Source organism: Pseudochrobactrum algeriensis (assembly GCF_018436245.1).
GTDB classification, from domain to species: Bacteria; Pseudomonadota; Alphaproteobacteria; order Rhizobiales; family Rhizobiaceae; genus Pseudochrobactrum; species Pseudochrobactrum saccharolyticum.
Genome location: NZ_CP075361.1, coordinates 1,837,067 through 1,952,409 on the forward strand (window position 1 = coordinate 1,837,067; position 115,343 = coordinate 1,952,409).

General features: G+C 51.6%; 101 protein-coding genes, 1 tRNA gene and 2 pseudogenes (2 of these 104 running past the window's edge). 40 read left to right on the top strand and 64 right to left on the bottom strand.

What is annotated here, in order from left to right; translation table 11 throughout:
• Window positions 1-59, bottom strand: partial view of a YhdP family protein gene (locus KHQ09_RS10650; RefSeq protein WP_213598192.1) — the 5' portion only. The gene continues 3,583 nt to the left of window position 1, outside the view; 59 of the gene's 3,642 nt are visible here — the first part of the coding sequence; the start codon lies at window positions 57-59; its stop codon lies beyond the left edge, outside the window.
• 383 nt (window positions 60-442) lie between these two features.
• Here KHQ09_RS10650 and bcp point away from each other — a divergent pair, with 383 nt between their 5' ends.
• Together bcp and KHQ09_RS10660 are read left to right on the top strand one after the other, a co-directional pair.
• On the top strand, window positions 443-940 hold the full coding sequence (bcp, locus tag KHQ09_RS10655) for a thioredoxin-dependent thiol peroxidase (protein WP_022711449.1): 498 nt from the start codon (window positions 443-445) through the stop codon (window positions 938-940).
• A 356-nt stretch (window positions 941-1,296) separates the two neighbouring features.
• On the top strand, window positions 1,297-1,656 hold the full coding sequence (locus KHQ09_RS10660) for a hypothetical protein (RefSeq protein WP_213598194.1): 360 nt from the start codon (window positions 1,297-1,299) through the stop codon (window positions 1,654-1,656).
• 68 nt (window positions 1,657-1,724) lie between these two features.
• Here KHQ09_RS10660 and prfB read toward each other — a convergent pair.
• The 3 genes from prfB to KHQ09_RS10675 all read right to left on the bottom strand — a co-directional run bounded on the left by prfB (window position 1,725) and on the right by KHQ09_RS10675 (window position 7,197).
• Window positions 1,725-2,853 (bottom strand): peptide chain release factor 2 gene (prfB, locus tag KHQ09_RS10665; RefSeq protein ID WP_116087919.1). Its coding sequence is split into 2 segments (ribosomal slippage): window positions 1,725-2,783 and window positions 2,785-2,853, totalling 1,128 coding nucleotides; the frame shifts between segments, so codons are not numbered across the junction.
• Between the two features lie 138 nt (window positions 2,854-2,991).
• Window positions 2,992-5,460, bottom strand: coding sequence for a penicillin-binding protein 1A (locus KHQ09_RS10670; RefSeq protein ID WP_022711452.1), 2,469 nt, complete (start codon window positions 5,458-5,460; stop codon window positions 2,992-2,994).
• Window positions 5,461-5,841: 381 nt separating this feature from the next.
• Window positions 5,842-7,197 (bottom strand): N-acetylmuramoyl-L-alanine amidase, encoded by a 1,356-nt coding sequence (locus KHQ09_RS10675; protein ID WP_420801442.1) that lies wholly within the window; start codon window positions 7,195-7,197, stop codon window positions 5,842-5,844.
• 1,082 nt (window positions 7,198-8,279) lie between these two features.
• Between KHQ09_RS10675 and KHQ09_RS10680 the strand changes: the two genes are divergently transcribed.
• Complete coding sequence (locus tag KHQ09_RS10680; protein ID WP_213598196.1) at window positions 8,280-11,255, top strand: Rne/Rng family ribonuclease; 2,976 nt, start codon at window positions 8,280-8,282, stop codon at window positions 11,253-11,255.
• Window positions 11,256-11,363: 108 nt separating this feature from the next.
• Here the strand turns inward: KHQ09_RS10680 and KHQ09_RS10685 are convergent, their stop codons facing one another.
• Window positions 11,364-12,551 carry a pyridoxal phosphate-dependent aminotransferase gene (locus tag KHQ09_RS10685; protein ID WP_420801443.1) on the bottom strand — a complete coding sequence of 396 codons (1,188 nt, stop codon included), beginning with the start codon at window positions 12,549-12,551 and terminating at the stop codon, window positions 11,364-11,366.
• A 520-nt stretch (window positions 12,552-13,071) separates the two neighbouring features.
• Between KHQ09_RS10685 and KHQ09_RS10690 the strand changes: the two genes are divergently transcribed.
• From KHQ09_RS10690 to aat, 6 genes are all read left to right on the top strand, one after another.
• Window positions 13,072-14,409 (top strand): M48 family metalloprotease, encoded by a 1,338-nt coding sequence (locus tag KHQ09_RS10690; protein ID WP_116087922.1) that lies wholly within the window; start codon window positions 13,072-13,074, stop codon window positions 14,407-14,409.
• A 109-nt stretch (window positions 14,410-14,518) separates the two neighbouring features.
• The gene (locus KHQ09_RS10695) at window positions 14,519-15,292 is read left to right on the top strand and encodes a DsbA family protein (RefSeq protein WP_213598201.1); all 774 of its coding nucleotides are present in this window, start codon (window positions 14,519-14,521) and stop codon (window positions 15,290-15,292) included.
• A 178-nt stretch (window positions 15,293-15,470) separates the two neighbouring features.
• Window positions 15,471-15,920, top strand: coding sequence for a type II 3-dehydroquinate dehydratase (aroQ, locus tag KHQ09_RS10700; RefSeq protein ID WP_213598203.1), 450 nt, complete (start codon window positions 15,471-15,473; stop codon window positions 15,918-15,920).
• Between the two features lie 189 nt (window positions 15,921-16,109).
• Window positions 16,110-16,580, top strand: a complete 471-nt coding sequence (accB, locus tag KHQ09_RS10705; RefSeq protein ID WP_213598205.1) for an acetyl-CoA carboxylase biotin carboxyl carrier protein — start codon at window positions 16,110-16,112, stop codon at window positions 16,578-16,580.
• 104 nt (window positions 16,581-16,684) lie between these two features.
• Window positions 16,685-18,040, top strand: a complete 1,356-nt coding sequence (accC, locus tag KHQ09_RS10710) for an acetyl-CoA carboxylase biotin carboxylase subunit (RefSeq protein WP_022711461.1) — start codon at window positions 16,685-16,687, stop codon at window positions 18,038-18,040.
• Between the two features lie 86 nt (window positions 18,041-18,126).
• On the top strand, window positions 18,127-18,660 hold the full coding sequence (aat, locus tag KHQ09_RS10715) for a leucyl/phenylalanyl-tRNA--protein transferase (RefSeq protein ID WP_238481619.1): 534 nt from the start codon (window positions 18,127-18,129) through the stop codon (window positions 18,658-18,660).
• A 12-nt stretch (window positions 18,661-18,672) separates the two neighbouring features.
• Here the strand turns inward: aat and KHQ09_RS10720 are convergent.
• From KHQ09_RS10720 to KHQ09_RS10775, 12 genes and pseudogenes are all read right to left on the bottom strand, one after another.
• A pseudogene (locus KHQ09_RS10720) lies at window positions 18,673-19,017 on the bottom strand (DUF2155 domain-containing protein); the annotation flags it as partial.
• A 303-nt stretch (window positions 19,018-19,320) separates the two neighbouring features.
• On the bottom strand, window positions 19,321-19,716 hold the full coding sequence (locus KHQ09_RS10725) for an NADH:ubiquinone oxidoreductase subunit NDUFA12 (protein WP_116087511.1): 396 nt from the start codon (window positions 19,714-19,716) through the stop codon (window positions 19,321-19,323).
• A gap of 214 nt (window positions 19,717-19,930) precedes the next feature.
• Window positions 19,931-20,434 (bottom strand): GNAT family N-acetyltransferase, encoded by a 504-nt coding sequence (locus KHQ09_RS10730; RefSeq protein WP_213598209.1) that lies wholly within the window; start codon window positions 20,432-20,434, stop codon window positions 19,931-19,933.
• Entirely contained in the window at window positions 20,434-21,933 is a 1,500-nt protein-coding gene (gatB, locus tag KHQ09_RS10735; RefSeq protein ID WP_022711466.1) for an Asp-tRNA(Asn)/Glu-tRNA(Gln) amidotransferase subunit GatB, read from the bottom strand. The genes KHQ09_RS10730 and gatB overlap by 1 nt, the downstream gene beginning before the upstream one ends.
• A gap of 247 nt (window positions 21,934-22,180) precedes the next feature.
• A complete protein-coding gene (locus tag KHQ09_RS10740) occupies window positions 22,181-22,546 on the bottom strand; it encodes a GNAT family N-acetyltransferase (protein WP_213598211.1) in 366 nt (121 codons plus the stop codon).
• A gap of 205 nt (window positions 22,547-22,751) precedes the next feature.
• On the bottom strand, window positions 22,752-24,170 hold the full coding sequence (gene tig / locus KHQ09_RS10745) for a trigger factor (protein WP_116087516.1): 1,419 nt from the start codon (window positions 24,168-24,170) through the stop codon (window positions 22,752-22,754).
• Window positions 24,171-24,581: 411 nt separating this feature from the next.
• On the bottom strand, window positions 24,582-26,048 hold the full coding sequence (locus KHQ09_RS10750; protein ID WP_213598213.1) for a metal-dependent hydrolase family protein: 1,467 nt from the start codon (window positions 26,046-26,048) through the stop codon (window positions 24,582-24,584).
• A 295-nt stretch (window positions 26,049-26,343) separates the two neighbouring features.
• Window positions 26,344-26,426 (bottom strand) — tRNA-Leu (locus KHQ09_RS10755).
• 134 nt (window positions 26,427-26,560) lie between these two features.
• Entirely contained in the window at window positions 26,561-27,142 is a 582-nt protein-coding gene (locus KHQ09_RS10760) for a GDYXXLXY domain-containing protein (protein WP_213598215.1), read from the bottom strand.
• Window positions 27,139-28,311, bottom strand: a complete 1,173-nt coding sequence (locus tag KHQ09_RS10765) for a DUF2157 domain-containing protein (RefSeq protein WP_213598217.1) — start codon at window positions 28,309-28,311, stop codon at window positions 27,139-27,141. Before KHQ09_RS10765 ends, KHQ09_RS10760 begins: the two co-directional genes overlap by 4 nt.
• A gap of 93 nt (window positions 28,312-28,404) precedes the next feature.
• A complete protein-coding gene (locus KHQ09_RS10770; RefSeq protein WP_213598219.1) occupies window positions 28,405-29,343 on the bottom strand; it encodes a sterol desaturase family protein in 939 nt (312 codons plus the stop codon).
• Window positions 29,344-29,426: 83 nt separating this feature from the next.
• Window positions 29,427-29,882, bottom strand: a complete 456-nt coding sequence (locus tag KHQ09_RS10775) for a hypothetical protein (RefSeq protein WP_213598221.1) — start codon at window positions 29,880-29,882, stop codon at window positions 29,427-29,429.
• 449 nt (window positions 29,883-30,331) lie between these two features.
• Between KHQ09_RS10775 and KHQ09_RS10780 the strand changes: the two genes are divergently transcribed.
• A complete protein-coding gene (locus tag KHQ09_RS10780) occupies window positions 30,332-30,484 on the top strand; it encodes a DUF1127 domain-containing protein (protein WP_022711474.1) in 153 nt (50 codons plus the stop codon).
• 381 nt (window positions 30,485-30,865) lie between these two features.
• Window positions 30,866-32,269 (top strand): methylenetetrahydrofolate--tRNA-(uracil(54)-C(5))-methyltransferase (FADH(2)-oxidizing) TrmFO, encoded by a 1,404-nt coding sequence (gene trmFO, locus KHQ09_RS10785; RefSeq protein WP_213598223.1) that lies wholly within the window; start codon window positions 30,866-30,868, stop codon window positions 32,267-32,269.
• 179 nt (window positions 32,270-32,448) lie between these two features.
• On the opposite strand, the gene KHQ09_RS10790 is transcribed toward trmFO, so the two are convergent.
• The 4 genes from KHQ09_RS10790 to yajC all read right to left on the bottom strand — a co-directional run bounded on the left by KHQ09_RS10790 (window position 32,449) and on the right by yajC (window position 36,790).
• Entirely contained in the window at window positions 32,449-33,324 is an 876-nt protein-coding gene (locus tag KHQ09_RS10790; protein WP_238481778.1) for a phytoene/squalene synthase family protein, read from the bottom strand.
• A 4-nt stretch (window positions 33,325-33,328) separates the two neighbouring features.
• The gene (locus tag KHQ09_RS10795) at window positions 33,329-33,718 is read right to left on the bottom strand and encodes an Mth938-like domain-containing protein (protein WP_213598225.1); all 390 of its coding nucleotides are present in this window, start codon (window positions 33,716-33,718) and stop codon (window positions 33,329-33,331) included.
• Window positions 33,719-33,907: 189 nt separating this feature from the next.
• The gene (secD, locus tag KHQ09_RS10800) at window positions 33,908-36,157 is read right to left on the bottom strand and encodes a protein translocase subunit SecD (RefSeq protein WP_213599945.1); all 2,250 of its coding nucleotides are present in this window, start codon (window positions 36,155-36,157) and stop codon (window positions 33,908-33,910) included.
• A gap of 291 nt (window positions 36,158-36,448) precedes the next feature.
• Entirely contained in the window at window positions 36,449-36,790 is a 342-nt protein-coding gene (gene yajC / locus KHQ09_RS10805; protein WP_022711479.1) for a preprotein translocase subunit YajC, read from the bottom strand.
• A gap of 468 nt (window positions 36,791-37,258) precedes the next feature.
• Between yajC and KHQ09_RS10810 the strand changes: the two genes are divergently transcribed.
• A complete protein-coding gene (locus KHQ09_RS10810) occupies window positions 37,259-38,125 on the top strand; it encodes an ATP-binding protein (protein WP_075654874.1) in 867 nt (288 codons plus the stop codon).
• Between the two features lie 108 nt (window positions 38,126-38,233).
• Here the strand turns inward: KHQ09_RS10810 and KHQ09_RS10815 are convergent, their stop codons facing one another.
• The 12 genes from KHQ09_RS10815 to KHQ09_RS10870 form a co-directional block, all read right to left on the bottom strand.
• Window positions 38,234-39,469, bottom strand: coding sequence for a LysM peptidoglycan-binding domain-containing protein (locus KHQ09_RS10815; protein ID WP_420801477.1), 1,236 nt, complete (start codon window positions 39,467-39,469; stop codon window positions 38,234-38,236).
• A 423-nt stretch (window positions 39,470-39,892) separates the two neighbouring features.
• Window positions 39,893-40,570 (bottom strand): protein-L-isoaspartate(D-aspartate) O-methyltransferase, encoded by a 678-nt coding sequence (locus KHQ09_RS10820; RefSeq protein WP_022711482.1) that lies wholly within the window; start codon window positions 40,568-40,570, stop codon window positions 39,893-39,895.
• 137 nt (window positions 40,571-40,707) lie between these two features.
• A complete protein-coding gene (gene serS / locus KHQ09_RS10825) occupies window positions 40,708-41,988 on the bottom strand; it encodes a serine--tRNA ligase (protein ID WP_022711483.1) in 1,281 nt (426 codons plus the stop codon).
• A gap of 155 nt (window positions 41,989-42,143) precedes the next feature.
• On the bottom strand, window positions 42,144-42,980 hold the full coding sequence (gene tatC, locus KHQ09_RS10830) for a twin-arginine translocase subunit TatC (RefSeq protein WP_022711484.1): 837 nt from the start codon (window positions 42,978-42,980) through the stop codon (window positions 42,144-42,146).
• Window positions 42,977-43,612: a Sec-independent protein translocase protein TatB gene (gene tatB, locus KHQ09_RS10835; RefSeq protein ID WP_213630833.1), complete on the bottom strand. Its 636-nt coding sequence runs from the start codon at window positions 43,610-43,612 to the stop codon at window positions 42,977-42,979. The genes tatC and tatB overlap by 4 nt, the downstream gene beginning before the upstream one ends.
• A gap of 111 nt (window positions 43,613-43,723) precedes the next feature.
• Complete coding sequence (locus KHQ09_RS10840) at window positions 43,724-43,948, bottom strand: twin-arginine translocase TatA/TatE family subunit (protein ID WP_022711486.1); 225 nt, start codon at window positions 43,946-43,948, stop codon at window positions 43,724-43,726.
• A 286-nt stretch (window positions 43,949-44,234) separates the two neighbouring features.
• Entirely contained in the window at window positions 44,235-44,945 is a 711-nt protein-coding gene (gene scpB, locus KHQ09_RS10845; RefSeq protein WP_151159353.1) for an SMC-Scp complex subunit ScpB, read from the bottom strand.
• A 35-nt stretch (window positions 44,946-44,980) separates the two neighbouring features.
• A complete protein-coding gene (locus KHQ09_RS10850; RefSeq protein WP_022711489.1) occupies window positions 44,981-45,883 on the bottom strand; it encodes a segregation and condensation protein A in 903 nt (300 codons plus the stop codon).
• A gap of 37 nt (window positions 45,884-45,920) precedes the next feature.
• The gene (nagZ, locus tag KHQ09_RS10855; protein ID WP_255560525.1) at window positions 45,921-46,943 is read right to left on the bottom strand and encodes a beta-N-acetylhexosaminidase; all 1,023 of its coding nucleotides are present in this window, start codon (window positions 46,941-46,943) and stop codon (window positions 45,921-45,923) included.
• 190 nt (window positions 46,944-47,133) lie between these two features.
• Complete coding sequence (locus tag KHQ09_RS10860; RefSeq protein WP_213598231.1) at window positions 47,134-50,682, bottom strand: SPOR domain-containing protein; 3,549 nt, start codon at window positions 50,680-50,682, stop codon at window positions 47,134-47,136.
• 189 nt (window positions 50,683-50,871) lie between these two features.
• On the bottom strand, window positions 50,872-52,629 hold the full coding sequence (gene argS, locus KHQ09_RS10865) for an arginine--tRNA ligase (RefSeq protein WP_075654867.1): 1,758 nt from the start codon (window positions 52,627-52,629) through the stop codon (window positions 50,872-50,874).
• Window positions 52,630-52,758: 129 nt separating this feature from the next.
• Window positions 52,759-53,958 (bottom strand): deoxyguanosinetriphosphate triphosphohydrolase, encoded by a 1,200-nt coding sequence (locus KHQ09_RS10870; protein WP_213598233.1) that lies wholly within the window; start codon window positions 53,956-53,958, stop codon window positions 52,759-52,761.
• Window positions 53,959-54,224: 266 nt separating this feature from the next.
• Here KHQ09_RS10870 and erpA point away from each other — a divergent pair, with 266 nt between their 5' ends.
• Both erpA and xth read left to right on the top strand, forming a co-directional pair.
• Complete coding sequence (gene erpA, locus KHQ09_RS10875; RefSeq protein WP_075654866.1) at window positions 54,225-54,551, top strand: iron-sulfur cluster insertion protein ErpA; 327 nt, start codon at window positions 54,225-54,227, stop codon at window positions 54,549-54,551.
• A 79-nt stretch (window positions 54,552-54,630) separates the two neighbouring features.
• Window positions 54,631-55,410 (top strand): exodeoxyribonuclease III, encoded by a 780-nt coding sequence (xth, locus tag KHQ09_RS10880; protein WP_213598235.1) that lies wholly within the window; start codon window positions 54,631-54,633, stop codon window positions 55,408-55,410.
• Window positions 55,411-55,498: 88 nt separating this feature from the next.
• On the opposite strand, the gene KHQ09_RS10885 is transcribed toward xth, so the two are convergent.
• Window positions 55,499-56,245 (bottom strand): tetratricopeptide repeat protein, encoded by a 747-nt coding sequence (locus KHQ09_RS10885; RefSeq protein WP_022711496.1) that lies wholly within the window; start codon window positions 56,243-56,245, stop codon window positions 55,499-55,501.
• Between the two features lie 787 nt (window positions 56,246-57,032).
• Between KHQ09_RS10885 and KHQ09_RS10890 the strand changes: the two genes are divergently transcribed.
• The 3 genes from KHQ09_RS10890 to KHQ09_RS10900 all read left to right on the top strand — a co-directional run bounded on the left by KHQ09_RS10890 (window position 57,033) and on the right by KHQ09_RS10900 (window position 58,864).
• Entirely contained in the window at window positions 57,033-57,602 is a 570-nt protein-coding gene (locus KHQ09_RS10890; RefSeq protein WP_213598237.1) for a thermonuclease family protein, read from the top strand.
• A 1-nt stretch (window position 57,603) separates the two neighbouring features.
• The gene (locus KHQ09_RS10895) at window positions 57,604-58,266 is read left to right on the top strand and encodes a uracil-DNA glycosylase family protein (RefSeq protein WP_213598239.1); all 663 of its coding nucleotides are present in this window, start codon (window positions 57,604-57,606) and stop codon (window positions 58,264-58,266) included.
• Window positions 58,267-58,384: 118 nt separating this feature from the next.
• Entirely contained in the window at window positions 58,385-58,864 is a 480-nt protein-coding gene (locus tag KHQ09_RS10900; protein WP_022711499.1) for an Lrp/AsnC family transcriptional regulator, read from the top strand.
• 365 nt (window positions 58,865-59,229) lie between these two features.
• On the opposite strand, the gene cobT is transcribed toward KHQ09_RS10900, so the two are convergent.
• Window positions 59,230-60,255, bottom strand: a complete 1,026-nt coding sequence (gene cobT / locus KHQ09_RS10905) for a nicotinate-nucleotide--dimethylbenzimidazole phosphoribosyltransferase (protein ID WP_213598241.1) — start codon at window positions 60,253-60,255, stop codon at window positions 59,230-59,232.
• 180 nt (window positions 60,256-60,435) lie between these two features.
• On the opposite strand from cobT, the gene KHQ09_RS10910 reads away from it, so the two are divergent.
• Together KHQ09_RS10910 and dusA are read left to right on the top strand one after the other, a co-directional pair.
• The gene (locus KHQ09_RS10910) at window positions 60,436-61,140 is read left to right on the top strand and encodes a retropepsin-like aspartic protease family protein (protein WP_213598243.1); all 705 of its coding nucleotides are present in this window, start codon (window positions 60,436-60,438) and stop codon (window positions 61,138-61,140) included.
• A 138-nt stretch (window positions 61,141-61,278) separates the two neighbouring features.
• Window positions 61,279-62,268: a tRNA dihydrouridine(20/20a) synthase DusA gene (dusA, locus tag KHQ09_RS10915; RefSeq protein ID WP_213599947.1), complete on the top strand. Its 990-nt coding sequence runs from the start codon at window positions 61,279-61,281 to the stop codon at window positions 62,266-62,268.
• A 153-nt stretch (window positions 62,269-62,421) separates the two neighbouring features.
• On the opposite strand, the gene KHQ09_RS10920 is transcribed toward dusA, so the two are convergent.
• The 4 genes from KHQ09_RS10920 to KHQ09_RS10935 form a co-directional block, all read right to left on the bottom strand.
• Window positions 62,422-63,582 (bottom strand): alpha-D-ribose 1-methylphosphonate 5-triphosphate diphosphatase, encoded by a 1,161-nt coding sequence (locus KHQ09_RS10920; protein ID WP_213598245.1) that lies wholly within the window; start codon window positions 63,580-63,582, stop codon window positions 62,422-62,424.
• A gap of 24 nt (window positions 63,583-63,606) precedes the next feature.
• The gene (locus KHQ09_RS10925) at window positions 63,607-64,356 is read right to left on the bottom strand and encodes a DUF1045 domain-containing protein (RefSeq protein ID WP_022711504.1); all 750 of its coding nucleotides are present in this window, start codon (window positions 64,354-64,356) and stop codon (window positions 63,607-63,609) included.
• A 343-nt stretch (window positions 64,357-64,699) separates the two neighbouring features.
• Window positions 64,700-66,157, bottom strand: coding sequence for an NAD-dependent succinate-semialdehyde dehydrogenase (locus KHQ09_RS10930; protein WP_213598247.1), 1,458 nt, complete (start codon window positions 66,155-66,157; stop codon window positions 64,700-64,702).
• Window positions 66,158-66,272: 115 nt separating this feature from the next.
• The gene (locus tag KHQ09_RS10935) at window positions 66,273-67,154 is read right to left on the bottom strand and encodes an AEC family transporter (protein ID WP_238481621.1); all 882 of its coding nucleotides are present in this window, start codon (window positions 67,152-67,154) and stop codon (window positions 66,273-66,275) included.
• Between the two features lie 445 nt (window positions 67,155-67,599).
• On the opposite strand from KHQ09_RS10935, the gene KHQ09_RS10940 reads away from it, so the two are divergent.
• From KHQ09_RS10940 to purB, 7 genes are all read left to right on the top strand, one after another.
• The gene (locus KHQ09_RS10940) at window positions 67,600-67,881 is read left to right on the top strand and encodes an acyl carrier protein (RefSeq protein ID WP_022711508.1); all 282 of its coding nucleotides are present in this window, start codon (window positions 67,600-67,602) and stop codon (window positions 67,879-67,881) included.
• Between the two features lie 259 nt (window positions 67,882-68,140).
• Window positions 68,141-69,304 (top strand): beta-ketoacyl-ACP synthase, encoded by a 1,164-nt coding sequence (locus tag KHQ09_RS10945; protein ID WP_213630834.1) that lies wholly within the window; start codon window positions 68,141-68,143, stop codon window positions 69,302-69,304.
• A 12-nt stretch (window positions 69,305-69,316) separates the two neighbouring features.
• The gene (locus KHQ09_RS10950) at window positions 69,317-70,591 is read left to right on the top strand and encodes a beta-ketoacyl-ACP synthase (protein WP_213598251.1); all 1,275 of its coding nucleotides are present in this window, start codon (window positions 69,317-69,319) and stop codon (window positions 70,589-70,591) included.
• Between the two features lie 56 nt (window positions 70,592-70,647).
• Window positions 70,648-71,676, top strand: a complete 1,029-nt coding sequence (locus tag KHQ09_RS10955; RefSeq protein WP_213630835.1) for a zinc-binding dehydrogenase — start codon at window positions 70,648-70,650, stop codon at window positions 71,674-71,676.
• Window positions 71,677-71,764: 88 nt separating this feature from the next.
• Window positions 71,765-72,688: a lipid A biosynthesis lauroyl acyltransferase gene (locus KHQ09_RS10960; RefSeq protein ID WP_213598254.1), complete on the top strand. Its 924-nt coding sequence runs from the start codon at window positions 71,765-71,767 to the stop codon at window positions 72,686-72,688.
• Window positions 72,689-72,803: 115 nt separating this feature from the next.
• Complete coding sequence (rpe, locus tag KHQ09_RS10965; protein WP_213598256.1) at window positions 72,804-73,481, top strand: ribulose-phosphate 3-epimerase; 678 nt, start codon at window positions 72,804-72,806, stop codon at window positions 73,479-73,481.
• Window positions 73,482-73,593: 112 nt separating this feature from the next.
• The gene (gene purB, locus KHQ09_RS10970) at window positions 73,594-74,895 is read left to right on the top strand and encodes an adenylosuccinate lyase (RefSeq protein ID WP_213598258.1); all 1,302 of its coding nucleotides are present in this window, start codon (window positions 73,594-73,596) and stop codon (window positions 74,893-74,895) included.
• Window positions 74,896-75,110: 215 nt separating this feature from the next.
• Here purB and KHQ09_RS10975 read toward each other — a convergent pair whose 3' ends face one another.
• Window positions 75,111-75,947, bottom strand: a complete 837-nt coding sequence (locus KHQ09_RS10975; RefSeq protein WP_420801478.1) for a VOC family protein — start codon at window positions 75,945-75,947, stop codon at window positions 75,111-75,113.
• A 291-nt stretch (window positions 75,948-76,238) separates the two neighbouring features.
• On the opposite strand from KHQ09_RS10975, the gene KHQ09_RS10980 reads away from it, so the two are divergent.
• On the top strand, window positions 76,239-76,787 hold the full coding sequence (locus KHQ09_RS10980; protein ID WP_213598261.1) for an alpha/beta hydrolase: 549 nt from the start codon (window positions 76,239-76,241) through the stop codon (window positions 76,785-76,787).
• Between the two features lie 44 nt (window positions 76,788-76,831).
• Here KHQ09_RS10980 and KHQ09_RS10985 read toward each other — a convergent pair whose 3' ends face one another.
• Together KHQ09_RS10985 and KHQ09_RS10990 are read right to left on the bottom strand one after the other, a co-directional pair.
• Window positions 76,832-77,599: an HpcH/HpaI aldolase family protein gene (locus KHQ09_RS10985; RefSeq protein ID WP_213599949.1), complete on the bottom strand. Its 768-nt coding sequence runs from the start codon at window positions 77,597-77,599 to the stop codon at window positions 76,832-76,834.
• Between the two features lie 162 nt (window positions 77,600-77,761).
• The gene (locus tag KHQ09_RS10990) at window positions 77,762-78,082 is read right to left on the bottom strand and encodes a DUF1476 domain-containing protein (protein ID WP_075654849.1); all 321 of its coding nucleotides are present in this window, start codon (window positions 78,080-78,082) and stop codon (window positions 77,762-77,764) included.
• Window positions 78,083-78,396: 314 nt separating this feature from the next.
• Between KHQ09_RS10990 and purC the strand changes: the two genes are divergently transcribed.
• From purC to KHQ09_RS11035, 9 genes are all read left to right on the top strand, one after another.
• Window positions 78,397-79,161, top strand: a complete 765-nt coding sequence (gene purC / locus KHQ09_RS10995; protein WP_022711521.1) for a phosphoribosylaminoimidazolesuccinocarboxamide synthase — start codon at window positions 78,397-78,399, stop codon at window positions 79,159-79,161.
• Window positions 79,162-79,269: 108 nt separating this feature from the next.
• Window positions 79,270-79,512, top strand: a complete 243-nt coding sequence (purS, locus tag KHQ09_RS11000; RefSeq protein ID WP_022711522.1) for a phosphoribosylformylglycinamidine synthase subunit PurS — start codon at window positions 79,270-79,272, stop codon at window positions 79,510-79,512.
• 173 nt (window positions 79,513-79,685) lie between these two features.
• Window positions 79,686-80,357: a phosphoribosylformylglycinamidine synthase subunit PurQ gene (gene purQ, locus KHQ09_RS11005; RefSeq protein ID WP_213598263.1), complete on the top strand. Its 672-nt coding sequence runs from the start codon at window positions 79,686-79,688 to the stop codon at window positions 80,355-80,357.
• 93 nt (window positions 80,358-80,450) lie between these two features.
• Entirely contained in the window at window positions 80,451-81,101 is a 651-nt protein-coding gene (locus KHQ09_RS11010) for a glutathione S-transferase family protein (protein WP_213598265.1), read from the top strand.
• Between the two features lie 198 nt (window positions 81,102-81,299).
• Window positions 81,300-81,698, top strand: a complete 399-nt coding sequence (locus tag KHQ09_RS11015; RefSeq protein ID WP_022711525.1) for a hypothetical protein — start codon at window positions 81,300-81,302, stop codon at window positions 81,696-81,698.
• 101 nt (window positions 81,699-81,799) lie between these two features.
• Window positions 81,800-84,031 carry a phosphoribosylformylglycinamidine synthase subunit PurL gene (gene purL, locus KHQ09_RS11020; RefSeq protein ID WP_075654847.1) on the top strand — a complete coding sequence of 744 codons (2,232 nt, stop codon included), beginning with the start codon at window positions 81,800-81,802 and terminating at the stop codon, window positions 84,029-84,031.
• 200 nt (window positions 84,032-84,231) lie between these two features.
• Window positions 84,232-84,465, top strand: a complete 234-nt coding sequence (locus tag KHQ09_RS11025) for a BolA/IbaG family iron-sulfur metabolism protein (RefSeq protein ID WP_022711527.1) — start codon at window positions 84,232-84,234, stop codon at window positions 84,463-84,465.
• 161 nt (window positions 84,466-84,626) lie between these two features.
• The gene (gene grxD / locus KHQ09_RS11030; RefSeq protein ID WP_022711528.1) at window positions 84,627-84,959 is read left to right on the top strand and encodes a Grx4 family monothiol glutaredoxin; all 333 of its coding nucleotides are present in this window, start codon (window positions 84,627-84,629) and stop codon (window positions 84,957-84,959) included.
• A gap of 781 nt (window positions 84,960-85,740) precedes the next feature.
• Window positions 85,741-86,925: a multidrug effflux MFS transporter gene (locus KHQ09_RS11035; RefSeq protein ID WP_238481724.1), complete on the top strand. Its 1,185-nt coding sequence runs from the start codon at window positions 85,741-85,743 to the stop codon at window positions 86,923-86,925.
• 47 nt (window positions 86,926-86,972) lie between these two features.
• On the opposite strand, the gene KHQ09_RS11040 is transcribed toward KHQ09_RS11035, so the two are convergent.
• The 3 genes from KHQ09_RS11040 to KHQ09_RS11050 all read right to left on the bottom strand — a co-directional run bounded on the left by KHQ09_RS11040 (window position 86,973) and on the right by KHQ09_RS11050 (window position 90,000).
• Complete coding sequence (locus KHQ09_RS11040) at window positions 86,973-87,797, bottom strand: inositol monophosphatase family protein (RefSeq protein WP_213598267.1); 825 nt, start codon at window positions 87,795-87,797, stop codon at window positions 86,973-86,975.
• 12 nt (window positions 87,798-87,809) lie between these two features.
• Window positions 87,810-88,667, bottom strand: coding sequence for a tRNA 2-thiocytidine(32) synthetase TtcA (gene ttcA / locus KHQ09_RS11045; protein WP_116087930.1), 858 nt, complete (start codon window positions 88,665-88,667; stop codon window positions 87,810-87,812).
• A gap of 217 nt (window positions 88,668-88,884) precedes the next feature.
• Entirely contained in the window at window positions 88,885-90,000 is a 1,116-nt protein-coding gene (locus tag KHQ09_RS11050) for a DmpA family aminopeptidase (RefSeq protein ID WP_213598269.1), read from the bottom strand.
• Window positions 90,001-91,281: 1,281 nt separating this feature from the next.
• Here KHQ09_RS11050 and uvrA point away from each other — a divergent pair.
• Window positions 91,282-94,203, top strand: coding sequence for an excinuclease ABC subunit UvrA (uvrA, locus tag KHQ09_RS11055; protein ID WP_028233792.1), 2,922 nt, complete (start codon window positions 91,282-91,284; stop codon window positions 94,201-94,203).
• Window positions 94,204-94,289: 86 nt separating this feature from the next.
• Here uvrA and KHQ09_RS11060 read toward each other — a convergent pair whose 3' ends face one another.
• Window positions 94,290-95,849: an NAD(P)H-hydrate dehydratase gene (locus KHQ09_RS11060; protein ID WP_213598271.1), complete on the bottom strand. Its 1,560-nt coding sequence runs from the start codon at window positions 95,847-95,849 to the stop codon at window positions 94,290-94,292.
• Window positions 95,850-96,226: 377 nt separating this feature from the next.
• On the opposite strand from KHQ09_RS11060, the gene KHQ09_RS11065 reads away from it, so the two are divergent.
• Together KHQ09_RS11065 and glnA are read left to right on the top strand one after the other, a co-directional pair.
• On the top strand, window positions 96,227-96,565 hold the full coding sequence (locus KHQ09_RS11065) for a P-II family nitrogen regulator (RefSeq protein WP_028233793.1): 339 nt from the start codon (window positions 96,227-96,229) through the stop codon (window positions 96,563-96,565).
• Window positions 96,566-96,632: 67 nt separating this feature from the next.
• Window positions 96,633-98,042 (top strand): type I glutamate--ammonia ligase, encoded by a 1,410-nt coding sequence (gene glnA, locus KHQ09_RS11070; RefSeq protein WP_022711540.1) that lies wholly within the window; start codon window positions 96,633-96,635, stop codon window positions 98,040-98,042.
• A 178-nt stretch (window positions 98,043-98,220) separates the two neighbouring features.
• Here glnA and KHQ09_RS11075 read toward each other — a convergent pair whose 3' ends face one another.
• From KHQ09_RS11075 to KHQ09_RS11090, 4 genes and pseudogenes are all read right to left on the bottom strand, one after another.
• Entirely contained in the window at window positions 98,221-99,021 is an 801-nt protein-coding gene (locus KHQ09_RS11075) for an ATP12 family chaperone protein (RefSeq protein ID WP_213598273.1), read from the bottom strand.
• 41 nt (window positions 99,022-99,062) lie between these two features.
• The gene (locus KHQ09_RS11080) at window positions 99,063-99,716 is read right to left on the bottom strand and encodes an HAD-IA family hydrolase (RefSeq protein WP_116087592.1); all 654 of its coding nucleotides are present in this window, start codon (window positions 99,714-99,716) and stop codon (window positions 99,063-99,065) included.
• Window positions 99,717-99,781: 65 nt separating this feature from the next.
• A pseudogene (locus KHQ09_RS11085) lies at window positions 99,782-100,642 on the bottom strand (DMT family transporter); the annotation flags it as partial.
• A 139-nt stretch (window positions 100,643-100,781) separates the two neighbouring features.
• On the bottom strand, window positions 100,782-101,765 hold the full coding sequence (locus KHQ09_RS11090; RefSeq protein ID WP_022710968.1) for an RluA family pseudouridine synthase: 984 nt from the start codon (window positions 101,763-101,765) through the stop codon (window positions 100,782-100,784).
• Window positions 101,766-102,272: 507 nt separating this feature from the next.
• Between KHQ09_RS11090 and KHQ09_RS11095 the strand changes: the two genes are divergently transcribed.
• Window positions 102,273-104,069, top strand: coding sequence for a glucan ABC transporter ATP-binding protein/ permease (locus KHQ09_RS11095; protein ID WP_022710967.1), 1,797 nt, complete (start codon window positions 102,273-102,275; stop codon window positions 104,067-104,069).
• Between the two features lie 165 nt (window positions 104,070-104,234).
• On the opposite strand, the gene KHQ09_RS11100 is transcribed toward KHQ09_RS11095, so the two are convergent.
• The 14 genes from KHQ09_RS11100 to rpsH all read right to left on the bottom strand — a co-directional run.
• Window positions 104,235-105,548 carry a replication-associated recombination protein A gene (locus KHQ09_RS11100; protein ID WP_213598277.1) on the bottom strand — a complete coding sequence of 438 codons (1,314 nt, stop codon included), beginning with the start codon at window positions 105,546-105,548 and terminating at the stop codon, window positions 104,235-104,237.
• Window positions 105,549-105,649: 101 nt separating this feature from the next.
• Window positions 105,650-107,122, bottom strand: a complete 1,473-nt coding sequence (locus tag KHQ09_RS11105) for a DegQ family serine endoprotease (RefSeq protein WP_213598279.1) — start codon at window positions 107,120-107,122, stop codon at window positions 105,650-105,652.
• Window positions 107,123-107,415: 293 nt separating this feature from the next.
• The gene (gene rplQ / locus KHQ09_RS11110; RefSeq protein WP_022710964.1) at window positions 107,416-107,841 is read right to left on the bottom strand and encodes a 50S ribosomal protein L17; all 426 of its coding nucleotides are present in this window, start codon (window positions 107,839-107,841) and stop codon (window positions 107,416-107,418) included.
• A 42-nt stretch (window positions 107,842-107,883) separates the two neighbouring features.
• Window positions 107,884-108,897, bottom strand: a complete 1,014-nt coding sequence (locus KHQ09_RS11115) for a DNA-directed RNA polymerase subunit alpha (protein WP_022710963.1) — start codon at window positions 108,895-108,897, stop codon at window positions 107,884-107,886.
• A 105-nt stretch (window positions 108,898-109,002) separates the two neighbouring features.
• Window positions 109,003-109,392: a 30S ribosomal protein S11 gene (rpsK, locus tag KHQ09_RS11120; protein WP_022710962.1), complete on the bottom strand. Its 390-nt coding sequence runs from the start codon at window positions 109,390-109,392 to the stop codon at window positions 109,003-109,005.
• Between the two features lie 236 nt (window positions 109,393-109,628).
• Window positions 109,629-109,997, bottom strand: a complete 369-nt coding sequence (gene rpsM / locus KHQ09_RS11125) for a 30S ribosomal protein S13 (protein WP_022710961.1) — start codon at window positions 109,995-109,997, stop codon at window positions 109,629-109,631.
• Between the two features lie 484 nt (window positions 109,998-110,481).
• Entirely contained in the window at window positions 110,482-111,066 is a 585-nt protein-coding gene (locus KHQ09_RS11130) for an adenylate kinase (RefSeq protein WP_022710959.1), read from the bottom strand.
• Complete coding sequence (gene secY / locus KHQ09_RS11135) at window positions 111,063-112,403, bottom strand: preprotein translocase subunit SecY (protein ID WP_022710958.1); 1,341 nt, start codon at window positions 112,401-112,403, stop codon at window positions 111,063-111,065. Before secY ends, KHQ09_RS11130 begins: the two co-directional genes overlap by 4 nt.
• A 152-nt stretch (window positions 112,404-112,555) precedes the next feature.
• A complete protein-coding gene (gene rplO / locus KHQ09_RS11140) occupies window positions 112,556-113,029 on the bottom strand; it encodes a 50S ribosomal protein L15 (protein WP_122005276.1) in 474 nt (157 codons plus the stop codon).
• 20 nt (window positions 113,030-113,049) lie between these two features.
• A complete protein-coding gene (gene rpmD, locus KHQ09_RS11145; protein WP_022710956.1) occupies window positions 113,050-113,247 on the bottom strand; it encodes a 50S ribosomal protein L30 in 198 nt (65 codons plus the stop codon).
• Window positions 113,248-113,295: 48 nt separating this feature from the next.
• Window positions 113,296-113,856, bottom strand: a complete 561-nt coding sequence (gene rpsE / locus KHQ09_RS11150) for a 30S ribosomal protein S5 (RefSeq protein WP_022710955.1) — start codon at window positions 113,854-113,856, stop codon at window positions 113,296-113,298.
• A gap of 276 nt (window positions 113,857-114,132) precedes the next feature.
• Window positions 114,133-114,495: a 50S ribosomal protein L18 gene (gene rplR / locus KHQ09_RS11155; RefSeq protein ID WP_075654833.1), complete on the bottom strand. Its 363-nt coding sequence runs from the start codon at window positions 114,493-114,495 to the stop codon at window positions 114,133-114,135.
• Between the two features lie 12 nt (window positions 114,496-114,507).
• Window positions 114,508-115,041, bottom strand: coding sequence for a 50S ribosomal protein L6 (gene rplF, locus KHQ09_RS11160; protein WP_022710953.1), 534 nt, complete (start codon window positions 115,039-115,041; stop codon window positions 114,508-114,510).
• 40 nt (window positions 115,042-115,081) lie between these two features.
• Window positions 115,082-115,343, bottom strand: partial view of a 30S ribosomal protein S8 gene (gene rpsH, locus KHQ09_RS11165; protein WP_022710952.1) — the 3' portion only. It continues 137 nt past the right edge of the window; 262 of the gene's 399 nt are visible here — the last part of the coding sequence; its start codon lies off the right edge, out of view; the stop codon is at window positions 115,082-115,084.

Consider the following 115,343-nt stretch of genomic DNA (forward strand, 5'->3'; position numbering starts at 1 on the left):
TGATCAAGATGCTGTATGTCACGCTTGTTAAAGCGGATTTTTCTTGGTTTTTCTTTCAAAAACTTAAATCACTATCCGGATTGGCTGCACCTGAACTGCATAATTTTCAAAAGAAATTCTGTCATTTCTCATCAATATAAAACAGATCAGATTGCTGTCATTGATGAATCGTTATTTCAAAGCCCTGATTAACTGACAAAATTTCAGAAACAACACATGATTACAAGTCGCGGAAATAAATCAAATCACCTACCCCCGGGAAAATGACACCGGATGCTTTGAGTTTTTCTATTATCCGGCACAACATTAATCCTCGTGCAGAATCATTGTAGAACACATCCTCAACCATTCACATGAATAACAGGCAGAGCGGGTGTCGCGGATCAGATGAAACGTAACACGCTCAGTCCTTGCTCCCATAAGGATGAAGAAAGGCGCACTTATGACCAACCCGACAGATAATGTTGCCGCAATTGCTTTGCAGGCAGGTGATCCGGCTCCGGCATTTTCCCTGCCTAAAAACGGTGATGACACGCTCTCATCTGCTGCTCTTCAGGGCAAAGCCTATGTGCTGTATTTTTATCCGAAAGACGACACCAGCGGCTGCACCCGCGAGGCAATTGACTTCAGCGCATTGAAACCGGAATTTAATGCCATCAATGTCAGCATTATCGGCGTATCCCCTGACAGCGTACGCAAGCATGACAAATTTATCGATAAACATGATCTCACCATTGAGCTTCTTGCTGATGAAGAAAAAGCTCTGAGCAATGCCTATGGTGTCTGGGTAGAAAAGAGCATGTATGGCCGTAAATATATGGGCATTGAGCGCTCCACCTTCCTGATCGGCAAAGACGGAAAAATCGCACAGGTCTGGCGCAAGGTAAAAGTTGCCGGTCATGCCGAGGCTGTGCTTGAAGCCGCCCGTAAGCTCGGTTGAATATCGAAAATATCCGGCACGGAAACCCTTTATTAACTCTGTTACGGTGTATGATCTGCGCAACAGTCCAGAACAGTTTTACCCGTTCGCACAGTTTGTTATAGTTGCAGCATTTCCAGCAAAAGTGGGAACCGGTTTTGCGTTGGATAATGCGCAATAAAGATGAAACAGAGCGGTTCTACGATTCAACTTTACTAGAACCGCTCTGGAAGTGATCTGCTCAGACGGTAATTGCGAGGCAGTAAAGGCGGTTAATTCTGCCATACAAAACCCGCAAATCTGTCTGAGATAATATCACAGAGCTGCTTTTCTTTAATGGAAAGCAGAACGAACAGCAGGCTTTACGGGATAAGACTATGTCAGTCACAGGTAAGATCATGACCCGTTATCTCTCACCACTATCCGCATCGGTTGCGCGACTGCGTTTGCCGTCCCGCGCAGGCAATTTTCTGCTTGCCGGTCTCATCGGCTATAGTGTGAGTGCAGATGTGCTGATTGCCGGTGCTTTGGCTGCCTCTGTTCTGCCGGCTCAGGCTCCGCTGCCTGACACATCCCTGACCATGCTGAAATCTGAAAAGAGTGTCGCCGCTCAGCCAATGCCACCACTGCCGGATCAGATCTATGATGCCAAATTCCACGAAGGCGCTGTTGATCTGAACACCGCTGCCAGTTTTGCCGGAATTGATCCTTTCATCACCGGTCCGGTTCCGAAATAACCGATCATAAAAAAAGCCGCCGGTAAGATCATCTCACCGGCGGCTTTTTTTCATTCAATCAACTCAGATCAGTCAATATCCTGTACATCGGCATCCTTGCCGTGTACGCGCTGCGCCAGAGCAGCTTCCATAAACTCATCCAGATCACCATCCAGTACATCGTCCGGACTTGTGCTTTCAACACCGGTGCGCAGGTCTTTGACAAGCTGATAAGGCTGCATGACATAAGAGCGGATCTGGTGTCCCCAGCCGATATCTGTCTTGGAAGAATTCACCTCATTGGCGGCTTCTTCACGCTTCTTCAGCTCTTCCTCGTAAAGACGCGCACGAAGCATCGACCAAGCCTGTTCACGGTTTTTATGCTGTGAACGCTGGGTCTGGCACTGCACCACAATACCGGTGGCAATATGCGTAATACGAACCGCCGAATCTGTGGTGTTAACGTGCTGACCACCGGCACCGGAGGCGCGGTAAGTATCAATACGGACATCGGATTCCGACACTTCGACTTCAATATTGTCGTCGATCACCGGATAGACCCAGATACTGGCAAAGGATGTGTGGCGGCGGGCATTGGAGTCAAACGGCGAAATACGCACCAGACGATGCACGCCTGATTCCGTTTTCAGCATACCGTAGCTGTTATGGCCTTTCACGAGGATAGTTGCGGATTTAATACCCGCTTCTTCCCCAGCCTGAACTTCCAGAACTTCCACCTTACGGCCGTCGCGCTCACCCCAGCGCGAATACATACGCAGCAGAATGGACGCCCAGTCCTGACTTTCCGTACCACCGGCACCGGCATGAACTTCCAGATAAGCATCATTGCCGTCAGCTTCACCGCTGAGCAGCATTTCAATCTGACGCTTATCGAGTTCCGCCTTGATCTCGCGAATACCGTTTTCCGCATCGGTGATGATGGACTTATCGCCCTCTTCTTCACCCATCGCGATCAGCTCGATATTGTCATCGAGCGAACGGGTCAGCGCCAGAATACTGTTAATGCTGTCATCCAGCTGCTGGCGTTCACGCATCAGCTTCTGTGCTTCCTGCGGGTCATTCCACAGGGTCGGATCTTCAGCACGGCTGTTCAGATATTCGAGTTTCTTCAGTGACTGATCCCAGTCAAAGATGCCTCCTCAGCAGGCTTATGGCCTGCTTGATTTCGTCAACCAAGTTCTCAATCTCGGCACGCATAGCTGCGGCTCCTTTGTCAGTCTTAATAATTTCTCAGTCAAACCTGAGCTTAAAATACAATCAGCATACAGGCATTTTTCATGAAGCCTGTATGCTGATTGTGTTTAAGCCTGTCAATATTTCAGGCTCAGGGCAGGCTTAATAAAGACCGCCAGATCCGGAATTAATTGCCTTATTCGCCTGCGGCGATTGCGGCTGCACCGGCGAGCCTTCCTGGAAGCTGTCGGCACCGATCACAGAATAGCTGTCAGCTGGGCCTGTTCCCGGTTTAAAGGCTTCCATAATCACATCCGGACCACCAGGCGTTGCACGCATACCGGTACGGCGGTTGATTGCAATCATGGTCATGCCTTCAGGCACACGGAAGTCCACTTTCGGCGCTCCCTGCATTGCCACGGTCATGAAATCCTTGAACACCGGTACAGCAAGGCCGGAACCTGTACCGCCGCGGCCGAGTGGTGCAGGCTGATCCATACCAAGATACAGACCGACAACCATATCCGGCGTAAAACCGACAAACCACGCATCTTTTTCGTCATTTGTCGTACCGGTTTTACCGGCAATCGGACGGTTCAGGCTCAGCAGCATACGTGCAGTACCGCGCTGAACAACACCTTCCATCATCGATGTGATCTGATAGGCGGTCATCGGATCAAGCACCTGATCGCGTTCGTCAACCAGCTCAGGCTCTTCCTGATTGTTCCACTCTTCCGCATTACAGTTCTGGCACTGACGCATATCATGCTTGAAGATAGTCTTGCCGTAACGATCCTGCACGCGGTCAATCATTGAAGGCGTGATCGACCGTCCGCCATTAGCCATGATCGAATAGCCGGTGACCATGCGCAGCACAGTTGTTTCACCGGCACCAAGCGACATGGAAAGCACCGGCATCATCTTGTCATAAACACCGAAACGCTCTGCATATTCCGCAACGGTCTTCATGCCCATATCCTGTGCCAGACGCACAGTCATCAGGTTACGGGATTGTTCGATACCATAGCGCAGGGTTGAAGGGCCGGAGAATTTGCCGGAATAGTTTTTCGGGCTCCAGACGCCGAGCGAACCGCCCTGATCGACAGAAATCGGGCCGTCAAGCACCACGGATGCCGGTGTATAGCCATTATCCAGTGCTGCCGCATAAACGAACGGTTTGAAGGCCGAACCCGGCTGACGATAGGCCTGCGTCGCGCGGTTAAACTCCGACTGCGCATAGGAGAAGCCGCCAACCATAGACAGCACGCGGCCGGTATGCGGATCCATAGCAACCAGCGCACCGGAGATTTTCGGCACCTGACGCAGACGGTAAGCATCGCTGCCCTCGCCTTTTTTCTCCACATAAATCACATCGCCGACCTCAAGCACACCTGCCGGTGATTTCGCTGTCGAGCGCTTGCCGCCGATATTCATGCGCATCGCCCATTTCATATCCGCAGCGGCAACGCGGCCGGTCGCCCGTTCTTCACTGATTTTACCGGACGGATCACGGGCCGGCTGCAATCCGATTTCCAGCGCATCCGGTGTGGCATCCAGCACAACAGCCAGATGCCATTCCGGCACGTCGGTCAGACCGGCAACTTCACCCAGTTCCTGACCCCAGTCTGTGCTCAGATTGAGATGTTTGACAGGGCCGCGATAGCCTTGCGCCTCATCATAACGGATGAAACCGTTATGCAATGTTTTACGCGCCATGACCTGCAATTGCGGATCAAGCGTTGTGCGCACGGAAAGCCCGCCTTCAAGCAGCGAAGCATTGCCGTAACGGGTTACAATCTGACGACGCACTTCTTCAGCAAAATATTCACTGGCAAACAAACGGCCATCCGCATTATGCGGCTTCACACCCAGCGGTGTTTCCTTGGCTTCTTTTGCATCCTCAACAGAAATATAGCCGTTTTCCTGCATACGATCGATGACCCAGTTGCGGCGCTCAATCGCGCGCTGGGCATAACGATACGGATGATAATTGGCAGGGCCTTTGAGGAGTGCTGCAAGATAGGCAGATTCGCTGATGGTCAGTTCATTGACGGACTTGTCGAAATAGGTCAGCGCAGCACCGGCAATACCGTAAGCGCCCATACCGAAGAACATTTCATTGAGATAAAGCTCAAGAATCTGGTCTTTGCTGAAAGTACGCTCCATACGCAGCGCAACAATCGCTTCCTTGATTTTACGGTCATAGGTCTGCTCGGAAGTGAGCAGCATATTTTTGGCAACCTGCTGCGTGATGGTCGACGCGCCCACAGGGCGGCGGTCATTACCGGTCAGCTTATTGACAATATTGGTGGAGACCGCACGGGTAAGACCGAGATAATCCAGCCCGTGATGCTGATAAAAGCTCTTGTCTTCCGCTGAAACAAAGGCTGCTTTCACGCGATCAGGAACCGCCTGAATCGGCAGGAACATGCGGCGTTCTTTGTAATATTCCGCCATCAGACTACCGTCTGCGGCATGCACGCGCGTTGTTACCGGCGGCTCATATTTGGCCAGCACTTCATAATCCGGCAAGTCCTTGCTTATGCTGCCGACATAGAAGGCAACGCCTCCCGCAACGATCAGCATCAGCACCGTTCCGATGCCGAAAAAATATCCGATGAGCCGTACCATATTTTATCCGGTGTCCGTTTCAGATTATCTGCTACATATCATTAACTTAGAGCATTTCACAGTCAAATTGGATCAATTTGACGACCGTGATAATGCGGCTACTAAAGAATCCAGAACGAATGCCGCGATCCAATTTGGACGTAATCCGCTCCGGTAAAAATTCACAGGCAATTTTAGCAGGCTTTGCAGCGTAAAATTGTTTTCAACCTGATGAACCCTTCCAAGCCATTCATCTCTGAGCCCTGACCTGAACCCTGATCCGGTGTTAAACCAGACCAACAGCGTGGTAGTGAACAGCAAATACGTCAAAGACAAGATGAATTTACTGTTTTTAACTCTTTATTCATTTCTGTGACGCTTTTGACGCAGCCCTCACAGAATTTACGGCTGCGCCTGAACATTGTTGCGCAGCGTATAATATTTATCCACTGCATGGGAAATCCGCTCCACTGCACGTTTGCGCCATGAAGCATCTTTCAGCAGCTTCTCATCGTCTTTATTCGACAAATATCCGATTTCGACGAGAACCGAAGGAACATCCGGTGCACGCAACACCTGAAATCCGGCAAAACGATGAGGATTATTAATCAGATTAACCTTGCCCTGCAGAGATTTGACCAGCCCGTCAGCAAAATTCAGCGAAAAAGAATGGGTTTCACGCTGCGTCAGCTCCATGAGAATATCATGAACAACCGGAGCCTCTTCGCTGTAAATACCCGCACTGGCGTCAGAATTATTCTCACGTTCCGCCATAGCTCTGGCCACATCATCCGACGCCCTGTCAGACAATGTATAGACCGTTGCACCGCGTATATCCTTATGGCGGATCGTATCGGCATGAAGCGAGATAAACAGATCCGCCTCATGCTGGCGCGCCAGACGCACCCGCTCCCCGAGCCGCAGGAAAGTATCGTCCTCGCGGGTCATGAGAACATTGATATTCTTGTTCTTCATGAGTTCATCACGAAGCTCACGCCCGAAAGCTAGCGTCACATTCTTCTCCAGCGTGCCGCTCACACTTTCCGCGCCGCTGTCGATGCCGCCATGCCCCGGATCAATCATCACAGTAAACTGGTGGCTTGAGCCAAGCGTATCGCTGATGGCAGGAGATGCCCCGCCAGTATCAGCATTTAATGAGGCCGCAGTCACTTTCTGATCGGCAAGAGCCTGTGCAAATTCACGGTCAGAACTGGCGACAATATCGGCAACCATACGATAGCCGGACGAAGATTCGTTTTTTACAACTTCCAGCTTTTCAACTTTGAAAGGCCCTTTGGCATTGAGAATCAATCGCGACCGCGTCTGCGCAATCAGTCCGTAGCGCACTTCAGAAATCAGACCACGCGGCGTCAGTGATTCCTTGTCAAAACCGAAACTGGTTTCCGGCAGGTCGATCACAAGACGATGCGGACGCTCCAGAAGATGCGTCTCTACATTCGGCTCATTGTCAAACATAACCACGATACGGCTGCGCAGATCATCACCGGCCATTTTGAAGGTCAGTGCAGAGAGTTCAGATTTACCGCCTTGCGCTGCAAATGCAGAATTTATCGGTATTATTGCCACAAAAGCCGAAAGCAGCGCCTGCTGCCGCAAAAACTTGCGAAAAGCCGGTTTTAAAGAAAAAAGATTGGCTGTCAGAATTCGTAAAAACATCGTCTCGATCAAATTATTGCAAAGCTGAGATTCGTTCAGATCCTGCACATAGTTTGCAATCCCCTGCCCGCAAATCAGCATTTACGAACACCCGCCCGTGATCGGGCATTATGATTGCCTTTGCGGCAGTTCGGTGACGTCTGAGCAGTTTCATTTCTCCTGTTTCAGAAAAACCACACTACCTCACCCGCTCCTGCCGGATGCTGCAACCGCCCGTAACACAGATATGCTAGAGCTTTATCGTTAATGAAGCCTTTGCAAATTTCATCAAATCTGTCTCTGCATCCGGCATTCATGATTACAAAATTTCAATGCCATTTCCCGTCGCAACCGGCAACTGACAAAGCTGCATGCACAAATCACGCATGAAATAAAGCCGGCTTAGATTCCGCCCGCCGTATCTTCACTTAAATCCCGTGTCAGCGACATCAGAAAATCATTCTAAAACATTGAGATAAATGTCGAAATTATAAAATTTATGCCTGATTAGTTTGAACGGAGTGTGACGCATTATTATATTCTGCTTGTCAGAGGGGCGATCAGGTCCTAAAAGCATTATCAGGTTACAGATCCGCCATCGGAATCATTCTCTGTCCAGCGTCCGGTTAACACCCGCGGACAGGCTCTTATCGTGGCAGATCAGCTCAGAACCTGACGTTACAACCGTCAGAAAACTGCAGAACAGCCGTTTGTGATAATTCTGATTTGAAAGATTATCCGGCGGCTCAGCGTAACTGAACAAGGATTCAGCACTGGCACGGTTCCCCCGGCCACTGCTCATAAAGACTGCGGACTATGTGAGAAATCATAATCGGCAATCTGTTATCTGCGGCATCACGCGTTGTAAGAAACGCAGTTTACAATGCCGTAACACTTTTGAATTGCTGCATATTTTATCCTTTGGGATTTGTGCGGCACTATAATCGGCCTGTTTATCAGGTCTTTCGAGGTCGTTTCGATCGGAACCGCTATGGGTCACGCAGACTTGACCATTGCCAGCCTGAAAATCGCGATTGCCGCAAGGCATCAGCGCGTGAAGACTGTACTCTGCGTTCCGGCGAACCTTAATTTATCCGGCAACCGCGAATATATACGAACCGGCGCTCCCGAAGCGTCTCCGGTTCCTCTTGATTTGCGTTTTTCCGCCGGAAGGAAAAACACTTATGTCGAACAAAATGCTTATCGATGCCTCCCACCCGGAGGAAACGCGCGTCGTAGTGGTGCGCGGTAACAAGATCGAAGAATTCGATTTTGAATCTGAGCATAAGAAGCAGTTAAAAGGCAATGTATATCTGGCACGCGTAACCCGCGTTGAGCCGTCATTGCAGGCTGCTTTTGTGGAATATGGCGGCAACCGCCACGGCTTCCTCGCCTTCTCCGAAATTCATCCGGACTATTACCAGATTCCGGAAGCTGACCGTAAAGCGCTGCTGGAAGCGGAAGCCCGCGCAGCGCGTGATGAAGATGATGAAGAGCGTGAAGAAGCACCACGCCGCAATCGCCGCGGTCACAATGATCGCCGTGGCTCCGGCCGTCACCGTCATCACAACAACAGCAGAGATCATGCTGCGGCACCGGCTGTACCGGCACCTGAATTTGTCGGCGACTTCGCCGTTGAAGCACAGGAAGCCTATGCACAGGCATTGCTCAATGCCGCTCAGGAACAGACAAATGACGATGCGGATGATAATGCATCCGTCATGGCTGCCTCTTCCGATCAGCCGGTAATCCGTGAAAAAGCACCGCGCAAACAGCACGCATCAGACAGTGACGACGATGACGATCACGATGATGAAGACGATCAGGTTGAATCGGTCGGCGCTGAAGATGCGATGGAAGAACTGCCGGGCAGCAACCGTGCGCATCGCAAGCACTACAAGATTCAGGAAGTTATCAAGCGCCGCCAGATTATCCTGGTGCAGGTGGTTAAAGAAGAGCGCGGCAATAAAGGTGCAGCTCTCACAACCTATCTGTCGCTGGCAGGCCGTTATTCCGTACTGATGCCGAATACTGCACGCGGTGGCGGTATTTCACGCAAGATCACCAATATTCAGGATCGCAAGCGCCTGAAAGATATCGTCAAGGAACTCGAAGTGCCGCAGGGCATGGGCGTGATCCTGCGTACGGCCGGTGCCAACCGCACCAAGGCAGAAGTGCGTCGTGACTATGAATATCTGATGCGCATGTGGGATAATGTCCGCCAGCTGACCATGCAGTCGCAGGCGCCTGCCCTCGTCTATGAAGAAGGCAATCTCATCAAGCGTTCGATCCGCGATCTTTATAACAAGGATATCACGGATATTCTGGTCGCCGGTGAAGCCGGTTACCGCGAAGCCAAAGATTTCATGCGGATGCTGATGCCGACCCATGCGCGCGTCGTCCAGCCTTACCGTGAAACCACGCCGATTTTTGCCCGCAACGGTATTGAAGCCCAGCTTGACCGGATGCTGCATCCGCAGGTTACGCTGAAATCCGGCGGCTATATCATCATCAACCAGACTGAAGCTCTGGTAGCGGTTGACGTCAACTCGGGTCGCTCAACCCGTGAAAATTCGATTGAAGAAACTGCATTGCAGACCAATCTGGAAGCCGCGGAAGAAGTCGCACGCCAGCTGCGTCTGCGCGACCTTGCCGGTCTGGTTGTGGTTGACTTCATTGATATGGAAGAAAAGCGCAACAATCGTGCCGTTGAAAAACGCATGAAAGATTGCCTGAAAGATGATCGCGCCCGTATTCAGGTTGGCCGTATTTCGCATTTCGGTCTTCTGGAAATGTCGCGTCAGCGTATCCGTGCATCGGTTCTTGAAAGCACCATGCAGCCTTGCCCGCATTGCGCAGGCACAGGTCTGATCCGCTCGGATTCTTCAATGGCGCTTTATGTCATCCGCTCGATTGAAGAATTCCTGCAGCGCAATTCGCAGAACAATATTACTGTTCGCGCACCGCAGGCTACAGCGCTGTATGTGCTGAACCACAAGCGCCATCTGCTTGCAGAAATGGAAAGTCGTTTCGGCCTGACGATTGAATTACAGATTGATGAAACCGTTGGTCATCAGCATCTGGCGATTGACAAGGGCACACCGGCTGCCGGTCCTGTTAATCCGGTTCCGCAGACAATCCAGTTCATGCCTTATGACGAGGAAAATGATCCGGAAATCATCGATGTGGAAGATGATGCGGAAACCGAAGCAACATCAGGCGATGAAGATAGTGCACGCGATGATAATAATGACGACCGCAAGCGCAGCCGTCGTCGCCGTCGTCGTCGCGGTGCCCGTGATCGCGACAATTCGGGAACACAGGGCGAAGCCGCTTCTGATGAAGATGAAGGCGATGATGCAGACGCAGATGACGCACCTTCCCAGTCGGAAGAAGACCGTCGCAAGAAGCGTCGTCGCGGCCGTCGTGGCGGACGTAAAAACCGTCGCGGCGAATATGACAATGACAACCGCATGCCTGCGGTCGAATTTGTCGGCTTCAGCCGCGATGAAGCTGTCACCCGTCTGACTGCCTATAAACAGGCTGTGAAAAAAGCTGCGGCTCCTCTGCCTTCACCGGAATTTGTGGGCTTTAACCCGCAGCTGAAATCAGCGGCTCCGGCTGCTGCCCTGACACAGGATGCTCCGGCCAAGACTGAAGCAGCCCCGCAGGCTGAGGCAAAATCCGAGAAGAAGACTGCAAAACCTGCCCGTAAACGCCCTGCTAAGCCACGCGGTGCAAAAGCAACGGCGGAAACAGCTGCGGAAACTGTGACTGAAGTAACAGAACCTGCCGGTGAACCGGTTGTTGCAGAGGCTGTGGTTGCGGAAGCTGAAACTGTGATTGATGAGGCTCCGGCCAAAACCACACGCAAAAAAGCTGCGGAAAAGCCGGCCAAGCCTGCCCGCAAGCCGCGCGCTAAAAAAGCAGCGGAACCGGTTGCAGAAACACAGGCCGAAGTTGCTGAAGCCGTTGTTGTGACTGAAGTGGCAGAACCTGTTGCGGAACAGCAAACAGAAAAGCCTGCCCGTAAACGCAGCAGCACGCAGGAAGCATCCAAGCCGGTTGTGACCTCGCAGATCAGTCAGGCTGAAAAGCAGGAAGAACCGGCAGAGCAGCCTAAACGCGGCGGCTGGTGGCAGAAAAAGGGCTTCTTTTAAGCCCTGCCGATAAAACCTATAGAATAAAAAAGCCGCCGGAATTTCCGGCGGCTTTTTTTATTTCATATACATACTAAATTTCAAATTTGTACAAAAAGAGGACTGACCTCAGAGCCAGCCTTCCAACCGGCGCATTGCTTCCCGCATTTCATCGGCTGTGCCCGCATAGGAGAAGCGCATTGTGCGGTGACCTTCCAGCGGGTCAAAATCCAGCCCCGGTGTAGCGGCCACATTAATCTCGGCAATCATTTTGCGGGCGAATGCCATGCTGTCATTGGTAAAACGTGACACATCGCAATAGGCATAGAATGCACCATCCATAGGCGCGGCCAGTGTCAGCCCCATTTTTGGCAGATGCTCGCCAAGGATCGAGCGGTTCAGCGCATAACGCTGCTTGATAATATCCAGCTCATCCGTTGCCTTAAAAGCCTCAATCGCCGCAATCTGTGACAGTTCCGGTGCTGAAATATACAGGCTTTGCGCAATACGTTCATTCGGGCGCACCGCCTCTTCCGGCAGCACCATCCAGCCGATACGCCAGCCGGTCATGCAATAATATTTGGAGAAAGAATTAATCACCGTCACACTATCATCAAAGGCCAGTGCAGTCTGGTCAGGACGATCATAGGTCAGGCGATGATAAATCTCATCGGAGATCACACGAATATTGCGTTCACGAGCCGCCTCCAGAATGGCTTTCAGCTCATCATCTTCAATGATTGCGCCGGTCGGATTGGCAGGACTGGCGAAAAGCACACCTTTCAGCGGCTTTTCCGCATGGGCAGCAATCAGGCTTTCAGCGGTCAGATTGGCACTTTTACCGTCACCGGTGCCGATTTCAACAACTTCAACGCCAAGCGCTTTCAGAATATTGCGATAGGCCGGATAACCCGGACGGGTAATTGCCACGCGGTCTCCGGCATCAAAATAAGTCAGAAAGGCCAGATTGAAAGCGGCCGATGAGCCGGTCGTCACGGCAATGCGCTGCGGGCTGACTTCAACGCCATATTGCTCAGCATAATGAGCAGCAATCGCCTCGCGCAGACCGATCAAGCCAAGCGCATCCGTATAACCGATTTTGCCGTCAATCAGGGCTTTTTGCGCAGCTTCACGCACGCGGAGCGGTGCCGGATCAGCAGGCTGACCAACCGCCATGGAGATCATCGGCGCGCCGTTAGCGCGGCGCCGGTTCGCTTCAGCAAGCACATCCATGGCATGAAACGGATCAACTTCGCTCCGGTAGGAAAAAACTCTCACTTCTCTGCCCTCAAAAAACACCTGCCCTGCCGCCTGCATGAAACAACAGCCTGCAGAACCGGTTAAGCTTTAAACACCGGATGTTCCATAGCCCGAACGGCACAGTGCAACAACAGCATAACAATCACAAAATATTAGCTATAAAACAGAAAAACGAGCCGAAACTTTAAACTTCTTAAGCCTGACTTCAGTTCAGGTCATAAAAAAGGCCTGAAATATCATGAAATATCATGAAATAAACTGTGGTTCACAACTGCGGATTCCTGACGGAATATATCATTCTGTTTTTCGCATCCTGTAAGCTAGAACAGCATTATAAATAGTGCAGCTGATTCACACCTGATGCATGTCCCTGTCCAAACTGACCTGTTTGGATACATCATGCGGTAAATGAAAGTGTCCGGAGCGAATGCGATACCGTGCTACCGCTCTTGATCGTTTTTAAAACAGGATTTTATTGATGGCCGAAACCGCACCTCTTTATACAGCCCCTGCGCCGCAACCGGCAGCACCGGCACCGGTTCCCGCCCGCAACAGGCTGCACCGCCCTCTTTCCCTGATGATTTCCGCCGCTATTCTGGCCAGCTCCGCAGTCACTGCCTCGGCGCAGTCGCGCTCAGTACCGGTCGTGCGTGATGCAGAAATTGAAGCCCTCGTTACCGATTACACGACCCCAATTCTCAATGCCGCAGGCCTTGGTAAAAAGCGTATCGGTACAATTCTGGTCAACAGCCCGAGCTTCAACGCTTTTGTCGACGGACGGCGTATCTTTATCAATACCGGTGCCCTGCTCCAGTCTGAAACACCGAATGAGATTATCGGTGTTATCGCTCACGAAACCGGTCATCTTGCCGGCGGCCATCAGGATCGTCTGCGCGAACAGCTCAAACAGGCCAAAACCATGGCTGTTATCGGCACATTGCTCGGCCTTGGTGCGGGGATTGCCGGTGCGGCGACCCGCAACAGCGCCATTGCCGGTGCCGGCGGTGGTATTGCTGCGGGCGGCGGTGAAATCGCCATGCGCAGCCTGCTGTCCTATCAGCGCACGGAAGAAGCAGCTGCTGACCGTTCGGCAATCAATTATCTGAATAAAACCGGCCAGTCCGCCAAAGGCATGCTGACAACATTCGAACGCTTTGCCAGCGCCCTGTCGATCAGCGGCACACAGGTTGATGCCTATCGTATCAGCCACCCGCTGCCGCGTGACCGTATTGCCAATCTGACGACTCTGGCGCATCAAAGCCCGTATTTTGAGAAAAAAGACCCGGAAGCCCTGCAGCTTCGTCATGATATGGCACGGGCAAAAATCGCGGCCTATTCCGGCGGCCTCGGCTCACTGCAACGCATGTTCCGTAACAATCCGCGTGGCGTAGGCGCGCGTTACGGCGATGCGATTTACACATTCCTCAATGGCAATCCCCGTAACGCCATTCCGAAAATCGATGCATTAATCAAAGAACAGCCGAAAAACCCTTATTTCCGCGAAATAAAGGGCGAAATGCTGCTGAAAGCCAATAATCCGGCAGGCGCTGCTGCCGAGTTCAAACAGGCTGCCGCACTTGATCCGCGCAAATCCAGTCTGATCCGTATGAGCTATGGCCGCGCTTTGATGCTGACCGGCAATAAAGCCAATATGGAAGCGGCTATCCGCGAGCTTAAAGCGGGTATGGTACGTGATCCGGAATTTTCGGAAGGTTACGGCTATCTGGCACAGGCCTATGGCCAGTCCGGCCAGATGGGGCTTTCGGACCTCGCAACGGCGGATCAGCATTATTATGCAGGCCGCATCAATGAGGCCAAGATTTTCGCAACCCGTGCGCAGACACGTCTGAAATCCGGTTCGCCGGACTGGTTGCGCGCGCAGGACATCATCAATACCAAGACCAAAAAGAAATAAACCACGGCAACCAATACCGGTTTTCCGTAACAGAACTTCACATTTCGCCAGTATGGCGGACTACCACCATTAACCCGAACGACAAGGCCGGTTTATCCGGAGTGATCCTATGACCATTCATTTCAAGCGCCGTTTAGCTACCACTGTTTTCGGCGCAGCTGCTCTGGTTTCTGCCGTTGCAGCTTCCCATGCACAAGAAGCAAAGCCGCTCGATAAAGCTGCCGTTGAGAAAATCGTCCGCGAATATCTGATCGCCAATCCGGAAGTGATGCTTGAAGTGCAGGACGCTCTGGAAGAAAAACAGGCTGCATCAGCCCGTGACAGCCAGTCCAAAATCATTGCAGAAAATCATGATTCGATTTTCAACGATGCCAATGATGCCGTTTACGGCAATCCGAAAGGCGATGTGACCATCGTTGAATTCTACGATTACAATTGCGGCTATTGCAAACGCGCAATGCCGGATATGCAGGCGCTGCTCAAAGCCGACCCGAATGTCCGCTTTGTCCTGAAAGAGTTCCCGATTCTCGGACCGGATTCAATGCGCACCCATCTGGTTGCACAGGCATTCAAGCGTCTGATGCCTGAAAAATACATGGAATTGCATGAAGCGCTGATGAAAGAGCCGAAAAGCTCTACCGAAGAGAGCACAATGAAGATCGCTACCTCTTTGGGTGCGGACGAAACGAAACTGCGTGAACTGATGAAAAGCAAAGAGGTCGTGACCTCCTTCCAAAGCGCTTATAATGTTGCTCAGGCGCTGAATATTTCCGGCACACCGTCTTATATTATCGGCAATGAGCTGGTTCCGGGCGCTGTCGGTCTGGAAACATTGTCTGAAAAAATCGCTGAACAGCGCCAATCAAACACCGGCAACAAATAAAATTCATAATTTTATCTATAAAATTTGAATTTAGTGCCGGAAAATGCAGTTAAAGCCTGTACGGATACAATTTACAGGCTTTAACCGCAAAGCATTCCCCATTATATGGGAAGAGTTAAAGACTTCAGACAAGCTGAATTCATACGAATAACGGAATCGTAAAGCGACACCACACCCGATGGCACAAGTGATTTTCATTCTGAACGGCCCGAACCTGAATATGCTCGGTAAAAGAGAACCGGCAATTTACGGCTCGACGACCCTTGATGATATTCACGTAAACTGCCGCAAAGAAGCTGAAAAGCTGGGTGTGGAAATTGACTTCCGTCAGTCTAATCACGAAGGCGATCTGGTCACATGGATTCAGGAAGCCGGTGAGAAAGGCGCGCAGGTTCTGATTAACCCTGCAGCCTATACACATACATCCATTGCGCTGCTTGATGCCATTCGCGCAGCTCAGGTGACTGTCGTAGAGGTTCACCTCTCAAATATTCACGCCCGTGAAGAGTTCCGCCACAAATCCTTCGTTTCTCCGGTTGCCAAAGCTGTTCTGTGCGGCTTCGGTGCGGAAGGCTATTTGATGGGTCTGCGGGCTCTCGCCGGCTATCAGCATAATCCTGAAAGTTGACCGGATTTTCAGAGTGGATTATGCCACGCATACCTAACCAGCATAATGTACCCTGACCGTCAGGCATATGCTAAAAGCAGTTCAAAACTGCGAAAATAAAAATGGGAGCCTATTCCGATCTGCCTTAACCGGATCGGAATAGGCTCTGAAGAAACAACAATATATATCAGCGGTAAAGGGGCCAGACCCATGACGAACAAAAGCTCCGGTATCGATCAGGCGATCATTCGCGATCTCGCGAACATCCTCAAAGATACCGATCTGACAGAAATTGAAGTTGAACAGGACGATCTGCGCATTCGCGTTTCGCGCAATATCACTGTTCAGGCTGCACCTCAGCAATATTTTGCACCTGCTGCCGCAGCACCGGTTGCCGCCGCTGCGCCTGCTCCTGCTGCAGAAGCACCGAAAGCTGCTGACAAATCCAAAAATGCCGTGCCTTCACCAATGGTTGGTACCGCTTATCTCGCACCGGCACCAGGTGCCAAGCAGTTCGTGGAAGTCGGCCAGAGCGTTAAAGAAGGCCAGACAGTTCTCATCATCGAAGCGATGAAAACCATGAACCAGATTGCTGCTCCGCGTGCAGGTACAGTGACTGCTATTCTGGTCAGCGACAGCCAGCCAGTTGAATTCGGCGAACCTCTTATCGTCATCGAGTAAGATCTTTCACAGATCACGGCTGTATTTTCAAACATACAGCCATCGCTGACCAATTTGAATTAATGCATAGTCTGCCTCAGACTATGCCTGAGGCAGGAGCTCCGATGTTTCAAAAAATCCTCATAGCCAATCGCGGCGAAATTGCCCTGCGGGTGCTGCGCGCCTGTAAGGAGCTTGGCATCAAGACTGTTGCCGTTCACTCCACTGCCGATGCCGATGCCATGCATGTGCGTCTCGCAGATGAAAGCGTATGTATCGGACCACCATCATCGCGCGACAGCTATCTGAATATTCACCAGATCGTTGCCGCCTGCGAAATCACCGGTGCTGATGCAATCCATCCGGGTTACGGCTTCCTCTCCGAGAATGCCAAATTCGCTGAAATTCTTGAAGCTCACGATATTACCTTCATCGGCCCGACCGCTGCGCATATCCGTATCATGGGCGATAAGATTGAAGCCAAGAAGACTGCAAAACGCCTCGGCATTCCGGTTGTTCCGGGGTCTGACGGCGGGGTTGCCAGTGAACAGGATGCAATTCGTATTGCTTCCGAAATCGGCTATCCGGTCATCATCAAGGCTTCCTCCGGTGGCGGTGGTCGCGGGATGAAGGTTGCCAAATCGGCAGAAGATATCTCTGTTGCCTATAATACTGCACGCTCGGAAGCTGCAGCTGCATTCGGTGATGATGCTGTTTACATCGAGAAATATCTCGAAAAGCCGCGTCACATTGAAGTTCAGATCGTTGGCGACGGTGCAGGCAAAGCTGTGCATCTGGGCGAACGTGATTGCTCGCTGCAGCGCCGCCACCAGAAGGTCTGGGAAGAAGCCAATTCCCCTGCCCTGAATTCCGAAGCCCGTGACAAGATCGGCATGATCTGCGCCAATGCGGTTGCAGAACTGGGCTATCGCGGTGCCGGTACAATCGAATTTCTCTATGAAAACGGCGAGTTCTATTTCATCGAAATGAACACCCGTCTTCAGGTGGAACATACGATTACCGAAGCGATCACCGGTATTGATCTGGTTCATGAACAGATCCGTATTGCCGCCGGTCTTGGCCTGTCGGTCAAGCAGGACGATGTACGTTTCTCCGGTCATGCGATTGAATGCCGTATCAATGCGGAAAACGCACGCACATTCACACCGTCACCGGGCACGATTAAGCATTATCACACACCGGGTGGTCTGGGCATTCGTGTCGATTCCGGCGTCTATAGCGGCTATAAAATCCCGCCATATTACGACAGCATGATCGGCAAGCTGATTGTGCATGGCCGTAACCGCGTGGAATGCCTGATGCGTCTGCGTCGTGCGCTGGATGAATTCGTCGTTGACGGCGTTGATACAACCCTGCCGCTTTTCCAGGATTTGATTGCCAATCCGGATATCGCCAATGGCGATTATGATATCCACTGGCTTGAAAAATATCTGGAAAAGAAAAACGCATCGGGTCAGTAACTCCGGTGGCGGGACGCAAATCCCCTCCGCCTCAAAATTTAAGCCCGGAGCTTTTGCTCCGGGCTTACGCCTCCGGCATTTTCCCTATGTCAGAAAGTGCTGATGATCCGGAAATATTCTGGGTACGACCGGAACAACGCGGCATTATTCCGCTCGATAAGTTCCACATTTCCCGCAGTCTGCAAAGAACACTGAAGCGCTCCCCGTTCGAGATCTGCTATGATACCGCCTTTGAACAGGTGTTGGAGGGCTGTGCAATCAGACGGGATCCCAATGCCGGTACATGGATCAATCAGACGATCCGTGACGGCTATATTGCCCTGCACAAAGCCGGACACTGCCATTCTGTTGAAGCATGGCAGGACGGGCAGCTTGTCGGTGGTCTTTATGGTGTGTCGCTGGGTGGCGCATTCTTTGGTGAAAGCATGTTCAGCCATGTCACCGATGCTTCCAAGGTCTGCCTCGTGCATCTGGTAGAGCGGCTGCGTGCACATGGTTTCAAACTGCTGGATACGCAGTTTACCACGGAGCATTTACAGCGTTTTGGCGCTGTTGAAATTCCTGCAAAGGATTATGAAGATATGTTGCTGCCAGCGATTTTAACGCCGGCGCAGTTCTGAACCTGCCAAACCTTATTGCGGCGCAGGAATGTCTGACGTCTGCTTGCAGTCTTTCAGCCAGATATCATAAACCGGATGATCCACAGCATTCAGACCCGGACTATCGGCAAACATCCAGCCGGAGAAGATACGGCGGATTTTGCGATCCAGTGTGATTTCATCCACCTGCACAAAACTGTCGGTACGCGGTGCTTCATTTTCAGTACGGCTGTAGCAAACCTTCGGCGTTACCTGTAACGCACCGAATTGCACTGTCTCATTGATATAAACGTCAAAAGTTGTGATCCGGCCGGTGATCTTGTCCAGACCGGAAAATTCAGCAACTTTATTGGAAATACGCTCGGCACGTGCCTCAGATGCTACGCCCAGACCGGCAAGTGCCAGCCCTGCAACCAGCAGAAATGTTGTTCCAAAAGATCGTCCGGAAGAAACATTCATACACATTCTGCCTTTGGTACTGGTTGCATAAACGGATGCGGAGAAAACACCCGCCGGAAAATTAGCCTGTTCTTTACGGCATTTGTGAGAAAAAGACGCGCCGGACAGGGTTTTCCCCAATCCAGAGCGGCAGACCACTGCACAGGACATAACTTTAGGGGAAAGATAAAGGCGGCACAGCTGAAAAACCATGCCGCCTGTCAAATCTATCAGGACTGAAACTTAATTCGGTGTCCATGCATCATAGTCGCCGCTCACTTTAGGGCGCTGACCGGATGCAGAGATCGCACCCTGCGGGCGATAAGCATAAGGCGTACCGGTCAGGTTCTGCTGGTGCGGCTTCTGCCATTCGCGCGGCTGATAGTTTTCTTCAGTCGGCGGCGTGTCGGTGCGGTGATGCATCCAGCCATGCCAGCCGGCAGGAATTGCACTGGCTTCGCTATAGCCGTTGAAGATAACCCAACGACGGGTGCGGCCTTCAGAATCCTTACCACCGGTATAATAAACATTACCGAACTCATCTTCGCCAACGCGCTTACCTTTGCGCCATGTATGAAGACGGGTGCCGATAGTCTGGCTGTTCCACCAGGTAAAGACCTGAATAATAAATTTTTTCATAGCACTTCCGGATCCTGAACTATCCTGACCATAAAGGCACAGGATCATGCAGATTATTCCCTGCTTATGCCCTTATCTGAGGCGTGTCGCAAGGGTCAAGTTGCCGCTGTTTTCAGCATTTCTCAGTTAAGTGATCCCATTTAACACCGGAGAACACTTAACTCACAAAACTTTGTACGAGCGCAACAGGCACAATTAAACGCGGATGCTCCGGTTACATAGACCAGCCTGTCAGAGACTTTTCCATTTTAATAACCGGAATATCTAGATTGAGCGTACCCCAGTCATTTGTCTCGCCGGTCTTTTCAAAACCTTTGCGGGTGTAGAAGTCCAGAGCTTTTTGATTCTTAGCAATCACTTCGAGAGCAAGCTTCTCCACATCAGGAAAAGCCATTTCAATCTCCGCCAGCAACATGGTGCCGATACCCTGAACCTGCTGTTCAGGGTCGACATAAAGCTGGTGCAGCTCCGCAATACCGTCTTTGCTCTGGCTGGCATAAGCCATGCCGACGAGGTTGCTCTCACCGTCATCCGCCACCACAAATTCCGAATAAGGCTTGGCCAGATTACGTGTCAGCGCAGCAACAGAATGATATTCACCTGTCACCTTATTGACGGTCTCAACACCCAGCACATCATCAAATGTGGCATGCCATGTTTTGACCAGCAACTGGTGCACGGCCTTCAGATCATCCTTATTTGCAGAGCGCAGCCACATTATTCGATGCCCAGTTTCGCTTTAACCAGATCATTCACAGCCTGCGGATTAGCTTTACCGCCGGTTGACTTCATCACCTGACCAACAAACCAGCCCGCCAGTGTCGGCTTTTCTTTTGCCTGAGCCACTTTTTCAGGGTTGGCAGCGATGATTTCATCAACGGCTTTTTCAATCGCGCCGGTATCTGTCACCTGCTTCATGCCGCGGGCTTCGACGATCTCTTTCGGATCACCGCCCTCGTTCCAGACGATTTCAAACAGGTCTTTTGCGATTTTACCAGAGATTGTGCCTTCCTTGATCAGATCAAGAATAGCGCCCAGCTGTTCCGGAGAAACCGGAGCATCTTCAATATCTTTACCGGCCTTGTTCAAAGCGCCGAGCAGATCATTGATGACCCAGTTTGCAGCAACTTTACCATCACGGCCTTCTGCAACCGATTCGAAATAGTCAGCAATGGCTTTTTCAGTGATCAGGATGGATGCATCATAGACAGACAGACCCATGGTTTCGACCAGACGGGTTTTCTTGTCATCCGGCAGTTCCGGCAGAGCTGATGCCAATTCATCCACATAAGCCTGTGTGAATTCCAGCGGCAGCAGATCAGGATCAGGGAAATAGCGGTAATCATGCGCTTCTTCTTTCGAGCGCATCGAACGGGTTTCACCCTTTACCGGATCATAAAGACGGGTTTCCTGATCAATCTTCCCGCCATCTTCAAGAATACCGATCTGACGGCGCGCTTCATATTCAATCGCCTGACCGATGAAGCGGATCGAGTTCATGTTCTTGATTTCGCAACGGGTGCCGAACTCACCGCCCGGACGACGTACAGAGACGTTCACGTCTGCGCGCATTGAGCCCTGATCCATATTACCGTCACAGGTGCCAAGATAACGCAGAATGCTGCGCAGCTTGGTCATATAAGCGCGCGCTTCATCCGACGAACGGATATCCGGCTTGGAAACGATTTCCATCAGCGCCACGCCGGAACGGTTCAGATCGACATAGGACATGCTCGGATGCTGATCGTGCAGGGATTTACCGGCATCCTGTTCCAGATGTACACGCTCGATACCAACTTCAACATCTTCAAACTGGCCTTTGGAATCAGGGCCAACAGACACAGTCACAGTGCCCTCACCCACGATCGGCTGCTTGAACTGGGAGATCTGATAGCCCTGCGGCAGATCCGGATAGAAATAGTTTTTGCGGTCAAAAACCGATTTCAGATTGATCTGTGCTTTCAGCCCGAGACCGGTACGAATGGCCTGCGCCACACATTCCGCATTGATAACCGGCAGCATACCCGGCATCGCGGCATCCACCAGCGAAACATTGGCATTTGGCTCGGCACCGAATTCGGTGGAAGCACCGGAGAACAATTTGGAATTGGAAGTCACCTGCGCATGAACTTCCATCCCGATCACGATTTCCCAGTCACCGGTGGCACCGGAGATCAGGCGTTTCGGGTCTGGCGTGCGTGTATCGATAAGGGACATGGGCTCTTAAATCTCTGTTTTGCGGTGCGAGTTAAACTCCGCCGTTTTCTCATGCTTCTGGCTAAAACAAACCGGCCTGACTGGCAAGTGTTCTGTGCATCACAACAGCACTGTTTCAGCATCAATAAACGATCATGGCGCGGACTATAAACATTATGGTGCAACAGTGCACCCTGCATTGACGGAAAAAGTACAAATTCCCGTAACAAAGCATGGGCTTGTAAAGATAAATGACCTCACAGCACGGTCATATATCGACCATACCCAGCCTGCGATAGAGCCGCTCTGCTCCAAAGGGGTTATTACTCTCCACTTTGAGACAAACACTCTCAGCACCACGTAATTGGAAAACCTGAAAACAATGCTGCAATAAGGCTTCGCCGATGCCCTGCCTGCGCCAGTCGGGATGCACGACAATATCCTTGATAAAAGCACTGCTCCAGCAATGCGCAAAAGCAATCAGCTGCCCTTGGATATCTGTCACCGGAAAAATCAGACCGGCATCATATTCCTCATCAGTGGACAGTGCCTGCCACCAGTCACGCAATGGCGGCACTGTATTGCCAACAGCTTGATAGGAGGCTGACAGCAAAGCATGGAGTTCTGCAATCATATCCGACCGGAAGGCGGATAAAATCACATTCTTTGGCCAAACAGGCTGCGGCTGCTCGTCACTCAGCGATTTACATAAATGATAATACGGTCTTGGTTGCATTGCAGCACAATAGCGCAACACGGCCGGCAGTAAAGCACCGCTGACAGCAAACAAAAAAGCCGCGTTTTGCAACGCGGCTTTCTCATAACTTTATGCGGGCTGATTATTCAGCTGCATCATCAGCTTTTTTAGCTGCTTTTTTCTTTGGAGCAGCTTTTTTAGCAGGCTTTGCTTCTTCTGCTGCGCCTTCTTCTTCAGCTGTCAGCTCTTCTTTGGTCACTTTTTTATCAGTGACGGAGATTGTGCCGAGCAGGTGATCAACAACCTTTTCTTCAAAGATTGGTGCGCGCAGATTAGCAACTGCATCAGGAGTTTTACGCAGGAATTCATAAACCTGCTGTTCCTGACCCGGGTAACGACGAACCTGATCGTAAACAGCGCGCTGCAGTTCTTCTTCGGTTACTTCTACACCGGCTTTTTCGCCGATTTCGGAAAGAACCAGACCAAGACGTACACGGCGTTCAGCAAGCTTGCGATATTCTTCGCGAGCAGCTTCTTCAGTGGTTTCTTCGTCTTCAAAAGTCTTACCAGCCTGCTGCAGGTCGAAATTGATCTGCTGCCAGATGTTGTTGAACTCAGCATTAACCAGACGTTCTGGTGTTTCGAACTGATATTCTGCATCCAGACCGTCGAGGATCTGACGCTTAACTTTCTGGCGGGTGATCTGGCCGTACTGACCTTCGATCTGTTCACGAACAACAGTGCGCAGACGATCAAGGCTTTCAATGCCCAGCTTCTTAGCAACTTCGTCGTTCAGTTCCAGCTCAGCAGCTTTAGCAACTTCCTTCACAGTGATGTCGAAGGTTGCTTCTTTACCGGCCAGATGAGCAGCGCCGTAATTTTCAGGGAAAGTAACTTTGATCTGCTTTTCATCACCGGCTTTTACACCGACCAGCTGATCTTCAAAGCCCGGAATGAACTGGCCGGAACCGAGTACCAGCTGTGCATCCTGATCTGCGCCGCCTTCGAAAGGAACGTCTTCCAGCTTACCGAGGTAATCCATGGTAACGCGGTCGCCGTCTTCAGCTTTGCCTTTTTTCGCTTCGAAAGTACGAGCGGAAGAAGCGATTTTCTTAACCTGCTCTTCAACTTCTTCGTCCGAAATATCAACAACTTCACGGGTCACTTTAAGACCGGAAACGTCTTTGATTTCGATTGCCGGCAGAACTTCGTAATTCATGGTGAATTCGAAATCAGCTTTACCGGCCAGAACCTTTTCGGCTTCTGCTTCATCTTCGCTCATTGCAACTTCTGGCTGGGTTGCAGCTTTTTCGTTGCGGTCAGCAAGGATCGAACGGGTTGAATCGTTCAGAATTTCGTTAACGATCTCAGCCATGAAAGACTTGCCGTACATCTTACGCAGATGTGCTGCAGGAACTTTACCAGGACGGAAACCATCGATCTTAGCGCGACCGCGAGCGGTTTCGAGGCGCTCAGCAAGCTTTGCTTCAAGATCCTGTGCCGGAACCACGACTTTGATCTCGCGCTTCAGCCCTTCATTGAGCGTTTCGGTAACCTGCATGTCAAAACCTTCACTTTGTCTTCGTTTCGCATGACCGGCCGCATGACCGTAGCCGCCGTGGCTAGCGAAATTTCTTGTTTTTCTGTTTGTCACATACCGCGCACAAATATGCGCAAAGGCTATGGGACATCCCGGAACGGATATAAAGCCTGCCGGATTATGACAGTGACTCTATATATAAATGGTACGGATTTTAAGCAGCCATACCTGATTTCTGCTATTGAATTTCCTGCACAATATCTGCTCATTCACCGGCATAAAGTCACATTTCGTAACAGAGCCCGTGCGACAGCATTGCGCCAGAATCCCATTTATCGCAAACCCATTACAATCAGCGCCCGCAAAATACAAGATGCGATTGAATGTTCACCCGCAATCCATCGGATTTTATCGACCTTTTACCGATGCGGATTATGCAGTCAGTATATTTTTATAAACAACACCGTCTTTCATAATCAGCTTCATATTCTTGTCCGGATCAGCAATCAGAGACACATCCTCCAGCGGATTACCGTCGATCAGCAGCATATCCGCCATTGCACCTTTTTCGATAACGCCGACAGCTGCACCATAAGGATTACGGTTTCCTGATAGCGCCAGCAATTCGGCATTGGTGCCGGTCGCCATTTTCAGCACGTCACCATTATCAAACCAGCGCGCCAGTTTCGCCAGCTGACGTCCTTGCGAAGCTGTGCCTTTCGGGTTGAACAGAATATCCGTCCCCCATGCCATTTTGACATTATATTTAGGCCCCAGTTCAAATGCACGGATCGTGCCTTCGGCAATCATTTTCTGCTGGTCGCGCTGTATCTGCGAGGCATAAACATTGGCATCCTCATCCGCCAGAAACGGCTGAATGCTCCACCATGCACCGGCATCTGCCATTTGCCTGACGGTTTCCTCATCGGCCAGCTGGCCATGTTCAATCGACTGCACGCCGCAAGCCAGCGCCCGCTGAATACCGGCTGACGTATAAACATGCGCACAGACATAAGTGCCCCAATCCTTGGCAGCCATGACCGCAGCACGGATTTCAGCCTCGGTAAATTGCAGGGAATCCAGCGGATCATAGGCCGATGCCACACCGCCGCCGACCATAATTTTGATCTGGCTGGCGCCCAGCATCAGCTGTTCACGTACACGACGCAGCACTTCGGCCTCACCGTCTGCAATTGCAGCTATACCGGCAGATTCCGCAAGGCTCAGATCATTCGCACTATGGCGCGGAATATCACTGCGCTGGCGGAAATCGCCATGACCGGAGGTCTGGGACACCATCGCGCCGGACGGATAAATGCGAGGTCCCGGAATACGCTTTTCATCAATCGCACGCTTCAGCGCAAAGGAAGGCCCGCCCATATCGCGCACGGTCGTAAAGCCACGCATCAAAGTGCGCTGTGCTTCCTGTGCCGCAACAAGATGCACATAGGCAATATCGGATGTCATCGCCACCATTTGCGGAATAGCCGCCAGAATACTGTGCCAATGGGCATCAATCAGACCCGGCATCAGCACGCGGTTGCCACAATCAATCACCTGCGCATCAGCAACATTCTCTGAAGCTTTGAGAATATCCGCAATTTTTCCGCCGCTCACCAGAACATTATGTCCTTCGATCAGCTTTGAGGATTTTCCGTCGAAAATGCGCAAATTTTTCAGTAAAACAGGCTGGCCTGCAACAGAAACGGGCGTCTGAGCCAGCGCCTGAACCGGATCAGCCACCACGGCACCTGCCATCACAGCCGCAAGGCCGCTCAGAACGGAACGGCGGCTCAGCCCGCGACCAATGCGTTCATTCAGCTGTGTGATTGCCGGACTATGGCACAAGCATCCAAATCCATGAGCATATTGCCCGTAACGCGCACCATAGTTTCCCATAGTCTCAAACCTTTCTAAAGCTTTGATAAGACTGCATCAGCATAAATATATTATGCGGAAACTTCGGCCATAAAGTTTTAGAATTGATGAAATTCAGCACGACCCGTCAGGATATATTTGCTGCGGAGACTATAAACAGCAGGCAATGAGAAAAGATGCCATCTCAAACTGCATTGTAACCCAATTTGTAACACAGTCTGTATCACAAAACCGACCCAAAACGCACCTTCGCCAAAATTGCAGCATAAATCACGCAGCAATTACAAAGACTTACAAAGATCAAAGAGAATAAAAATGGTGCGGATAGAGGGACTCGAACCCCCACGGTCTCCCGCCAGAACCTAAATCTGGTGCGTCTACCAATTTCGCCATATCCGCAACCGAAGCACGTATGCTTTGATGTGCGCCGCTCTATAGCATTCAATTTTCCGGCTTCAAAGGGGAAAAACAGATTATTTTTGATAAGAGACTGTCATACACAGATCTTATCACTTCCCCTTTGCCGCCTCACCTCAGAACAGCGGTTCATCAAAAACCTGTTTGCCGTCAATCCTCAGCGCGCGGATCGCCGCGACACCTTTTTCATTCACTGACAGGACGATATCCACGTTGCTATCGCGCTGGGCATTTTCAACAGCCAGCCCCTCGCCCTCCGGCACATAATAGCGCTCGATGCCATAAACAACAGGCAGGATTGAATAGCTGTCAAAGAGCTGAAACGGAGCCTCAACCTCCCCGCGCAAAAAGATTTCACCATCTTTTAATGCATCCGGAACATCAAATTGCGCCCGCTTCGCCTCCCACGAACCATCGGCCTGTTTCGCCAGCACGACATAAATATAGTTCAGGCCGCTTTTGCGTTTCGGCTGACCGCTAATCATATGTGCAGGCAAGCGGGAGATTTCATAGCTCAGAATAACATAATCGCCGCGCATCAAATCGCGCGGATCAACCGGCAAAGTCCGCAGCACCACTTCCGAACCGCTGCGCAGAATACTGATACGCTGCTGAACACCTGCCAGCATCACACCCGACTGCAGCAATGCCGCGATAATGGCAGCGACATAAAGCCAGCGTTTTTTAAGAAAAGTCATGGCTGCTGCTCCCCATCATGAACGGACGCCGCTTTTGCAGGTGTGCCATGCAGATATTTTTCCATACGGGTAACCAGATAAGCCAGCCCCATCACCAGCAGACCGCCAATCAGGAAGACACCGGACGTGCCAATCATCGTCCCCACAGTCACGGTCGCCAGATACAACACATGCAGAGAGAAACCGGCATAGGCGAACCAGCGTAATTGTCCGCTTTTTTCACCGGCAATAATCAGCGCAAAAACACAGACGGCAATTGCCACCAGCGAATAGACCGCATCGGCACCGGCCTCATAACTATTGAACAAGTCTTTATGCTCAACCTGAAAGATAAACAGCGCGATCAGCAGAGAAGCCAGACCATAACCGGCCAGCTGCGAGCCAAATCCGTAGCTGTAACGTTCAAAAGCCGGCCAGCGCCCCTGACAAATCACCAGCACAGCGCCAAGGGCAATCATCAGGATCAGGATCGCCTGATTTTCAATGTCAAAATACAAAGTGAGGAAATAAGCCAGTGTCAGCGCTGCCAGCAAATGCATGGCCTTATCCGCTTTTGTGTAGATAATGGCTCCGACACAGGCGAGAATATAAAGCGGCATAACCCAGCGATAAGATGCAACCAGATTGACCTGCCCGCCAAGCTCATTCAGCACGGTTGACAGATAAAAGCCACCGATACCCAATGCCGCAGCGGTCAAAATCGGCGCGCGCAGCAGCACCGCAGCAATCAACACGCCAACGCCCCATGCCAGTGCCGCCGTCGTCATATCACCGGACATATGATACATCTGCCCGATCAGCGCGATACCGGCACCATAGGTAATGGCCGAGAGCAGATAGAGCGCCGGTGCAAAAATCGCTGCCAATGTGCTTTGCCCGCTTTCACCGCGCCTTTGCAGCCATGCGCCGCCAAGATAACCGCTCCACATGACAAACAGGATCAGCGCCACGCGCCAGACACGCGGTATGACTTCCCAATTGGCTGCAACAAACAGGATCAGCGCCGCGCCAAGCAATAATGCACCCAGTACAGCGAGAACACCGCCAATACCAAAGCCGTTCTTGCGGGTTTTAACATCAAGACGCAGCCTGTCTGCGGTCTCCTGATCCAGCAGCCCTTGGGACTGCCATTGGTCAATCTGATGTGCAAGGGAAACAAAAATGGACAAATGGCGATCCTGTTATAATGGTTGCTCCGGTTTGCATGAGAACAAACCTGCCCGATGCAATAAACGAGCGCATAGCTTTATTATCGTGTTAAATTAAGACGAGCGCTCAGGCAATCCCGGCTTACCGGCTTCATCAGGGTTCAGGCGCACATAATCAGCCTTCAGATCTTCCGATGTCTTGCGGCTGCCGTCATGGCTCCAGCCGGGCGGCGCTGCCATATACATCAGCCTTTGCCGCAGGCTCAGACCCGGAGCAAACACATCTTTCATCATCCCCGCCCATTCATGAAATGCCACCCGCACCGGATTGAAAGTACCGATATTGCGCACAATCCCGTAGCGCGGCATATCCTCCGGCAATTCTTCCACAAATGTGCCGAATAATCGGTCCCAGATAATCAGCGTACCGGCAAAATTCGCATCCAGATAGCGCGGATTGGTTGCGTGATGCACACGGTGATGCGAAGGCGTATTGAAGATCAGTTCAATAGGCTTCCACATTTTGCCGATTGCTTCCGTATGAATCCAGAACTGGTAGATCAGATTAAAGCCATAGACGAAAGCAATCACCGCCGGATGAAAGCCCAGCAATACCAGCGGCACCTGCAATATAAACATGCCGGTAATCTGCCCTGTCCATGACTGACGCAGTGCCGTGGTCAGATTATAGTGCTGGCTGGAATGATGATTGACATGCTCCGCCCAGACCCAGCGCACCCGATGGGCAATACGGTGATACCAGTAATAGCGCAGATCATCGAAAATAAAGGCAGCGATAAAAACCCACCAATGCAGGCCGAGATCAAAGAAACGGAACTGCCATACCCACAGCAATGCTGTGACAGAAACAAAACCGAGCAGCAGCCCTGCCACAACATTACCGGTGCCCATCAACAGGCTGGTCAACGCATCACGGGTTTCAAACTCACCTTTACGATGCCAATAGCGCACAGCAACCAGCTCAATCATAATCGCAAGGAGATATAATGGCACTGCCAGCAGTGTCACGTCGAAGAATGCCGGATCATGCATAATGACAACTCCCCTTTTTATTGTTGAGGCCGCACTAGAGCGGTTTACGTCCAGATTGGATCATAGCGCTCGCTCCAGATTCTTTATTTGGCCGCACTATCACGGGCGTCAAGTTGATCCAACTTGACTGTGAAATGCTCCAGCCATTCACAGACCTGATCGCGTGTCTTTTTGTCAGCAAAAGAAAAAGCAGCCGCAGGCCATGTAAAATCATGCATCTGCAAAAACAGTCTTGTTTCGTCCTGCTTACGGATTTCCGCAATATCTTGCGCTTTTAAAATACGTGTCAAAAATTTAGCACCCACCGCATGAACAATACCGGTTCCCTGCTGCGGCAAGTCAAAAAAAGCAGTGCGCCGGTCTTGAGTATAATAAATGCGGGTGATCAGGCTTTCCGGATAATCCTGCCGGAAACGCTCCAGCACATCCTTATCGCTGTCTAAAACCGCCTGCCGGTTACCGCCAAGCAGATGAACAGCCACTGCGCCGGTGATAATACCGGCGACGATCATGCCAATGAGTACAGGCAAACTCAGCAAGCGACCTGATCTCCCCCTATAAACAAGCCGTTCCCCTTCATGAAAACAAGGTTCCCACGAAAATTCTCCGCATTCAAGTATCCAAAAATCGCACAGGTACTCAATAACCAGCCCGCAATTTTACCAGTCGCTAACCTTAATGCCGTGCTGCTTTGCATAGCTCTTGAAATGTCACAATTTCTACACAACCCACAGGCGATATTTTTGTGAGGCTTAATGCGTCATACCGCATTTAAATTACCCGCAATCACGGCTTAACGAACGAAAATTGCGACCGGCACCAATTTTGTCCAAATAGCGACTAAATAGCGATTTAAATCGTTTAAATGAGGTCTGCAAGGCTCGCAGAGGAGCTATGCAATCTTGTCTCTCCTCATTTCTGATTACCCGGGCTATATACAGGACAACAGATTACACAACACAACTGAACACAATCGAGGGTTTTAAAAATGAACATCATTCGCTCTTTCAACAACTGGCGCCGTTACCGTGACACAGTTTCCGAACTGAACCGTTTGTCCAACCGTGAACTCGGTGATCTTGGTATCTCCCGCTCAGACATTCCTTACATCGCCCGCAAGTCCAACACTGCCGGTATGTAATTGGTAAAACTGTCAGGATCGGGAATTCGCCTGAACTGATAGTATGTATGCCACGAAATATCTGTGCCGGAGTTTTTCAACCACCGGCGCGGACGGATAAACATCCTCCCCTTTCATGACCGGTATTCCTCCTCCCGTACCGGTCATGTTTTATTGCCTGCTGTTGTCCCTCCCGTTTTTCAGCAGGCATAGCGCTGTCAGGACTATGTCCTCCATTCTGCGCTGACTGATATCCCCCCATATCAGTCCTCCTTAAGATAGCTCTGTCGCCCTCCCTCCTGCGACAGGGCTATTTTTTATCCATTATTCCTATCCGCAAAAGCTTGTGATCTGACACAGAGGTGATTGATGCTGCGTTGCAAAAGCGGTATTGGACAAAGCATGTCCAATTTATCATCCTATTCACCTGTTCACATTATCGGCGGCGGCCTCGCAGGCAGCGAAGCGGCATGGCAGATTGCTGAAGCAGGCATTCCCGTCATCATTCATGAAATGCGTCCGGTGCGCGGTACAGATGCGCATAAGACCCACGGACTGGCTGAGCTTGTATGCTCCAATTCCTTCCGCTCGGATGATGCTGAAACCAATGCCGTTGGCGTGCTCCATGCTGAAATGCGTCTGGCCAATTCGCTGATTATGGCCTGCGCCGATGCCAATCAGGTTCCGGCCGGTGGTGCGCTGGCTGTTGACCGTGACGGTTTTTCCGATGCGGTCACTGCAAAGCTTGAAGCGCATCCGCTCATCACCATTCAGCGTGAAGTGGTTGAAGGTCTGCCACCGGAAGACTGGGGCAATACCATCATCGCCACCGGCCCGCTGACTGCTGCAGAACTGGCGGAGGCAATCGCGCAGGAAACTGAAGCCGATTCCCTCGCCTTCTTTGATGCGATTGCGCCGATCATCCATTTTGACAGTATCAATATGGATATCTGCTGGTTCCAGTCGCGCTATGACAAAGTTGGTCCGGGCGGCACAGGCAAAGACTATATCAACTGCCCAATGGATAAAGAGCAATATCAGGCCTTTATTCAGGCTTTGATTGACGGTGAAAAGACCGAGTTCAAAGAATGGGAAGGCACACCTTATTTCGACGGCTGTCTGCCGATTGAAGTAATGGCAGAGCGCGGCCCTGAAACCTTGCGTCATGGCCCGATGAAACCGATGGGGCTGACCAATGCCCATAATCGCGATGTGAAGCCCTATGCAGTTGTGCAGCTGCGTCAGGATAATGCGCTCGGTACGCTCTATAATATGGTCGGTTTCCAGACCAAGCTGAAATATGGCGAACAGACCCGGATTTTGCGCATGATTCCAGGTCTGGAGAATGCGGAATTTGCCCGCCTCGGCGGTTTGCACCGCAATACCTATCTCAATTCACCGATCCTGCTGGATACCAGTCTGCGCCTGAAATCCCGCCCGCAAATCCGTTTTGCAGGCCAGATTACCGGTTGTGAAGGCTATGTGGAATCTTCAGCGATGGGCTTGCTCGCCGGTCGTTTTGCAGCTGCACAGCAGCGTGGCGAGACTTTGCCGCCACCGCCTGTCACTTCGGCTTTCGGCGCCTTGCTCAATCACATTACCGGCGGTCACCTCGTCAGTGATGATGAACCGGGCAAACGTTCTTTCCAGCCGATGAATGTGAATTTCGGCCTGTTTCCGGAAGTTACAGTTCCGAAACAGGAAGGCGTACGCCTGCGCGGCAAGGAAAAGACACAGGCCAAAAAACGTGCTCTCAGCGCACGGGCTCTGAATGACTTCAAAGTCTGGTTGCAAGAACAGCAGTAATATTTAAAAAGCCGCCTCAAAGGGCGGCTTTTTTTTGAGCATTTCACAGTCAAGTTGGGTCAACTTGGACAGTTCGGGATAATGCGATAAACTAAGCAATCTAGAGCGAGCACTGCGATCAAACATGAACGTAAACCGCTCTAGATCACAGTCAAACGCCGAAACCGAAAATGCTCTGATTACGCTTTAAGTGAGGATTTCAGATAAATCCACTGGCGTCGTAATTGTGACAGGTCAATGCTCTGTTCGGCCACCAGATCAGCCTTGCGCTCCGCACGTTTCAGCACCAACGGAACCAAACGCACCGGCAGATAAGCAGCTTTCAAGCTTACCGGCATCGGCTGTTTTTCAAAAGCCGCGTAATGTTCCCGCGCCAGAGCTGTCACCACAGCCACAACACGCTGCATCGCCGCTTTGTCATCACCCTTGATAAATTGCTCTGTCGTAACACCCACAGCCTGCAACATATCTTCCGGCACATAGACCTGCCCGCGGCGGCGATGCAAAGGCATCAGCCGTAGCAAACCGCTGACAGCCTGCGCAACACCCGCATGGCCGGAGAGTTCAGCTGAAGATTTCGCCGCATCGGCATCCAAGATCATTGCCGCCATCTGCAAAATGGCGCAGGCGGTTTCGCCGCAATAGCCTTCCAGATCATTGCGGCTCGGCATCGGATCATTATAGAGATCGAAAATCCGTGCCTCACAATAGGCATCAAATACGGAACCTGGCAGCTGATATTCACCAATCGCTTTGAGCAGTAAAGCCGCCACCGGATTGCCGGTCACTGCACCATGTTCGGTGCCATTGATAAGATCACGCCACCATTGCAGGCGCACTTCCCCCGGCAATGCATCATGTACCACATCACGGATACGGGCGATTTCGGCATTGAATGCATAGAGTGCAGCAAGCGCAGGCCGCTTATCTTCCGGCGCATAGAGCACAGCCAGATAGCGGTCAAAATCACTCTGGCGCAGAAATTGCAGGCAATGCTGATAATGTCCGGTCTCGGCCGCTGAAAGTGTCACGGCTTTATTGTCAGTTTCAGCCACGCTCTCACTCCACGGCAATCAGAGCGGCGGCAACGGCGCGGTCTTCCGCAAGCAGCACATTATAGGTGCGCACAGCAGCGCCGGTGCTCATCGGATCGGAAGAAATGCGGTGCTCACGCAGTACAGCCTTAACATCTTCCGGTATCCGGCGCAGATCCATACCCGTGCCAACCAGCAGAATTTCAATATCGCTTGCCTGTTGCAGGATCATATCCAGATCAGCCACCGTCAGAATTGGCGGCTGTTTTGGCTCCCAGCCATGAATGCCGGATGGCAGACACATTAATGAACCGCGATGCGACATTTCCGCAAAACGAAACCCGCCATTTCCATAGGCATCAATCGGAGCCCGTCCCGGAAAATGCGCCTCACGGATTTCAATGCCAGTGTTCATTTCGTCTCTCTTTATCTTGAGCGCTATAATCTGCTCAGCCCCGCATGGATGGCAAGCACTGATATGCGCCCCTTCTACAACAATATGGGAGTTTTACCAGTTCATTACAGTGCATTTCAGCCTGATTAAAACAGCATTGCCCGCAGGAGAACCTGCGGGCAATGCTTATTGTTATATTTTGCTGATTACTCAGCTTGCGGTTTGTGGTTCCGCGTTTTCGCTGACATCTGACGGTCTGATGCCGAGCAGCCAAAGCAACGGCCCCGCAATATAGATCGACGAATAGGTCGCGATAATAATCCCCAGCGACATCATCACTGCAAAGGAACCAATATCCGCGCCGCCAAAGATGTAGAGCGGGATCAGCGCCAGCAGCGTGACCAGTGAGGTCAGAATTGTACGGGACAGCGTCTGATTGATCGCGGCATCCACCAGCATACTGACCCGCGTCTGCGGATAACGGCGCAGATTATCACGCACGCGGTCATACACGACCACCGTATCGTTAAGTGAATAGCCGATCACCGTCAGCAGCGCCGCAAGGCTCCACAAATTATATTCAAAGCGGAACAGCGCAAAAACACCAATCATAATGATAATATCATGCGTTGTTGCCAGCACGGCACCGACAGCAAACTGCCAGCGGAAACGCAGCCACAAATAGGCAAAAACGCCGATCAGTGCCAGTCCGAGCGCTGCATTACCAATACGCGATAAATGATCGGAAACCGTTGGCCCAACCACTTCAACGCGCTGGAAATCATAATCCTGCTCGAACTCGTCGCGCAATTTCACAACTACAGTCTGCTCAGCATCATCACCGGCATCCTGCGAGCCAATCAGCAATTCGGCAAGGTTTTCATTTTTACCCTGCACCACCCGCGCACCGTCAATATTCAGCTCGGACAGACGCAAACGAATATCATCCAGATCCGCAGGCCCTTCACGCGACTGCAGCTCAACGGAAGAACCGCCATCAAAATCGATGCCGTAATTCAAACCCATGGTGAAATAAAACACGAGGGCAGCAACACAGGCAGCGGCAGAGATAATTGCCGTAATGCCGCTCAGCTTCATAAAGCCGATTTTGGTATTGGTTGGCACCAGCTTGAGGAAACGTGCCGGAATCACTGTTGGCTTCGACTGGCGAACCCAGAGAGAAATCAGGAGGCGGGAGAAGGTGTAGGTTGTGAAAAGTGACGTCGCAACACCAATGGTCACGATGATCGCAAATTCATGCAACGGCCCGCTGCCGAACATCAGCAATACCAATGCCGCGATCAGCGTGGTCAGATTGGCATCCACCACACAGGCACGCGCACGGGAAAAACCGGATTCAATCGCCTGTACAACAGAATAACCGTTACGGCGATCTTCACGCATTTTCTCAAACAGCAGGATATTGCTGTCCACCGCCATACCGATTGTCAGCACCAGACCGGCAATGGTTGCCAACCCGACTGCAACGCCGAAGAATGACACCACGGCAATCATCAGCATAACATTGACGCCAAGCGCAATCACAGAGATCAGACCAAGCAGGCCATAGGACAGCACCATAAACAGGGCGACAACCACAAGCGCGCTCAGTGCAGTAATCAGTCCGTAGCTTGTATAATTCTGGCCAAGCGCCGAAGCGATACTGCGCTCTTCCAGAACCTGAACCGGAGCCGCCAGCGGTCCCGAACGCAGAACAACACCAAGATTGCTCAATGTTTCCAGATCAAAGTCACCGGTGATCTGCAGATTGCCGGTCGTAATCGCTTCCTGAATACGCGGAGCCGACACAATCTGATTATCAATCACAACAGCAAGAACAGAGCCGGTATTTTTGGTCGTAAAATCAGCCAGATCCTTTGTGCCCTCTTCCGTCAGGGAGATGGTAATTACTGAATCCTGCGCTGTATTTACACCGACTTCCGCATCGGCAATGTCTTCACCGGTAAGAACCGGTGCTTTTTTAACAATATAACCAACCGGCGGATCATCAAATGAATAGATGATTTCCGAATCCTGCGGAACCAGCCCTTCAGCCAGCGGATCAGGTGTCGTTACTATTTTCGCCTGACGGAAATTGATATCGCCTTTCAGGCTCAGCAGATCTTTGATGAGCTGTGCATCATAAACATCCGGCACTTCAGCGCGTATCTGGTTTTTGTTCTGCACATTGATACGGGCATTATCATAGCCCAGCTCAGACAGACGATCAGCCATAACGGCGGCGCTTTTATCCAGATCTTCTGCAGTAATTTTCGGCGATGCCAGAACAACGCGCGTACCGCCTGTCAGATCAAGACCGGTGATAATCTGCCCTTTCGGGAAACCGTCAGGCAGACCCGACAATTGCTGATCGGAAAAGAAATTAGGTAATGCGAAGATAAAACCGGCCAGAACGACCAGCCAGATCAGTACCGATTTCCAGCGCGGGAAATAGAGCATCGGCAATCCATCCGTAAAATTGATGCCGCTTTGCAGCAAATCCGCAAAACAGACAGGATCAGACGTAACAGTAATGTTTTTGAGAATAACTGCCGAATAAAACACGGCAAATTCTGCTTACACCACCTCATTTTCTGATCTTATACGTGATTCGTACAAATCTCAGCAGGCACACAGGCGGATGGCGCAGATTTTAAGCTGATGATGCGCTATTGCAGCACATCAAATTATATATTCAGACCAATAAAAAAGCCCGCTCAAAGCGGGCTTTAATAACAATAAGCAATAAGCTTACTTGTTCTTGTTGTCGGCAACCGGTTCACCACGGGTGCGCACATCACCGATGGTGGAGCGCAGAACGCGGATCTTGATACCGTCAGCAATTTCAGCTTCCAGTTCATTGTCGTCGATCACTTTGGTAACTTTAGCAATAATGCCGCCACCGGTAATGATTGTGTCATTGCGGCGGATATTGGTCAGCATTTCACCGCGTTTTTTCATCTGATTACGCTGAGGGCGGATAATCAGGAAATACATAACAACGAAAATAAGAATAAACGGCAGAATGCTCATCAGCATATCCGCGCCACCGGCACCACCGGCGGCCTGAGCGTAAGCAGGGGTAACAAACATGAAAGTGACTCCTCGTCAAACTGAAAACTGTCCGATGCTTCTCGGCTGCAGAATTCCTTAAACCGATTGCGGGTTAGGGAATTATGTAGCCAAAGCCGTCATATTTCACCGGCATGCATCAAATTTATTCACTGCGCATTACAACGGTTATACGCCGTTATGCAACCATAGATGCAAATTCTTAATCCACTTTACCAGTGCGGCCATCATTTTTTTCACTCCGGCCTTGGCTACAGGCACAAATACAATATTTTCACACAACCGTACCCATGAGTACTATTCAAAGACAATAATCTTGCTAAAGTCAGACTATTCTTGAAGGCAGTCTTTAAGAAGCAAACAGAAACAGTCCGGTAAAGCCGGTAGCTACAGCTCAAGTGCTTTACTTAAAATCCGGGCATTCTTGCATCCCGTCATAAGTCTGAGGACCGGATACAAGAGTGCCGCGGATAGAATACAGGCTTTAAAATGAACACGACTGAGCAAATATTGAGTGCAAAACTGGATCAGCTGCTGGCTGTTCTTGAGCGCATGGCACCACCTGCCCCGAAACCATTGCAGGCAGAGAGTGCCGATACATTTGTCTGGGAGCCCTCCCGCCTTGAACTGGCACCGGTCAAAAAGGTCAACCGCGTTGATCTCGGCCTCATTCATGGTGTTGACCATGTGCGCGACCAGCTGGTGAGCAATACCGAGCGCTTTGCCCGCGGCCTGCCCGCCAATAATGTACTGCTCTGGGGTGCACGCGGCATGGGTAAATCCTCATTGGTCAAGGCCGCGCAGGCTTCAGTCAATCAAACCGCTGAAAAGCCGCTGAAACTCATTGAAATTCACCGCGAAGATATCAACAGCCTGCCGGTATTGATGAATCTCATCAAAGAGAGCGACTACCGTTTCATACTGTTTTGTGATGACCTGTCCTTCGACCATGACGATACATCTTACAAGTCATTAAAAGCTGCGCTTGAAGGCGGTGTCGAAGGTCGTCCTGACAATGTGATTTTCTATGCCACATCCAACCGCCGCCATCTGATGCCGCGTGAAATGATTGATAATGAGCGTTCCAGCGCTATCAATCCGTCTGAAGCAACAGAAGAAAAAGTCTCCCTCTCCGACCGTTTTGGCCTTTGGCTTGGCTTCCACAAGTGCAATCAGGATGATTATCTGGCCATGGTCGACGGCTATGCTGCGCATTACGGCTTCAATTATCCGGTTGAGAAGCTGCATGCGGAAGCCCTTGAATGGTCAACCACACGCGGCAACCGTTCAGGCCGTGTTGCCTGGCAATATGTGCAGGATCTGGCCGGCAGGCTCGGCATTTCCATTCATGCATAAACAAAAAAGCCCGCTGCATGATGCAGCGGGCTTATTTTCAATTCAGAGCATAATTTTAAAGAGTTGGAACGTCCTTTGCATGGCACATGGCGCTCTATATTCCGGGAATTATGTTTCCAGATATTTCGACGGATTAACCGGCGTTGAGTTCTTGCGCACTTCAAAATGCAGCTTTGGCGATTTTGCATTGCCGCTCATACCGGAACGGGCAATTTCCTCACCGCGACGCACTTTCTGACCGCGTTGCACATTGATCTTGCTGTTATGACCATAGACAGTCACAAGACCATTTTCGTGGCGCACCAGAACAGTCTGACCGAATTCCTTCAGCCCGTCACCGGCATAGATAACCACACCATTTTCGGCTGCTTTAACCGGCGTACCTTCCGGCACCATAATGTCGATACCGTCATTCACAGTACCGCCGTCACGCTGACCAAAGCTGGTCAGCACCTTGCCGCGTACCGGCCAGCGCATCTGCGAGATACCGGTTGCAGAAGGTGCCATGGCGACATCCTGCTCGGCTTCTTCAATCACCTTATTGCTCGCCTGCGGCGGTGTATAAGGTTTCACGCTGCCATCCGGCACCTGTTTTGCAGCTACAGGCGGGGTTGAAGCTGTTTTTACTGTCGTATCAACCGCGGCCTGAACCGGCTTTGCAACAGCGGCGACCTGCGTTGCTGCAGCAGTCGCCGCAACAGGGATCACCAAAGACTGACCGACGCGGATTGTACCGTCGCTCATGCCGTTCGCTTGTTTCAGAGCTGCAGCCGTCACACCATTGCGCTGGGCAATCGCATGCAGCGTATCACCGCTCTGCACAGTATAACCGCCGGTCGCAGCAGCTACTTTTGCGCCTGCATTGGCAACAGCATTATTCACTTTATTCGTCGCAGCCTGCTGAGCATTGGCAACAGCCTGTGTACCGTTTGATTTCAACTGACCAAGGGTCTGCGTACCACCATTGGCAGCAGCAACCAATGCGCCGCCGGCAGCGGCTTTAACGCCCGGAATTGTCAGTGTCTGCCCTGCCCGCAGCATATTCGGGTCAGTAATATTATTCGCAGCCATCAGATCATTCGGAGACACATTAAACCGGCGGGCAACGCCGTAAAGTGTTTCACCCGGCTGCACCATCGCATTATTAACCGAACTTGCCGCAGCATTGGTCATATTGCTGCCAGCCATTGCAACCTGCTGTGTCGCCTGATCGCGCACGGACTGAACAGAGTTCTGAACATTATTCTGCACAACCTGTGCAGCGCCCATCGGTGCGGCAGTTCCTACCGGCGGCAACTCGTTACGCTGCACATTACCGGAAGCCACACGCTGCGCAGCCGGCATCGACGGATAATTATCCGCGCCGTTATTCTGCTGATAGGACTGATTCTGTGACTGCATAATCGCGCGCTGATTATTCGTCGATCCAGTCGTAAGGCCATCCGTAAAGCGTGTCATATCCCCGCTACAGCCAGCAACCACACCTGCAAGCAGGATGACCGCGCTATGACGCAGAAGACGCTCGGACGCATGATGCAAAACTTTTTTACGCATATTCAACCCGTCCATACCCGAAACTCTAAGTAGACTTATTAAAGCGCGTTAATGTTACCTGCTGGTTAAAATTGCTGTAAAAAAATTAAAAGATTCATCAAACGGATACCATAATCGCTAAATCAGGCAAATTTGATACACGACATGCTGCTCCGAAGCCTGTCAGAGCACTGCGACAACTATAAAATCCGGGAAATAAAATCAGCCGAAGTTTCAGAGAAACGCAGCAGAGCCTTCGATAAACGGCTGATAACGCACCATCATCAGGTCTTCACGCTCAAAACGGCTGCCGACTTTGGCCATGCGGCACATGACCTGCTGCCCGTCACCCTGCCCGACCGGTGCAATCATCACGCCATGCGTTGCCAGCAAATCCAGATATTGCCGCGGCATTGCATCCGAAGCCAGCCAGACGATAATGCGGTCATAAGGACCACCGGCTACACCATGGCGGCCATCTGCATGTTTGCAAACAACATTTTCGATCTGATGCGCCTGAAACTGATTACGCGCGGCTTCTGCCAAAGTCTTATAACGCTCAATCGTAGTCACACGCGCAGCAAGACGCGCCATGACAGCGGCAGTGAAACCCGAGCCTGTGCCGATTTCCAACACGCGATGTCCCGCTTCAAGCGACAAAGCCGAAAGAAAACGCGCCTGATCGTCCAGCCCCTCAATTGATTCGCCGCAAGCCAGCGGCAAAACACGATTGCTATAGGCAAAATCCTGATAGGCGGAATTGATGAAATGCTGACGCGGCGTGGCTTCAATTGCTGCAAACAAACGCGGATCGTGCAAACCGCGACTGCGCATACGCAATACAAAAGAGGCAAAACCTTCTTTGCCGCTCATGCGATATTTGCCCGTATTTGCCTGCATATGAATATTCATGAACCCTGCCCGAAGTCAGATTTATAGCCGATCAGGCAGCATCATCCTTTAAAATTGTAAATTCAGAGATAATGCGAAGAAATAAAAATGCCGGAGACATTTCCGCCTCCGGCATTTCCTTAATACACACCTGAATATCAGGCTTTTTCGATACGAGTCATGCCGCCCATATAAGGCACCAGAGCCTCAGGAATGGTGATGCTACCATCTTCTTCCTGATAATTTTCCATCACAGCGATCAGCGCACGGCCGACAGCAACACCGGAACCGTTCAGCGTATGAACAAAACGGGTCGCTTTTTCACCGGCAGCACGGTAACGCGCATTCATGCGACGTCCCTGAAAATCACCGCAGACCGAGCAGCTGGAGATTTCGCGGAATGTGTTCTGACCCGGCAGCCACACCTCAATATCGTAAGTTTTCTGCGCGCCGAAGCCCATATCACCGGTGCAAAGTGTAACAGTGCGGAATGGCAGACCGAGACGCTTCAGAACTTCTTCAGCACAACCGGTCATGCGTTCAAGTTCGGCTTCCGAGCTTTCCGCATCAGTGACCGATACCATTTCCACTTTCCAGAACTGGTGCTGACGCAACATACCGCGTGTATCGCGACCGGCAGAACCAGCCTCTGATCGGAAACAAGGCGTCAGCGCAGTCACACGCATCGGCAGCTCAGCACCATCCACAATCTCACCATTGACCAGATTGGTCAGCGGCACTTCCGCTGTCGGGATCAGCCAGCGGCCGTCAGTGGTGCGGAACAGATCTTCCGAGAATTTCGGCAGCTGGCCTGTACCATATACCGCATCATCACGCACCATCAGCGGAACCATAGTTTCAGAATAACCATGTTCTGTGGTGTGCAGATCAAGCATGAACTGACCAAGCGCACGTTCCAGACGCGCAAGTGCACCTTTCAGCACAGTAAAACGTGAGCCGGACATACGTGTTGCACGCTCGAAATCCATCAGACCGAGGGCTTCGCCCAGTTCAAAATGCTCTTTCGGTTCAAAACCGTAATTACGGATATTGCCGACACGACGTGTCTCGACATTGTCATTCTCGTCTTTACCGACTGGAACGCTGTCATAAGGCACATTCGGCAGGCTCGAAAGAACATCATTCAGCGCTTTATCAAGGCGACGCTCTTCTTCTTCCGCTTCGGTGAGGAAGGTTTTCAGTTCGGCAACTTCCGCCTTCAGGCGGTCAGCGGTCGCCATATCTTTTTCGCCCATCGCTTTGCCGATCTCTTTCGAGGCGGCATTGCGGCGCTCCTGCGCTTCCTGCACCTTGGCAATATGCTGACGGCGGGCTTCATCCAGCGCCAACACATCGGAGGATACAGCAGAGGCTCCGCGCTTTTGCAGAGCAGCATCAAGAGCTTCAGGGTTTTCGCGTATCCATTTAATGTCCAGCATTGGAAGTACCGTTATTTTTAGGTTCAGGTTCACCGTAATCACAACAAGCGGTTACGGCAGGCTCTTATATCGCAACACGATCACAACTGATCCGCTGCAATGCATGAAAAGGCAGCATAAATGCTGCCTTCAATTTCTATCACATGATACGAAAATCAGGACGATTTTTGCTCATTATCATCTGCAGGTGTGAGATTATTGAGAATTTCGGCCTGAGCGCGCTTCTTCTCAATCATCTGTGCCAGCCAGATCGAGATTTCGTAGAGCAGGATTGCCGGTATAGCAAGACCGATCTGGCTTGCTGGATCCGGCGGTGTCAGCACGGCAGCCACCACAAAGGCAATCACAATCGCATATTTGCGCTTATCCCGCAGGCCCTGCGCAGTCACCAGTCCGACCTTGGCCATCAGCGATGTGATAACCGGCAGCTGGAACACCAGACCGAAGGCGAAAATCAGCGTCATAATCAGGCTGAGATATTCCGACACTTTCGGTAGCAGGGAAATCTGCACTTCGCCATCCGCACCCGATTGCTGCATGGCAAGGAAGAACCACATCACCATCGGTGTGAAGAAGAAATAAACCAGCGCGCCACCCAGCAGGAACAGCAAAGGCGAGGCAACCAGAAACGGCAGGAATGCCATACGCTCATGCTTATAAAGGCCGGGCGCAACAAACTTGTAAATCTGCGAAGCAATCATCGGAAAGGCAAGAACCAGACCGCCGAACATCGCCACTTTCACCTGCGTGAAGAAGAATTCCTGCGGTGCAGTATAGATCAATGCAGCTTTGCTGCGATCCATCCCTGCCCAGTCCAGCGCCCATTGATAAGGCAGAACCAGCAAATTGAAGAGATGCTTGGCAAAAGCAAAGCAGAGTACAAAGGCCAGAAAAAAGGCCACAATCGACCAGATCAGGCGGCGGCGCAGCTCAATGAGATGCTCAAGCAAAGGCGCAGCGCTCTGGTCTATTTCATCCTGATCACTGCTCACTGCTCAGTTCCTGTCTTTTTTGTTGTTTTCGCTGCGGCTTTTGCACGGGGCGCGGCAGCTTTTTTCTCTGCGGTTTGCTTTACCGGTGCAGCTTTAACCGCAGAATCGCTTTTTACCGGCGCTTTCTTTGCAGCAGGTTTTGCCGCTGTGTCAGCCGCAGCTTTTGAAGCTCTGGGTTTCGCGGCTTTTTTCACCGGTTCTGCAGCAGCAGGCTCGGTAACAGCAGCTGAAGGCTTTGCAGCAGGCGTTGCCGTTTTCGCCTCTTCCTCTTTGATTTCAGAGAGATCGAGCGGCGAATCCATAGGCACGACCGGTGTTTCCTCCGGCTTCGGCGATGCATTATTCAGGCTGGCACGCAAATCATCACCGGCGCTGCGCACCGGTTCAAAAATATCCGTCACCGTTTTGCGCGGGTCATATTGCTTCACGCCGTCAATTGTCTTTTTGACTTCGTCCAGCTCTGCCTCGCGCAGTGCTTCATCAAAATGCGTCCGGAACTCGTTCGCCGTGGCGCGCAGCTTTCCTGTTGCCTTGCCAAAGGCGCGCAACATTTTCGGAAGATCCTTCGGGCCGACAACAACGATCATAACAACCGCAATTACCAGAAGCTCCGACCAGCCTATATCTAACATCGGCGTTCCATTTCACCATCTGTCCGCCTTTGGCCTGCGTTCAAAGCGAACGCGTGGCCAAAGTCTTTCTGCGCCGCATAAGGCGGCACAGTCCGGCAGAATGATCTGTAATTACAGTTTTGTCGTTTTCTTCGTCGGCTTGACCTGTTCGCCGGTCTCATTGTCGATGGTCTTGGAAGAAGCAACATCGGTTTCTTCAGGCTCGTTCATGCCCTGCTTGAAGTTTTTGATGCCCTTGGCAACATCGCCCATCAGTTCAGGAATTTTGCCGCGGCCAAACAACAGCAGCACAACCGCCAGAACAATAAGCCAGTGCCAGATCGAAAAACTACCCATCTTATATCCCCTAAATGCTCTCGCGGCATATTCATACCGGAGCAGGATTATCCAAATTCAGTCTCTATTTAAGCGCAATCACAGCATTGTTCAAACAGAACCGGCGAAATTTCTCTTTGTTCTACAGCATAGTTACAAAAATAAAAAACATTTATCCGGCAGAACTCCGCTGAAGCCCTTATCCGGTAACCTGCCGCTGTTTGAAATGGCTGCAACCCCGCCGCTGCTTAAAAGTTAACAAGCACAGAATTATGACAATTTTAACAGTAACAGCAGCGAAAAAGGGCTATTTATCTTGTTCATCCTCGACCTTCGGCATGAAAAGACCGAGCTCTTCAATATCACCGGCAGTCAGCGGGTCTTCATCCGCCAGCAACTCATCCGGCCGCACACTCGGCACCGGCACAGAGAAATTCGAAGGCAGGCGTGCGGAGAGCAGCCCTGCCCCGCGCAATTCATCCATACCCGGCAGATCGCGAATCTCTGCTAGACCGAAATGATCCAGAAAACTGTCTGTCGTGCCATAGGTCACCGGACGTCCCGGCGTGCGTCTGCGGCCGCGCAGTTTCACCCAGCCGGTTTCCATCAGCACATCCAATGTGCCTTTTGAAGTTTCCACACCGCGAATATCTTCCATCTCCGCACGGGTTACCGGCTGATGATAAGCAATAATTGCCAGCACTTCGAGCGCCGCACGCGACAGTTTCTTCTGTTTGACCAGATCGCGGCTCATCAGAAAGCTTAAATCCGATGCTGTGCGAAACGCCCAGCCGTCACCGGCCTTGACCAGATTGACGCCGCGCAGACGATATTCACTTTGCAGCACTTTCAGCACCGGCAACAGTTCCACATCCAGCGGCAGTCGCTCCGACAGCATTTTCTCCGTCACCGGCTCGGAAGACGCGAAAATAATCGCCTCAACCATACGCACCACATCACCCAGCGCCTCGCGTGACGGCACGGACGGATTGGCATCATCTGAAGATATGATCGGCATTTCAGCCTCAGCAGCTGTCAAAATTTCAGTCTCGCTCACGCTTCATCCTTATCTTCGCGATCCGTCTTCAGATCATCGGGTACACTGCTTACCGGTTTGCGTTCGGCAGCGCGTACAAAAATCGGCTCGAAAGCTGCATTCTGGCGCAATTCCATCCGCCCTTCACGCACCAGCTCAAGACTGGCGGCAAAGGAACTGGCAATCGCACTAGCACGGTCTTCCGGCCGCGCAATATAATCCAGCAGAAACGCATCCAGCGCCACCCAGTCCTGCAATTCACCTACCATGCGCACCAGCAGCACCCGCGCCTCTTTCAGCGACCAGACTGTGCGCCTGGCAATCTGTACATGGGAAACCGCCTGTCTCTGGCGCTGCGAGGCATAGGCCGTGAGCAGATCATAGAGCGAAGCGCTGTAAAGGCTGGTCTTTTCCACCAGCACCGTTTCCGGCATACCACGGGCAAATACATCGCGCCCCAGCCGGTCACGATTGACCAGTTTGCCCGCCGCATCACGCATCGCTTCAAGCCGTTTCAACCGGAATTGCAAGACGGAAGCCAGCTGTTCGCCGGTCTCACCGTCTTCATCTTTGACTTTGGGGATCAGCAAACGCGATTTGAGATAGGCAAGCCATGCCGCCATCACCAGATAATCGGCAGCCAGCTCCAGCTTTCGGTCGCGTGCCAGCTCGATAAATTTCAGATATTGCTCGGCAAGTGCCAGCACAGAAATCTGTGTCAGATCAACCTTCTGATTGCGTGCCAGATGCAGCAGCAAATCCATCGGCCCTTCAAAACCCTGCACATCCACATGCAGGGTCAGATCTTCCGCACTGTCAGGCGGAATGATGAGTGCCGTCTCTGACTGCCACAGATCATCCATCGGCACATCGGCCTTTGGTGTCTGGGGATTATCCGTCTTTGCGGTTTCGGTACTCATCATCCGGCCTGTTATTTATTGAAGTTCTGCCTGACTATCAGGCAACAGCGACCTCTGGGAATAAAGCGTTAAATTCCGCACGGATCGCTGCCTCATTGCTCAGATCCGCTTCACCTGCAAAGACTTCAGCCAGTTCCGCACGGCGCAGACTCTCATCTTTCAGATCAGGAATAGCAGCGGCAACGGCTATGGTTTCTTCCAGCACGCCGCTGCAATGCAGCACCACATCACAACCGGCAGCGATAATCTCACGGGCAATATCATCCAGATTGCCGGACAGCGCCTTCATGGAAATATCGTCGCTCATCAGCAAACCGTCATAATCCAGCATATCACGGATCACGCAATTGATAACCACCGGCGACAGCGTTGCAGGACGTTCCGGATCGAGCGCCTTGTAAACAATATGCGCAGTCATAGCGGCCGGCAGATCATCAAGCTGGCAGAATGGTACAAAATCACGGGCGCAGAGTTCGCTCAAAGGTGCATCAACGCTCGGCAGTTCCTTATGGCTGTCGGCAAATGCACGGCCATGCCCCGGCATATGTTTCATCACCGGCAGCACACCACCGGCCATCAGCCCTTCAGCAACCGCATTGCCCAATACCGCAACAGTTTCCGGATCATAGGAGTAAGCGCGCGAGCCGATCACCTCATGAGAGCCTTCAACCGGCACATCCAGCACCGGCAGACAATTGGCATTGATGCCAACGCCCATCAGATCAAAAGCATGAAGACGGCCGAGCAGCCAGGCGGCGCGCATACCCTGTTCTTCATCCTGTTCATAAAGCGCACCGATCTGCGACGCTGACGGATAGTTCGGCACCAGCGGCGGGCGCAGGCGCTGCACACGTCCGCCTTCCTGATCGATAAAGATCAGTGTCTCATCCCGTCCGGTTACATCGCGGATTTGCGCGGTCAGTGCGCGCAACTGCTCGAGACTTTCCACATTGCGGGCAAACAGAATAAAGCCCCACGGACGCACACGACGGAACAATTCCTGCTCGGCTTCGGTCAGCATTGTACCTTCGAAACCGGTAATCATGGCTTTAAATGTCATTGCGGCAATGCTCCTCGCCTATTGGAATATGACAAATCAGACAGGCATTTCGCAGATAAATGGCTTCATTTAACGTCCGCGATAATGCGACAAATCAGATAATGCTCTCTGCATAACCCATAAAGAGAAAATGCGCTGCGTATTTTAAAGATACACAGCGCATTTCATGTTTGTTTTACATGATTTCAGATCAGAGTGTCGGGAAGCAGCTGCCACCGGCAGATTTCAGACGCTCGCAGAGCGCTGCGGCTTCAGCCTTGGTACCACCCGGAATACGGACACGGTAATAAGTACCCTTACCGGCAATATCCGCCCTTTTGATATCAACACCACGACCACCGATAACATTACCGTAACGCGAGCTCATATTGGCATAGCTCTTCTGTGCCAGTTCTGCACTCGGCTGCGAGGCAATCTGAATGAACCATGTACCCGCAGGAACATTGGCCGAAACATTGGCTGCAGGCGCAGTGGCGCTGGCAACCTGCTGCGGCGCGGTATTTTGCGCAGGACGCTCCACATTGCCTACAACATTAACCGGCTGCTCGGCCGGACGTGACGGCACAACCGGAGCTGTTGTCACTTCACGCGGTTTGACCTGTTCACCGGAAGCGGTGAAAGTCTGCGTCTGTACAACGCGCGGTGTTGCTGCACTCTGTGCAGAAGGTGCCGGTGCATCAGTACCCAGACGTTCAGGAACAGCACTCTGGCTGATCAGGCGGGATGCCTCATCAAGACCATTATCGGTTGCAGCTGCATTATTATTTGCAGGCGCAGTGGCCGCCGGTGCTTCACTCGGTACGATTGTACCGTCAGCGCGCACGACCATGGTTTTAACCGTACGTGGTGTTACCAGTTCGCGCTCAGCCTCTTGTGCCGGATTATTGGCAGCAGGAGGCGTTGCACTATTGGTGCTTTCCGGTTCATCTGACAGCAAACGGTCTTCTTCCGCATCCGCACCCTGCAACAGACCTACATCAACCGGCTCTTCTTCCGTATTGATAAGGGTTTTCTGTTCAGGCGCAGCAGGTTTGGTACCGGAAACCTGATCGTAAACAGCCTTGTCCTGATTTGGTACAACCATACCGCCCGGATTTTCCGGCTGGACTTTAACCGGCTGGCTGTCAGCCCGCAGAACTGCAGGTTCGCCGCCGACAACACCGCCGGATTTGAGCATATAGTAACCGCCGCCCAGAACGATCAGAGCTGCTACAGCGACCGATGCCCAGAGGATAGGTTTACGCAACGGGTTCTCTTCACGCGGACGGGCTTCCGTATAGTCATCCTCATCACGGGCAAAATTCTCGGACAGATTATAGGTGTCGAAATCATTATTCTGCGCACCCTGAGCCGCCCAGTGATTATAATAATCATCCTGCGTGGCATTGCCTGCCTGGCCTGCACCGCTCTGCGCGGCAGAACCACGCAATGCTGCACCCGCTACGGCTGCACCGGCAAGACCAGCTGCAGCACCGGCAATAGTGCCGAAACCTGCACCATTGGAATCGGTGTCTTCCGGCTCGGCTTTGACGCTCGTATGATAGTCTGCAAAATTATCCTGCAGAATATTTTCGAAAGCCTTGTCCGCTTCACTGGTTGTATCCGGTGCGGTAGCTTCATTCACACTAATCGTGCTGAAAATTTCTGCGAATTCTGATTCGAGGCTGTTCAGCCCCGTTTCTTTAACATCATCACCATAGCTGACCTCAGGCAGATCAAGCGCCTGTGTCTGCTCAACCTTGTTTTCCGACACAACAACGGATTCAATTTCCGGTGCCGGTACAAACGGCTTGGAGGCTGCACTCTGAGCAGGCTGATAGGCCGAAATCTCCGGTTCATCATTCAGATCAAGATCAAGCGGCAGTTCTTCCGATGCTTCTGCAACAGCGAAATCATCGGCAGGCTGCAGGTCTTCATCGAATGAAAAATCGAAATCATCATTGCTGAAGAAATTATCCGCCGCAGCCGGTTCTTCATAAGCCGGTTCTTCGTAGGAAGCTGCAGCAGGAGCAGTGTCACGCACAGGCTGCGAAGCATAGGAAGACGGAACAGCTGCAATCGTATCCGCAAAGCTGCTGACAGTGCGTTCTGTTGTACCTGCAGCAGCTGCGGTTGCACTTGCTGCAGCCGGAGTCGCCGCACCAAATGTGTAGGAAGAATAACCGCGCACTGCATTATGGGCCAACGGAGCTACCGGCTCATTATAAGTCAATGGAGCCTCCGGCTCCGGTACATAAGGCTGCTCTATGGCCGGTTCTGCAACGGGCGCATTTTCTTCTGCTTCGTAGAAATCATCGCCGAAGTTGAAATTTTCAGTCTGTTGCTCTTCTTCAAAAGCGACAGCCTGTTCCGGCTCATAGGTTTCGGTTGTTTCTTCCGCGTAATCAGACTGTGATCTGGCACCGAACAGATCCGCAAAGGAACTGGCTGCCGGAGCTTCAGCTGCATCAGCAGCGTTGTCTTCTTCCCAATTGGTCTGGGCGTTGACTGTGCGGTTAGGCAAACGACTCAGATCAGGAGCAGCAAAGAACTCATCATCAATCTGGTCGTAATTCTGCACCGGTGCAGCCTGCGTATAATCATCCTCGCCCTGAGCATAATGATCCGCAACCGGCTCCTGACCGTCGAAATCGGCAACAGCAGGGGCAACCTCAATGGACGGCGCATCAAACAATGGTTCGATATCGGTTAGCGGAACAACTTCATCCTCATAAGCGGCGACCGGATCAGCAGAGGCCGCTGCTTCTGTTGTTGCTTCAAACGGTGCCTGATAAGCATAATTATCCGTCTGAGCCGGTGCCGCAGCAGGTGCTTCATCCTGCAGCAGGAATGAAAGCTCATCCTCAAAGCTGGTATCAGACTGCTGTGCTGTATTCACAGGGCGGTAAGCCTCGTTTTCCGCAAAAACATTGTCATAGCTCTGGGCAACAAATTCCTGTTGCGGCTCACGGCCGATATCAGAAAAATCGAAATCATTTGCATTCAGTTCAGGCAGATCAAAATCCTGAGCGGCCTGTTCTTGCGAAACATTGGCCGCGACTTCCGAATATTCAGGCGCATGGGAACCATACCCCGCCTGATAAGGCTGGGCATACTGGTTCTCCTGATAATACGGCTCGGCAGCAATCTGCGGAGCGGTTTCCGGTTCAAAGCTCTGGCTCAGCTCATTTTCCAGCGAAGAGAAATAATCTTCATTCGCAGCCTGCACAGGCTCTGAAAATGCTGCATCCTGAGGCAGATCGGAATAGGCCTCATAATAAGCATTCTGCGGTTCCGCAGCTGTATAATCCTGCTCTTCCGCATAATATTGCGGAATATCCTGCTGAAAGGCAGGCTGGGACTGTTCCGGTGCTTTTTCTTCTGCATAGGCACGCTGTAACGGCGCATAGCCGGTAAAGCGCGGCTCGACAGCCTGCTGGTAAGAGCGGCTCTCAGCAGCTGCCTGCTGAACAGGGCTGAACACTTCATCCTGCGGCTGGAAATTGCTGGCTGTCTGTGCCGGTTCAGCAGCGAAGTCCGCCGCGAATTCAGCGTCGAAATCTGCCATCAGTTCCCGCTCAAGGCTCATCTCGGAGGACATTTCCGGTTCAGCCTGCGCATTCTGCATATTTTTTTGTTCTGCCGGTTCATCAAAGCCAAAAATGCGCGACAATTCAAACAGCGGATCATTATCCCGCGCCGATTCGTCGCGAATATCACTGTGATTCTGATTGCGGCCCGTCACGCTACTGTCAGTCATGGCGTTTTCCTAATTTCAACTGGAGCGCCCGCCGACGTCTCCCTAATCATTGCTAATATAGCAAGGCAATGTGGGCAAAACTTGACAGTAGTTTCCTGCAAAAACGGCACGAAAACGCAGCAAATGCGCCTTTCGTGCCGGTCTTTACCTGAATATCAGAGGCGGTAACTTAAACCGCCCTCACTCTATTCAGCGCATTTCTGTCGGAGCATCCGCGCCGATAATCGACAATCCGGATACCAAGACATCAGAAACAACCTGCACCAGCCCTAACCTGGCAAGTGACAAGTTTGTATCGTTAACCTTAATAAAACGTAAGTCCGGGTTGTCCGAGCCACGATTCCACTGAGAATGGAACGCACTTGCGAGGTCATAGAGGTAAAATGCGAGCCTGTGCGGCTCCTGATGAATGGCCGCGGTCTCAATCAGACGCGGATATTCCGCGAGCTTACGCACCAGCGCCACTTCGCTCTCATCGGTGAGCAGAGACAGGTGTTTGGCAGCCTCTTCACGCTCGATTTTTTCCAGACCAAGCTGCTCTTTCGCCTGACGGAAAACCGAGTTCGCACGCGCAGATGCATATTGCACGTAGAATACCGGATTGTCTTTGGACTGCTCGGTGACTTTGGCAAAGTCAAAGTCCAGCGACGCGTCATTCTTGCGGTACAGCATCATAAAACGCACAGCATCGGAACCAACTTCATCCACGACATCGCGCAGCGTAATGAACTGGCCTGAACGCTTGGACATACGCACCGGCTCGCCATCACGGAACAGTTTGACCATCTGGCAGATCAGCACGGTCAACTCGGCCTTACCTTCAGCAACAGCCTTGGCCACCGCTTCCAGACGCTTGATATAGCCGCCATGATCCGCACCGAGGACATAAATCATTTCCTCAAAACCGCGATCAAACTTGTTTTTGAAGTAAGCAACATCCGCAGCAAAGTATGTGAAGCTGCCGTCAGACTTAACCAGCGCACGATCCATATCATCGCCGACTTCAGTTGAACGGAGCAATGTCTGCTCACGATCTTCCCAGTCATCCGGCAGCTGACCTTTTGGCGGCGGCAGCTTGCCTTTATAGACATGGCCTTTGAGCGTCAGATCGTTGATCGCGGTGCGGATCAGCTTGGCATGGTCAGCATGCAGGCTGCGCTCGGAGAAGAACAGGTCATGATGCACATTGAGGGAGGCCAGATCATCACGGATCAGCGCCATCATGGCATCAATCGCACGGTCTTTTACCAGTGGCAGAACTTCTTCTTCCGGCTTTTCCAGCAGCGACGAGCCAAATTCTTTGGCCAATGCCTGACCAAGCGGCACCAGATAATCACCCGGATAGAGACCGGCAGGAATTTCGCCAATATCTTCGCCCAGTGCTTCGCGGTAACGCAGCATCACGGATTTGGCCACAACATCAATCTGCGCACCGGCATCATTGATGTAATATTCTTTGGTTACGTCATAACCGGCGAATTTCAGCAGGTTAGCCAGCACATCACCGACAACCGCGCCACGGCAATGGCCGACATGCATAGGACCGGTCGGGTTAGCGGAAACATATTCCACATTGACCTTACGCATACCGCCCATTTTTGAACGGCCGTAATCGGTGCCTTCTGCCAGCATAACGCCCAGCTGACGCTGCCAGTAATCATCATTCAGACGCAGATTGATAAAGCCCGGACCCGCCACATCAACGGATGCAACATCCGCATCGCCTTTCAGCGCTTCGGCGATTTTGGCTGCCAGTTCACGCGGATTGCTGCCAACCGCCTTGGAGAGCACCATGGCCGCATTGGTGGAAATATCACCATGCGTAGCATCGCGCGGCGGCTCAACACCAACACGGGAAACATCCAGTTCACCACCGTCTTTGTCTTTCAAACCAAGATCTTGCAGTGTCTTTTTAATTTTAACGTCGAAATCAGCAAAGATATTCATAATCTGTCCTGTCGGAACATAAATGCGGAGCAAGGCCGCAATTCACATTCAATCAATTGAACGTCATGCAATGGGGAAGCTCAGCGCCTCGCAAATCACACAGTCAGAAATGGCAGTTTTGCAGCCCGTTTAAGCCAAGTCGGGCGTATGGTCAAACAATCGTCGGTGTTCACGCACGGCATAATTATCAGTCATACCTGCAAGGAAATCCGCAATCTGACGTGCAAAGGCGGAAGTCTCGTTACCGGCGATCCCTGCCCGCCAATCGGCAGGCATCGCATCCGGCGCCGTCATATAAGCATCGAACAGGTCTTTCACGACCTGATCGGCATTTTTACGGATCGGCACGACCTGCGCGTTGAAATAGAGATTCCGGTAGAGAAACTTCTTCAAGGTTTTCTCGGCAATCGCCATATCCGGCGAAAAGCCGACCATCATCTCACTGGCCGCACGCACATCATCCACACTCTGCGGATTGAATTTTTTGATCTGCTCTTGCGCATGCGCAATCACATCTTCAACCATACGGGTGATCTGCCGGCGCATCAGTTCATGACCACGACGCACCGGATCAAGCTTCGGATAAAGGCGCTGAACTTCCTGCAGAATATCCCGTGTCAGCGGCACTTCTTCCAGCTGCTCAAGCGTGAGCAGACCGGAGCGCAGGCCGTCATCAATATCATGGGCATTATAGGCGATATCATCGGCAATCGCCGCACATTGCGCCTCAAGGCTGGCAAAACCGGAAAGTTCCAGATCAAACCGCTCATTATACTTGAGGATCGAACCCGGTACCGGCTCACCATCCGAATAACGGCCGGTCAGCGGGCCGTTATGCTTGACCAGTCCTTCCAGCGTTTCCCATGACAGATTGAGCCCGTCGAATTCCGCATAGCGCTTTTCCAGCAAGGTCACGATACGCAGTGACTGCGCATTATGGTCGAAGCCGCCATAGTCTGCCATTTTCTCATTCAGGGCATCTTCGCCCGTATGGCCAAACGGCGTATGGCCGAAATCATGCACAAGTGCCACGGCTTCAGCCAGATCTTCATCCAGCCGCAATGCGCGCGCCAAAGCACGGGCAATCTGCGCCACTTCAATCGTGTGCGTCAGCCTTGTGCGGTAATGATCGCCTTCATGGGCGATAAACACCTGTGTTTTGTGCTTTAATCGTCGGAAAGCAGTCGAATGGATAATGCGGTCGCGGTCACGCTGATAAGGCGTGCGTGTTCGGCTCTCGGTCTCATGCACCAGGCGTCCGCGCGTTTGCGCAGGGTCGCATGCATAAGGAGCACGTTCACGATAGCCGAAACCAATACTGTCCATCATTCTTCCTGTTATGACTTGTGTTTCATCAACCAAAAATCTGCAAGCTTGCGCAAAGCACATCTGGCCTTTCGCAACAATTGCACTCTGCTGCATTATCATGATTGCAGTGCAAAATAACAGGTTTGATATGCAGTGCAGTATAAAACTTTAGGGCAAATGACGTGTGACAGGAGATTGCGCCCTCTGCGCCTCTGACCTATATTATAGTCCTATCAACATATATCCTGTGCGGAACTTGAACCGCCCATGATTTTAAGGTGACTATTATGACGGACATTTCCGTATCCGATGCGGCGGCCAAACGCATTGTCAAAATTCTGCAAAAGCAAGCCGACAAATCAGCCCTGCGTATTTCCGTTGAGGGCGGCGGCTGTTCAGGCTTTTCCTACAAATTCGATCTCGTCAGCGATACCAATGATGATGATCTGATCATCGAAAAAGACGGCGCCAAAGTGCTGATCGACAGCATTTCCGTGCCTTATATTGACGGTTCGGTTATTGATTTCATTGACGATCTGATGGGACAGTCCTTCCAGATCAACAATCCGAATGTCACGTCATCCTGCGGCTGCGGTGTCAGTTTCGCAATCTGACCGGTTTCTGCCATGAATAGCTGCCGCATGATCTGAAATGCGGCAGATTTTTTATAAAACTCAATACGGGGATACGTCTTTGAAAATTGCCACATGGAACATTAACGGTGTCAAAGCACGTATCGAAAATCTGCTGCACTGGTTGCAGGAATGCCAGCCTGATGTGGCCTGCCTTCAGGAAATCAAATCCGTAGACGATTTGTTCCCGCGACTGGAAATTGAAGCCCTCGGCTATCATGTAGAAACCCACGGCCAGAAAGGCTTTAACGGCGTTGCCATTCTCTCCAAAGTCTCTCCGGTTGAGGTCAATCGCGGGTTACCGGGTGATGACAGCGATGAGCAGTCACGTTTTATCGAAGCCGTATTCACCACTGAAAAGGGTGTGATCCGTATCATTTCGCTCTACCTGCCAAACGGCAATCCGGTTGATACGGAAAAATACCCGTATAAACTCGGCTGGATGCAGCGTCTGGAAGACTGGGCGAAAGAGCGGCTGGAACTGGAAGAACCATTAGTACTCGCCGGTGACTACAATATCATTCCGCAGCCGATTGATGCCAAACATCCGGAAAACTGGGTAAATGACGCGCTGTTCCTGCCGCAGAGCAAACAGGCATTCCGTCGTCTGGAAAATCTCGGTTTTTATGATGCGATCCGCAATGTCAGCGATGAACAGATGTTCTCATTCTGGGATTATCAGGCCGGTGCATGGCAGAAGAATAACGGCATCCGCATTGATCACCTGATGCTGTCGCCGGAAGCTGCCAATCTGCTCGATGGTGCGCAAATCGAGAAACACACACGCGCATGGGACAAACCGTCTGACCATGTGCCGGTTGTTATTCAGCTTAGCTGCTGAAAATTATTCAATGATTTTAAGATTATAGCGCCGCAAACTGAATCATTTTTCTAAGTTGCGGTGCCTGCACAACTGTTTTTACCCAGCTCTAGTGCTGGCCAACGAGTGCAATCGCATTACGGCGGTCAGCCTCACCGGCAACCGAGAATGCCTGTTCCTGCATCGCACGGATCCATTCGCAATCCTGATCCGAACAACGCTCAAAAGCAGCAGTCAGCATCGCAAGGCCGCGAACGGTTTTTCCGGCCTGAAACAGCATATTGCCGAGCATAGCCTGCGCATTGGCATTGCCTTTTCTGGCAGCCAGCTGGAACCATCGTGCAGCCTGCGTTTTGTTCTTCTCTACCCCGTCGCCTTTGAGCAGCATAGCGCCAAGCTCATATTGGGCAGTCGAGTCGCCAAAATTGGATGCGGCCTGCACATAAAGATCGCGGGCCATATCAGGATTGGAATTCACAGGGGTGCCGGGAATACCGCGCTTGAGATAGCGCGCCATCTGCACCAATGCACCGGCCACATAAGATTCGTTCTGTGAACCCGGCTCTGCTCCTTCATGGACGATTTTTTCGAAAATTTTATAGGCTTCGTAATCGTTTTCTGGAACACCGTCGCCCTGAGCATACATGCTCGCCAGTTTCCAGTTCGCACCCGGATGTCCCTGATCTGCCGCATAGCGCAGAGCTTTCAGCGCTTCATCCTTATGGCCGTTCTTAAAGGCGGATACCCCGAATTTGAAAACCTCAAACGGATTGCTCTTCTTTTCCGCATTGTCCGGAATATCAAAAGCAAACGCACTGCTGCACACCAGATAGAGTGCAACACCGGCTCCACACACAGAATACGCGATTTTCTTAAACGACCCGATCACGACAGCATTCTTTCATTATCGTTTGCCAAAATAACTTTGGTAAAGGACAAGTTAACAAGATGAGAAAAACTAGCCATTTTTTCAGGCAAGATTGCGACCTGTGAATAAAGTCGGCTAAACAGATTTCCTTCAACAGACACCGCACCTGAAGTCATCATGCAAGACTGCACGCTAACCTGCGGATTTTTTTGAGAAAAACTATAATTCTGCAATTACCGACCTCAATGAAGGGCAAAGATTGTTTCACATTTTGTCAGGACTAAACTTTGCCCGTCTCCTATCGGTGCTCCGCATTTATGGCGGGAAATAGGCCAAGTTCGTCTCCGTGAACCTTAGCGCGGCTGAAAGGTAAATACTGTTACCAAAACAACACAAATTTACGCTGATATATAAAATTGCCCCCTCAAAACCACGAAACAATCCGGTTTCAGAGCGTCATAGTTGTCATCCCGTTGCGAAATATAGTTAAGCAAGTGATTATAAATCTTGGTTTTATAGAGAAGCAGGATTTTCTGAAGAATCGCTATCCAGAATCGATTCTCTGTGTGCCAACAGAGTTTCAGGATGATGCAGATACGATTTCAACCATCCTTGCGATAATCCTCTTTTCTTCAGGCAAGAGCGCCTTATAGTCCGCCTTATGAAACCATCTGCTTCGGGGCGCAGACCTCAAGTCTACAGACGACAGCCACAGCGCCGCAGTCATCGCAGGCACTATCGCAAACCCTATTCCTTCCTTCGCCGGTCAGGGATTGTGACTGCACTGCTGTTGCTGGGCATATATGCTTTGCTGCAAACCTTTATGCCGCAATGGGCAGAGACTGTCTCCGGCAGCAATCAGCCGCGTCAGCCTGTTCGTGCGGACAAGAATGAAATCCTGCCTGCGCAACTGAGCGGTCGCGGCGGCAGCCTGCATATTTACGACGGCGATACCATTGCCATACAGGGGCAGCGCATAAGGCTGAAAGGCATGGATACGCCGGAAACGAAGCAAATCTGCAGCATGGACGGTAAAGACTATAGTTGCGGGCGCAGTGCGACTGCGGAATTACATCGTCTGATTGGCAATCAGACTGTTACCTGTACAGCGGACGGACGGGATCAGTATGACCGCATCCTCGCCTTCTGCAAAGCCGGAGAGACTGATCTCAACCGCACGATGGTCGAGCAAGGCTGGGCAGTTTCCTATGGGCTCTATCAGCGTGAGGAAGCACAGGCACGCAAGAATAAACTTGGATTATGGGCGGGGGAATTTGAGCGCCCCGGCAAATGGCGGCGGGAAAATCAGTCGCGCTCTAATGAGCGTAACCGGAGCAATCAGTAATATGGCAACGGCATTGCAGACACTGCAACATCAGATCAATGACTGCAGAATTTGCCGCGACCAGCCGCTTGGTCCACGCCCGCTGGATCATGAGCCAAGGCCGGTATGTATCTCCTCCCCGACAGCCAGAATTGCCATATGCGGTCAGGCACCGGGTATACGTGTGCATAATACCGGCATTCCGTTTAACGACCCCTCCGGTGTGCGGTTGCGCCAATGGCTCGATGTGACACCGGAAGAGTTTTATGACGCAGAGCGCTTTGCGATCATTCCCATGGGTTTCTGCTTTCCGGGCTATGACAAGCATGGCGGCGACCTACCCCCGCGCCGTGAATGTCGCCTGACATGGCATGACCGGCTATTTGATCTCATGCCGCAAATCGAGCTGATTATTGCCATTGGCAGCCATGCGCAAACATATCATCTCGGGCGCAATCCTACCTATCGCGAATATTTACAGGCACAGCAAAAACCGCTCAATATGACCGAGACCGTAGAAAACTGGCGACGCTTTATCGAGAGCAATCAGAATGACGGCCCTGCTGTACTGCCGCTGCCGCATCCGTCATGGCGTAACAGCGGTTGGCTGAAGCGTAATCCGTGGTTTGAAAACGAGCTTTTGCCGGTGCTTCGTCAAAAAATCCGGCCTTTATTGTCGAGATAAAAATAATTTCTAACTTAATGCAATTTGATAGTATTATATTCTTCGCGTTTAATCGCGCGCTCATCCATAAGGTATATAGTTTCAAAATTATACAATTCGGCGCTTAATGTGAGGCAAAATGGACAGACTTGACAGAAAAATTCTCCGTCTGTTGCAGGAAGATGCAACGCTGGCAGTAGCAGATATTGCCAAAAAAGTTGGCCTGTCCACCACCCCGTGCTGGCGCCGTATTCAGAAACTGGAAGAAGACGGCATCATCAAGCGCCGCGTCGCTGTGCTTGATCCGGTCAAGATCAATGCCCGCGTCACAGTCTTTGTTTCGGTGCGCACCAGCTCTCACAGCCATGAATGGCTGAAGCGTTTTGCTGAAGTCGTGCAGGAATTTCCGGAAGTGGTGGAATTCTACCGCATGAGCGGCGATATTGATTATCTGCTGCGCGTTGTAGTGCCGGACATTGCCGCCTATGACGCTTTCTACAAGCGCCTGATCAGCAAAATCGAGATCCGCAACGTTTCATCGTCTTTCGCCATGGAGCAGATCAAATATACGACAGAACTGCCTCTGGATTATATGGTGCTGGATAAAGACGGTAACTAACCCATAAAAATGGCACTATCCCACGGCAAGGATAGTGCCACTTTTGCTACAGGCGACATGAAATACCGGCCAATATAAATTGTAAAAAACGCAGCGGATATACCAGCGTAAATACATCCTTCGGCTGACTTCTCAGCAAATATTACTTTGAGTAAAATTGTCGCCTGCTCTTAAAACCCTCATACTCCAATACGCATCTATCTTAAAAACTGACAGGCTGCGCACAACCGCAATTAATTGCAGTTTTGGCAAATTATTTTTGAATCCCAATAAAAAATTACCGAAAAAGCACCGCCTCAAAGTTGCAAAAAAATCCGGCGCGCTCACACGGCCGGATTTTTTTATTTCTGAGACTGTGTTTCGAATTACGAAACGCTGCGGCCGTTCATACCGGCATCTTCAGCAGTTGCCATAGAGACATGACATTGAGCAGCGGTTTTCACCAGACCGGCTGCCAGTGCAGCACCTGTACCGGAACCAAGGCTGATATTCAGATCAAGCAATGGTGTCTTACCCATTTTCTCCAGCAACAAGCGATGCCCCGGCTCGGAAGACACGTGGGAGAACAGGCAATGATCCAGCGCATCACCATTCATCGCCAGCAGAATGGCTGCGGCGGCACTGGCGACATAACCGTCAATCAGCACCGGAATTTTCTCGGCACGCGCGGCCAGAATTGCACCGGTGATCGCAGCCAGTTCACGGCCACCCAGACGACGCAGCACTTCCAGCGGATCACGCAGATTACCTTCATTGAGGGCAACGGCTTTTTTCACCGCAGCAATTTTTGCAGGCAACACACTTGCATCTTCACCGGCAGCCAGTGACACCCAGTCCTCAGCCTGATCGCCAAACAGCGCCAGAGAAATCGCAGCAGCAATGGTTGTATTGCCAACGCCCATTTCACCGATGCACAGCAGATCCGTACCACCGGCAATTGCTTCCATGCCAAAAGCCATAGTTGCCGCACAGGTGCGCTCATCCATCGCCGCTGTCACGGTAATATCTTCAGTCGGATGCTCCAGCGCCAGATCAAAAACCTTCAACCCCAGATCATTGGCGATGCAAATCTGGTTGATGGCAGCGCCGCCGGCAGCAAAATTATTGACCATATCCATAGTCAGCGATTGCGGCTGCGAGCTTACACCCTGCGCCAGCACACCATGATTACCGGCAAAAATTGCCACCAGAGGACGCATGATCTGCGGCTTGGCTTTACCGCTCCATGCAGCCAGCCATTCCGCAATCTCTTCAAGACGCCCGAGTGAACCGACAGGTTTGCTCAAACGCGCTTCACGTTCACGCACCGCTTCGCCAGCGAATTCGCTCGCTTCCGGAAGCTGGCTGATAAGTTCACGAAAATCATCAAATGGCAGTCCGCTGGTACTCACGTTATCAAATCCGTCTTTTAGCCGTAATGGGGGAAATTCATCTGCGCCTGCTATACGCCCTGCTCACAGTTTTTCAAAGTGCAGAAAAATGAAATTATTGTGCCCGCAGGCCAAAGCCTCCATATAAAGACATGCCCTGCTTCGGCAGGATCATCCGACAGTCTCAGGAACAATGACTTCATGAACCGTTTATTCTGGCTGGTTATCGCAGCAATTGCCATTCTCCTGCTCGTTCTGATCGTCAATGACAAGAGCGGTACAACACTCGGCCTTGCCAATGATGATTTTGCCGATGCGGCCTATATGAGCATTTTCGGCATTGTCGTGGCTGCCGGTTTGCTGGGTTCCGGTATTCCGCTCAATCATATGATGCGCAATATTGCGATCTGGGCGGTGATTATTCTCGGCCTCGTCACCGGCTATCAATATCAGTATGAACTGACCAATATTGCCAATCGCGTAACCGCAGGGCTGATACCAGGCAATGCAGTCAACGGAAATAGTGTTGACGGTGCCGAGACGGTCAGCATCGGTCAGTCGGCCAACGGTCATTTTGAAGTCAATGCACTGGTGAACGACCAGCGCGTGCGCTTCATGGTCGATACCGGTGCTTCCACAATCGTGCTGACACAGGCAGATGCTGAAAAAGCCGGTATTGATGTCAGCAGCCTCAGCTATACGAATCCTGTCAGCACAGCCAATGGCCGCACCATGGCTGCATCAGTACGGCTGCAGGAAATCCGCATCGGTAATATCACCCGTCAGAACCTGCGCGCACTGGTTTCACAGGAAGGCCAGCTCAGCGGCAGCCTGCTGGGTATGAACTTCATGAACAGCCTGAGTGCCTATACTGTGCAGCGCGATCAGCTGATCCTCACGGACTGAAAAAGCCGTCAAGCTGGACAGGCCGGTCTTTAACCATTATGTCCGCGCAGAAACATCCGCAGAGAAGACGCCGTAAAGAAGATAATTGTGACCAGACCAGAAAAACTCTATGCCGCCAAAACCTTTTCCATCGCGCCTATGCTCGACTGGACGGACAGGCATTGCCGTTTTATGCATCGTCTGCTCACCCGCCATACTTTGCTCTATACGGAAATGGTGGTCGCCGATGCTGCCATCCATGGTAAGCGTGACCGCCTGCTCGGCTTTTCAGAACAGGAACATCCTGTCGCTCTGCAACTTGGCGGCTCTGATCCGCTGAAACTTGCCGAGGCCGCTAAAATCGGTGAATCCTTCGGCTATGACGAGATCAATCTCAATGTCGGTTGCCCGTCAGACCGCGTGCAGTCGGGTGCCTTCGGTGCCTGTCTGATGCTGACACCGCGACTGGTGGCAGACTGCGTTGCCGCCATGAAACAGGCAGTGAAAATTCCGGTAACGGTGAAATGCCGTATCGGCGTGGATGATCAGGATCAGGAAGCCGCACTCTCAGAGCTCAGCCGCATGGTGATTGCGGAAGGCGCAGATGCACTGTGGGTACATGCGCGTAAAGCATGGCTGCAGGGACTATCGCCGAAAGAAAACCGTGATATCCCGCCGCTGGATTATGACCGCGTTTACCGGCTGAAACAGGATTATCCGCAGCATTTTGTTGGCATTAACGGCGGAATTACCAGTTTTGAGGAAACCACAACTCATTTGCAGCATACAGACGGCGTGATGATGGGTCGAACAGCTTATCACACACCAATGGTGCTGCGTGATGTGGATCGCCTTGTTTATGGCGATGAAACCACACCTCTTTCGATGGAAGATGTGCTGGATGTGATGTGCGATTATGCTGACCGGCACATTGCGGATGGCGGCCGCCTTGCTCATATCAGCCGCCATATGGTCGGGCTGTTTCAGGGTCAGGCGGGTTCACGCCGCTGGCGGCAAATTCTCTCGACGGATGCCACCCGCAATGATGCGGACAGCAAAATCATCCGCAAAGCCTATCAGGTGATGTGCGAAACCGCTGCCGAGGTAGAGGAAAACAACGCTGCCCGTGTGGGACAGGCAGCGGAATAATTTTCAACTATTCTGCAATTATAAAGCGCAGACCTAATCTGTCTTATGGTGAGACGAAATTGTGCCTTTTGAGAACCGGAGCGCAGCGTACTTATAGTACGTGAGCACCGGAAGCGGAAAAAGGTGCAATTTGCAGGCCACCAGAGGGCCGATTTAGCTGACTCTGGTGCCGGAGCGCCAGACTGAGCGCACCACCGGCACATCGTCAATGGCGTGAACGCGCACGAGATCGGCACGCAGGCCTTCTGCGATTGAACCGCGATCTGTCATGCCGACAGCTTTTGCCGGATTGGTGCTGACCATGCGGATGGCCTGCGGCAGATCAATATGCTCGACCACATGGGCAAGGTTGAAGGCGCCCTGCAGCATGCTGAAAGGGATGTAATCCGACGAGATAATATCCAGATAGCCTTTTTCGGCCAGTTCCAGAGCAGAGACATTGCCGGAATGGGAGCCGCCGCGCACCACATTCGGCCCGCCCATCATCACCCCGATGCCGTTGGAGTGCGATGCCGCGGCGGCTTCAACCGTTGTCGGGAACTCGGCAACAGCCACACCATGAGCCACGGATTCATCGACATGGGCTTGCGTCGCATCATCATGGCTTGCCAGCATAATGCCGTTGGCATGGCAATAATCAGCAATCAGCGCGCGGTTTTTCGCAGAGTTGCGCTGTGATTCACCAACGCGACGGTCACAATAGACCTGATAATCGTCCTCGCTGACTTTGTTCTTGCGCATGAAATAGATGCGGTAAGATTCCATATCCGGAAACTGCCGCTGCCCCGGCGCATGATCCATCAGGGATGCAAGGCGCACACCCGATGCGCCACGCAGCTGCTCAAATGCACTGATACAATCATTGGAAGAAACTTCGCAGCGCAAATGCAGATAATGCTCGGCGCGCAAACGGCCTTTGCTTTGCGCCGCCTGCAACGCATCTGCCAGCAACAGCATGTCATCAATCACAACTTCGCATTCGCCGTCATGGCCAACGCGCAGTGCATCAAAAACCGTGGTGATACCGGAGGCGGCGATCTGCGCATCATGCGCCTGAATAGCCGCCAGCGGGTTCCAGCGCACTTTCGGACGCGGTGCATAATGGCCTTCAAGATGATCCGTATGCAGCTCCACCAGTCCGGGGATCAGATAATCCCCGTGCATATCCTTACCCGATGCCGAGATTGTATTATCAATCGCAGCAATCTTTCCGTCGCGCATGACAACGGTGCCACTGATAATTTCATCAGGCAGCACAATCCGTGCATTGGTCAGAATTGTTTCGGCAGATTTATTTTGGTTTGGAGCGGACATATCTTCTCTTAAAGTTTTATAGGACTATTCAGCCGCGGCTTTTTCCAGCTGTAACTCCGCTGAGACCGTATTCTGCGCAGCAACCGGCTTGCCCGTCAGCGGGTGAAGCGAGTGCACTTCGAATGGTACACCTGATTCTGCCTCGGTAAACAGAGCCAGATTGGTGATCTTGACCGGTTCATTCAGCACGGGCGCGAAAAACTCTTCCAGCACATTACGCACATGCGCCTGTTTTTCCTCCGGCACTGCGCCGGTCAGGGTCATATGAAAGCGGAACTGCTCGAACACATAAGGATAGCCCCACTGGTCGAGATTGGCACGGTGGATCGCATCCATTTTCTCGGGCTTGCGCTTGGCCAGTTCCTGCGCATTCAACGGCGCACGAAAGCGCTCAAAATGCACCACCACATCATTAGCCAGCTGCTGAAGCTCCGCACAAGGCTCGGATACGACCAGCGCAAAGAAAGGTCCGATCTGCGAAACTTTGAGCTTAGGCAGCTGTACAGCCTGATAGCTGGAGGCAAAATGCATCATCGCAGAGAGAAGCTGATGTTCTTCATAATCATCATGCAGGCGAAACGGTGCTTTCAGCGTCGCATGAAAACCGTAGCGGCGCGGCTCTTCAGTCAGAGCGCTGACCTCATCAGGGCTGACGGAACCAATCACCGGCGTGCGCACAACCATACCGTTAAAGGCATTGCGGCCAAGCCAGTTTGCAGCCACCCGCAGCAACGGATCATGAGCAGAGGGTGTGAAATATATTCCGTATCGCATAAAAATCCCTTTTTCACAGGTTTACGAACCGGCATGTCAGACGATGTCATACCATGCTTTGCCATAAGTGGCCTGATGATGCGGGCTCTATACCCTCACAGTCCGCACCTATTATGACAAGATGCTGAAAAAACGCCTCAATACCCAAAAAACTGAAAAACACCGGACAGCTTTTTACAAAAAGACGTTTTGAATCAACAGAGTTAAGCGTCTTTTGGCCAATCCGGCAATCACCTTGGTAAAATAGGTCAGAAAAGATTTCCGATAACTGCCAAAAATCTCAGCCTGAAACGGATGGCATTGATATCCATATGCCATCCGACGATTTAAAATATGCTCAGGCTTACAGGCCTAATCCGCCGATGCAGACATATTTGGTGTCGAGATAGTCTTCGATTCCCTGATGTCCGCCTTCTTTGCCAAGACCGGACTCTTTCAGACCACCGAATGGTGCCTCAACGGTTGAGATCAGTCCTTCATTGACGCCGACGAGACCATATTTCAACCCTTCCATCACACGGAAAGCACGGCCGAGATCCTGCGTATAGAAATAGCAGGCAAGGCCGTATTCGGTATTATTGGCCTGTTCGATCACATCTTCTTCGGATTTGAATTTATAAACCGGTGCAACAGGGCCGAAAATTTCTTCCTTGGTGAAACGCATACGCGGTTTGGCATCGGCAATCACAGTCGGCTCGAAATAGCTTCCCCCCAGTACGTGACGCTTGCCGCCGGTGACAATGCGGCCGCCTTTTTTAGTCGCATCGGCAATGAATTCTTCAACTTTTTCGACCGCATTCATATCAATCAGCGGCCCCTGCTGGGTACCGGCATCCATACCATTGCCGACTTTGAGCTGCTCCACAGCTTCTGTAAATTTCTCAACAAAGCGGCTGTAGATTTTGGACTGCACGAAAAACCGGTTCGTACAAACACAGGTCTGGCCGGAATTGCGGAACTTGGCCGCAATCGCACCGGCAACCGCGCGATCCAGATCAGCATCATCAAAAACGATAAACGGCGCATTGCCGCCCAGTTCCATCGAGACTTTTTTGACAGTGCCTGCTGTCTGCTTCATCAGCAGCTTGCCGATTTCGGTCGAGCCGGTGAAGGTCAGTTTGGCAACCTGCGGATTACGGGTCAGTTCGCCGCCGATTTCGCTGGCAGAACCAGTGAGAATATTGACTACCCCCGCCGGAATACCTGCCTCTTCACACAGCACGCCCCATGCCAGACCGGAATAAGGTGTCTGGGTTGCCGGTTTCACCACGACTGTACAGCCCGTTGCCAAAGCAGGGCCGATCTTGCGTGCCAGCATAGAAGACGGAAAATTCCACGGTGTAATCGCCGCGACAACGCCCACCGGCTCTTTGGTCACCATAATACGGCGGTCTGCCCAAGGGGACGGCACCACATCGCCATAAACGCGCCGCGCTTCTTCCGCATACCACAGAATATAGGCGGCAGAGCTTGCTACCTCACCTTTGGCTTCCGTGAACGACTTGCCCTGCTCCATGGTCAGAATTTCAGCCAGCGCATCCTGATTGGCCAAAATCAGATCATGCAATTTGCGCATTTTCTGCGAGCGCTCATTGGCTGTGGTTTTGCGCCAGCTTTTAAAAGCTTGTGCAGCGGCTTCAATCGCGCGCGCAGTCTCTGCCTTACCGGATTTCGGGATTGTGCCGATCGCCTTGCCGGTCGCCGGATTCGTAACATCGATCGTGGCACCGCTATCTGCAGCCACCCACTGGCCGCCGATCAGATTAGCCTGTTTGATAAACCGGCTGGAATTCGCATTCATAACTTCTCTCCTCACGACAATACATGCAATTACCCTCAAAATCGCATGCTTGTTTCCCGCTCAGATCAAGGGCTTTGGCGCGGATAATGTCAAGGGATCAGCGCGAAAAACCGCCTCACCCCCAAACCGCCTGCGCCAGAGCGATCCACATTGCCAGCGTAACGGCAGATGCGGCCGTCGCCAGCACCATCGAGGTTGATGACAGTCCCTGCCCCACGCCGAATCGGGTGGCAATCAGATAGGAATTAACGCCCGACGGCAGCGCCGCAGCGGTAATTGCCACCTTAGCCGTCAAAGGCGGCAGCCCGACCAGCCATGCCATAGCAAAAACCACAGCAGGCATCAGCATCAGTTTGAAAGAAGCATTCACACCGGCGGCAATCACATTGCCGGAAATGCCGAATTTCTTCAGCCCCATCCCCATAGCAAACAGTGCCAAAGGCCCCGATACATCTGCCAGCATCGAAATCAGCTGCATCGGTAATTGCGGAATGGAAAAGCCAGTGAGCCGCACCAACCAGCCCGCAAGAATGCCGATAACCAGCGGATTGCGCAGCAGGGACGTGATAAACTTAACCGCCGTGTCATAACGGCTGGTTTCACCGCTGATTATGCCGTCCTTGCGCAAAGCCCATTCATTCAGCATCAGCGATGCGGCCATCATCAGCGGCATATGAATGCTGATAATCAGCGAAATAATCACCAGCCCCGCCTCGCCGTAAACACCGAGCATCAGAGGCATGCCAAGAAAAACCAGATTGGAAAAAGCGCCGGTCACACCGGCCACCACACCTGCCCGCCGGTCACGGCCGAACATGAAACGGATTCCGCAATGCGCAGCAGTCCATGCAACAACGACACCGGTAAAATAGACCAGCCACAATTCCCAAGGATTACTCGACTGAAAATCGGCGGTCATCATTGTGCGGAAAAGCAACAGCGGCGTAGAGACGACAAATACGAAATCAGCAAGACCGTCTCCGGTCGTATCGCTCAATATCTTCAGCCTCGCAAATAGGTAGCCAAGCATAATTATGCTGAAGATAATTGTAATTGTGGCCGCGAGACCCATATTTCACCATACTTATCTGCAATGCCGCGAAGAAATTATGCTTTAAAGCATTCTTGATTCCTGCGCAGATTTACAAATTTCTTGTAAATCGCCAAACTCTTGCTGATTTCTTCATAAATTTGCGCAATATGAAAGATCAGTCAGGGCAAATTCTGAAAATTGCATAACGGTTTTCAGAATATAATATGTGTAAATTGATCCCCGCTTATCAGACAAGCTGTTGCAAAATGGCACAAGCGGAAGATCTTCATATTCTCAGGGTCTTACTCAGAGGGGGAATATATCTTTCCCTTTTGAGCGAAAAACGCTAGACACGCCCTGATTAAACAACGATGCCTGCTGGTTCGGGCCTGATACAAGGATTTTCAAATTGTCCTCAACATTTGACAAAGTAGCTGATATTATTGCTGAAACCAGCGAAATTGACCGCGCTTCCATTACGCCTGAAAGCCATACAATCGACGATCTGGGCATCGACAGCCTCGATTTCCTCGACATCGTTTTCGCAATTGATAAAGCTTTCGGCATCAAGATTCCTCTGGAACAGTGGACTCAGGAAGTGAACGAAGGCAAAGCAGATACTGAAGAATATTTCGTTCTGAAGAATCTCTGCGCAAAAATCGACGAACTCGTCGCTGCCAAACAGGCCTAATTTAAGTTAAATTGACGCGCAGTGTGGAAAACAAACCATACCGCGCGTCTTTTTACAGGCAGTGGTTTATAACCGCGTGTTATCTCAAACACGCAGTGCTTTATAAATGTGATTACAATCACAAAACATTGATCGCCGCTTGATGCGGCTTTTGTCATTGATAAGTATGTTTCAGGGATAAATCTGCCCCTGTCATAATTATACCACTGTAAGATCCTGCCTTCGGGTAAGTTACGACCGGAAATCAAGCGAGCAGCTCATGCACAGCAAAAAAGTTCTCATCACCGGCATCGGCCTCATCACCTCTCTGGGTGAAGGCGTGGAAGCCCATTGGTCTGCCCTCACATCAGCAGGGACGCAGCCGAAGCTCGATACAGAGAATTTCGCTCCTTACACAGTTCACCCGTTGGGCGAAGTTGACTGGTCTCAGCAGATTCCGAAGCGCTCCGACCAACGCCAGATGGAAACATGGCAGCGTCTCGGCACCTATGCGGCAGGTCTTGCCTTGCAGGATGCCGGCATCAAAGAGAATGAAGCCCTTTGCTCGACGATGGATATGATTGTGAGCGCCGGTGGCGGCGAACGTGATATCAGCGTCGACACACAAATTCTCGATGCAGGCCGCGGCAATAACCAACCGGGTCTGATGCTCAACGAAAAGCTCTCCACAGAACTGCGCCCGACGCTGTTTCTGGCTCAGCTTTCCAACCTGCTCGCCGGCAATATTTCGATTGTTCATAAAGTTACCGGCTCATCGCGCACCTTCATGGGTGAAGAAGGCTCCGGCATTTCCGCAGTGGAAACTGCAGCAGCCCGCATCCGCACCGGCCAGAGCACCCATGCGCTCGTTGGCGGTTCTTACAATGCGGAACATTTCGACATGCTGCTCGGCCACGAACTCGGCGGCTTCCTGAAATCTGACGGCTGGGCTCCGGTCTGGGCACGTGAAGGCTCGCAGGGCGGCGGTATGATCACCGGTTCCGGCGGCATCTTCCTCGTTCTCGAAGAAGCCGAACACGCCAAAGCCCGGGGTGCCCGCGCCTATGGTGAGATTGCATCTATCTCCAGCGGCCAGATCCGTCGCGGCAAGGAAGATCTTACCGCAGCTGTTTCCGCGCTGATTGAAGACAACAGCTTTGTTGTGACCGGCGCATCCGGTGCCCACCAGCCGACAGCCGCAGAAAAAGCAGCTTTAAGCGCTAAATCTGCCAGCTATCGCGGTGTATCCGGCCTGTTCGGCCATATGCGTGAAGCACAGTTCCCGCTAGCACTCGCACTCGCCGCGCTCAGCGTCTGGAAAGGCGAAGCTTTTGCTCCGCTTTCCAGTGATGAAACAGCTCGCAGCGGTGCGCTTGACCGCGCCACAGCATTGACCGTCGGAGCCACCCGCTCCGAAGGTGCAGCCATTATTGTAAAAGCCTGATCGGAGGTCACCATGTCAAAATTTACCGATCATCTCGGCCGGCCGTTGGTTGCCATTACCGGTGCCGGTGTTGTTTCCCCGCTGGGAACCGGCAAGGAAGATAACTGGAACGCCTTGACCGGCGGTCAGTCCGGTATTCACGAAATCAACCGCTTCCCGACTGAAAATCTCAAGACCCGTATTGCCGGTACTGTTGATTTTCTACCGGAAAGCACTGTCGGCGCATCTGCTCTGTCTGAAAAACTGGCACGTCTCGCCGGTGAAGAAGCCATTGCCCAGTCCGGCCTGTCTGTCACCGATTTCGGCGGCCCGCTGTTTCTGGCAGCACCGCCGGTTGAACTGGACTGGAAAAGCCGCTTTGCGCTGGATGCACTGGTGAAAAATCAGGGTGAGCCAAGCTATCAGCTGCTGCTGGAAGCCTGCCGCGCCAATCCGCGCATGAATGAATTCAACACCACGCAGTTCGGATACATTGCCGAGCGTCTGGCTGATATTTTCGGCACACGCGGCCTGCCGGTGACGATGTCCACCGCTTGCGCATCGGGTGCTACGGCTATTCAGTCCGGCGTGGAAGCCATCCGTCGTGGCGAGAGCGACCGCGTTCTGGCCATCGGCACAGATGGTTCTGTTTCCGCTGAAGCACTGATCCGCTTCTCCCTGCTGTCAGCTCTATCCACCCAGAATGATCCGGCATACAAGGCATCCAAGCCTTTCAGCAAAGACCGTGACGGCTTTGCTATGGCTGAAGGCTCCGGCGCTCTGGTTATGGAATCGCTGGAAAGCGCTATCGCACGTGGTGCAAAAATTCTCGGCATTCTCAAAGGCTGCGGCGAAAAGGCGGATGATTTCCACCGCACCCGTTCCAGCCCTGACGCTTCACCGGCTATCGCCACTGTGCGTGCAGCCTTGGATGATGCAGGCCTGACCATTGACGATATCAGCTATGTCAACGCGCATGGCACATCGACACCGGAAAATGACAAGATGGAGTATCACACTCTGTCCTCCGTCTTCGGTGAACGCATCAGTTCAATTCCGGTCTCGTCCAACAAGTCGATGATCGGTCATACGCTGACTGCTGCCGGTGCGATTGAAGCCGTGTTCTCGCTGCTGACCATTCAGACAGGCACACTGCCGCCGACCATCAATTACGACAATCCTGATCCGGCAATCGCGCTTGACGTGGTGCCGAATGTAAAACGGGATGCCAATGTCACTGCCATTCTGTCGAACTCTTTCGGCTTTGGCGGTCAGAATGCCAGCCTCGTGGTTGCAGCGCCGCTTTAAGCGGCTTTGCGCTCCCCGATCAGGCACTCAAAATTTAATAAGGATAGAACTCAAACATGCGCGCATTACAGCTCCTCGATGACCGCCGCTTGGAAATCACCGACATTCCGGCTCCTGAAAAGCCGGGCTTTGGTGAAGTTACCGTCAATATCAAAGCGGTTGCCCTCAACCATATCGACGTATGGGGCTGGCGCGGCATGGCTTTTGCCAAGCGCAAAATGCCGCTGGTGATCGGTGCGGAAGCATCCGGCGTTGTCACCGCAATCGGCGAAGGCGTATCCAATGTTCTGCCGGGTCAGCTGGTGTCGATCTACGGCGCCCGCACCTGTGGTCTGTGTAAAGCCTGCCGCGAAGGCCGCGACAATCTTTGCGAACATGTTTCCGGTGTTCATGGCTTCCACCTTGATGGTTTCGCCTGTGAAGCGGTCAACCTGCCAGCACGTCTGCTGATCCCTGCACCTCCGGGTGTTGATGCAATCGGCGCAGCTGTTGCCCCTGTCACTTTCGGTACCGTTGAACATATGCTGTTCGACAATGCCAAGCTGCAGCCGGGTGAAAGCATTCTCATTCAGGCCGGTGGTTCCGGTATTGGTACCGCTGCTATTCAGCTTGCCAAGAAAATGGGCTGCACGGTTTACACCACAGTTGGTTCAGACGACAAAATCGAAAAAGCCAAGGCACTCGGTGCTGATCACATTATCAACTACCGTGAAGACCGTTTTGAAGGTGTTATGCGCAAGCTCACCAAGAAAAAAGGCGTCGACGTGGTATTCGAGCATGTTGGTGCCGATACATGGGCGGGCTCCATGCTGTCACTGAAGCGTGGTGGCCGCCTGGTAACCTGCGGTTCCACCTCCGGTGTTTCGACAAATATGAACCTGATGATGCTGTTCCAGCAGCAGCTCAAACTGCTCGGTTCCTTCGGCTGCCGCATGGAAAACATGGCCGATGCCATGCAGAAAATGGCTCAGGGCATTGTCTCTCCGGTGATTGATACTGTGGTCGGCTTTGAAGATATCGACACAGCACTGAAGCGCATGGAAACCCGTGACGTCTTCGGCAAAATCATTCTGAAAATTGACTGATCCTCAATTTATCAATGCGGATTATCTTGCAGCGCCCTGTGTTTTAACGCACAGGTCGCTGTAAATTTATCAAGACTTAAGGCACCACATGTTCAAGCTGAAACTCCTTGCGTTCAAATATTGGCAAAAGCTGAAAATTGCCAATTACTGGCTGTGGGCGCAGGCAGTCTTCATTTTGCTGGCGCTGCTTCGTTTGCTGCCTGCCAAAGCCGCCATCCGGTTTTCCGCTTGGGTTGCCCGCAAAATCGGCCCGCTGTCGTCACGTCATAAAGTGGCAACACGCAATCTCGCCAATGCCTATCCTGAAAAATCTCCTCAGGAGATTGAAGAAATCGCGCTGGAAATGTGGGACAGCATGGCGCGTCTGCTGGCTGAATATGTGTTTCTCGATGCGATCTTTGATTTTGATCCGGACGCCAAAGAAAAAGGTCTGATTGAAGTAGAAGGCGAAGAGATTTTCCGTCGCCTGCTCGATGAGAAAAAGCCGCATATTTTCTTCACCGCGCATACCGGCAATTTTGAACTGCTGCCGATTTGCGCCGCAACTTTCGGTCTCAATGTTACGGCGCTTTTCCGTCCGCCGAACAATCCGTTCATCGCACGCAAAGTACTGAAAGCCCGCCGAACCAATATGGGGCATCTGGTACCGTCCAAAGCCGGTGCTGCATGGTCGCTCGCTGCGGTGCTGGGGCAAGATGACAATGTGGGCATGCTGGTTGACCAGAAATTCGCCCGTGGCGTACCAAGCACATTCTTCAACCTGCCTGTAAAAACCAATCCGCTTTTGGCCAAACTTGCGCGTCAATATGATTGCGATGTTTATCCGGCACGCTGCATCCGCTTAGCCAACGGTCGCTACCGTCTGGAATTATCGGAAGCAATGGAATTGCCGCGTGATGCAAATGGTCAGGTGGATATTGCTGCCACAGCCCAATTGCTCAACGACACGGTTGAAGGCTGGGTGCGGGAATATCCGGGTCAATGGATGTGGTTCCACAAACGCTGGGGTTAATCCGTGACTTTAGGCACATGCGACCTCACATAAACTTGTATGGATGCGCATAGCGTGCTAACCGCCTGCAAACGGAACAGAGCCTCGCTCAAGGCTTAGAAACAAGGATCTCCTCATGTCCCGCCCGATTATCATTGCACCTTCTATTCTCGCATCTGACTTTTCCAAGCTTGGTCAGGAAATCAAAGATGTTGTGACTGCCGGTGCAGACTGGATTCATATCGACGTGATGGACGGGCATTTCGTGCCGAATATCACTTTTGGTCCAGATGTGGTAAAGGCAATCCGCCCGCATACAGATGCAGTGTTTGACACCCATCTGATGATTGCACCTTGTGATCCTTATCTGGAAGCATTTGCCAAGGCCGGTTCGAACATCATCACCATTCACGCAGAAGCAGGCCCTCACCTGCACCGCTCGCTGCAGGCCATTCGCAATCTTGGCAAAAAAGCCGGTGTTGCAATCAATCCGGGCACGCCTGCCTCGGTGCTGGAAAATGTGATTGATGATGTTGATCTCATTCTGGCGATGACAGTTAATCCGGGCTTCGGTGGTCAGAAATTCATCACCTCTATGCTGCCGAAGATTGAACAGCTCAATGCACTAATCGGCAATCGTCCGATTGATTTGCAGATTGACGGCGGTGTCACGGCAGAAAATGCCGGTGCCGCAGCCAAAGCCGGTGCAAATTCTCTGGTGGCCGGTTCCTCCATTTATAAAGCCGGTAATCTTGAAGGTTACCGTGCCAATGTCGAGGCGATCCGCAAAGCTGCGGAACAAGGCCGCGCTTAAAACTTTGATCATCAGGCGGATAGCAATATCCGCCTGATGCATTTTTAACCAACCGGTTCATCTCTCCCGTAAATGCAACCGGTACTTCTATCTTTGCTGTTAGGAAACGCACATGATCCCGCGCTATTCCCGCCCTGAAATGGTTGCCATCTGGTCGCCGGAAACCAAATTCCGCATCTGGTTTGAGATTGAAGCTCACGCCTGTGATGCACTGGCTGAAATCGGCGTTATCCCGAAAGAATCCGCAAAAACCATCTGGGAAAAAGGCGGCGCGGCGAAATTTGACGTTGCCCGTATTGATGAGATCGAAGCAGTCACCAAACATGACGTGATCGCATTCCTCACTCATCTGGCTGAATTTGTTGGTCCTGACAGCCGTTTCATCCATCAGGGCATGACCTCGTCGGACGTTCTCGACACCTGCTTCAACGTACAGCTGATGCGCGCCAGCGATCTGCTGCTCGCCGATCTCGACAAGCTGCTGGCAGCACTGAAAACCCGCGCTTACGAGCATAAAGACACCATCACCATCGGCCGCAGCCATGGTATCCACGCTGAACCAATTACGTTCGGCGTTAAAATGGCACTGGCCTATGCAGAGTTTGAACGCTGCCGCGCCCGTCTGGTTGCTGCACGCGAAGAAATCGCAACCTGCGCCATCTCCGGTGCGGTTGGCACATTCGCCAATATTGATCCGCGCGTTGAAGAACATGTTGCCAAGGCACTCGGCATGAAAGCCGAACCGGTTTCCACTCAGGTTATTCCGCGTGACCGTCATGCGATGTATTTCTCGGTTCTGGCAGTTATCGCGTCTTCTGTTGAGCGTCTGGCTGTCGAAATCCGTCACCTGCAGCGCACAGAGGTTCTGGAAGCAGAAGAGTATTTCTCACCGGGTCAGAAGGGTTCGTCGGCAATGCCGCATAAGCGCAACCCTGTGCTGACAGAAAACCTGACCGGTCTTGCCCGCATGGTTCGCTCCATGGCGCTGCCTGCGATGGAAAACGTGGCTCTGTGGCATGAGCGCGATATTTCGCACTCCTCCGTTGAACGCATGATCGGCCCTGATGCGACTGTAACTCTGGACTTCGCCCTCGCCCGTCTGACCAGCGTGATCGAGAAGCTGCTTGTTTATCCTGAAAACATGATGAACAACCTGAACAAATTCCGTGGTCTGGTGCATTCGCAGCGCGTGCTGCTGGCTCTTACGCAGGCTGGCGTATCCCGTGAAGATTCCTACCGTCTCGTTCAGCGCAATGCGATGAAGGTCTGGGAACAGGGCAAAGACTTCCTTGAAGAGCTGCTTGCTGATGCAGAAGTGCGTGCAGCACTTTCCGAAGAGCAGATCCGCGAAAAGTTCGATCTCGGCTATCATACCAAACACGTTGATACGATTTTCAACCGCGTATTCAAATAATCGAGCCTATTATTAAGACAATAAAAATCCCCGCCTGAGATTTTCAGGCGGGGATTTTTTCATTGAGGCGACCAATGTCTGAATCAAAAAGCGGCAGACGCCAGCGAAAATGGTGATTTGCGAGCACCGGAACGGAGCGTACAGATAGTACGTGAGTACCGGAGCACAGAAAATTGCCATTTGCAGCCAAGTCGGGTGGCTTTTGGGTCAGACATTTATACTTTATTGACGCGGATCTCATTCCCCCACGGATCATCAATCACGCGCGTTTTTACATCACGCGTATCATTGATCTGCACAAAAGACAGACCGCTGCGGTCAAGATCACGTTTACCGGCGCCAGCACTCTGCCAGATATTATTGGCAATGTGGTGGTGATAGCCGCCGGAAGACAGAAACACAGCTTTTGAGCCGTATTTTGCTACCGTGTCGAATGCCAGTTCATCATGCCACCAGTCATCCGCAGGCTGAATTTGCCCGACACGCAGATGCACATGGCCGACAACAGTGCCTTCCGGCGCTTTTGTCCACTCAGACGGCGCATTGTTCAACTCCTGCAAAAGTCCATTCACGTCCATTGCATCGGTTACCATATGCACCTGATCGCCGTTCCACTTCCATGTATCCGGCGCACGATCAGTATAAATCTCAATACCATTTCCATCCGGATCGGTCAGATATACAGCCTCACTAACCGCATGGTCGGAGGCACCGGCAACCGGCAGCTGCTTGTCGATAGCGCGACGTATCCAGCGCGCCAGATCAGCGCGTTCAGGCAACAAAAAAGCGGTATGAAACAGACCAGCACTGCGCGGATCTTCCGGCTTCAGAGCAGAAGATTGTTCAATCTCCAGCAATTCCCGTCCGCCTGCGCCTAGAATAATCGAGGAGCCGCGGCGTGCCATTTCACGCAGACCGACAATATTTTCGTAATATTGCGCCAGCGTTTCAGCATCGCGCGACTTCAACCCGACGCGCTCAACATAAGCCGGGCGTGTCACTGCAAATGGTAATTTTGTCATAATTTCATCCCCGTTTCTGCACCGCGGAATTGTCTGCCGACAGCAATAACAGGCTTAGCGGTTACTTTCAGATAACCTATAAATCGCTCTAAGCCGAACAAGTTGCAATACACAGAGCGGCAAACACGCTGTTCACAAAATAAAATACAATCACCGCAGAAATCGCAAAACTGTCCACTGAGATGAAACAATTTACGGCATCATCTTTAAAATATGTCTCTGAATAATAATATGAATGGCAGTGAAAACTGCGCTCTCCGCCAAGCAGAGATACGCAGAAGCAATATTGAATTAACGCTTCAGGCAGAGTAAATCAGGCATATGAAAGTTAAAGACGCAGATATTCTCATCATTCCCGGCTACACCAATTCCGGTCCTGACCACTGGCAGACACGCTGGGAGAATAAACTCTCCACCGCCCGCCGTGTGCAGCAGGCTGAATGGTCAAAGCCTGTTCGCGAAGACTGGGTCGCCTCGCTCATCAAGCATGTTGATGAGGCAACGAAGCCTGTCGTGCTGGTCGCCCACTCGCTTGGCGTTCCCACTGCTGTTCATGCTATTCCGCATATCAAAGCCAAGGTTGCCGGCGGCTTTTTCGTCGCGCCGCCGGATGTGCTGGATGAAACGATTCGTCCAAAACATCTGATGACTTTCGGCCCTTATCCGCGCGAACGTCTGCCGTTTCCGGCCATCACCATTGCCAGCCGCAATGATCCGTTCTCAAAATTTGAGTCAGCGGAAGATATTGCGAATGCATGGGGCTCGCTGCTGATTGATGCCGGTGAAGCTGGCCACATTAATGCGGAATCCGGACATGGCCCATGGCCGGAGGGTACCATGGTCTTCACCCAGTTTCTGTCCAAGCTCTGAAAGAAAAAGCCGTTCATCATCTGAACGGCTTTTTTATTATCTCATCACTCGTCCCATGCTTTAAGCATTGCCGATACACCGGCGGCCAGATAACCCCGATCCGAAGCAAGCGTTATAAACCGGAAGCCGAGAGCATTATACCGTTTGGCAAATGCGCTATTGGGTGCATAAATTCCGGCCAGCTTGTTACTAGCGGCTGCTTTTTGCGCAATCCGTGTCAGCGGCTCAACAATATCCTCGGAGAGCGGATTGGCTTCACGGCCATTGCTCCATGCAATTGAGAAATCTGCAGGCCCGACAAACACACCATCAATTCCGCGCACAGCCAGAATATCATCCAGTGCCTCATAGGCTGCACGGGTCTCAATCATCGCGAAACTCAATGTTTCCTGATTGACCGTGAGCAAATATTCATTGGAACCGGCCTGACCATAGCTGATATCACTGCGCAGCGGTCCCCATGAGCGCTCACCGACCGGCGGATATTTCATCGCAGCGGCAAAGGCTTGCGCATCTTCAACGGAATTGATCATCGGGGCAATCACCGCATTGGCTCCGAAATCCAGAGCACGGCTGGCTGTATCAAAGCGGCCGACTGGAATACGCACAATAGCAGGCTTGCCGGCAGCTTTTATCGTGCCGATACCCTGACAAATACTAGCCTCGGTATGCGAACCATGCTGCATATCCATCGTCACCACATCAAAACCCAGAGCGCTGATATTCTCCAGCAAAAGCGGATCAGAGATAGTACTCCACGCGGAACGAACCGTTTCGCCGGAGCGCAAACGGGTGGCCAAAGAGTGAGATATTGTCATGAATGCACCTGTATGTGTCTTATATTTCAGAATGTTCCCGACGGACACCTTAGAGCGCAATGAAAAAGGCGTCTATGCGCTTCACAGTAAACATCAAATAAAAAAGCCGCACGGAACATTCCGTGCGGCTTTTCAGAAAGTCTATAAAGGCACTGATTATTCAGCGCTGATCTGCTTGGCAGCTTCCTCAAGCAAATCAAGCAATTGCACACGCAACTCAGCATCGCTGACATTGACCGATGCGGCACTGAAATCAGCGGTAATTTTGCGGATAACATCCTCGTCACCGGCTTCTTCAAAATCTGCACGAACCACTTCACCGGCATAAGCCTGTGCGTCTTCTCCGGTTTTGCCGAGTTTTTCAGCAGCCCAGAGGCCAAGCATTTTATTGCGCCGGGCAATCGCGCGGAACCGCAGATCTTCGTCATGGGCAAATTTGTTTTCGAATGTATTGCGACGTTCGTCCATTCCGCTCATAGGTCCCTCACATATCAGTTAGTCGGTTTATTCTTGATCTTTATTATACGCCGCCCGCAACGAAATCACAGTGTAATGCGTGGCTGCTTTAGGCATATAGGGTTCGCATAATGGCACAACCAGAGGCTGCGCACAGAAAAAGCATAAAACAATCGCTGAAAAACAGCATAGCGGCATAAAGGATGATTGTTAAAAGTTATCATTTGCGCTAGGGAACGCAGACATTGCGGCTGCAGTGGCCGCTTCCTGAAACATCGGGATGAGACGAGACGTCTCAAAACGGTCTCAGCAAACCCCAGAGGTTCCTAAACCCCATGAATCGACGCCGCCGTATTTACGAGGGCAAGGCCAAGATCCTTTACGAAGGACCGGAGCCAGGCACGCTCATTCAGTTTTTCAAAGATGATGCCACCGCTTTCAATGCCAAAAAGCATGAAGTGATTGATGGCAAGGGAGTGCTGAACAACCGCATTTCCGAATACATCTTTACGCAGTTGAACAAGATCGGCATTCCGACCCACTTTATCCGCCGCGTCAACATGCGCGAGCAGCTGATTAAAGAAGTCGAAATCATTCCGCTTGAAGTCGTTGTGCGCAATGTTGCTGCCGGCTCACTGGCCAAGCGTCTGGGGATTGAAGAAGGCACTGTTCTGCCGCGCTCAATCATTGAATTCTACTACAAAGCCGATGCGCTCGATGACCCGATGGTCTCTGAAGAGCATATCACTGCATTTGGCTGGGCAAGCCCTGCGGAACTCGATGATATTATGGCACTTGCCATCCGTATCAATGACTTCCTCACCGGCCTGTTCCTCGGCGTCGGCATTCAGCTGGTCGATTTCAAAATCGAATGCGGCCGTCTGTTCGAAGGCGACATGATGCGCGTGGTTCTGGCCGATGAAATTTCGCCGGACTCAGCCCGTCTCTGGGATGTTGCAACCAACGAGAAAATGGACAAAGACCGTTTCCGCCGCGATATGGGTGGTCTGGTTGAGGCCTATCAGGAAGTGGCACGCCGTCTCGGCATTATCAACGAGAACGAGCCGCCGCGTCCTACCGGCCCGACACTGGTCAAGTAACGTCATTTCAGCCCGGGAAGTCTGCCGCTTTCCGGGCTGTGTCTTTCAGGCAGTATTTCCGCGCTGCGGAGACTGTACATTCCCTCTTCTAAAATACAGGATAACAAAGTGATTAAGGCACGCGTCACCGTCACACTGAAAAACGGCGTTCTCGACCCTCAGGGTAAAGCCATTGTCGGCGCTCTCGGCAGCCTCGGCTTTGATGGCGTCAATTCTGTACGTCAGGGCAAGGTTTTTGATGTTGTTCTTGAAACTGCGGACAAGGCAAAGGCTGAAGCTGAGCTGAAAGCCATGTGCGAAAAGCTTCTCGCCAATACCGTTATTGAAGATTACAGCTTCGACATCGCCTGATCTCTTTCTTTTGATGTCATCTGACATCATATTATGAAGAGTAGTTAAAGCAGTTGCAGGAAAAGCGGAAACCGCCCTTACGGGCAATCAGATTACCGGCAGTTCGCCGGCTGATAATTTTCCGCTCCGATCCGTCCGCTACTGCGTTGGATTAAAAGAAAGTAATCTGCACCATGAAATCAGCAGTTATCCTTCTTCCCGGCCTGAACCGCGACCGCGATATGATTGCCGCACTGACGAAAATCGGTGGCAAAGCTCCGCAGACCGTGTGGCAGACCGACACAGAAATTCCTGATGTTGACCTGATCGTTATTCCGGGCGGCTTTTCCTACGGCGACTATCTGCGCTGCGGTGCGATTGCAGCCCGTATGCCTGTTATGCAGGCATTGCGCAAAAAGGCAGAAGCCGGTGTGCGCGTCATCGGTGTCTGCAACGGCTTCCAGATTCTGCTCGAAGCAGGTCTCCTGCCGGGTGCGCTGATGCGCAATACTTCGCTGAAATTCGTTTGCCGCGAAGTAAAGCTCGAAATCGCCAATAACCAGACCGTCTTCACCCGCGGTTACGAACAGGGTCAGATCATTCGCAGCCCTGTTGCCCATCATGACGGCAATTATTTTGCTGAAAGCGATGTTCTGAAATCGATCGAAGACAATGGTCAGGTTGTGTTCCGTTATGCGGAAGGCACCAACCCGAATGGTTCAGTCAATGACATTGCAGGCATTACCAATGCTGCAGGCAATGTGCTTGGCATGATGCCGCATCCGGAAAATCTGATCGAACAGGCGCATGGCGGTACCGACGGCCGCGCGCTGTTTGCATCGGCGCTGGATCGTCTGGCTTCCTAAATCAGGTTATGCCCGCTTTGCGCAATAACGCGGCGCGGGCATTTCCTTTTACAGCAGCATGACCTGCATAACAGCAAAACGGGAGGAAGTACTATGAAGCTCTATAATAAGCCTTTATCACCCTACTGCGCCTTTATCCGCATTATTGCTGAGGTCAAAGACCTGCCGCTGAAACTGATTGACGCGCCTGCCGGACCACCGCTACCGGAGAGCTTCCGTGAAATCTCCCCGATGCGCCGCATTCCTGTGCTCGTCACCGGTTCCGGTGAAACATTGTTTGAAGCCTCCGTAATTGCAGAATATCTGGAAGAGCGTTTCCCTGAAAAACCGATGCTGCCGGCCGATCCGAAAGACCGTGCGCAAATTCGTATTATTATGCGTCTGCTCGATCTGGATGTGCTGCCGTCGATCATCCCTGTTTTGCTGGCAGGCCCTGCCAATCCGCTTTCTGCGGATAAAGCAGCGAAAGTCTTCAACCATGTACACCATGCATTGAAAACCGTTGAAGACCGTATTTCTTCCGGCCCATATGCATTGGGCGAGCATGTGACACTGGCAGATGCATGGCTTGCACCAACGCGTTTCCTGTTGGAAAGCCTGCGTCGTTTTCCGGGTTTTGAAACCATTCTGGATGATTGCCCGAATATCGAAGGCTACAAAACCAATGCAGAAGGTATTCCTGAAATCGCTGCCGTTTTGGGCGAGATGCAGGATGCCCGCAAAGCTCTGGCGAAAGCTAGTTAAAGCATTTCACAGTCAAGTTGGAACAACTTAGACGTCCGTGATAATGCGACCACTAAAAAATTTAGAGCGAGCGCCATGATCCAATCCGGAGGTAAACTGCTCTAAAGCCTAAAATATGCAAAGCCTGACAAACAATGGTCAGGCTTTGCAAATGCTGAAATACCATACAATCATTTCCCCTGCGGAGCTCAGTCTTTAATGAAATTGGCGCATATAATTGTAATGGCTTTGTCCGCAGTTGCTTTAAGCGGATGTCTCGCGTCTAAAAAATCCCCGTCTCCCGCATCGGGTAATGTCAGTCATACAGCTCTGGCGACCATGGAACGCGTGGCGCTTGGTGCAAGACAATGCTGGTTTAAATCCGGCGACCCTCAGTTCCGCCAATATACGCTGGCGCCGGAACTGGTTTCCTATACCGGCCGACCGCGTATTCTCGTAGTCCCTGCAAAGAACCCAAATGACCGGCCTTTGCTGGTTGTTCAGGCAGAAGGTAATCCGGGACGTATGGAGCGTTTCGGCCCGTTAATGCAAAGCCCGCTTTCCGAACGCATTGAGCGCGATACAGCGCGCTGGGCTTCCGGACAAAAAAGCTGCTAACCGATTATGCCAGCGAAGCTGGCGGCACATAAGAATTAAGCATCAAACCTATCACATATCCGAGCTCCGGCTCATAGATCAAAGAAGACAGCGACACCGATATGGACAGCAAAAAGTCAATCCGTAATGATTACCCGATCACACCGGAACTGATTGCCTCACACGGCCTCAAGCCCGACGAATACCAGCGCATTCTTGACCTGATCGGTCGTGAGCCAAGCTTTACGGAGCTGGGTATTTTCTCGGCAATGTGGAACGAGCATTGCTCGTATAAATCCTCCAAGAAATGGCTGCGCACTCTGCCGACCACAGGCCCGCGCGTTATTCAGGGCCCGGGTGAAAATGCCGGTGTTGTCGATATTGATGACGGCGATTGCGTTGTTTTCAAAATGGAAAGCCACAACCACCCGTCTTACATCGAACCATATCAGGGCGCGGCGACCGGTGTCGGCGGTATTTTGCGTGACGTATTCACCATGGGTGCGCGTCCGGTTGCAGCCATGAATGCTCTGCGTTTCGGTGAGCCAGACCATCCGAAAACCCGTCACCTCGTTTCCGGCGTTGTTTCCGGTGTTGGCGGTTACGGCAATGCTTTCGGCGTGCCGACTGTTGGCGGTGAAGTGGAATTTGATGCCCGTTATAACGGCAACATTCTCGTCAATGCCTTTGCAGCCGGTCTCGCAAAATCCGATGCGATTTTCTATTCCAAGGCTGAAGGTGTTGGCCTGCCGGTTGTTTATCTCGGTGCCAAAACCGGTCGTGACGGCGTTGGCGGTGCGACAATGGCATCGGCTGAGTTTGATGAATCGATTGATGAAAAACGCCCGACCGTTCAGGTTGGTGATCCGTTCACCGAAAAATGCCTGCTTGAAGCCTGCCTTGAACTGATGGCTTCCGGTGCGGTTATCGCCATTCAGGATATGGGCGCTGCCGGTCTCACCTGCTCCGCCGTTGAAATGGGCGCCAAAGGCGATCTCGGCATTGAGCTGAACCTCGACACCGTACCGGTGCGCGAAGAGCAGATGTCTGCCTATGAAATGATGCTCTCGGAAAGTCAGGAACGCATGCTGATGGTGCTGCGTCCTGAACAGGAAGCAGAAGCACAGGCGATCTTCAAAAAATGGGGTCTGGATTTTGCAATCGTCGGTAAAACCACCGATGATCTGCGTTTCCGTGTCTTCCATCAGGGTGAACAGGTTGCCGATCTGCCGATCAAGGAACTCGGCGATGAGGCGCCTGAATATGATCGTCCGTGGACACCGGCTGTTGCGCCAAAGGCGCTTGCTGCCGATGATGTACCGGCTGCCGATATTGCTGACAGCCTGATTAAGCTGCTCAATTCCGCCAATGGTTCTTCCCGCCGCTGGGTCTATGAACAATATGACACGCTGATTCAGGGTAACTCCCTGCAATTGCCGGGTGGCGATGCCGGTGTGATCCGCGTTGACGGCCATGAAACCAAAGCTCTGGCTTTCTCTTCCGACGTAACACCGCGTTATGTGGAAGCTGATCCGTTTGAAGGCGGTAAGCAGGCTGTAGCCGAGTGCTGGCGCAACCTGACAGCAACCGGTGCTACACCGCTTGCTTCGACCGACAACCTCAATTTCGGTAATCCAGAGCGTCCAGAAATCATGAGCCAGCTGGTTCATGCGATCAAGGGCATCGGCGAAGCCTGCCGCGTGCTGGAATTCCCGATTGTTTCCGGTAACGTCTCGCTCTACAACGAAACCAATGGTCAGGGCATTCTGCCGACACCGACCATCGGCGGCGTTGGTCTGATCAAAGACTGGTCGAAAATGGCACGCATCCGTTTTGCAGGCGAAGGCGAAGCCATTCTGCTCGCAGGCGCACCGGAAGGCTGGGGCACACATATTGCCCAGTCCGCCTATATGCGTGACGTCCATAACCGCATCGACGGCCCTGCTCCGCATGTTGATCTGGCGCATGAAAAAGCAACCGGCGACTTTGTTCGCGGCCTGATCGAAGATGGTCTGGTGACAGCTGTTCACGACTGCTCGTCGGGCGGTCTGGCTCAGGCTGTGGCTGAAATGGCTATCAAAGGCGAAATCGGCGCAACCATTAATGAACCGGCAGCCCATAATCCGGTTCTCACCTTCTTCGGTGAAGATCAGGGACGTTATGTGCTGACCGTGACCGAAGCCAATCTGGCACAGGTACAGAGCCGTGCAGAAAAAGCCGGTATTGCAGCACCATTCATCGGTCGCACCGGTGGTAAGTCTGTTATCCTCGGTTCAGCAAAGCCTGTATCTGTTGAACAGTTGCATCAGGCCTATGAATCATGGTTCCCTGACTATATGAACGGCGAAATCTGAAACCAGATTTTAATACCCGTTAATAACGGAGCCTGCGTCTTGAAACACCGAGACGCAGGCTCCAATTTAAGAAGAGTATCCCCAAAAGCTTAAGACAGGTTTTGGACAAGATGCTAAAACAAAAAAACAGAGCTGGTGCGACCGAACAGATCGGTCGCGGCACACTCTGATCAGAAAAAATGCTCTCGGAGGATTTTAATATGGCTATGGCACCTGGTGATATTGAAGACATGATCAAGGCAGGCATTCCCGGCGCTGTTGTCAGCATCCGCGACCTTGCCGGAGACGGTGATCATTACGCTGCCGAAGTCGTAGCGGAAGCCTTTCGCGGTAAAACCCGCGTTCAGCAGCATCAGATGGTTTATGACGCCCTCGGCGGCAATATGGGCGGCGTGTTGCACGCATTGGCATTGCAGACCCGCGCACCGGAATAATAATTCACTGAGCCTGAGTGCAAAACTTGCAGTCAGGCTCACAAAATACCCTGCGGCAACAGGCGTTCTGGAAAATGGTTCCCGCATCGCTTAAAAAGCAGCCAATTTTTAAAGCCTAACTCTGGCGGAATTTGTCCCGCCGGCAATGAAAGGACACTCCCATGAGCGGCATCACTGCGCTTATCGATAATGAAGTCAAAAATAACGATGTCGTGCTTTTCATGAAAGGCACACCGGATTTCCCGCAATGCGGTTTCTCCGGTCAGGTTGTTCAGGTGCTGGATTATATCGGTGTTGACTATAAAGGCATCAATGTTCTGGCTTCTGACGAAATCCGTCAGGGCATCAAGGAATATTCCAACTGGCCGACCATTCCTCAGCTTTATGTAAAAGGTGAGTTCATTGGCGGTTGCGATATCGTGCGCGAAATGTTCCAGGCCGGTGAATTGCAGGCTCTGCTGACAGAAAAAGGCATTGCCACCAAGGCAGCCTGATCCGCAGCAAAGACTTCACGAATATGTGATTATCAAAAAACGGCAGATCTTCTGCCGTTTTTTTCATTTAAACTATTAGAGCGCCGTGCGCCCTATTGGGCGCACAAAGGTCGCTCTAACACTTGAAAATGAGAGCATAATTTAAACTTAAACTGATTCAAGTTTAAAAAAATTATGCTCTAAATAGAATTTATCATTCCGGCCAGATTGCGCTCTGCGCAAATCCCTATATGTTGGAATATACCGGCCTGTAAAACTGCTTCGCCAGAAATTTGAGCGCAGTATCTCACGAATGCGGCGAAAAGTTTTTCCGGTATCAATATTTTCAAACAGTATTTATCTGCGGCACCGCCTGCATAAGGCTGCATCGAATTGCTGCGGTAAATGCCCTTCCTGAAGTTTCAGGTCACAAGATTGCGGACGCCCCTGTAACCGTTTTGAGGCTGCACGGCTTTCGCCCTTTATAGCTCGGCAGATACCGGACTGTTTCTGCCTGCGCGCTATTCAAAACACCTCTGTTCCGTAAACAATCCGAGTTTCAGCGGTTTGCGGAACATCGCTTCAGTATCCGGCCACAGACACAACAATAGCAAATTGTGTCATCATCAGTCTGCCGGTTGCTGATCCGCAATAGATTTTTCCGACCGCATTTCCGGCCGGACAAGGCATGTAAAAGATGAAAAGTGAACTTCCTGCAGATGCGGTATCTGCATCCGGCAATCAAGCCTCCGACGGATTTAAATTATCCAGACCGGAATTTATTGCCCTTATCGCGGCACTGATGGCAATCAATGCGCTGGCTATTGATGTCATGCTGCCCGCTTTGGCCGAAATCGGCAATTCTCTCGGTGTTCTGACACCGAACCATCACCAATATGTCGTTACAGTCTACCTGTTCGGCTTTGCAGTCTCACAGCTGCTTTATGGCCCGATCAGTGATCGTTTTGGCCGTAAGAAACCACTGCTGATCGGTATCGGCATTTATGTCGTCACCTCGCTGGCCTGCGTCTGGGTGCCGGAATTCAATATGCTGCTGGTTCTGCGCTTCCTGCAGGGGATCGGTGCCGCAGCTACCCGCGTCATGACTGTTTCGATTGTGCGTGACCGCTATTCCGGCCGCGCTATGGCTGAAATCATGTCGCTGGCGATGATGGTTTTCATGATTGTTCCGGTGATTGCACCGGCGACCGGTGAAGTCATTCTGATCTTCTCCGAATGGCACATGATCTTCGGCTTTATGGCTTTGTTTGCCTGTGTGATCGGCTTCTGGGCCTATTCCCGTATGCCGGAAACTCTGGCACCGGAAAACCGCCGTCCTTTCACAGCCAAATCCATTATCAGCGGCTTCGGCATTGTTATCGGTAACCGCGTGGCATTCTGCTACACGCTGGCTGCATCCTTCATGCTCGGCTCGCTGTTCGGCTTCATCAATTCTGCACAGCAGATTTATGTCGGCATTTATGATCTGGGGCGCGGCTTTCCTGTCGCTTTTGCTGCCGTTGCCGCCTTCATGGCACTGTCCGCCTTCCTGAATTCACGGATGGTCGGACGTTTCGGCATGCGCCGGATTTCGCAGGTATTGCTGATTACATTTATCAGCCTCAGCCTGCTGCTGTTCCTGCTGTCGGTGTTTTTTGAAGGCCCTGTGCCATTCCCGATTTATATCGTGATTTTTGCACTGATTATGTTCTGCTTCGGCTCTATCGGCGGCAACTTCAACGCCTTGGCGATGGAACCGCTCGGACAGGTTGCAGGCACAGCTTCTTCCGTTCTCGGCTTTGTACAGTCACTGACCGGTGCAGCCATCGGTATGCTGATCGGCCAGTCCTTCAACGGAACAACCGTGCCTATGGCACTTGGCTATTTCATTGTCGGTGCTATTGCGATGGTGTTTGTGCTGATTGCAGAACAAGGCAAATTGTTCCGCGCGGTATCGCCTTCACCGCAGCATGTGATTGAGAAATAAAAGAAAAAGGCCGCTTAATGCGGCCTTTTTCTTTATAGAACAGATAATTACTTCTGCCACAGCGCCTGTTTGATCGCCTTCCAGCTGTCTGCATCAGGTGCGATAATCAAACCGCCATCAACATGACCCGGTCTATAAGCACTGCCGTCAAGCCGCGCAGTATAACCATCGGCTTCCTGATGGATCAGATTGCCGGGCAGATGATCCCAAGGCATCAGCTTGTTATAGACCGCAAAATGCGCGGAACCGGTGGCAATCACGCGATATTCATGCGCTGCACAGCGATAGCCGAGATGCGAGAGAAACTTCGCCTGATTACCGGCAACCAGCGTACGATCCGGCTCCGGCAGATATTGCCATGACACACAGCCGGTCATTTCTTTGAGCGCCGGAGCGTCAGCAACACGCACTTTATGTTCACTGCCATCGGCACGGCGGATATAGCTGCCCGCCCCTTTAACGCCGATCAGCCAGTCACGCCCCATCGGATCATAGATGATACCGGCAACGGTCTCGCCTTTGATATTAACCGAGAGCATGACACCGAACAGCGGCACACCGGATGCGAAATTGAATGTGCCATCCACCGGATCAATGGTGAAAGCCAGATCCGCAGAATTCAGACCATCCAACAATGCCGGATTGTCACTACAGGCTTCTTCGCCAACGATCATCGCACCGGCAAAGCGCTCACGCAGAGCAGCGGTGATCACCTTTTCCGAATTAACATCAGCCTCAGTCACCAGATCAGCAGCCGAGGTCTTCTGACGGATATCGCCACTGTCCAGCCGGCGAAAGCGCGGCAGAATTTCAGTATCAGCGGTCGAGCTGAGCAAATCAGCCAGCCAGTTAATCTCGCGATGATCAAACATTGTCTGCTTCCGTTATTCTTCTGAGGAGGAGGATAGTTCCGGCGCTACCAGCGACGCAAAATCAAAAATCTTACGATCCAGCAAATGGCTCGGGCGCACATTGGCCAGCGCGCGGATCATCGTATCTTTACGACCCGGCATACGCTTTTCAATATCGGTTAGCATCGCCTTCATCATATTGCGCTGCAAACCGTCCTGACTGCCGCACAGATCGCAAGGAATGATCGGGAACTCCATTGCTGTGGCAAATTTTGCCAGGTCATCTTCCGCCGCATAGGCCAGCGGACGCAAGACCAGCAAATCGCCTTCATCATTCAGAAGTTTCGGCGGCATAGAAGCCAGACGGCCACCGTGGAACAGATTCATGAAAAAGGTTTCGAGAATATCTTCCCGATGATGGCCGAGAACCAGCGCCGAGCAGCCCTCTTCACGCGCAACTCGGTAAAGATTACCGCGGCGCAGACGGGAGCAAAGTGCACAATAGGTCTGGGTTTCCGGCACCTTATCCGTCACAATCGAATAGGTGTCCTGGTATTCAATACGGTGGGTAATCTGATTTTTGGTCAGATAATCCGGCAAAATATGTTTCGGGAAATTCGGCTGTCCCTGATCGAGATTACAGGCAATCAGATCAACCGGCAGGAGACCACGCCATTTCAGATCAAGCAGCAGCGCCAGCAAGCCGTAAGAATCCTTGCCGCCGGACAGTGCCACCAGCCAGCGGTCGCCCGGACGCACCATGGCGAAATCATCCATCGCCTGACGGGTCTGACGCAGCAGGCGCTTGCGCAGCTTGTTGAACCCGACCGAGGACGGCACATTGCGGAACAGCGGGTGACAACCGTCTCCGCCCATATCCTCATCACTCATGGATACATAATCATCCAGTTCCTGACTGATATCGGAAACCGGCGCAGGTTTCGCCAATTTGTCCTGCAAATCTGAACCTGTATCGCCGTTCAGGGCTGTGTCGTGAATATTCATAATATCTCTGCTGCAAAAAACTGCTGTTAGAGCCTCGAATAAAGCGAACTGCCCCTGTTCGCAACAAAGAAGCGGCTTTTCAGCCACCTCCCGGTCACAAATTTCATTCAGAGTGTCTGTTATACTTCTTCATAACTTCAACAAGCCGGTCATGCGGAAGCGCGTAGGAGATATTATCGTCACGCCCTTTCATTGTTTCCGCAGCAATCATCGCATTGATAATCGCCTCTTCGGTTGCCAAAGCAGCAGCCTGAATGAGCGGATCCATTTTATTATTGGAGACCATCTCCATTTGTGTAGTCTCCTCACGGCTGAAAGCATCCGGATTGGCCGTTGAAAACGCGATAAAAATATCGCCGCTGCCATTGGCTCCAAAACCACCGACACGACCAATGCCAACAGGCACACGACGTGCCAGCCGTTTCAATTGATGCGGCAGCAGCGGCGCATCCGTTGCCACGACAACGATAATCGAGCCGCTCTCCTCACGCGTCCATGAGGTATCCTGCATCAGCTCGGTGATTTCCTCACCGACAGGCACACCGGCAATCATCAGATCCTGCCGTCTGCCGAAATTACCCTGCACCAGCACGCCGACAGTATAGCCGCCCTCTTCTTCGCTCAGTTTACGGGAGGATGTGCCAGTGCCGCCTTTAAAATGAAACAGGTTCATACCGGTGCCACCGCCGACATTACCTTCTGCAATTCTACCGCCAGCAGCATTATCCAGCGCGGCATAGACATGTTCTTTCTTCACATGCATGCCGTTGATATCGTTCAGGATACCGTCCCATGTTTCAGCTACCACCGGCAGCAGCCAGTAAAGGTCTTTGAAATGCGGCCCCGTCAGATCATTATCAATCAGCCATGAAACTACAGAATCCCGCACCACGCCAACGCTATGCGTATTGGTGATCGCTATCGGCCCCTCAAGAAAACCGCTCTCCTCCACCCATGTTGTGCCGGTCATCTCGCCATTACCGTTGAGAGAATACCAGCCGGAGAACACCGGATTGAATGTCTTACCCCGTGGCAGAATGGCCGTAACGCCGGTGCGTGCAGGGCCTTTACCGGTCTCTAACTTGCCCTCACCCTCGATAATCGTCGAATAACCAACCGTCACGCCTTCAACATCAGTAATGGCATTATTCGGGCCGGTTGTGCCTGTAAACGGAATACCGAGATCACGCGCGCGCGGTTTATGCGATGTGCTTGTCATTAAAATTATTTCCATATTCTGCAATCAAAACAATTCCGCCAGAAGCAGGAGCCGCCGCTGTCGCAAACTGTCTTCAGGCAAAAACACAGCGTCTTTGCCCTGATTTTTGAGAACCCTCCGTGGCGGTATGTCGTCATGCTCCCCGATACCACCACCGGCATATAAGCACCGCAAATTTACCCGCGCAATTGCTTTCACCCGCCGTTACCGGCGGGTTTATGTCATAATCACTATGTCGGGGGAGAAGATTAATAAGGGAAGAGGCACATCTGCCTCGGCAATAAGTTTATACAACATACAAAAATGCCCTGCCGCTCACTTATTTTGGCGCGCAGGGCTTTTGATTGGGGTTCATCCCATTTTGTCGGTAGTCATTCGCCGACAAGCTTTCAGAAAGCTGCCCTGAAGGCAGGTTATCTGCAGAAATGATAAATTGTTGCTCTTTCGATAAAACCACACTTCAACTTTCATTTGTGACAGTCTGGCTCTGAACCGCAGATATAGCATTCAGCTATAATTTTCAGAACCTTACCACTTTCAGCAAATCCTATATTCTGCGATTTGCTGCCGAAGCACACAGACCGGTGAATATAGTCATTGATCTTTCTATGCATACTATCTTCACAGATAGTCCTTACAGAAATCCGGTAGTTTCAGAAAAAACATTATTTTTCGACGATACAATATCGTCATGCATGGTCAGGTGGACTCATCCTTATATTCCTCCTGTTTCGCGCGGAACAGTATAAGTTCCTGTCTGGGCTTTCGCCCGTCTTCAGCTGTTCGGGACTTTACATCCCTTTCCTCCGCTGATGCTGAAGACAATTTCAGTGTGCTCTCAGGACAGCGCATCGTCAACTGATAGGTTTTCACATTATATTACATCGTCATTTGATGAACTTAGAGCATTTCACAGTCAAGTTGGATCAACTTGACGCCCGTGACAATGCGACCAAATAAAGAATCTAGAGCGAGTGCTATGATCCAATCTGGACGTAAACCGCTCTAGACAAGAAATTCTGCTTTGCTGCGATTACAACCAAAATCTGACTGGACTTAAGTTCATATTTTGTTCTATAACCTTTTGCAAAATTGCGGGAGAGCGGCTGGACTGTCATCGGTGCAGCGCGGTTCCGCAAAACAGAGTACAAATCCGGTCAATATTGAGTTTAAGCAGAGCGCACCTATATAAATGTCTGAGTTTTGGCTGAGACATTGTAAATCCTGCCATTCTCCTGTTTCCGGCCAAATTGTTACGCACCAACCGCAGGCACAATGCTGATGAGCGATCAAAAATTTATTTCCATTCGCGGCGCCCGCGAACATAATCTGAAAAATATTGATATTGATCTGCCGCGCGACAAGCTGATTGTCATGACCGGTCTGTCCGGTTCCGGTAAATCATCGCTCGCTTTCGACACGATTTATGCGGAAGGTCAGCGCCGTTATGTCGAGAGTCTTTCAGCCTATGCGCGCCAGTTTCTGGAAATGATGCAAAAGCCGGATGTTGACCAGATTGACGGTCTGTCACCGGCTATTTCCATTGAACAGAAAACCACCAGCCGCAACCCGCGCTCAACGGTCGGTACTGTCACCGAGATTTACGATTATCTGCGCCTGCTCTATGCGCGCGTTGGCGTACCTTACTCCCCTGCCACAGGCCTGCCGATTGAAAGCCAGACAGTCAGCCAGATGGTTGACCGTGTGATGGCTTTTGAAGAAGGCACCCGCCTCTATATCATGGCGCCGATTGTACGCGGCCGTAAGGGGGAATACCGCAAAGAGCTCGCTGAGCTGCAGAAAAAAGGCTTCCAGCGCGTCAAAATTGACGGTGTTTTCTATGAAATCGCCGATGCACCGGCACTGGATAAAAAATACAAGCACGACATTGATGTGGTGGTTGACCGCGTTGTGGTGCGTCCTGATCTGGCTTCCCGCCTAGCCGACAGTCTGGAAACCTGTCTGCAACTGGCTGAAGGTCTGGCGATTGCAGAATTTGCGGATAAGCCGCTGCCACCAGAAGAAACCGCAGCAGACAGCGCCAATAAATCCAAAAACGACACCCATGAGCGCGTGCTGTTCTCCGAGAAGTTTGCCTGCCCTGTCTCCGGTTTTACCATTGCCGAGATTGAGCCGCGCCTGTTCTCCTTCAACAATCCGTTTGGTGCCTGCCCGACCTGTGACGGTCTTGGTTCACAGCAGGCCATTGATCCGAACCTGATTGTGCCGGATGAAACCCTGCGCATGAAAGACGGTGCAATCGCACCTTGGGCAAAATCCTCTTCGCCTTATTACAATCAGACTTTGGAAGCACTGGGTAAAGCCTATGGTTTCAAGCTGACAGATAAGTGGCAGGATTTGAGCGAAGATGCCCAAAAGGCTGTGCTTCATGGTACCAAAGGTAAAGAAATTACCTTTGTTTATAAGGACGGCTCACGCTCTTACGAAACCACCAAGACATTTGAAGGTGTTATTCCTAATCTGCAGCGCCGCTGGAAGGAAACCGATTCCAACTGGTCGCGTGAAGAGATTGAACGCTATATGTCTGCCACACCTTGCCCTTCCTGTGCAGGCTATCGCCTGAAACCGGAAGCACTGGCGGTTAAAGTCGGCATGATGCATATCGGCCAGCTGACAGAAATGTCGATCCGCAATGCAGACCAGTGGTTCAGCACAATCGACCAGCAGTTCAATGACAAGCAGAACGAAATTGCCGCACGTATTCTGAAAGAAATCCGCGAGCGTCTGCGCTTCCTCAATGATGTAGGGCTGGATTATCTGTCACTGTCGCGTAATTCCGGCACGCTTTCCGGCGGTGAAAGCCAGCGTATCCGTCTGGCTTCGCAGATCGGCTCCGGCCTGACCGGCGTTCTCTATGTGCTGGATGAACCATCCATTGGTTTGCATCAGCGCGACAATGCACGTCTGCTCGACACGCTGCGTCATCTGCGTGATCTCGGCAATACCGTAATTGTGGTTGAGCATGATGAGGATGCCATCCTCACAGCCGATTATGTCGTTGATATTGGTCCGGCAGCCGGTGTTCATGGTGGTCAGATTATTGCTAAGGGTACACCGTCCGAAGTGATAAACAATCCAAATTCTATCACCGGCAAATATCTGTCCGGTGCTATGCAGGTTATGGTTCCGGCAGAACGCCGTAAAATCACTAAATCCAAACGCATTAAAGTTGTTGGTGCCCGCGCCAATAATCTGAAGAACGTAACCGGTGAAATTCCGCTCGGTACCTTTACCGCAGTAACCGGCGTATCCGGTGGCGGTAAGTCCACCTTCCTGATCGAAACCCTGTATAAAGCTGCTTCACGTAAAATTATGGGCTCCCGCGAGCATCCGGCCGAACACGACCGGATTGAAGGTCTGGAACTGCTGGATAAGGTGATCGATATCGATCAGTCACCAATCGGCCGTACGCCGCGTTCCAATCCGGCAACTTATACCGGTGCCTTCACACCAATCCGCGACTGGTTTGCCGGTCTGCCGGAAGCAAAAGCACGCGGCTATCAGCCTGGCCGCTTCTCATTCAACGTCAAAGGCGGACGCTGTGAAGCCTGTCAGGGTGACGGTGTCATCAAGATCGAAATGCACTTCCTGCCTGATGTTTACGTGACTTGTGATGTTTGTAACGGCAAACGCTACAACCGTGAAACACTGGAAGTTCTTTTTAAAGGCAAGAGCATCGCCGATGTTCTTGATATGACGGTTGAAGAAGGTGTGGAATTCTTCGCTGCGGTGCCAAGCATCCGCGACAAGATGGAAACGCTGAACCGCGTTGGCCTTGGCTATATCAAAATCGGCCAGCAGGCGACCACGCTCTCCGGCGGTGAAGCCCAGCGTGTTAAACTCGCCAAAGAACTATCTCGCCGTGCAACCGGCAAGACGCTGTATATTCTTGATGAACCAACCACCGGCCTGCATTTCCATGACGTTGCCAAACTGCTGGAAGTGCTGCACGAGCTTGTTGATCAGGGCAATACGGTTGCTGTTATCGAGCATAATCTCGAAGTCATCAAAACCGCTGACTGGGTATTGGATCTGGGCCCTGAAGGCGGTGACGGCGGTGGTGAGATTGTGGCCGTCGGTCGTCCGGAAGATATCGTCGCCGAACCGCGTTCTTATACCGGCCACTTCCTGAAGGAACTGCTGGAACGTCGCCCTGACGGCAAAACACTCGCAGCTGAATAAATAAAAACGCCGCCTGATAAAACAGGCGGCGTTTTTATTAAATGATACGGGAACGAAAATCAGCTCTGTGGTCGGGTTTCCTTATCTCAGTGCTTTGCATTTTTCAGGGATATGCTGTCATTTGAGAGCAAACCATTTTTCGCAAGTCGTGCCCATACTTTTACAATCAGGTCAGGCATATCTTCGGCGATTAAACCGACCGGCGCTTCCTCAGCAAAACAATTTGCAGTTTCCGCATGTATCCACACCGCCGTACAGGAAGCTTCAAAGGCTGGCATACCCTGCGCACATAGCCCCGCAATAATACCGGTCAGCACATCACCGGAACCGGCAGTTGCCAGTAATGCCGTCCCGTTACTATTAATTGCAGCACGACCATCTGGCGCGGCGATCACCGTATCCGCCCCCTTATAAATCACCACACTATGGCTGAGCTGAGCAGCCTGTCGCGCTTTCTCAACTTTACTCTGACTATCCGTAACCAATTCGCCGAATAACCGCTGAAACTCTCCCTCATGCGGTGTCAACACCAGCGAACAGCCTGATCGTTCTGCGGCAGCAAACAGTATTTGCGGCTGATCTTTAAATGCTGTGATGCCATCAGCATCCAGAACCAGTGTTTTCAAACCGACTCCATCTGCACTATCCGCCATTAATGCACAGACCAGCTCCCGCGCCCTTGGCAGATCACCAAAGGCAGGCCCCAGAACCGCAGTTTTGACTTTTCTTGTTCTGATAAAATTCAGAACATCAACAGTTTCACCTAACGGATACAGCATTGTGCCCGTCAGATGTGCGGCATGAACAGGTAATGCATCCGGCGGTGCAATCATTGTCACCAGCCCCGCCCCCGTGCGCGCAGCTGCAGAAGCACTCAGACGTGCAGCACCGGTGGACATCATCCCGCCGGAAAACACCCCGACATGGCCACGTGTGAATTTATGGGCATTGATCTGTGCAGCAGGCAGAACATCACGCCAGAGCTCCGGCAGATTTTCATAAAGCCTGACCGGTATTGTTTCGAATACCGTATCTTCAATGCTGATATCGCGGACATGCACTTCACCGCATAACTCACGTCCCGGCTGCAATAAATGTCCGGGCTTCTTACGAAAAAACGTAACAGTGTGCTGCGCCTGCACAGCCACACCCTTAACCTGCCCGTCCAGCCCGGATATACCGCTTGGCAGATCAATGGCACAGACAGATACACCGGACATGTTCAGCTTTGTGATACAAGTTGCAAGCTCCCCGCTTACATCGCGCACCAATCCCGCACCGAGCAGAGCGTCCACAACCAGCGGATAATCCTCGGGTACAAAATGATGAAGCGGCAGAACCTGTCCGCCTGAAGACACATAGTCAGCATAGGCAAGAGCAGCATCACTGTCCGTTTTGGGTTGTTCCGTATAAAAGCAAGCCACAGATATGCCCGCCGCCCTCAACAGCTTTGCGACGACATAACCATCGCCGCCATTACTACCGGAACCACAGAGCACAGCGACAGAACGGGCATCTGGCCAAAATCTTACAATCTCAGCAAATACCGCCTGTCCGGCGCGCTGCATCAGACTATAACCTGCAATACCACCCGCAATGGTAATCCGGTCAGCCTGCCCCATCTCTTCTGGCGTCAATAATTCCATATCAGGCTCCTGCGAGAATGCTTACTGCTTCACACATGCTTATTTAGAACGCAAAATGCCTAAATTTTAGGCAATTCAAATCCGGCAATCATATTTATCACTGCCATTTTTTCATGCAAAGGCAACAGAGATACAGCCTTGCCAGAAATTTCTGCCCATTCTTTGCCGCGTGTGAATTTCACCATTCGGCACAATTTAAAAATAAATCAAATATTTCAACAAGCTGCATCAATAACTGCCAATTAAAATTCTGCCTGCCCATAAAAAATTATAAAATTTTACCCGTCAGATTATAAATTCGCAGATTTTGGCATGATTTATGCTTATGATATTTCAAGGCCATGTAAGGCTCAGAAATAAACGGAGGCAGCATTCTGATGAAAAAAATCGAAGCTATCATTAAGCCTTTCAAACTTGATGAAGTCAAAGAAGCACTTCAGGACGTCGGCCTGCAAGGTATCACCGTTCTGGAAGCCAAGGGTTTCGGCCGTCAAAAAGGCCACACCGAACTGTATCGCGGCGCGGAATATGTTGTCGATTTTCTGCCAAAGGTAAAAATCGAAGTCGTGCTTGCCGATGATGCAGTCGATGCCGCGGTAGAAGCCATCCGCAAAGCCGCACAAACCGGCCGTATCGGCGATGGTAAAATCTTTATCTCCAGCGTTGAAGAAGTGATCCGCATCCGTACCGGCGAAACCGGCCCTGATGCTATCTGATATGTAAGTCACCGGTTTTTCCGGACAAAATTTTCTCAGTTTAACGTCGTTCAATAGGAAAATGCATATGACGACCGCCCATGACATTCTGAAACTGATCTCTGACAACGACGTAAAATTCGTTGACCTGCGTTTTACTGACCCTAAAGGCAAGCTGCACCATGTGACTATGGATGTGGGTATGGTTGATGAAGACATGTTCACCGACGGCGTTATGTTCGACGCCTCCTCCATCGGCGGCTGGAAAGCCATCAATGAATCCGACATGGTTCTGATGCCGGATCCGGCTTCCGCGCACATGGATCCGTTCTTTGCAGCGTCCACTCTGGTTCTGCTTTGCGATATTCTCGATCCTGTTACCGGCGAAAACTACAACCGCGATCCGCGCGGCACTGCCAAGAAAGCAGAAGCCTATGTGAAATCGCTTGGCATCGGCGACACTGTTTTCATCGGCCCGGAAGCTGAATTCTTCATCTTCGATGATGTGAAATACAAAAACGATCCTTACAACACCGGTTTCAAGCTGGATTCCAGTGAACTGCCATCAAATGATGACACCGATTACGAAACCGGCAATATGGGTCACCGTCCGCGCGTTAAAGGCGGCTATTTCCCTGTTCCGCCAATCGACAGCTGTCAGGATATGCGCTCGGAAATGCTCACAGTTCTGTCCGAAATGGGCGTAACCGTTGAAAAGCATCACCATGAAGTTGCAGCCGCTCAGCACGAACTCGGTGTGAAGTTCGACACGCTCGTCGCTAATGCCGACAAGATGCAGCTCTTCAAATATGTGGTTCACCAGACTGCAAATGCCTATGGCAAGACTGCAACCTTCATGCCGAAGCCGATCTTCGGTGACAATGGCTCGGGCATGCATGTTCACGTATCCATCTGGAAAGATGGCAAGCCGACTTTCGCCGGCAATGAATATGCCGGTCTGTCAGAAAGCTGCCTGTTCTTCATCGGCGGCGTGATCAAACATGCCAAAGCACTGAATGCCTTCACCAACCCGTCGACCAACTCTTATAAGCGTCTGGTTCCGGGCTATGAAGCGCCTGTTCTGCTGGCCTATTCCGCCCGCAACCGTTCAGCTTCCTGCCGCATTCCATTTGGCAACTCGCCAAAATCAAAGCGTCTGGAAGTCCGCTTCCCTGATCCGACAGCAAACCCTTACTATTGCTTTGCTGCCATTCTGATGGCTGGTCTTGACGGTATCAAGAACAAGATCCATCCGGGACAGGCAATGGATAAAGATCTTTATGATCTGCCAGCTAAAGAACTGAAAAAAATTCCTACCGTTTGCGGTTCTCTGCGTGAAGCCCTCCAGAGCCTCGACAAAGACCGCGCCTTCCTCAAAGCTGGCGACGTGTTCAGCGACGACCAGATCGACAGCTTCATTGAACTGAAAATGCAGGAAGTCATGCGCTTTGAAATGGCTCCGCATCCGGTTGAATTCGATATGTATTACTCCTGCTGATACATCCTCCCGAAACAAGAAACCCCGCCACTGGCGGGGTTTTTTATTTACCTGATAATCAATGAATCTAATTGACAGGCGATCCATGTAAGACTTTGATTATTTTACATTTATCGATATAAAAAAGCCGCGACAGACAAACCGGCGCGGCTTAAATTCATATCAATTTCAGCATTGATTAGAGTGCACGCACCAGCGCATCAGCTGCACGGATTTCACGCTCCCGCCATGCACGGCGCGCCTGCGCTTCTTCATCCTCACCCCATTGTTCAATCGTCCAGTCTTCATCGACATGAGCGACTTTCCATGCCGTATCCACATCAATGGCACCTTTAAACAATGCCAGACCGGTGATTGCCGAGCCACAAAGTGTGGTCATAACATGCAGAGCAGCCAGCGCAACAGGATCAGAAACCATACGCAGATGTGCACCGAAGGCAGCCAGCGCCTCACGTGGCTGCGCCACATGCATCAGGCCTTCTGTAACCTCGAAATTCGCACCGAGTGTCGCGGCCCAATCAAGCAGCGGATCCCAATGTTCACGCTGGCGGTCAACCAGTTCTTTCGGACTGTCTGCGCGATAGCACAGCAGATCAGTACCGGCGAAGCGCAGAATTTCCTCCAGCACCGCCTGCGTTTCCGCAGCAACACCATCAATCGCCGTATTGACCAGACGGGTTGCAGGCATATCTGCCGGATTAATATGCGTATCCTGACGGGCAAATTCTTCTGCCACGATCTGCGCAGCGGCTTGCGTTGGCAGAACCAGCTTGTTACGCAGCGGCGTATTGACCAACTTGCCATCCAGCAATATGGCAAAACCGCCAGCTTCATAGGCGCCGACAGTCACGTCCTTATAGAAACGCTTCGGCAATGGCGTCAGCATCTGCTTTTGTGCGCGGATAACCGGATCAGGATCAGACAGCATCGCCTCGTGATCGAGCCGTGCCTGTTCGATATCTTCAAGAATATTGCGCATTTTATTTCCTAAATATTTCGGTTCAGAATCTCACCACGCCTTCAGCGGGCAAGCTGACCCAACAAATCCGACGGATGATGCAATATAGTTGCGGCACCCGCTTCACTTAATCTGCCCGGCTTATGATAGCCCCAATTTACACCGATTGCTGTGGCTCCGGCACTGCCTGCCATCATCATATCGTAAGTCGTATCACCGATTACAAAGGTCTGCGACACATCGCAACCCGTCTCATGGCAACATTCCAGCACCATTGCCGGATGCGGCTTGGACGGACAATCATCTGCGCAGCGGGATACAAGAAAATTCCGGTCGAAACCATGGCGCTCCATCACCGAGATCACGCCACGGCGGGATTTTCCTGTCACCATGCCCAACAGAATATCATCCTGCTGCGCCAGAGCATCAATCAATTCGGCAATACCGTCATAAAGCGGCTCGTCAAAATCATGTTCGAGCCGGATTTTACGAAATTGCTGCTTATATTGCTCGGTCAGATGCTCAACCTCAGCGCCCATAGGAATACCGGAAATCTGCGAAATCGCCAGATTGAGGGTCAGACCGATAATTTCCTGTGTCTCGCTCAGTTCCGGAACGCGCAGACCTGCATTGGCAAAGGTCTCAGCCATACAACGATGAATAACGCCGCCGCTATTCACCAGCGTTCCGTCACAATCAAACAGCACCAGTTTCATAGTGAGGCTTTTTCCTGCATAGTTTTCGCCAAATCCGTATCAAATTGCTGCGCTGCTTTGCGCACAGCAATACGTTGCGCATAATTGGCAATAAATAATCCGCCTGCGATCAGACCAAGCGCTGCAAATAGCTTCCAGCTCATAGGCTCGCCCAGCACCAATCCGCTCAGCATCACACCGAAGGCAGGGATCAACAATGCGAAATTTGACAGGGCTGAAGCAGGATAACGGCGGATCATCCAGAACCACAGCGGATAGGTAAAGGCGACAATAAAGGCCGACTGAAACACAAAAGCCGCATAGGTCAGCATGGTCGGATCACGAACCGCATCCCCCAGCATCGGCGCAAAAGGTAAAGGTACAATCGCCGCAATAAGCAGCTGATAGAGCAAGGTTTTTTCCGGTGCAGCATCGCTCAGCGGTGTCTTCTTGATAACCAGTGTCGTCGCCGCCCAGAACACGCTGGAGATCAGACAGAGAATATCGCCGTAAATGGCATTCTCGCCGGGCATCGACAATTCGTCTGAGAGAACCAGCACCACACCGCCAAAGGCAACAATCATACCGACGACGGTGAGTACCCGCATCCGCTCGCCCAACAGGAAATGCGCACCGATTGCCACCCAGAACGGCATAGTATTCATCATCAGCGTGGAGCGTCCGGCACTGGTAAAATCCAGCCCCGCAAAAATCAGAACAAATTCCAGACCGAACAACAGCCCGATCACCAGACCGGGAATAAGCGTTTTGTCTTTTTCAAACAGGGCAATACCGCGAAAACGGCACCAGAGAAAAACGAGAAAGCCGCCAACGAAAGAGCGCGCAGCCGCCATATACATCGGGTTGAAGCCCTGATTGCCGATTTTGATGGCAACCTGATTCATCCCCCAGCTGACGCAGATAAACAGCATCAGCGCCACGCCCATTGTATCTATCGTCGCGCGGCGCTCATAACCTGTCACCAGCCGTCCTGTTGCCGACGCCGTGCTCCCTGCTGCCCTGCCCATTTCATCCCCGCTTCAAACACATTCCGGCCTGTTATGCGGCGGAACATACAATCAACTATCAGTCCTGTTCCGCATCTGCATCGAAACCAAGCAGGTTCCATGACTGCACCATATGCGGCGGCAATGGCGCAGAAACATCAATCATACCGCCACCCGGATTAGGAATGCGGATACGGCGCGCATGAAGATGCAAACGATTCTGCACACCGCCCGGGAAATCCCAGTTGATATCAGCTTCAAAATATTTCGGATCGCCGATAATCGGATGACCAAGATACTGCGCATGTACGCGCAACTGGTGGGTACGGCCGGTATAAGGCTCCATTTCCAGCCAGGACAGGTTCTGACCGGCTGTTTCCAGCACACGGTAGAAAGAGACGGCGTGATCGGAATCCGGTTCACCATGCTGGCAAACGCGCATACGGTCACCATCCGGCGTGCTGTCTTTTACCAGCCATGTGGAGATTTTGTTCTCGCGCTTGCGCGGTACGCCCTTCACCAGAGCCCAATAGGTTTTCTTGGTGTCGCGCTCACGGAAAGCCTTGGTCAGCGCCTGTGCGGCACCACGGGTTTTCGCCACGACCAGAACGCCCGATGTGTCACGGTCAAGACGGTGCACCAGACGCGGCTTTTCGCCCTTTTTATTGCGCCATGCTTCCAGCATCGAATCGACACTGCGCACCACACCGGAACCGCCCTGCACGGCCAGACCGGATGGTTTATTGAACACATAAACCTTCTCATTCTCAAAAATCAGCATTTTCTTGAGAACATCGCCATCACCCTGATTGCGGATGGTCTTGCCGGTCAGCGGTGTATTATCTTCTTTTTCATCGAGACCCAGCGGCGGAACACGCACGGACTGCCCTGCCTGCAAACGGCTGTCCGCTTTCACCCGCCCGCCATCCACGCGGATCTGGCCGGAGCGCAGCAGCTTTTGCAAATGCCCGAAGCCCAAGCCCGGAAAATGCACTTTGAACCAGCGATCAAGGCGCATGCCTGTTTCGTCTGCATCTACAGTTTTAAGTTCTACGCCAGCCATATTCTGTTTATTCCGCTAAAATTCGGGGCACAATCACGGCGACAAATGCAATGTCTTCCGTGCAGCCAATATACTCTGAAATATGCTCCTAGAGCATTTCGCAGCCAAATGGAAACATTAGATGACACAGGAACTGTTCAGAACATGTTTTCTGCACGGACTCATGCTTAAAGGCGACCTGTCCCCGTCTGTAACCGTAAAGCGTAAAAACACTTAAGAATAAGCTCTCTGGCACCGGATTCTCACCGAATATTTAAATCCATTAAACTTTCTGAACACTCTATAAAATCATGCAATTTCAGCAGGTTACATAAAACTATCACAGCAGGTTACAATCCGTTGTAATTTATGGTCGGTTTCGCACTTAAATTGCCACTTATGAACACCAATTTCCATTGCAGTTTCAGGCAATCAGGATCATGGTCCCGCTGCCGCTAAACATTTGTTTTTCTGACCGCAATCTGACTGGCGGATATAATTCGGTCAGACATTATACCGGAGTGGCCCGTGTCTATTGTGCGCGTTTACTGGAGATCCCTGCAATATCTCTCAGCCGAGAGAACAGCGACAGCGCTTATCGTGCTGGCGAATATTGCGCTTGGCGTGATCACCATTTTTGAACCTGTGCTGTTCGGTCGGGTCATTGATGCGATTTCGCAAAAGACCGTGATTATACCGACCCTCGCTCTGTGGGCAGGTCTCGGTGTGTTCAACATTATCGCTGTGGTGCTGGTTGCACGCGGCGCTGACCGGCTGGCGCATAAGCGCCGTCTCGGCGTTCTGACCAAATCTTACGAAGGCATCATCACCATGCCGCTGGCATGGCACCAGCAACGCGGTACATCCAATGCATTGCACACGCTGATCCGTGCAACAGATACGCTGTTCACGCTGTGGCTGGAATTCATGCGCAACCACCTTACCACCATTGTGGCGCTGGCTGTGCTGATCCCGACCGCGCTCAGCATGGATGCGCGCCTGACACTGGTACTGATGGTTCTTGGTGCGATTTATGTAATGATCGGCCAGCTGGTTATTCAGAAAACCAAAGATGGTCAGGCTGCTGTTGAGCGCCACCATCACAAAGTGTTTGAACATATCAGCGATACAATCAGCAATATTTCCGTGTTGCAGAGCTATAACCGCATCAATGCGGAAGCCTCTGCCTTGCGCGATTACGCGGCAACTCTGGAGAAAACCCAGCGTCCGGTGCTGAACTGGTGGGCACTGGCCAGCGGTCTGAACCGTATGGCTTCCACCATTTCCATGGTGATCGTGCTGCTGATCGGCGCCTATCTGGTATCGAAAGGCCAGCTGCGCGTCGGTGAAGTGATTACCTTTATCGGTTTTGCCCAGCTGATGATCGGCCGTCTCGACCAGATCAGCAACTTCATCAACCAAACCGCCTCTTCACGCGCAAAACTCGAAGAATTCTTCGCGATGGAAGATGCTGTGGCTGTACATGAAGAGCCACAAGCTGCCAATGATCTGAAAAATGTGCAGGGTGAAGTTGTCTTCGACAAAGTGACCTATGAATTCCGCAATTCCGGTCAGGGCGTCTATGATATTTCCTTTACCGCCAAGGCTGGCCAGACTGTGGCGATTGTCGGCCCGACAGGTGCGGGTAAAACCACACTGATTAATCTGCTGCAGCGTGTTTATGATCCTGTGGCCGGTCATATCAGCATTGACGGCACAGATACCCGCAATGTCAGCCGTTCATCGCTGCGCAAAGCCATGGCAACCGTGTTTCAGGATGCCGGTATGTTCAACCGCTCGATTGAGGATAATATCCGCATCGGTGCGGAAGGCGCGACCAATGAAGAAGTGCATGCCGCTGCTAAAGCCGCTGCTGCCCATGAATTCATTCTCGCAAAAAGCGAAGGCTATGACACAGTTGCCGGTGAGCGCGGCTCGCAGCTTTCCGGTGGTGAGCGTCAGCGTCTGGCGATTGCCCGTGCTATCCTCAAAGATGCACCAATTCTGGTGCTTGATGAGGCTACTTCTGCGCTCGACGTGGAAACCGAAGGCATGGTCAAACAGGCTATTGATGATCTGAGCTCTGACCGCACAACCTTCATCATCGCGCACCGTCTCTCGACTGTCCGCAATGCCGATCTGGTGCTGTTCCTTGATAAAGGCCACATCATTGAAAGCGGCAGCTTCAATGAGCTGGCAGCCAAAGGCGGTCGTTTCGCCTCTCTGCTGCGTGCAGGCGGCCTGATGGCTGAAGAAGCAGACCTGACAAATGACATTGATGAAAACAGCAATGTCACACGTTTCCCGTCAAAAGCTTCTGCATAAAGCACGTCAGAATCTAAATACAAGGAAACCCGGCTTGAGCATTTTACAGCTAAATATTTATTTAGCGTCGTACAAATGCGGCTCAAAAAAGGGTTAGAGCGGTGTGCATGATTCAACTCATGCACAAACCGCTCTAACCACCGGGTTTTATTGTATTATACGATATTATTTTTGATTACGTTCAATCCGCAACTTCGCCCAATAATCGAGGCGTTTGCGGATTTCCCGCTCAAAGCCACGCTCCGGCGGATTATAATAGTGCTGACGCCCCATCTTTTCAGGGAAATAATCCTGCCCTGAAAAGGCATCCGGCTCATCATGGTCGTAGCGGTAGCCTTCATTATAGCCCTCATCCCGCATCAGCTTGGTTGGTGCGTTGAGAATGTGCTTCGGCGGCAGCAGAGAGCCGTTTTCTTTGGCAGCGCGTCTGGCGGCTTTATAGGCCATATAAACACCGTTGGATTTTGGTGCGGTTGCCAGATAGACACAGGCCTGTGCCAGCGCCAGCTCCCCTTCCGGCGAGCCCAGATAATCATAGGCATCCTTGGCAGCATTACAGATGACAAGCGCCTGCGGGTCGGCAAGACCGATATCCTCCACCGCCATACGTACCAAACGCCGCCCCAGATAGAGCGGATCTTCACCCGCATCAAACATCCGGCTGAGATAATAGAGTGCCGCATCGGGATCAGAACCGCGTACAGACTTATGCAGAGCCGAGATCAGATTATAATGCCCGTCCTGCCCTTTGTCATAGACCGGCGCACGACGCTGCACGATATCCTGCAATTGCTCGGCGGTAAACACTTCATCAGGCCTTGCCGCACGCCAAACCTCTTCAGCGAGCGTCAGCGCCGCACGGCCATCGCCATCTGCCATACGCACCAGACTGGCACGGGCATCCGCATCCAGCGGCAAAGGCTTCTGCTCCACCTCTTCGGCTCTGGCGAGTAATGTGGTGATACTTGTCTCATCATGTGGCTTAAAGGTCAAAACCCGCGCACGCGACAGAAGAGCGGCATTGAGCTCAAATGACGGATTTTCCGTCGTCGCGCCGATCAGCACAACCGTGCCGTCTTCCATCACGGGCAGAAAACTATCCTGCTGCGCACGGTTAAAGCGATGAATTTCGTCGACAAACAGCAATGTCTGGCGACCGGACATACGCCGTGCCCGTGCCGTTTCAAAAACCTTTTTAAGATCAGCAACACCGGAGAAAATTGCAGAGATCTGCTCAAAGGCCAAATCCGTATGACCGGCCAGCAATCGCGCTATCGTGGTCTTGCCGGTTCCGGGAGGACCCCAGAAGATCATTGAGCCGAGGCTACCGGAAGCAATCATACGCGAGAGAATGCCCTGCTCGCCGGTCAGATGCTCCTGTCCTGTGACTTCACTCAAGTCTCGCGGACGCATACGGTCGGCCAGCGGACGGTTACGATCAGCTAAAGGATCAATAGCAGATGAAAATAAATCACTCATAGCAACAGGCCGGATTGCTTTCGCAAACCGGCCTCCCCGTTTCAATCATGCACAAGCGATTTCAGAAAATGAGGTTTCCCCTCAACCGCTTGTGATAAAAATCAGCGAACAAACTGACGGTAAATTACACCATCGCGCTCAATATCCAAACGCCATAATGCACTGCGTCCGGCAGTTAGCACAGCCAGCAGATCGTCGACATTGGCAATGGCTGTACCATTCACACCGCGCACAATGTCACCAGCCTTTAAATTCATTGCCTGCGCAGGGGTGTTGTTTTTCACACCGCTGATAACCACACCGCGTGTTGTCGGTGCGAGACCGGATTTGCGTGCCAGTTCCGGTGTAATATTCTGCACCTGCGCACCAGCCAGAGGATTACGACCTGTGACTTCCCGTGCAGGCGCTTCTTTTGGCGGCTGGGCAAGCGTAACAGCAACCTCACGGGATTTACCGTCATTCAGCACAGTCATCTGCACTGTCTTGCCAATACCGGCAGTGGATACGCGATAGGCCAGCGCATCCGGATTATCGACCTTCACACCGTCAATTGCTGTAATCACATCACCGACTTTAATACCGGCTTCTGCCGCAGGGCTTTTTTCAGCCAGATCAGTAATCAGTGCACCGGAAGGCTGCCTCAGGCCAAGACCGGCAGCAATATCCGGTGTAATCGCCTGAAAAGTTGCACCAACATAAGGGCGCTCGAATGTATCACTGCCGCTTTCAGCCGATTTTACCACTGCTGAAACCATATTCGACGGAATAGCAAAACCAATACCGACAGAACCGCCGCTACGCGAATAAATCGCCGTGTTGATACCAATCAGATTGCCGTTCATATCAATCAGCGCTCCGCCGGAATTACCCGGATTAATCGCGGCATCCGTCTGAATGAAGAAGTCGAAATCCGAGACACCAACCTGTGTACGTGACTGCGCAGAAACAATACCGCTGGTCACGGTCTGCCCCACACCAAACGGATTACCGATTGCCAGCACCAGATCGCCAACCTCAACCTTGTCGGAATCAGCAAGCTTAATGGTTGGCAGTTCTTCCTTGGCATCAATTTTCAGAATCGCCAGATCGGTCGTCACATCATTGAGGAGCAGCTTTGATGAGAATTCACGGCCATCAGCCAGCGCGACTTTAATATCATTCGCACCGTCAATAACGTGATTATTGGTCACGATCAGACCGGAACTGTCTACGATCACACCGGAACCCAGCGACTGCTCCAAACGTGGCTTATTCGGACGCATCTGCCCGCCGAAGAACTGTTCAAAAAACGGATCACCGGCAAATGGCGAGCGCTGCTGCACTTTACGGCCGGCATAGACATTCACCACCGCACCGGAAGTCGACTTCACCAAAGGCGCGTAGGAAAGCTGAATGTCGCTATGGGACTGCGGCACCTGTTTCTCGGCAATTGCAGGTGTGCTCACGGCAGGCGCAAACACAGAAATTGTTCCCGCTGCAATAACGCCGGTGAGTAAAACAGCCAGACCGGCCTTGTAGATTTTACCTAAGCGCCCCGATTTATTGACCGGATCATTCTGCAGATGTGAAGCCATACTTGTATCCCACTTTTCGGAAACCGACTGATTAGGATGAATATAGGCTTCAAAACCAGACGGAAAAGAGGCCGGACAACAAACATAAAATTAAATTATTGTAATAAAACAGTGCATTAGAAGTGATTTTACACAAATCCCCTATTCTCAAAAGAATACAGGATCATCGCAAAACCGAAAACCTAGACAAAAGTGGATAATAAGCCCTCATCTCGGAAGGCAAGAATATTAAACCTAAAAATAAAAAGGGGCCGTAAGGCCCCTTAATTTATATAATCTGCGTTAAACAGATATTATGCAGCTTCTGCTTCAGCAGCTTCAGCTTCAACGCGTGCGCGATCAGCAGCGCCTTTAGCAGTGATGTCGCGTTCTACGAACTCAACAACGGCCATTGGAGCATTGTCACCGGTACGGAAACCGGCTTTCATGATGCGGATGTAGCCGCCGTGACGGTCAGCATAACGGGTTGCCAGAACGTCGAACAGTTTCTGAACCAGCTGTACGTCGCGGATAGCCGAAATGGCCTGACGACGTGCATGCAGATCACCGCGTTTGCCGAGAGTGATGAGCTTCTCAACGATCGGACGGATTTCCTTTGCCTTAGGCAAAGTGGTTACGATCTGTTCGTGTTCAATCAGCGAAGCAGCCATATTGGCGAACATTGCCTTACGGTGGCTTGCAGTCCGGTTCAGCTTACGGAGTGTCTTTCCGTGGCGCATGAGCCTTCTCCTTTAAAATCTATCTTCCGGTCGCAACCGGTCTCAATATTGATCTTCGTAGCGCTTAGCGAGATCTTCGATATTTTCCGGCGGCCAGGTCGGGATTTCCATACCGAGATGGAGTCCCATCGACGCCAGAACTTCTTTGATTTCGTTCAGCGACTTGCGGCCGAAATTCGGAGTCCGCAGCATTTCGGCTTCTGTCTTCTGGATCAGATCGCCGATATAAACGATGTTATCGTTCTTCAGGCAGTTTGCAGAACGGACAGACAGTTCCAGTTCATCCACTTTCTTAAGCAGAGCCGGATTGAATGCGAGTTCAGCAACCTGTTCCTGCGGAGCTTCCTTCTGCGGCTCGTCAAAGTTGACGAAGATCGCAAGCTGGTCCTGAAGAATACGGGCTGCATAAGCAACTGCATCTTCACCAGTGACAGAGCCGTTGGTCTCAACATTGAGGATCAGCTTGTCATAATCGAGAACCTGTCCCTCACGGGTGTTTTCGATCTTGTAGGAAACCTTACGTACCGGTGAATAGAGGCTGTCAACCGGAATAAGACCGATCGGAGCATCTTCAGCGCGGTTACGGTCAGCAGGCACATAGCCCTTGCCCGTATTGACAGTGAATTCCATGCGGATTTCAGCGCCCTCATCGAGGGTGCAGATGACGTGATCCGGATTAAGGATTTCAACATCACCAACCGTCTGGATATCACCAGCCGTTACGACGCCTGGTCCTTCCTTGCGGACAACCATGCGCTTAGGTCCATCGCCTTCCATACGGATAGCGATTTCTTTAACATTCAGTACGATATCGGTTACGTCTTCACGCACGCCGTTGATCGACGAGAATTCATGCAGAACGCCGTCAATCTGAACAGCAGTCACCGCAGCACCGCGCAGCGAAGAAAGAAGAACGCGACGCAGCGCGTTACCCAATGTCAGACCGTAACCGCGTTCAAGCGGTTCAGCCACAACAGTGACCTTATTCTTCGAGCCCTGGGTAAGAAAATCAACCTTGTTAGGCTTGATCAGTTCCTGCCAGTTTTTCTGAATCATGTGCTTTCCTTTAATCTAGCTTTGCCACTATCCAATCGTGGCAACAGAGAGCGGAAACCACGAAAGACCTGAACATAAGTTCGGGCCCTTGCGGCGATGGACTGATTAGACGCGACGCTTCTTGCGTGGACGGCAACCATTGTGCGGGATCGGGGTCACATCACGGATCGAAGTGATTGTGAAACCGGCAGCCTGCAGAGCGCGAAGTGCGGATTCACGGCCGGAACCCGGACCGCAAACTTCAACTTCCAGCGAACGCATGCCGTGTTCCTGAGCTTTCTTGGCGCAATCTTCAGCAGCGATCTGAGCAGCAAAAGGAGTCGACTTACGCGAACCCTTGAAGCCCTGTGCACCGGCTGAAGACCAGGCAATCGCATTGCCCTGTGCGTCAGTGATAGTGATCAGTGTGTTGTTAAACGACGAATTAACGTGAGCAACACCTGAGGAAATATTTTTACGTTCGCGACGACGAACGCGACCGGCATCTTTAGCCATAACTAGTCCTTCCAATTGATCTCGACACCGCCGTAATACCAGCGGCTCCACCGACATATCTGGCCATCAGGCAAGACATGTCTGGATCTGTTTATTGGCACCTCTCGGAGCCAAACTTTTAAGACGCCCCGTAAACGGAGCATAATCTGCGCTTATCTCTGATCTGCGCCATAAAGGTGATGCAGAGACGAGCAAATACCGGAGCCGTTTTATAAAACAGCCCCGGTACCAGCAAATTACTTCTTCTTACCGGCGATTGCCTTTGCAGGACCCTTACGGGTACGAGCATTGGTGTGGGTACGCTGACCGCGAACCGGCAGGGAGCGACGATGACGCAGGCCGCGGTAGCAGCCCAGATCCATCAGACGCTTGATGTTCATCGAAACTTCACGACGCAGATCACCTTCAACGCGGTAATCACGGTCAATGGTTTCACGGATCTGCAGAACTTCAGCATCTGTCAGCTGGTTTACACGGCGATCAAGCGCAATGCCGACCTTTTCCATGATTTCAGCAGCAAATTTAGGGCCGATACCGTGAATATACTGAAGTGCAATGATCGCACGCTTATTCGTTGGAATGTTTACGCCAGCAATACGTGCCATGCGCTTTCTCCTGTATGAACCGCAAGATAACAGCCGCATCGGCATGTTTTATAATCATACGGTAGTTTAAAATATTACAGCACCGGAAACCGGATCACGCTGTAATGAGCTCTACCGAACGCTATCCGCAAGTTGATCTCACAAAAATCTGCAAGTTAACGGCTAATAACACGTCCGAAATCCAAGAGATCCACCGGATTTTCAACAAAGCCGGATCTGTTCTCTATGCCTGCACCGAACCACCGGATACAGACAGCATAAAAATGAACGAAACCGGAAAACCGGTTGCGCCCATCTGAATTAAGCGAATTGTCGCTGTCTTTGACGGAATCGTGAGGAAAAGTCAACCTCTAAGAGAGAACAGGCATAAATGCTTATCATTTCGTTAAAATCAAATTGCAAACACCTGCTTCTAAAAATCAAAGCGCCGACCCGATATTATCAGATCAGCGCTTTGAATTTTCAAAAAGACCGGATCAGACGATCAGGCAGGAAGCAGAAGCTTTTCAATCTCTGCTGTAACATCAGCCATAGCGGCCATGCCGTCTACCAGCTTCAGTTCACCGGTACCTGCATAATAATCAGACAAAGGTGCGGTTTTCTCACGATACTCAACCAGACGCTTGCGGAAAGCCTCAGGATTATCATCTGAACGGACAGTGCCGCCTGCAGCAATGGTTTCCGCAACACGGTTTTCCATACGCTTGATCAGAGCGGTCTCATCGACCTTCAGTTCAATCACTGCATCCAGTTCAGCATGCTTTTCTTTCAGCATACCTGTCAGCGCCTGCGCCTGAGGCACTGTACGCGGATAACCGTCAAGGATAAATCCGCCTGCACAGTCCGGCTGATCGATGCGATCCGAAACAATCGCATTCACGATCTCGTCCGAAACCAACTGACCTGCATCCATAACTGCTTTGGCACGTTTACCGACTTCAGTCTGTGCGGCAACGGCCGCACGGAGCATGTCACCGGTTGAGAGCTGGGGAATGGCATATTTTTCTGTAAGAATTTTTGCCTGAGTTCCCTTGCCTGCACCCGGAGGTCCTAAAAGTATGAGTCTCATCTCGCCCGTCTTCCCCCACGAAGTTTGGATTTTTTAATCAGCCCCTCATATTGATGAGCAATGAGATGACCCTGAATCTGAGCAACTGTATCAAGTGTTACGTTGACAACAATAAGCAGGGACGTACCACCGAGATAGAAAGGTACACCGGCCGCTGAAATCAGGAACTCAGGTACAAGACAGACAATCACGATATAGATAGCGCCAACCACTGTAATGCGGGTCAGAACATAATCAATATATTCAGCAGTGCGTTCACCCGGACGGATACCCGGAATAAAGCCCGAATGTTTCTTCAGCTGGTCAGCAGTGTCCTTAGGATTAAAGACGATAGCTGTATAGAAGAAGCAGAAGAATGCCATCAGCGCCGCATAGAGGAACATATAGATAGGCTGACCGTGACCGAGAGCGGCCAGCAGCGTGCTTCCCCAGGCAGGCATATTTTCTGTATTTGCGAAACCGGCAACAGTTGCAGGTAGCAAGAGCAGCGAAGATGCAAAGATCGGAGGAATAACACCGGCAGTATTCAGCTTCAGCGGCAGATGCGAAGTTTCGCCCTGCGCCATACGGTTACCCACCTGACGCTTCGGATACTGGATCAGCAGACGACGCTGTGCACGTTCAACAAACACGATCACTGCGATCAGCGCAATTGCGAGAACAATCACACCAAGGATCAGCGCGGTTGACAGAGCACCTGTACGGCCGAGTTCGAGCGTACCGGAGATAGCCTGCGGAAGGTTTGCAACAATACCCGCGAAAATGATCAGGGAAATACCGTTACCGATACCACGCGCAGTGATCTGTTCACCGAGCCACATCAGGAACATTGTACCGCCGACAAGCGTAATCACCGAAGTGATGCGGAAGAATAGTCCCGGCTCAGACACAATACCGCTGCCGGATTCAAGCCCCACAGAGATTGCATAGGCCTGCACAAGCGCCAGAAGCACCGTACCGTAACGCGTATACTGGTTGATAACTTTACGTCCGGCTTCGCCCTCTTTCTTCAGCGCTTCAAGAGAAGGCACCACAGAGGTCATAAGCTGTACGATAATCGATGCCGAAATATACGGCATAATCCCGAGCGCAAAAATCGCCATACGGGCAACAGCACCGCCGGCGAACATATTGAACAGCCCCAGCACACCCTGGCTGTGCTGCTGGAACGACTGGGCCAGCGCGTCAGGATTAATGCCCGGCAAAGGAATATAGGTACCAAAACGATACACAAGCAGAGCCCCGAGCGTAAACCAGATACGCTTCTTGAGCTCAGTCGCCTTCGAGAAGGCTGAAAAATTCAAATTGGATGCAAGCTGTTCAGCAGCCGATGCCATGAGATTACTCCGGTCTGTCGTACGTCAGAATCTGACGCCCCTCCCCAGATATGCCCATAGACAACAAGGCGCAAGTAGGCACATGCAATCAATAGGCATAAAGTTGAAAACGGCGGCACTAAGGCCGCCGTCTTGAAGGTATTTCTGAGGCCTTATTCGGCAGAAGCAGCTTCAGGTAATTTTACCGAACCGCCTGCTTTTTCGATCTTTTCGATCGCAACCTTAGAAGCACCGGCAGCTTCAATCACCAGCTTAGCTGTGATTTCGCCATCGGAAACAACGCGGAAACCATCCAGAGCGCGACGGATTACACCGGCAGCGATCAGGGCTTCAGCGGTAACAGATGCTTTTGCATCCAGTTTACCGGCATCCACAGCTTCCTGAATGCGACCAACCGACACAACATTGAACTTCTTAGCGAAGATGTTGGTGAAACCGCGCTTTGGCAAGCGACGGTAGATTGGCATCTGGCCGCCTTCAAAACCATTGATGGACACGCCTGAACGGGACTTCTGACCCTTCACACCGCGACCACCGGTTTTGCCGGAGCCGGAACCGATACCACGGCCAACGCGTTTGCGGGCTTTGGTTGCACCTGGGTTTTCACGCAGATCATTAAGTTTCATGATAATTCTCCTGCGCTTGATTAAGCTTCGTCCACAACGCGGACGAGGTGCGCAACCTTGGCAATCATACCACGAACGGAAGGTGTATCTTCCAGTGTGCTGCGGCGGCGCATTTTGTTAAGACCGAGACCAACGAGCGTAGCACGCTGTTCTTTCGGACGACGAATTGGGCTACCAATCTGTTCAACGGTAACCGTTTTGCCTTTAGTCGAAGACATAACTTTGTTCCTTAAGTCCTTGCGGGGCTAACGCCCCTCACCCAATGGTTATTCTTCACCGGCAACTACGTCGTGACGACGAGCCTGCAGTGTGGAATACTTAATACCGCGCTGTGCAGCGATATCTTTCGGGTGCATCTGATGCTTCAGCGCATCAAAAGTTGCACGCACCATGTTGTATGGATTGGATGAGCCAAGCGACTTGGCTACAACGTCCTGAACGCCGAGGGTTTCGAAAACCGCACGCATTGGACCACCAGCGATGATACCTTTACCGGCAGGAGCCGAGCGAAGAAGAACCTTGCCGGCGCCATGACGACCCTGCACATCGTGGTGCAGTGTACGGCCTGAGCGCAGCGGAACAAAAATCATATCGCGCTTGGCAGCTTCAGTTGCCTTACGGATTGCTTCAGGCACTTCGCGAGCCTTACCATGACCAAAGCCTACACGGCCCTTCTGATCACCAACAACGACCAGAGCAGCAAAACCGAAACGACGGCCGCCTTTAACAACTTTGGCAACGCGGTTGATGTGTACCAGCTTATCGACGAATTCGCTGTCACGCTCTTCGCGGGCGCGATCTTCGCGATTACGTTCTTTCTGTGCCATTTCCTAATTCCTTTTTCTTTTCCGGAAGCACAAGTGAAACATTAACAAGCTATTAAACCCGAAAATGCACAAATTGACACCCGCAGTTCAGCTCTCTGATAAATCAGAAACCAAACCGGAAGTGTCATTACATCAGACCAGAACCGTAAACGGTTATGAAAATATGATGCGTAGTCAGCTTACAGCAATAAAAAGTGAGTCACTTAAGCCTCACGGCGCTGTAATACAGAAAAAATGTCGTCAAATGCAAGCACCTGACGACATTTTTTAATTTTATTAGAAGCTGAGACCAGCTTCGCGTGCTGCGTCTGCAAGAGCTTTCACACGGCCGTGGAAAATATATGCACCACGATCGAAGACAACTTCTGCTACACCGGCTTTAGCGGCGCGTTCTGCAACCAGCTTGCCAACTGCAGCGGCAGCTGCACTGTCTGCACCAGTCTTCAGGGACTTTTTAAGGTCACCGTCAAGGGTGGAAGCAGCAGCAACAGTGTGACCACGTACATCATCGATAATCTGTGCATAGATATTCTTAGATGTACGATGTACGCTCAAGCGCAGGCGGCCATTCGAAACAGCTTTGAGCTGACGACGAACGCGTGCAGCACGGCGCTGAATAGTTTGTTTAGGCGATGCCATAACACGTGTTCCTTATTTCTTCTTACCGGCCTTGCGGACGATAACTTCACCGGCATACTTAACGCCTTTACCTTTATAAGGTTCTGGCGAACGGTATTCGCGGATCTCGGCAGCAACCTGCCCGACAACCTGCTTGTCAATACCGGAGACAACGATTTCCGTTGGCTTAGGTGTTGCAACAGTGATGCCAGCTGGAACATCGTATACAACTTCATGGCTGAAACCCAGCGAAAGCTGAAGGTTTTTGCCCTGCATAGCAGCACGATAACCAACGCCGGAGATTTCAAGTTTCTTTTCGAAACCGTCTTTAACACCGACGAAGATGTTGCTGATCATGGTACGGGCCATGCCCCACTTAGCGCGGGCGTCTTTCGACTGGGACAGAGGAGTAACGCTTACTGCGCCCTCTTCCATCTTCACGCTTACTTCATCACTTACGACGAACTTCAGTTCGCCTTTCGTGCCTTTGGCAGTAACAGTCTGACCATCAACGCTGGCGGTCACGCCTGCCGGAACCGGCACGGGTTTTTTACCGATACGAGACATTGTTAACCCTGTCCGTTTCTATGTTCACCACTCAGCCACATCAGAAGATGCGGCAGAGCAGCTCACCACCAACGTTTTGCTCACGAGCCTGATGATCAGCCATTACACCCTTAGGGGTGGAAAGAATGCTGATACCAAGGCCGTTAGCGACCTGAGGAATCGACTTTACTGAAACGTAAACGCGACGGCCCGGCTTGGAAACGCGGGTCAGTTCACGGATTACTGGCATACCTTCGTAATATTTCAGTTCGATTTCGATTTCGGATTTACCGTTGTCAAAATCAGTCTGTGTATATCCGCGG

Excerpts from the sequence above, each read along its gene's own strand:
- purB (WP_213598258.1), top strand. The coding sequence starts at position 73,594 with ATGATCCCGCGCTATTCCCGCCCTGAAATGGTTGCCATCTGGTCGCCG.
- KHQ09_RS10945 (WP_213630834.1), top strand. The coding sequence starts at position 68,141 with ATGCACAGCAAAAAAGTTCTCATCACCGGCATCGGCCTCATCACCTCT.
- argS (WP_075654867.1), bottom strand. The coding sequence starts at position 52,629 with ATGAATATCTTTGCTGATTTCGACGTTAAAATTAAAAAGACACTGCAA.
- accB (WP_213598205.1), top strand. The coding sequence starts at position 16,110 with ATGACGAACAAAAGCTCCGGTATCGATCAGGCGATCATTCGCGATCTC.
- KHQ09_RS10690 (WP_116087922.1), top strand. The coding sequence starts at position 13,072 with ATGATTTCCGCCGCTATTCTGGCCAGCTCCGCAGTCACTGCCTCGGCG.
- KHQ09_RS11035 (WP_238481724.1), top strand. The coding sequence starts at position 85,741 with ATGGCAATCAATGCGCTGGCTATTGATGTCATGCTGCCCGCTTTGGCC.
- uvrA (WP_028233792.1), top strand. The coding sequence starts at position 91,282 with ATGAGCGATCAAAAATTTATTTCCATTCGCGGCGCCCGCGAACATAAT.
- KHQ09_RS10895 (WP_213598239.1), top strand. The coding sequence starts at position 57,604 with ATGGCAACGGCATTGCAGACACTGCAACATCAGATCAATGACTGCAGA.
- KHQ09_RS10925 (WP_022711504.1), bottom strand. The coding sequence starts at position 64,356 with ATGCGATACGGAATATATTTCACACCCTCTGCTCATGATCCGTTGCTG.
- purL (WP_075654847.1), top strand. The coding sequence starts at position 81,800 with ATGGACAGCAAAAAGTCAATCCGTAATGATTACCCGATCACACCGGAA.
- KHQ09_RS10955 (WP_213630835.1), top strand. The coding sequence starts at position 70,648 with ATGCGCGCATTACAGCTCCTCGATGACCGCCGCTTGGAAATCACCGAC.
- rpe (WP_213598256.1), top strand. The coding sequence starts at position 72,804 with ATGTCCCGCCCGATTATCATTGCACCTTCTATTCTCGCATCTGACTTT.
- KHQ09_RS10870 (WP_213598233.1), bottom strand. The coding sequence starts at position 53,958 with ATGATGGACAGTATTGGTTTCGGCTATCGTGAACGTGCTCCTTATGCA.
- tig (WP_116087516.1), bottom strand. The coding sequence starts at position 24,170 with ATGCAGGTTACCGAAACGCTCAATGAAGGGCTGAAGCGCGAGATCAAA.
- rpsK (WP_022710962.1), bottom strand. The coding sequence starts at position 109,392 with ATGGCTAAAGATGCCGGTCGCGTTCGTCGTCGCGAACGTAAAAATATT.
- KHQ09_RS11080 (WP_116087592.1), bottom strand. The coding sequence starts at position 99,716 with ATGAAACTGGTGCTGTTTGATTGTGACGGAACGCTGGTGAATAGCGGC.
- rpsM (WP_022710961.1), bottom strand. The coding sequence starts at position 109,997 with ATGGCACGTATTGCTGGCGTAAACATTCCAACGAATAAGCGTGCGATC.
- accC (WP_022711461.1), top strand. The coding sequence starts at position 16,685 with ATGTTTCAAAAAATCCTCATAGCCAATCGCGGCGAAATTGCCCTGCGG.
- KHQ09_RS10920 (WP_213598245.1), bottom strand. The coding sequence starts at position 63,582 with ATGTCCGCTCCAAACCAAAATAAATCTGCCGAAACAATTCTGACCAAT.
- purC (WP_022711521.1), top strand. The coding sequence starts at position 78,397 with ATGAATCGACGCCGCCGTATTTACGAGGGCAAGGCCAAGATCCTTTAC.
- secD (WP_213599945.1), bottom strand. The coding sequence starts at position 36,157 with ATGCTCTATTTCCCGCGCTGGAAATCGGTACTGATCTGGCTGGTCGTT.
- gatB (WP_022711466.1), bottom strand. The coding sequence starts at position 21,933 with ATGTCCCTTATCGATACACGCACGCCAGACCCGAAACGCCTGATCTCC.
- nagZ (WP_255560525.1), bottom strand. The coding sequence starts at position 46,943 with ATGACATTTAAAGCCATGATTACCGGTTTCGAAGGTACAATGCTGACC.
- KHQ09_RS10930 (WP_213598247.1), bottom strand. The coding sequence starts at position 66,157 with ATGAATGCGAATTCCAGCCGGTTTATCAAACAGGCTAATCTGATCGGC.
- KHQ09_RS10695 (WP_213598201.1), top strand. The coding sequence starts at position 14,519 with ATGACCATTCATTTCAAGCGCCGTTTAGCTACCACTGTTTTCGGCGCA.
- KHQ09_RS10950 (WP_213598251.1), top strand. The coding sequence starts at position 69,317 with ATGTCAAAATTTACCGATCATCTCGGCCGGCCGTTGGTTGCCATTACC.
- KHQ09_RS10770 (WP_213598219.1), bottom strand. The coding sequence starts at position 29,343 with ATGCATGATCCGGCATTCTTCGACGTGACACTGCTGGCAGTGCCATTA.
- KHQ09_RS11065 (WP_028233793.1), top strand. The coding sequence starts at position 96,227 with ATGAAAAAAATCGAAGCTATCATTAAGCCTTTCAAACTTGATGAAGTC.
- purQ (WP_213598263.1), top strand. The coding sequence starts at position 79,686 with ATGAAATCAGCAGTTATCCTTCTTCCCGGCCTGAACCGCGACCGCGAT.
- rplF (WP_022710953.1), bottom strand. The coding sequence starts at position 115,041 with ATGTCTCGTATCGGTAAAAAACCCGTGCCGGTTCCGGCAGGCGTGACC.
- KHQ09_RS11040 (WP_213598267.1), bottom strand. The coding sequence starts at position 87,797 with ATGTTTGATCATCGCGAGATTAACTGGCTGGCTGATTTGCTCAGCTCG.
- KHQ09_RS10850 (WP_022711489.1), bottom strand. The coding sequence starts at position 45,883 with ATGAGTACCGAAACCGCAAAGACGGATAATCCCCAGACACCAAAGGCC.
- KHQ09_RS10675 (WP_420801442.1), bottom strand. The coding sequence starts at position 7,197 with ATGCTGATTTGCGGGCAGGGGATTGCAAACTATGTGCAGGATCTGAAC.
- KHQ09_RS10740 (WP_213598211.1), bottom strand. The coding sequence starts at position 22,546 with ATGATTGCAGAACTCCATGCTTTGCTGTCAGCCTCCTATCAAGCTGTT.
- KHQ09_RS11015 (WP_022711525.1), top strand. The coding sequence starts at position 81,300 with ATGAAATTGGCGCATATAATTGTAATGGCTTTGTCCGCAGTTGCTTTA.
- KHQ09_RS10980 (WP_213598261.1), top strand. The coding sequence starts at position 76,239 with ATGAAAGTTAAAGACGCAGATATTCTCATCATTCCCGGCTACACCAAT.
- KHQ09_RS10750 (WP_213598213.1), bottom strand. The coding sequence starts at position 26,048 with ATGGGAAACTATGGTGCGCGTTACGGGCAATATGCTCATGGATTTGGA.
- yajC (WP_022711479.1), bottom strand. The coding sequence starts at position 36,790 with ATGTTTGTTACCCCTGCTTACGCTCAGGCCGCCGGTGGTGCCGGTGGC.
- KHQ09_RS11050 (WP_213598269.1), bottom strand. The coding sequence starts at position 90,000 with ATGACAAGCACATCGCATAAACCGCGCGCGCGTGATCTCGGTATTCCG.
- secY (WP_022710958.1), bottom strand. The coding sequence starts at position 112,403 with ATGGCATCGGCTGCTGAACAGCTTGCATCCAATTTGAATTTTTCAGCC.
- serS (WP_022711483.1), bottom strand. The coding sequence starts at position 41,988 with ATGCTGGACATTAAATGGATACGCGAAAACCCTGAAGCTCTTGATGCT.
- KHQ09_RS10795 (WP_213598225.1), bottom strand. The coding sequence starts at position 33,718 with ATGAACACTGGCATTGAAATCCGTGAGGCGCATTTTCCGGGACGGGCT.
- KHQ09_RS10820 (WP_022711482.1), bottom strand. The coding sequence starts at position 40,570 with ATGAATATTCATATGCAGGCAAATACGGGCAAATATCGCATGAGCGGC.
- bcp (WP_022711449.1), top strand. The coding sequence starts at position 443 with ATGACCAACCCGACAGATAATGTTGCCGCAATTGCTTTGCAGGCAGGT.
- KHQ09_RS11075 (WP_213598273.1), bottom strand. The coding sequence starts at position 99,021 with ATGCGCAATATTCTTGAAGATATCGAACAGGCACGGCTCGATCACGAG.
- KHQ09_RS11100 (WP_213598277.1), bottom strand. The coding sequence starts at position 105,548 with ATGAGTGATTTATTTTCATCTGCTATTGATCCTTTAGCTGATCGTAAC.
- KHQ09_RS11105 (WP_213598279.1), bottom strand. The coding sequence starts at position 107,122 with ATGGCTTCACATCTGCAGAATGATCCGGTCAATAAATCGGGGCGCTTA.
- dusA (WP_213599947.1), top strand. The coding sequence starts at position 61,279 with ATGCTCGACTGGACGGACAGGCATTGCCGTTTTATGCATCGTCTGCTC.
- KHQ09_RS10960 (WP_213598254.1), top strand. The coding sequence starts at position 71,765 with ATGTTCAAGCTGAAACTCCTTGCGTTCAAATATTGGCAAAAGCTGAAA.
- KHQ09_RS11115 (WP_022710963.1), bottom strand. The coding sequence starts at position 108,897 with ATGATTCAGAAAAACTGGCAGGAACTGATCAAGCCTAACAAGGTTGAT.
- aat (WP_238481619.1), top strand. The coding sequence starts at position 18,127 with ATGTCAGAAAGTGCTGATGATCCGGAAATATTCTGGGTACGACCGGAA.
- KHQ09_RS10730 (WP_213598209.1), bottom strand. The coding sequence starts at position 20,434 with ATGTGGCTGCGCTCTGCAAATAAGGATGATCTGAAGGCCGTGCACCAG.
- KHQ09_RS10840 (WP_022711486.1), bottom strand. The coding sequence starts at position 43,948 with ATGGGTAGTTTTTCGATCTGGCACTGGCTTATTGTTCTGGCGGTTGTG.
- KHQ09_RS10815 (WP_420801477.1), bottom strand. The coding sequence starts at position 39,469 with ATGCCGGCTGCGCAGCGTGTGGCTTCCGGTAATGTGCAGCGTAACGAG.
- KHQ09_RS10900 (WP_022711499.1), top strand. The coding sequence starts at position 58,385 with ATGGACAGACTTGACAGAAAAATTCTCCGTCTGTTGCAGGAAGATGCA.
- KHQ09_RS10680 (WP_213598196.1), top strand. The coding sequence starts at position 8,280 with ATGTCGAACAAAATGCTTATCGATGCCTCCCACCCGGAGGAAACGCGC.
- KHQ09_RS10780 (WP_022711474.1), top strand. The coding sequence starts at position 30,332 with ATGAACATCATTCGCTCTTTCAACAACTGGCGCCGTTACCGTGACACA.
- rpmD (WP_022710956.1), bottom strand. The coding sequence starts at position 113,247 with ATGTCTTCGACTAAAGGCAAAACGGTTACCGTTGAACAGATTGGTAGC.
- KHQ09_RS10990 (WP_075654849.1), bottom strand. The coding sequence starts at position 78,082 with ATGAGCGGAATGGACGAACGTCGCAATACATTCGAAAACAAATTTGCC.
- KHQ09_RS11060 (WP_213598271.1), bottom strand. The coding sequence starts at position 95,849 with ATGGAATTATTGACGCCAGAAGAGATGGGGCAGGCTGACCGGATTACC.
- ttcA (WP_116087930.1), bottom strand. The coding sequence starts at position 88,667 with ATGAGTGATGAGGATATGGGCGGAGACGGTTGTCACCCGCTGTTCCGC.
- KHQ09_RS11010 (WP_213598265.1), top strand. The coding sequence starts at position 80,451 with ATGAAGCTCTATAATAAGCCTTTATCACCCTACTGCGCCTTTATCCGC.
- KHQ09_RS10685 (WP_420801443.1), bottom strand. The coding sequence starts at position 12,551 with ATGCAGGCGGCAGGGCAGGTGTTTTTTGAGGGCAGAGAAGTGAGAGTT.
- KHQ09_RS10660 (WP_213598194.1), top strand. The coding sequence starts at position 1,297 with ATGTCAGTCACAGGTAAGATCATGACCCGTTATCTCTCACCACTATCC.
- KHQ09_RS10760 (WP_213598215.1), bottom strand. The coding sequence starts at position 27,142 with ATGACTTTTCTTAAAAAACGCTGGCTTTATGTCGCTGCCATTATCGCG.
- rplO (WP_122005276.1), bottom strand. The coding sequence starts at position 113,029 with ATGAAACTTAATGATCTGCGTGAAAACCCAGGTGCAACCAAAGCCCGC.
- scpB (WP_151159353.1), bottom strand. The coding sequence starts at position 44,945 with ATGCCGATCATATCTTCAGATGATGCCAATCCGTCCGTGCCGTCACGC.
- grxD (WP_022711528.1), top strand. The coding sequence starts at position 84,627 with ATGAGCGGCATCACTGCGCTTATCGATAATGAAGTCAAAAATAACGAT.
- KHQ09_RS11025 (WP_022711527.1), top strand. The coding sequence starts at position 84,232 with ATGGCTATGGCACCTGGTGATATTGAAGACATGATCAAGGCAGGCATT.
- KHQ09_RS10910 (WP_213598243.1), top strand. The coding sequence starts at position 60,436 with ATGAACCGTTTATTCTGGCTGGTTATCGCAGCAATTGCCATTCTCCTG.
- KHQ09_RS11130 (WP_022710959.1), bottom strand. The coding sequence starts at position 111,066 with ATGAGACTCATACTTTTAGGACCTCCGGGTGCAGGCAAGGGAACTCAG.
- KHQ09_RS11090 (WP_022710968.1), bottom strand. The coding sequence starts at position 101,765 with ATGGCTGGCGTAGAACTTAAAACTGTAGATGCAGACGAAACAGGCATG.
- glnA (WP_022711540.1), top strand. The coding sequence starts at position 96,633 with ATGACGACCGCCCATGACATTCTGAAACTGATCTCTGACAACGACGTA.
- trmFO (WP_213598223.1), top strand. The coding sequence starts at position 30,866 with ATGTCCAATTTATCATCCTATTCACCTGTTCACATTATCGGCGGCGGC.
- KHQ09_RS10860 (WP_213598231.1), bottom strand. The coding sequence starts at position 50,682 with ATGACTGACAGTAGCGTGACGGGCCGCAATCAGAATCACAGTGATATT.
- rplQ (WP_022710964.1), bottom strand. The coding sequence starts at position 107,841 with ATGCGCCACGGAAAGACACTCCGTAAGCTGAACCGGACTGCAAGCCAC.
- KHQ09_RS10810 (WP_075654874.1), top strand. The coding sequence starts at position 37,259 with ATGAACACGACTGAGCAAATATTGAGTGCAAAACTGGATCAGCTGCTG.
- aroQ (WP_213598203.1), top strand. The coding sequence starts at position 15,471 with ATGGCACAAGTGATTTTCATTCTGAACGGCCCGAACCTGAATATGCTC.
- KHQ09_RS10670 (WP_022711452.1), bottom strand. The coding sequence starts at position 5,460 with ATGGTACGGCTCATCGGATATTTTTTCGGCATCGGAACGGTGCTGATG.
- rplR (WP_075654833.1), bottom strand. The coding sequence starts at position 114,495 with ATGGCATCGCCTAAACAAACTATTCAGCGCCGTGCTGCACGCGTTCGT.
- KHQ09_RS10725 (WP_116087511.1), bottom strand. The coding sequence starts at position 19,716 with ATGAAAAAATTTATTATTCAGGTCTTTACCTGGTGGAACAGCCAGACT.
- erpA (WP_075654866.1), top strand. The coding sequence starts at position 54,225 with ATGACGGACATTTCCGTATCCGATGCGGCGGCCAAACGCATTGTCAAA.
- rpsE (WP_022710955.1), bottom strand. The coding sequence starts at position 113,856 with ATGGCACAGAAAGAACGTAATCGCGAAGATCGCGCCCGCGAAGAGCGT.
- tatB (WP_213630833.1), bottom strand. The coding sequence starts at position 43,612 with ATGTTAGATATAGGCTGGTCGGAGCTTCTGGTAATTGCGGTTGTTATG.